The organism is Pseudomonas sp. BRM28 (assembly GCF_002939405.1).
In the GTDB taxonomy this organism is placed as follows: domain Bacteria; phylum Pseudomonadota; class Gammaproteobacteria; order Pseudomonadales; family Pseudomonadaceae; genus Aquipseudomonas; species Aquipseudomonas palmensis.
In genome coordinates, this window is the sequence record NZ_PEFV01000001.1 from 4695939 (window position 1) to 4810234 (window position 114296).

Genomic DNA, 114296 nt, shown 5'->3' on the forward strand with positions numbered 1-114296 from the left:
ATGAACACCATCGCGCTGAACGCCGGGCTGCCCAAGGCCAACCTGCACTATTACTTCACCAACAAGCTGGGCCTGTACGTGGCGGTGCTGAGCAACATCATCGAGTTGTGGGACAGCACCTTCAACACCCTGAGTGCCGACGACGACCCGGCCGAGGCGCTGAGCCGCTACATTCGCGCCAAGATGGAATTCTCGCGGCGCAACCCGCAGGCCTCGCGGATCTTCGCCATGGAGATCATCAGCGGCGGCCAGTGCCTGACCGACTACTTCAGCCAGGACTACCGCGACTGGTTCAAGGGCCGGGCCGCCGTGTTCGAAAGCTGGATGAATGCCGGCAAGATGGACCGCCTCGACCCGGTACACCTGATCTTCCTGCTCTGGGGCAGCACCCAGCACTATGCCGACTTTTCCACACAGATCTGCCAGGTAACCGGCCGCAGCCGCCTGACCAAGCAGGACATGGAAGACGCCAGCAACAACCTTATCCACATCATCCTCAAAGGCTGTGGCCTGACCCCACCCAACTGAACCCTGCTTATGCCTTTTACCCTGTTGGACACTTGCGAGTTTCGCGAAGAGATCCGCAAGAGCCGCTTCATCACCCTGGCCGGCCCCATCAGCAGCCCGGCCGAGGCCCAGGCCTTCATCGAACGGCACAGCGACCTGGCCGCCACCCACAACTGCTGGGCCTGGAAACTGGGGGCGCAGTACCGCAGCAGCGACGACGGCGAACCCGGCGGTACGGCCGGGCGCCCGATCCTGGCGGCCATCGAGGCGCAGGACTGCGACCAGGTAGTGGTGCTGGTGATTCGCTGGTACGGCGGCATTCAGCTGGGCACCGGTGGCTTGGCCCGGGCCTATGGCGGTGGCGCCAACAAGTGCCTGCAACAGGCCGAAAAGCGCCTGCTGGTAAGCCGTGTCGAGCTGCACTGCAGTTGCGCATTCAGCGAACTGGCCCTGCTCAAGCTACGCGTCGCCGAAGCCGACGGCCTGGTGATGGACGAGCAGTTCACCGCCAACGGTGTCGACCTGTTGCTGGCGCTTGGCGAGGAGCAGATCGAACCGGTGCAACGACAACTGGCCGACCTGAGCCGCGGGCGCATTCTGCTCGAACGGCGCTGACACTTGCCCACATCCACTGTGGGCCCGGCTGTGGATAACCTCTTAGCACTCGGCTGCAGCCCTTCTGGATCAAGGCTCGCAGAGAAACGATCATATTTTGATCAAGATTTGATGACAGGCCATCAAGCGGCGTCGAATCAGTGACTTATCCCCAGCCAGGTGTCCTCGAGGGCCGGCTCCATGGCCACAAAACCGTGCCTGGCGCTTGCACACAAATACTGTGGAGCAAGCTGTGGATAAACCGTGAGCGCCTGCGCCAAAGGCCTGCCGGCCAATGCTCAGCGTCGATTGATCATTTTATGAGCAGCCTCCAGGCCATGCTACGCTGCGTATCCTCTGCCCACCTGTACGGAGTTATCCCATGACCGCCCCCAAAACCGCACTGATCATTGGCGCATCCCGTGGCCTGGGCCTTGGCCTTGTGCAGCGCCTGCGCGAGCAGGGCTGGAACGTGACCGCCACCGTTCGGGACCCTGCCAGGGCCCCTGCGCTGGCCGCGGTGCCCGGCGTACAGGTCGAGACCCTGGAAATGAACAGCACCGATCAGCTCGATGCACTGCAGGCGCGCCTCAAGGGTCAGACCTTCGACCTGCTGTTCGTCAATGCGGGGGTCAAGGGCCCTGATGACCAGAACCCGGAGCGGGTACAACTGGCGGATATCGGCGAACTGTTCATGACCAACAGCGTCGCGCCGATTCGCGTGGCGCAGCGCTTGAGCCCGCAGCTCAACGACAAGGGTGGGGTGATCGCCTTCATGAGCTCGGTGCTGGGCAGCGTGAGCATCCCCGACGCGCCCGACCTGGCCCTGTACAAGGCCAGCAAGGCGGCGCTCAATTCCATGATCAACAGCTTCGTCGTGCAGTTGGGCGACACCGGCCTGACCGTGCTGGCCATGCACCCGGGCTGGGTCCAGACCGACATGGGCGGCGAAGGCGCTGAAATCGACGTGCCTACCAGCACGGGCGGGATGGTTGAACAGGTCACCCTCAACAGCGGCAAGGGTGGCCTGCATTTCATCAACTACAAGGGCGAAAAACTGATCTGGTGATCTGACGCGCGGTGGGTGTAGACTCGGCCCTTCGCCCACCGCGGCGGACCTGGATCAGCAGACAGGGCAACACTGAGCTGGCTAACCTGAACCCACTTTCAGAGGAGCCGGCACCATGCCTGCGACCCGTATCTGGTTGAAAAACCCGCTTGCCATCTTTACCGCCAACACCCTCGACGCCCGTGGCGGCCTGGTGCTCGAAGGCGGCATCATCCGCGAAGTCCTCGGCCTCGGCCAAACCCCCGCCACACCTTGCCAGCAAACCTTCGATGCCCGTGAGCACGTGGTACTGCCAGGCCTGATCAACACCCACCACCACTTCTACCAGACCCTTACCCGTGCCTGGGCTCCGGTGGTCAACCAGCCGCTGTTCCCCTGGCTCAAGACGCTGTACCCGGTGTGGGCCCGGCTCACCCCGGCCAAGCTGGAGCTGGCGACCCAGGTAGCCCTGGCCGAACTGCTGCTGTCGGGCTGCACCACCGCTGCCGACCACCACTACCTGTTCCCCGACGGCCTGGAAAACGCCATCGACGTACAAGTGGAGAGTGTGCGCAAACTCGGCATGCGCGCCATGCTCACCCGCGGTTCCATGAGCCTGGGTGAAGCCGATGGTGGCCTGCCACCGCAGCAGACGGTGCAGCAGGGCGAGGTGATCCTGGCCGACAGCCAACGACTTATCCACAGCTACCACGAGCGTGACGCGGGCGCGCAGATCCAGATCGCCCTGGCCCCCTGCTCACCGTTCTCGGTCACGCCCGAAATCATGCGCGCCAGCGCGACCCTGGCCCAAGAGCTGGACGTGCGCCTGCACACGCACCTGGCCGAAACCCTCGACGAGGAGGACTTCTGCCTGCAGCGCTTTGGCCTGCGTACGGTCGACTATCTGGACAGTGTCGGCTGGCTCGGCCCGCGCACCTGGCTGGCCCACGGCATCCACTTCAACCCCGACGAGATTGCCCGCCTGGGCGCTGCCGGCACCGGCATCTGCCATTGCCCCAGCTCCAACATGCGCCTGGCATCGGGCATCTGCCCCACCGTGGAACTGACCGACGCGGGTGCGCCAGTGGGCCTGGGTGTGGATGGCTCGGCCTCCAACGATGCGTCCAACATGATCCTCGAAACCCGCCAGGCCCTGTACCTGCAGCGCCTGCGCTACGGTGCCGAGGCCATCACCCCCGAGCGCGTGCTGGGCTGGGCCACACGAGGTTCGGCGCAACTGCTTGGGCGCAACGACATCGGCGAGCTGGCCGTGGGCAAGCAGGCCGACCTGGCCCTGTTCAAGCTGGATGAACTGCGTTTTTCCGGCAGCCATGATCCGCTCTCGGCCCTGCTGCTGTGCGGTGCCGACCGGGCCGACCGGGTGATGGTCGGCGGCCGGTGGCGAGTGATCGATGGCCAGATCGAAGGGCTGGACGTGAAGGGCCTGATCGCCGATCACCGCCAGGCCGCCGCGCAACTGATCGCCGGCTAGGCAGCTACAGGCCCAGCAGCGCCAGCATGATGAACGTGGCGAACAGCACGAAGTGGGTCATGCCCTCGATCGCGTTGGTTTCGCCATCGTTCAGGTTGATGGCGCTGACGATCAGCGTGATGAAGATCATCACCGTCTGTACCGGGGTCATGGCCATCTGGAACGGCTGACCGGTGTACAGGGCCATGGCCTCCATCAGCGGCACGGTGAGGATCACCGTCGACAGCGAGGCCCCCAGGGCGATGTTGACCACCGATTGCATGCGGTTGGCCAGCGCCGCGCGCAATGCGGTGAGAATCTCGGGCGCGGCAGAGATGGCCGCTACCACGATTGCCGTCAGTACCGGCGGTGCTCCGCTGCCCTCCAGGCCATAGTCCAGGGTCTTGGACATGACTTCGGCCAGCAGGCCGATCACCACCACCCCCGAAATCAGAATCGCGATCGATCGCGCCTTGTGGCCGCCCGGCGTCCCTGCCACCGGGTCGCGGCGTTTCTTCTGCGGGTAGCTGTAGCTGAAAAAGTAGCTGTGCGGCCCCACCTGCATGCGCAGAAACAGCGTATACAGCACCACCATCGCGCCGATGGTGAAGGCCGAATACAGATGCCACTGGGCTTCGGGGATGAACTCGGGCACCACCATCGATACGCCCATCGCGGTCATGATCATCACGCTGTAGGTGCGTGCCGAATCGTCGTTGTAGCTCTGCTCGCCGTGCTTGAGCCCGCCCATCAACGCGGCCAGGCCCAGGATCCCGTTGATATCGAGCATCACCGCCGAGTAGATGGTATCGCGCACCAGCGTCGGCGAAGCCTCATTGCTCATCATGATGGCCAGGATCACCACCTCCACCAAGACCGCCGACAGGGTCAGGATCATGGTGCCGTAGGGGTCGCCGACCTTTTCCGCCAGCAGCTCGGCATGCTGTGCAACCCGCATCGAGGCGCACACGATCGCCCCCACCAGCGCGAACCCGGCCAACAACGCCACGCCATGGCCGTGCCCCAGCAACAACGGCTCCAATGGCCAGGCCAGCAGGGCGGTCACCACGGCCAGCAGCAAGAGCTTTTCCTGGGTCAGTAGCTTGAGCATCGGCGGCCTTGAACAGCAGGGGTGTGGCTAGAGACTGTAGCTGCTGTGGAAGGTTTCCTGCTGCCGGACCATCCGGCCAGGTTTCGCGCCGCCCCTCGTCAACCGCTGTAGAATGGCGCGCAACCGCACCTTGATGAGAACACGCTATGTACGACTGGCTTAACGCGCTGCCCAAGGCAGAATTGCACCTGCACCTGGAGGGATCGCTCGAGCCCGAACTGCTGTTCGCTCTGGCCGAACGCAATGGCATCGCCCTGCCCTGGAACGATGTGGAGGCCCTGCGCGCGGCCTATGCGTTCAACAACCTGCAGGAGTTCCTCGACCTGTACTACCAGGGCGCCGACGTGCTGCGCACCGAGCAGGACTTCTACGATCTTACCTGGGCCTACCTGCTGCGCTGCAAGGCACAGAACGTGATCCACACCGAACCGTTCTTCGACCCCCAGACCCATACCGACCGGGGCATCCCGTTCGAGGTGGTACTGGCCGGCATCAGCGCAGCCCTCAAGGATGGCCAGCGCAAGCTGGGCATCAGCAGTGGCCTGATCCTGAGCTTCCTGCGCCACCTGAGCGAAGACGAGGCCCACGCCACCCTCGATCAGGCCCTGCCCTTTCGCGATGCCTTCATCGCCGTGGGGCTGGACAGCTCGGAGCAAGGCCACCCGCCCAGCAAGTTCCAGCGCGTGTTCGACCGCGCCCGTAGCGAAGGCTTCCTGACGGTCGCGCACGCCGGCGAGGAAGGCCCGCCCGAGTACATCTGGGAAGCCCTGGACCTGCTCAAGATCCAGCGTATCGACCACGGCGTGCGCGCCATCGAGGACGAGCGCCTGATGCAGCGCATCATCGACGAACAGATCCCGCTGACCGTCTGCCCTCTGTCCAACACCAAGCTGTGCGTGTTCGACCACATGCGCGAACACAACATCCTCGAGATGCTCGAGCGTGGCGTGAAGGTCACGGTGAACTCGGACGACCCAGCCTATTTCGGTGGCTACGTGACCGAGAACTTCCATGCCCTGCATACCCACCTCGGCATGACCCAGGACCAGGCCAGGCGTCTGGCGCAGAACAGCCTGGATGCGCGCCTGCTCAAGCCCTGACCTCTGCGCGGGCAGGTCGACCCATCACCGGTGGGTCGGCCTTGCCCGCCACCTGCGGCTACTCCCCCACCGCCAACGGCATGGGCGACTGTGCAATCAGCGGGATTTCACGCAACCCGGCGGGGGTGACGTGCAAGGCGCGCGAGTCACCGTTCATGCGCACCCAGCCCGACTGCACGAAAAGCCTGAGCAGGCTGCTGCCCAGAGCCCCGCCCAGGTGCGGGCGCTGCTCGCTCCACTCGCTGCAGCAACTGCACGCGCTGCAGGCTCTGCCCTCGCGCAGTGCCAATGCCTCGACGAAGATGCCAAAGTCGGCAAAGTGCAGGCGCCCCAGCGAGCTGACCTCCAACTGGCGGTCGCAGAGCTCCAGCCACTTGGCCTCCTGCAAGCGCTGGTAAAGGTCGGCCGCCAGCTCACCGCCCAGGTGGTCACGGCACAAGCGTGCGCGGCGCATCGCCAGCGGGATCCCCGGCGCCTCCCGGCTGACACGCACGCCCTGACGAAAATGCTCGCGCACCGGCACACTGGCCAGCGCCTCCACAGCGGCGCCCACCTCCGGGGCTGCCAGCCGAAAATACCGTTTGCGCCCGCGCGCCTCTATCTTCAGCAACCCCCCTGCCAGCAGGCGCCCAAGGTGAGCGCAGGTGGAAGAAGGTGTCAGGCCGGTCATCCTGGCCAACTCGTCGGAGGGGCGGGCCAGACCGTCGATCAAGGCCCACAGCATGGCGCTGCGCTTGGGGTCAGCCAGCAGGCTGGCGATCACACTGATACTTGCTACAGGTTTCATATCTGCACTCCCTGCGGATTCCGAAGACGTAACTTGCCCGCCCCTGCAATGGAAACGTCTCTTGCTGGTAACGACTGCGGGGGCAAGTATATGCCGGCCTGTAAGCACTTAAACGGCCTCTATCTCCGGCAAAATTGCCCGTTTTGGGCAACCATGTGGTCTTCTGCAAAGGTCACTTTCGGGTGACGGGCCTTCCGCCCCTGGCACCACAGCCGCATGGGGGCGGCTTTCCCTGCAGAGCGAGGGTTGCGCTCAAGGGCCGATGAGCGCGCAACGCCCTACATCCAAGGTAAACAAGTCATTCAACCTAAAATGAAACGTATGACCCTGATCCAGCGCCCGACAGGCGGCCCTGCCTAGCCGGTCATCGCCAGCAGCGGCTCCAGCAGGTGCCGGCATCTGGCCTTGAGTTCGTCGCGCAGCAACTGCACCGGCTTGCCGAGCTGCGCCCGGTGGGTGCACAGCAGATTCAGCGGCGCAGCTTCACCCCGCACGCCGGGCAGCAGCACTTCGAGGCGCCCGGCCTTCACATCGGCTGCCACATCCAGCCAGGACTTGTAGGCAATGCCCACACCTGCCACGGCCCAGCGCCGTACCACGTCGGCGTCGTCGCAAAAGCGGTCGCCACGCACCAGCACCGTCTGTGTCGCGGCCCCGTCACTGAAGCGCCACTGGTCATGCACACGACCACCCAACTGGTACAGCAGGCAGTTGTGCTCGGCCAGCTGTGCAACCGTCGCCGGTTGGCCATGGCGCGCCAGATAATCAGGTGCGGCGCACAGCACCCGGCGGTTGTCGGGGCACAGGGGCAACGCCACCAGGCTCGAGTCTTCGGGGGTGCCGTAGCGCAGCGCCACATCCACCGGCTGGCGAAACAGGTCGGCATTGCGATCGCCCAGCAGCAGGCGCACGTTCAGCAATGGGTGCGCCTGCTGCAACTGGTCCAACCAAGGCAACAGCACATTGCGTCCGAAATCCGACGGTGCCGACAACTGCAGCACGCCGCTCACCTCGGCCTGGCCCTGAGCCAACGCCCGCCGTCCCTCCTCGAGGCTGGCCAAGGCTACCCGGGCGTGGTTGAGGAACCCCTCGCCTTCAGCGGTCAGGCGCAGACTGCGCGTCGAACGGGCCAGCAGGCGCACCTTCAATTGCGCCTCAAGGCGCTTGAGCGCTGCGCTCGCCACTGCCGGCGAAAGGTCCAGCTGGCGCGCAGCGGCCGACAGGCTGCCCAGTTCCGCGGCGCGCACGAACAGTTGCAGATCATCGGTACGCAGCACTTGTCGGCCTCATTATCAAAAAAAAATTGAAAGTATCTGCCGTTTTATCGGGTTTTAACCCCAAGTGAAAGCACTGATGATGGCGGCACTCCCCCCCCCTCAAGGACCTCTTCATGAAAGCCATTGCCTACTATCAATCGTTGCCGATTGCCGACCCCGCCGCGCTGCAGGACATCGAGCTGCCCGCCCCGCAGCCTGGCCCGCGCGACCTGCTGGTGCAGGTGCACGCCATCTCGGTCAACCCGGTCGACACCAAGGTGCGCCAGAACGTGCAACCCGAGGCCGGCGTGGCCAAGGTGCTGGGGTGGGACGTTGCCGGTGTGGTCAAGGCGGTGGGCAGCGAGGTCAGCCTGTTCCAGCCTGGCGACAAGGTCTACTACGCAGGCTCCATCGCCCGCGCCGGGGGCAACAGCGAGCTGCACGTGGTCGACGAGCGCATCGTCGGGCACATGCCCCGAACCCTGGGTTTCGCCGAAGCCGCCGCATTGCCGCTGACCGCCATTACCGCCTGGGAGCTGCTGTTCGAACGCCTGCAGATCGCCGAAGGCAAGGCCGACCTGGGCCAGAGCCTGCTGATCGTCGGTGGCGCCGGCGGCGTCGGCTCGATCCTGACTCAACTGGCCAGCCAACTGACCGGGCTCAAGGTCATCGCCAGCGCTTCACGCCCCGAAACCCAGGCCTGGGTAAGGGAGCTGGGCGCCGATGTGGTAGTCGATCACCGTCAGCCCCTGGCCCAGGCCCTGAAGGCGCAGGGTATCGATAGCGTTACCCACGTTGCCAGCCTGACGCAGACCGACCAGCACCTGGACCAGCTGGTCGAGGCACTCGCCCCGCAGGGCAAGCTGGCGCTGATCGACGACCCCAAGCAGTTGGACGTGACCAAGCTCAAGCGCAAGAGCCTGTCGCTGCACTGGGAATTCATGTACACCCGCTCGCTGTTCGAAACCGCCGACATGCAGGCGCAGCACACGCTGCTCAACCGCGTGGCCGAGCTGATCGACGCAGGCACCCTCAAGACCACCCTGGGCGAGCATTTCGGCCCGATCAATGCAGCCAACCTGCGCCGGGCCCATGCGCTGCTCGAAAGCGGTGCAGCCAAGGGCAAGATCGTGCTGGAAGGGTTCTGAGCCCCTCCGGGCCCCGGCATGACCGTCAGTCAGTACACTGACGCCGGTCATGCCGGGGCCCGGTCGCGGCGCTACAATGCTGCTGCATTTACCCAACCACACAGGTAGGCAGCGATGAAGATTATCGTCAGTGCATCAGCCCGCAAACCCGGGTGCCCGTGGCAGGTTCAGCTCGACCAGCATGTGGTCAGCTTTCGCAGTGAGGCCGAGGCTCGCGCCTTTGTCGACACCCTGCAACAACGCTTGCGGGCCCCGCACCCGCTCAAGCAGGTCGGCTGAGCTGCAGGCGTCGGGTCAACATAGCCACGCCCACTGCCGCCGTACCGCACAGGCTGATGACCAGCGCCATCGGCAGCGCGCTGCCGTCATGCAGCACTCCCACCAGGGCAGCCGCACCCGCCGCCACGCTGAACTGCACGCACCCCAGCAACGCCGATGCACTGCCGGCGCGGGCACCCTGCCCGCTCATGGCGCAGGCCGAGGCGTTGGGGATGATGCAGCCAAGGCTGGCAATGCACACGAACAGCGGCACCAGCAACGGCCACAGCGCCTGCGTATGCAGCGCGCTGATTCCCAGCAGCACCAGCCCGGCCGCCAGGTATACCCACACCGTGCGGGCCAGCAAAAAGGCAGGCCCACGCTTGGCCAGCAATCGCGCATTCACCTGCGCCACCAGGATGAAGCCCGCCGCATTGCTGCCGAACAGCCAGCCGTAATGTTCGGCCGGTACCCCATAAAGCTTGATGAACACGAAGGGCGACCCGGCGATATAGGCGAACATGCCGGCAATCGCGATGCCGCCGGTCAGTGCATGCCCCATGAACACGCGGTCCTTGAGCAGGCGCCCGTATTGGCGCAACGCCCCCGACAGCGGCTGGCGTGGTTGGTTGGAAGGCAGGCTCTCCGGCAGGCCCAGGGCAACGGCCAGCGTACAGCCGGCGCTGAACAGGGTGAGCGCGAGGAAGATCGACTGCCAGCCATACAGGTTGACCAGCACCCCGCCCAGCATCGGGGCAAGGATCGGCGCCAGGCCCATCACCAGCATCAGTTGCGAGAACACCTTGGCCGAAGCCACTGCATCACACTTGTCGCTGACGATGGCCCGTGACAGCACCATCCCTGCGCAACCACCCAGGGCCTGTACAAAACGCGCGGCGATCAGGGCGTCCAGGCTCGGTGCAAAGGCACAGGCCAGCGACGCCAGGGTAAACAGGGTCACCCCGACCAGCAGCGGAATGCGTCGACCGAAGCGGTCGGCCACCGGGCCATAGGCCAGCTGCCCCAGCGACAGGCCCAGGAAATAGGCCGCCAGGGTGGTCTGGATGTGTTTTTCGTCGGTCGCAAAGGCCAGGGCCATTGCCGGGAAGCCGGGCAAGTAGAAATCGATCGCCAACGGCCCGAACGCACTGAGTGCGCCGAGGATCAGGATGGTGCGCAGGTTCATCGGGAATCCATAGCAGGCTAAGCAAGTGCCTTAGTCTAACCGGGCTGCCATGGATAAGCCGCGAATCTTTTGCCGAATTCGCTGGCACGTGCGCCCCTTGTTGGAGCCGGCCTTGCCGGGGATCGAGCGCGCAGCGCTCGCACACCGGAATGCACAGTGCAGCAGACACACCGCCCATGCAGGGTCGGTAGCCGCTTCGCGCCGGTTCGCCAGCAAGGCTGGCTCCTACAGGCGAAGCGGCTACCGGCTTGTTCAGGCCACAAGCTCGGCCTTGTAACCCTCATCGACAATCGCCTGCACGATCTGCGGCGCCTGCAGCGAACTGTCGACGCGCACCTGCTTGCTGGCCAGGTCCACCTCTACGATGGCCTGTGCATCCTGGCTCTGTACCGCACGGGTCACGGCCTTCACACAGTGGCCACAGGTCATGCCTTGAACAGTGAATACTTGCATGGGAACTACCTCCTTGGGATTTGAGCGCAGTCTCAAGCTTGCCATCGGGGCAAGGTCAAGTGCATGCCGAACTGGAAATCCGCGCCAAGCTCGGCCAAGCTGCGCCCTTGTCGAACGATCAGCAGGAGATTCATTCATGGGCAGGGCAGCATTGGGCCTTATCGGTTTGCTCGGGTTGTGCAGCATCGTGCCCCTGGCCAGCGCCGAAGGGCCGTCGGACTACAGCGTGTTGATCATTTCCCGCGAGCGTCTGGAGGTCGCCACGTCCTGCGAGATCGGCATCTATCTCAACGACCAGCTGTCGGCGCGACTGTTCCAGGAACACTCCACCTCGTTCAACCTGCCGGGCGGCCCGGTGAACGTGCGCCTGCGCCTGCTTCCCGGGCAGGCACCGGGCTGCAACAACGGCATCGAGAACCAGCGCAGCACGCGAATCAACGTACTGGCGGGCCAGGTCAACAAGTACCGCATCGTCATGGACAACAATGGCCTCAGCCTGAAGAAGGCCGCTCTGGGCTATTGACCTTGCCAATGGGGTAAGGTTGATGCTTGGCGCCTGTCCAAGGAGGAGAGCCCCATGTCCGCATCAACCACCTTCGATCTGCCGATTCAAGGCATGACCTGCGCCAGCTGCGCCGGTCGTGTCGAGCGCGCCCTGCGCAAAGTCGCCGGCGCCGAACACGTCAGCGTCAACCTCGCCACCGAACACGCCCGGGTGCAAGCCCCTGCCGACGCCCTGCCGGCACTGGTCGACGCCGTCAGCCAGGCCGGTTACAGCGTGCCCGCCCAGAGCCTCGAACTGCAGATTGGCGGCATGACCTGCGCCAGCTGTGCCGGGCGCGTGGAGCGAGCCTTGAACAAGGTGCCCGGCGTACAGCGGGTCAGCGTCAACCTGGCCAACGAGCGCGCGCACATCGAGCTGCTGGGGCAGGTCGACAGCGCGCTACTGATCGACGCGGTGACCCAGGCAGGTTACACGGCCAGCCTGCCGCAAGCGGGCAAGGCCGACCAGGCCGACGCCGAGCGACGCCTGCGCAAGGAGCGCTGGTCGGTCGGCCTGGCCATACTGCTGGCCCTGCCGCTGGTGCTGCCGATGCTGCTGCAGCCCTTCGGCATCCACTGGATGCTGCCGGCCTGGGCACAGTTCGTACTGGCCACCCCCGTGCAGTTCATCCTGGGCGCACGCTTCTATGTCGCGGCCTGGAAGGCGGTACGTGCCGGGGCCGGCAACATGGACCTGCTGGTAGCCCTGGGCACCAGCGCCGGTTACGGCCTGAGCCTGTACGAATGGGCGCGGGCCACTACAGGCAGCATGCCGCACCTGTATTTCGAAGCCTCGGCGGTGGTCATCGCCCTGGTGCTGCTGGGCAAGTACCTGGAAAGCCGCGCCAAGCGCCAGACCGCCAGTGCCATCCGCGCCCTCGAAGCCCTGCGCCCTGAGCGCGCCCTGCAGGTGATCGACGGCCAGGAGCGCGACGTACCCATCAGCGCCCTGCGCCTGCATGACCTGGTGCGCGTGCTGCCTGGCGAACGCTTCCCGGTGGACGGTGAGGTGATCGAGGGCCAGAGCCATGCCGACGAAGCCCTGATCAGCGGCGAAAGCCTGCCCGTGCCCAAGCAGCCGGGCGACCGCGTGACCGGCGGCGCCATCAACGGCGAAGGCCGCCTGCTGGTAAGTGTGCTGGCTCTGGGTACTGAAACCGTGCTGGCGCGCATCATCCGCCTGGTCGAAGACGCCCAGGCCGCCAAGGCCCCCATCCAGAAACTGGTGGACCGGGTCAGCCAGGTGTTCGTGCCAGCCGTGCTGGTGCTGGCCCTGGCAACCCTGGTCGGCTGGTGGCTTGCCGGCGCGCCAATCGAAACCGCGCTGATCAATGCCGTGGCCGTGCTGGTCATCGCCTGCCCCTGTGCCCTGGGCCTGGCCACACCCACCGCGATCATGGCCGGTACCGGCGTGGCCGCGCGCCACGGCATCCTGATCAAGGACGCCGAAGCGCTGGAGCGTGCCCATGCAGTCAACCGCGTGGTGTTCGACAAGACCGGCACCCTCACTTCCGGCAGCCCGCGCATCGTTCACAGCAAGGCCCAGGGCATCGAGGCAGGCGAACTGCTGCAACTGGCCGGCGCCCTGCAACGCGGCAGCGAACACCCGCTGGCCAAGGCGGTACTGGATGCCTGCCAGGAGCAGGGCCTGACCGTACCCGACATCGACGACAGCCAATCGCTGACCGGCCGCGGCATCGCCGGCCACCTCAATGGCCGCGATCTGGCCCTGGGCAACCGTCGCCTGCTGGAAGAAAGCGGCCTGCAACCGGGTGAACTCGCCACCAGCGCCCAGGCCTGGGAGGCCGAGGGGCGCACCTTGTCGTGGCTGATCGAGCGCGGTGCGCAACCACGGGTGCTGGGCCTGTTCGCCTTCGGCGACAGCCTCAAGCCTGGCGCAGACGCCGCCGTACGCCAGCTGAGCCAACAGGGCATCAGCAGCCACCTGCTGACCGGCGACAACCGCGGTAGCGCCAAGGTGGTGGCCCAGGCCCTTGGCATCAATGACGTGTACGCCGAGGTGCTGCCAGCCGACAAGGCCGCCACTGTTCTCGAACTGAAGAAATCGGGTGTGGTAGCGATGGTGGGTGACGGCATCAACGACGCGCCGGCCCTGGCCGCCGCCGACATCGGCATCGCCATGGGTGGCGGCACCGATGTGGCCATGCAGGCCGCCGGCATCACCCTGATGCGCGGCGACCCGCGCCTGGTACCGGCCGCCCTGGAGATCAGCCGCAAGACCTACGCCAAGATCCGCCAGAACCTGTTCTGGGCCTTCATCTATAACCTGATCGGTATTCCGCTGGCGGCCTTCGGCCTGCTCAACCCGGTGCTGGCCGGTGCGGCCATGGCCCTGTCGAGCGTCAGCGTGGTCAGCAACGCCTTGCTGCTCAAAACCTGGAAACCGCAAACGCCGCCACAGGACGATGCCCCATGAACATCGGACAAGCCGCCAAACGTACCGGCCTGAGCGCCAAGATGATCCGCTATTACGAGTCCATCGGCCTGCTCAAGCCGGCCTCGCGCAGCGACAGTGGCTACCGCCTCTACCAGCAGGACGACCTGCACGCGCTGGCATTCATCAAGCGCTCGCGAGACCTGGGGTTTTCATTGGAGGAAGTGGCCAAACTGCTGACCTTGTGGCAGGACCGCCAGCGCGCCAGCGCCGACGTGAAAGCCCTGGCCAACGAGCATATCGCTGACCTGAACCGGCGCATCGACGAGCTGGTGAGCCTGCGCGATACGCTGAGCGAGCTGGTCGCCCACTGCCAGGGGGACGATCGCCCCGACTGCCCGATCCTCAAGGACCTGGCAGCCGGCAGCTGCTGTCACTAGCGCGTTACTGCATCCATGGCGGTGGCGGTTCCTCGGCCTTGGCCGGGCCGTTCTCCGCCTCGGCGCGTGCAGCCTGCCGGCGCGCCTCGTCCAGGCGCGCCGCTTCGATCTCGCGCATCACCCCGTCGACATCGGCGCTGTGCTCGTCCTCCGCGAACTGCCCGCTCAGCGGGCTTTCCGGAGTCAGCTCGCCGGCCTCGTACAACGCCCACATTTCCTTGGCGTAGCGGGTGGCCTTGAGCTCCGGGGCAAACTGGCCGAAGTACCCTGCCATGTTCCCCACATCGCGCTCGAGCATGCTGAACGCATGGTTGTTGCCGGCCGCATCCACCGCCTGGGGCAGGTCGATGATCACCGGGCCGTCAGGGCCGAGCAGCACGTTGAATTCCGACAGGTCGCCATGCACCAGGCCGGTGCACAGCATCAGCACGATCTGGCGGATCACGAAGTCGTGGTACTCGCGGGCCTGATCGGCCTCCAGGTGCACGTCGTTCAGGCGTGGCGCCGCATCGCCATGGGCATCGGACACCAGCTCCATCAACAGCACGCCATCGAGAAAGTCGAACGGCTTGGGTACCCGCACGCCGGCACTGGCCAGGCGAAACAGGGCTGCCACCTCGGCATTCTGCCAGGCCTCCTCGGCCTCCTTGCGCCCATACTTGGAGCCCTTGGCCATGGCCCGCGCCTGGCGGCTGTTGCGCACCTTGCGGCCCTCCTGGTATTCGGCGGCCTGACGGAAGCTGCGCTTGTTGGCCTCTTTGTAGACCTTGGCGCAGCGCAGCTCGGTACCGCACCGCACCACGTACACCGCGGCTTCCTTGCCACTCATCAGGGGTCGGATGACTTCATCGACCAGCCCGTCTTCTATCAGTGGTTCTATGCGTTTTGGAGTCTTCATCGGCTTTTGTTCTGGGTCCTGTTTTGCCAAACACACGGGTATCACGGGTTGCCGGCCATCGTCTCACAGCCATGAGCCAGATGCGCGCTCACGATACAACAAGGCCCTCAAAGGAAGTGGACCCGATAATGTCCAAATAATTTAATCCCGCCTGCACCGAGTGCCCCCTGGCTTCCCGGACATGGCAGACACTCACTGCCTGAACAGTTCCCCCGGCGTTGCCCCGAACAAGCCCTTGAACGCCACGATGAACGCCGACGTCGACTCATAGCCGCAACCCAGCGCCGCCTGGGTCACACTCTGCCCCTGCTCCAGCGCCTGCAGCGACGACAGCAGGCGCATGCGCTGGCGCCAGCCGCGAAAGCTCAGCCCCGTCTCGCGCTGAAACAAACGCATCAGGGTCTTCTGCGAACGCCCCAGGCGCTCGGCCCAATAGGCCAGGCCGGCGTCCCGCTCCGGGTGCGCCAGCAATGCATTGCACACCTCGAGCAGGCGCGGGTGCTGCGGCAGCGGCAACGAAAAACCCACCTCCGGCAGCCCCTGCAACTGCTCCAGCAGCACCTGCACCAGATGGGCCTCGGGGCTCTCGCCTTCGGCGTAATCCACCGGGAACAGGCAGAACTGCTTGATCAGCTCACGGGCCAGCGGCGTCACCTCCAGCACCCGGCAGCGCGGCCCGGCCCACGCTGCATCGGCCTGACGCACATACAGGCTGCGCATTTCGGCGCGGGTCGAGGTAATCACCTCATGCTCCACCCCGGCCGGTATCCACACGCCCCACTGCGGCGGTGCAAAAAAACTGCCCTCGGCGGTGTACACCCCCAGCACCCCGCTGATCGCATAGGAAAACTGTATCCAGTCGTGTCGATGACGCGGCGTCCACGAGCCGGCCCCCAGGCTTTCGGCACGCGCATACAGTGGCCGCGGCAGGGCATCGAGCAGCGGGATTGGGCGTGGCAGCAGATTTTGTCCGTTACTCGGCATCGCTTGGCCTTGTGTCGCGAGACGGAAGAATGGCCACAGGTTAGCCTGCCGCTTCGTTATTACAAGATGATTCGCAGGCCCGCCTATGCAAGCTCACCTCAAGCGCGTGGTAACCGACTGGTTTCTGTGCGGCATGTTTCTCGCCACCTTCCTCGCCTGGCTGTTCCCGCACTTCGGTGCCAGCGGCGGCTCGATGCACGCCGAATACGTGATCAACATCGGCGTGTTCGTGGTGTTCTTCCTGCACGGCATCAACCTGTCCAGCGAACAGATCCGCCATGGCCTGAAGAACTGGCGCCTGCACCTGATGGTGCAGGGCTTCACCTTCGTGGTGTTCCCGCTGCTGTGGTGGCTGGGCAACAGCGTGCTGGGCAGCCATGTGCCGGCGCTGCTGATGCTCGGCTTCCTGTACCTGTGCGCCCTGCCCTCGACCATCTCCTCGTCGGTGGCGCTGACCGGCAGCGCCGGCGGCAACGTACCCGCCGCAATCCTCAACGCCAGCCTGTCCAGCGTGCTGGGCATCTTCCTGACCCCGTGGCTGGTGAGCCTGGTGGTGGGCAACGGCAGCGATGGCATCGACCTGGGCGCCACCCTGCTCGACCTGTGCGCCATGCTCCTGCTGCCGCTGGTGCTGGGGCAGTTGCTGCGCCCGTGGCTGGGCCGCTTCTTTGCCCGCCACAAGCGCTACACCAATGTGATGGACAAGGTGGTGATCCTGCTACTGGTGTACGCGGCGTTCTGCAACTCGATGATCTCGGGGCTGTGGCAGCAGCAGGGTGGCTCGGTACTGCTCACCGCCGTTCTGGGCAGCGCGTTGCTGCTGGCGCTGATCCTGTGGCTGACCACCCGCAGCGCGCGGCTGCTCAGGTTCAGCCCGGCCGACGAGATCGCCGCAGTGTTCTGCGCCAGCAAGAAATCCTTGGCCGCCGGCGCACCGATGGCCGCATTGATCTTCGGCGCCCATCCCGGGCTGGGGCTGATTCTGCTGCCGATCATGATCTATCACCCACTGCAGTTGATCGTGTGCTCGATCATGGCCGAACACTACGCCAACCGCCCGGCGCCCCTGGCCAAGGAGGCGCCGCTGGTCAGCGCTCGATGATCGCGGTCACGCCCTGCCCGCCCGCGGCGCAGATCGAAATCAGCCCGCGGCCCTGGCCGGCCTCGTCCAGCAGCTTGGCCAGGTTGGCCAGAATGCGCCCGCCGGTGGCGGCGAACGGGTGCCCTGCTGCCAGCGAACTGCCCATGACGTTGAGCCTGTCGCGGTCGATGGCGCCCATCGGCTCGCTCAGGCCCAGCCGGCTCTGGCAGTAGTCGGCGTCTTCCCAGGCCTTCAGCGTGCACAGCACCTGGGCGGCGAAGGCTTCGTGGATCTCGTAGAAGTCGAAGTCCTGCAGGGTCAGGCCGTTGCGCTCCAGCAGTCGAGGTACCGCATAGGCCGGCGCCATCAGCAGCCCCTCCTGGCCTTTGACGAAATCCACCGCAGCATTCTGACCATCGAGAAAATACGCCTTGATCGGCAGGCCGCGCTCGCGGGCCCACTCTTCGCTGGCCAGCAGTACCACCGAAGCGCCATCGGTCAGTGGCGTGGAGTTGCCCGCCGTCAGCGTGCCCTTGGCGCTGCGCTCGAACACCGGCTTGAGGCTGGCAAGTTTCTCCAGGGTCAGGTCCGGGCGCAGGTTGTGATCGCGGGTCAGGCCCAGGAAGGGCGTGAGCAGGTCATCCTGCCAGCCTTCGGCAAACGCCCGGGCCAGGTTCTGGTGGCTGCGCAAGGCCAGCTCGTCCTGCTCGGCACGGCCTATCTGCCAGGTCTGCGCCATCAGCTCGCAGTGCTCGCCCATCGACAGCCCGGTACGCGGCTCGCCATTGCGCGGCAGCTCGGGCTTGAGGTGCCAGGGCCTCAGTTGCAGGAACACCTTGAGCTTGTCGCCCGTGGTCTTGGCCCGATTGGCCTGCAGCAGCAACTTGCGCAGCCCCTCGTTCACCGCAATCGGCGCATCGGAGGTGGTGTCCACACCGCCGGCAATGCCGCTGTCGATCTGCCCCAGGGCGATCTTGTTGGCCACCATCAGCGCGGTTTCCAGCCCCGTGGCGCAGGCCTGCTGCAGGTCATAGGCCGGGGTCTGCGGCGACAGCCGCGAGCCCAGCACGCATTCGCGGGTCAGGTTCATGTCGCGCGAGTGCTTGAGCACCGCGCCCGCCGCCACTTCGCCCAGTTGCAGGCCATGCAGGCCGAAACGCTCCACCAGCCCTTCGATTGCCGCAGTCAGCATCGCCTGGTTGCTGGCCGTGGCGTAGGGCCCGTTGGAGCGGGCGAACGGGATTCGATTGCCGCCGATGATCGCGACCCGACGTAAAGCGCGCATGCACAGACTTCCTTATTCCGAGACGGGATAGACCCGCTATAGCGTAGGTGTTTTTTCGCCAGTCGAACGACCGAAGGCGAAACATGGTCCACACTTTGGTGCTTAATTTCCGGGAGACGTTCACATGAGCGACCGCTATATCGACTTCGCCAACTCTTCATTCGGTCGGCGCGTGGCCGGTGCCGTCGGCCTGCCCACCCCCGCCCGCCTGGAGCGCTGGGAAGCCGGCAGGCTGCGCCCGGTCGAAGGCGCCCTGCTGCTCGGCGGCGGGCCGCTGGTGACGAACGTGGCCGCCTTTGCCAGGCGCCTGACCGACGAGGTCTACAGCTATGCCGATGAAAGCCTCGAACTGCCGGCCTGGGTCGCGGGCCTGGGGCCCAAGCTCAAGGCCGTGGTGTTCGACGCCAGCCACCTGAACGACAGCGACCAGCTCAAGCAACTGCGCGAGTTCTTCCAGCCGCTGCTGCGCAGCCTGGCTGCCAGTGCGCACATCGTGATCCTGGGGCGCGCGCCCGAATCGCTGGACGACCCGCTGGCCAGCGTGGCGCAGCGGGCCCTGGAAGGTTTCAGCCGTTCGCTGGCCAAGGAACTGCGCAACGGCGCCACCCTGCAACTGCTGTATGTGGACCAGGCCGCGCAGGACCAGCTCGAAGGCGCGCTGCGCTTCTTCCTCTCGCCCAAGAGCGCCTTCATCAGCGGCCAGGTGCTGCGCCTGACCGCCTGCGCCACCCAGGTACAGGACTGGTCGCGCCCGCTGGCCGGGCGCAAGGCGCTGGTCACCGGTGCGGCCCGCGGCATCGGCGCCGCCATCGCCGAAACCCTGGCCCGTGACGGCGCCGAGGTGGTGCTGCTCGACGTGCCCCAGGCCAAGGCCGACCTCGACGCCCTGGCCGCGCGCCTGGGTGGGCGCAGCGTGGCGCTGGACATCTGCGCCAGCGATGCACCGGCACACCTGCTCGAAGCGCTCCCCGAGGGCATCGACATCGTCGTGCACAACGCCGGCATCACCCGCGACAAGACCCTGGCCAACATGACCCCCGAGTACTGGGACGCCGTGCTCGCGGTCAACCTCAAGGCCCCCCAGGTGCTGACCCAGGCGCTGCTCGACGGCGGCGCGCTGCACGACAACGCACGCATCGTGCTGCTGGCCTCGATCAGCGGTATCGCCGGCAACCGCGGGCAAGCCAACTATGCCGCCAGCAAGGCCGGCCTGATCGGCCTGGCCCAGGCCTGGGCGCCGCTGCTGGCCAAGCGGGGTGCCAGCATCAATGCCGTGGCCCCCGGCTTCATCGAAACACGCATGACGGCGGCCATCCCCTTCGCCCTGCGCGAAGCCGGGCGACGCATGAGCTCCCTGGGCCAGGGCGGCCTGCCGCAGGACGTTGCCGAAGCCGTGGCCTGGCTGGGACAGCCCGGCAGTGGCGCGGTCAACGGCCAGGTGCTGCGCGTATGCGGCCAGGCCGTGATGGGGGCATGAGCATGGACCGACACTGGCACGATCTGCACCGCACGCAAGGGCTGAGCGGGCTGTACCTGAAGGCTGCGCGCAAGCGCAGCATCACCGGCGACAGCCTGCCCGCCAGCGGCCTGCACTGCGCCATCGGCGTGAATCCACAGCGCCTGCAGGCCTACCGCAAGCTCTGCCACTTCGGCGACGACAGCCACCTGCCGCCGACCTTCCCCCATGTGATGGCGTTCGCCCTGCAACTGCAACTGCTGACCGCCGACGATTTCCCGTTCCCGCTGCTGGGCCTGGTGCACCTGAACAACCGCATCCGCGTGGTGCGCCCGCTGGGTGGCATCGGCACGCTGCGCTTCAGCGTGTTCGTCGACAACCTGCAGCCCCACGCCAAGGGCGCGACCTTCGACCTGATGACCGAAGCCGAAGACAGCCTGGGGCTGCTCTGGCACGAGCGCAGTCGCATGCTGTGTCGCGGCGTCAAGCTCGAAGGCGAGCCACCCGCCGTCGACACCCCTGAACCGCTGCCTCTGGGCGAGCTGACCCGCTGGTATGCCGACAGCGACATCGGCCGGCGCTACGCCAAGGTCTGCGGCGACTACAACCCCATCCACCTGAGTGCGCTCAGCGCTCGCCTGTTCGGGTTTCCCCAGGCCATCGCCCATGGCATGTGGAGCAAGGCCATGGCGCTGGCCGCGCTGCGCGGGCACCTGCCGCTCAGCGGCTACGAGGTGGACGTGGCCTTTCACAAGCCTGTGCGCCTGCCCAGCGAAGTGGTGCTGGAGGGCTGCGCAGTCGCACCCGACGGTCAGTTCCGCCTGGTAGGCCATGGCGACCTGGTGCACATGACCGGCAGTTGGCACACGCTGCACGAATCTTCTAGACCTGCCTGACGGACCGGGCGATAACGGTTTTCTTTGCCGGTAGCACACGATGAACAGTAACTGGATAGACCTGCGCCAGGAGCCCGATACCGGCATCGAGACCCTGCGCGCGCATTTTCGCGGGCATGCCTATGATCCGCACTGGCACGACAGCTACCTGGTGGGCGTGACCGAACAGGGCGTCCAGCAGTTCACCTGTCGCCGCGCCCGCCACCAGAGCACACCGGGCAAGGTGTTTCTGCTCGAACCCGGCGAGTTGCACGACGGCGATGCGCCCAGCCCCGAGGGCTTCACCTACCGCATGCTCTACCTCGACCCGCAATGGCTGGAGCGCGAGCTGCGCGGCTTCACCGAGCATGCCCCGCCCGCCAGCCAACCCGGTTTTGCCCACACCCTGGCCAGCGACCCGCGCCTGGCAGCGGCCACCGCGTGCGCCTTCCAGTCGCTGCACGAACCGGAGTTGCGCATGGTGCGCCAGGCGGCACTGGACCAGTTGCTGGAGCACCTGAGCGGGCATCTGCAATGGCGCCGCCGGCTCGACCCCGACCCGCGCCTGCCGCTGGTGGCGCAAAGGGCGCGCGACTATCTGCATGCACACCTGCACCACGACATCGGCCTCGAGCAACTGGCCGCAGCGTGCAACATCGACCGCTTTCGCCTGAGCCGCGCCTTCAAGGCCGCGTTCGGCCTGGCGCCCCACGCCTACCTGGTGCAACTGCGCCTGGCCCATGCACGCCGGCTGCTGGCGGCAGGGTCGAGCCCGGCACAGGTGGCGCCAGCGCTGGGCTTTGCCGACCAGAGCCATCTGGGGCGCTGGTTCCTGCGCGCCTATGGCATGACCCCGGCACAGTACCGCAGGCGCTGCACAAAGCTTCCAGACTGACGCGCGCCAACACGCGAGCATGCAAGCCCCTCTACCAAGGAGCTTGCCCATGCTGGCCTTCATGCTGTTTGCCTTCGTTGCGTCCATCACCCCCGGGCCGACCAATTTCCTGGTACTGAGCAACAGCGCCAGCCATGGCCTGCGCGCTGCATTGCCAATCATCCTGGGGGCCGGTGCAGGGGCCGCGCTGATCGTCTGGCTGGTGGGCAGTGGCATGGGCGAGGCACTGTTCCGGGCCCCGGCAGTGCAGCCGCTGCTCAACGGGCTGGGCGTGGCCTGGCTGACCTGGCTGGCCTGGAAGATCTTTCGCAGCCCAGTGCAGGTGCAGCAATCGGGCGCGACGTCGGCCAGGCTCGGCCTGTGGGGCGCGGCGGCGTTGCAGGTGATCAACCCCAAGACGTGGATGATGGCGCTGGCGGTGGCCAGCGTGTTCATCGATGCCGCAGCCAGCGACCGCCTGCTGCAGGTGACGCACCTGAGCCTGGTGTTCTTCGTGATCGCGCTGCCGTGCCTGGGTGGCTGGGCCTTGCTCGGCAGCGGGGCGCGGCGCCTGAGCGGTTCGCCGGTGGTGCTGCGCCGGGTCAATCAGGGGCTGGCGCTGCTGTTGCTGGTGTCGGCCTGGGCCAGCCTCTGGCAGTAAGGCCCCATGCACCTGACACAGGGCTTGCAGGAGCCGGCGTTGCCGGCGAACAGGCCAGCACAATCCCCTGAAAAACCCGCCGACCCGCGCTAAGCTACGCCGCACGAGGAGAGCCCCCACCCATGAACCTGCAAGAACTCACCACCCGCCTGCACACCATCCGCGACAACAACGACTGGCGCGGCTTCCACAGCCCCAAGAACCTGGCCATGGCCGCCAGCGTGGAAATGGCCGAGCTGGTGGAGATCTTCCAGTGGCTCAGCGAGGACCAGTCGCGCCAGCTGTCCCCCGAGCAGCTCGAACACGCCGGCCAGGAAGTCGGCGACGTGGTGCTCTACCTGTTGCTGCTGTGCAGCGAACTGGGCCTGGACATGGACCAGGTGGTGCGCAGCAAGCTGGCCGACAGCGAACGGCGCTTCGCCCGATGAAAGACCGCCACTTCGACGCCCTGGCGACCCGCTTCGCCGAAAAGATCTACGGCGGCGCCAAGGGCGCCATCCGCCTCGCGGTGCTCCAGGCCGACCTCGCCGAAGCCCTGCCCGACCGCCCCCTGCGCGTGCTCGACATCGGCGCGGGCCTGGGCCACATGGCCCTGTGGCTGGCCGAGCGTGGCCACCAGGTGACCCTGGCCGAACCCGCCGCGCCGATGCTCGAGGGCGCCCGCGAACGCTTCGCCGCCGCCGGCCAGTCGGCCACCTTCATCCAGGCGCCCTGGCAGGAACTGCTCGGCCAGCTCACCGAACCCTACGACCTGGTGCTGTGCCACGCCGTGCTCGAATGGCTGGCCGAACCCGAGACCATCCTGCCGGTGCTGCACCAGCTCACCCGCACCGACGGCCTGCTGTCGCTGGCCTTCTACAACCGCGACGCACTGGTGTATCGCAACCTGCTCAAGGGCCATTTCCGCAAACTGCGCGGGGCCAGCCTGGCCGGTGAAAAGCAGAGCCTGACCCCGCAAAAACCACTTGATCCGCGCGAACTCCGGGCGCACCTTGAAGGTCTGTGGGATATACACAGCGAGAGCGGTGTACGGGTGTTCCACGACTACATGCCCGTCGAGTTCCAGGCCAAGGCAGAACTGCTCGACCTGCTCGAAATGGAACTGGCGCACCGCCGCCACCCGGCCTTCGCCGGCCTGGGCCGCTACCTGCACTGGATGTGCCACCCACGCTGAGTACCGAGCCGTGTCTGCCGGGAGACTGCCATGCCGTACCGTTTGATCCTGGGCCTGCTGTGCCTGGCCCTGGCCGCCTGCCAGGGCAGCAACCCGTATGTGGCCAGCTCCCGACCGCTGCCGCCGGCCCCGCCCCAGGCGGCCACCACCTTCGACGCCAGTGCCTACCCGGCACCAGCCCGTGACTATGGCCGTTACCGCAGCTGGTCATGGCGCAACGGCCAGCTCCCGGCCGGCAGCGCCTCCAGCGACCCGGCCGAGCTTGCCGACGCAATCAGCGCCGCCCTCGACCAGCGCGGCCTGCGGCCTGCGCGCAACACCCGCAGCGACCTGCTGGTCAGTGCCGACCTGCGCATGGAACGGCGCCTGCGCCAGGTGCGCGACGATTACTACCCCTATGACGACTACGGCTACGGGGGCATCGGCTACAACCGCTACGGCGGCTATCGCAACGGCTATGGTGTGTATGGCAGCGTGCCGATCATACGCACCTACCAGGTCGACGTGATGGTGGTGCGCCTGGACCTGTTCGATGCCGGCAGCGGCCAGCCAGTCTGGAGCGCCAGCGCAGAAACCACCAGCCAGGGCTCACCGAGCGAGCGCGCCCGCGCCCTGCGCGATGCCGTGCACAAGGCCCTGGATGGCTACCCCCCAAGCTGAAGGCAACCGGAGAATCATCATGCTGCGCCGTCTCGCTCTACTTCCCCTGTTGGCCCTGCTGGCGCTGCTCGGCGCCTGCCAGAGCAACAACGTCACCCAGGACTTCGATGCCAGCCGCGACTTTGCGGCCTACCGCAGCTGGAGCTGGCAGGAGCCGGCCCTGCAATATCGCCCGGACGACCCGCGAATCAAGAGCGACCTCACCGAGCAGCGCATCCGCCAGGCCGTCAGCGAACAGCTCGACCAGCGTGGCCTGCGCCCGGCCCAGGGCAACGCCAGGGGTGACCTCAAGGTGCAGACCTACCTGATCGTCGAAAACCGCCAGCAGCAGATCACCACCAACTACGGCGGTGCCTGGGGCGGTTACTGGGGTGGCTACTGGGGCGGCCCGGCCTACAACGAGACCCGCAGCGTCGACTACAAGGTCGCCACCATCCAGGTCGACCTGTTCGACAGCCGCGACGGCAAGCTGGTATGGCGCGGCAGCGCCGAGCAGATCATGAACAACTACCCGCCCGGCCCCACCGAGCGCAACACCGCGATCCAGAATACCGTGGCCAAGGTACTGGCCAACTACCCGCCCCACTGAGCCAGCGATGGCCGGTCGCCACCTCAAGGCGACTGGCCATTATCTTGACTACACTTCTTTGACGCATGCGTTCGCGCACGGCCTGGTGCCGGCAAAGGAGTGCTCGTGGCTACCCGATTCCCAACCCGGCAGCGTGGCGCGATCGGCCTGATGGCCGCCCTGACACTGGCCCTGGCGCTGGTGTTCGCCCTGTTGGTGATCGATAGCGGACGGCTCTATCTGGAACAGCGTTCGCTGCAGCGGGTGGTCGACATGGCCGCCCTCGAAGCGGCTGGGCAAAGTGCGGTGTGCACCGGCAGCGGCCCGCAGGCGGCGACCGTGGCCCAGGCCAGCGCCGCACGCAACGGCTTCGCGCCCGGCGCCAAGCATACCCTGGCCACCACCTGCGGCACCTTGCAGACCGGTGCCGGCAGCCGGCGCACCTATACCGTCAACCCGAGCAAGAGCGAAGCGATCCGGGTCAGTGCCAGCAGCACCGTGGCCACCAGCATTGCCGCCGGTGTACAGGCCCTGCTGAGCGGCGTCGCCGTGCCGGCCACCACCACCCTGAACGCCAGTGCGGTGGCCTCGCTGCCCAAGCCACCGCAGGCGATGCTGCGTCTGCAAACCACGCTGGCCGTGGTCGACTCGCGAAAATCCGCTCTGCTCAATGCACTGCTCGACCCGCTGGGCGGCAAGGCGACCCTCGATGCCGTCGGTTGGCAAGGCATCGCCAACGTCGACATCAACCTGCTTGCCTACATCGACCAGTTGGCCGTGAATGTTGGCGTCGGCGTCGGCCACTACGACGAGCTCCTGGCCAAGAACCTCAAGGCCACGGACCTGATCAAGGCAGCCATCTACGTGGCACAACGAGGTGGCGCCACGACCAAAGTCATCGCCGATCTGGGCAAGGTGCTGGCCGCCGCCAATATCGAAACCGACCTCCAGCTGGGTAGCATCCTCGATATTCAGAGCGGCACAGTCGCCTCAGGGCTGGATGCCAGCGTGCAACTGCTCCAATTGCTGCAGGCCGTGATCCTGCTGGCCAACAAGCAAAGTGCAGCGGTGGTTGATCTGCCCCTGAGCGTACTTGGCCTACTCACCGGCTCGATCAAACTGAAGGTCGTCGAGCCGCCGCAGTTCTCTGCAGTCGGCAACCCGGTCAAGGCCAAGGCCGCGCCACTGGGCAGCGACCAGATCATGGTCAAGACTGCGCAGATACGCGCCATGGTGTCGATCAACATGGGGCTGCTGAGCGGCATCGGTGGCCTGGTTGGCGCCATTTCCACGATTGCCTCGCCCCTGACCTCTGCAGTCAGCAACCTGCTGGGGCTCAACCTCAAGGGCACCATCACCGCACTGCTGTGCGTAGTGGGGCCATGCGAGGCAGGCGACATCGTGCCCTTCGGCTCACCCACCATCGACATCAGCCTGGAGGTCGCGCAGGCACGCAGCTACGTGACCGACTACAGCTGCGGGGCCAGCAAGAGCCTGACTGCACGCACCGACAGCGCCGCACTCGACCTCAAGCTGGGCAAGATCGTGCCGGCCAGCAACTTCAACAGCAGCCCAACCGTGTATCCCCTGCCACTGATCGATATCGGCACACGCACCTGCAGCCTGCTGCTGATATGTGGTCCGCACAAGGAATTCACCGGGGGTGGCGTCGGCATAAAGATCGACACTGCGCTGCTCAAGAGCAGTAACGTCGACCTTCTGTTCAGCGCAGTCAACAGCACCACACCGCCCGATATCGGCAAACCGCCCGCGTACAACACGAGCCAGGCGACCAACATCCTGCAGAGCCTCACCACGACGGTCGACGGCATCGAGCTGCAGGTCTACCGCCCCCAGAACGGCAACCTGCTGGGCAGCCTGTTGGTAGTCGCCGACGAACTGCTGACAAGCGTGAGAAAGCTGCTGGATCCGGTCATCGAAAACCTGCTCAGCCCCCTGCTGGACCCGATCCTCAACAGCCTGCTCAAGGGTCTGGGCATCGACCTCAACCATGTCGAGGTCGGTGCCAATCTCACCTGCGGCAGCAACCGCGCTCAGCTGATGCTCTGAACCGGCAGCTCGATCACGAAACACGCGCCCTCGGCGCCATTGTGTGCGCTGAGCAACCCGCCCATGCCCTCGATGATCCCGCCACTCACCGACAGGCCCAGCCCGGTCCCCACGCCGCTGGGCTTGGTGGTGAAGAACGGCTCGAAAATCCGCTCCAGCAGCCGCGGGTCGATGCCGCCGGCATTGTCGCGCACCTGCAGGCGCACCCCACCCGCCACCGGCTCGGCCTCCACCGCGATCCAGGGGCGCAACTGCGGGTCGGCCTCACGTCGGCCCAGCAAGGCGTCGCGGGCATTCACCACCAGGTTGATCAGCACCTGCTCCAGCTGATCGGCATGGCCGCGCACATGGCAGCCGCTCAGCACCGGGCCCAGGTTCAGCGCCACGCCCTTGCCGGCCAGGCCGTCGGCCAGCAACGACACGGCACCCTCAACCGCCTGCCAGGGCTCGAACAGTTGCTGTTCGACCTCCGAACGCCGCCCGAACACGCGCATGTGGTCCACCACCTTCGAGGCCCGCAGCACCTGCGCATCGATGCGCCTGAGCTTGTCCTGCAGGTATTCCACCTGCACGTCGCCGTTCTCCAGGCGCTTGAGCGCGTTGACCACCGCCATGCGCATCACGTTCAACGGCTGATTGATCTCGTGGGCGAGGCCGGTGGCCATTTCGCCCAGGGTGGCCATCTTCGCGCTCTGCAACAGCTGCTGCTGGCTGCGCCGCAGCGCCGTGTTGTCGCGCCCCACCGCCTGTACCTCCAGCAGACGGCCCTGCTCATCGAACAGGCCGCGGTCGGACCATACCCACCAGGCATGTTCGCGCCCCGGCAGCTCCAGGCAGATTTCGGCACTGCTCACCGGCTGCTGCGGGGTCAGGCCGGCCAGGCGCTGCACGAACGCCTCGCGCTGGGCCGGCGACATCCACTGCCCCAGGTCGCTCCCGGGCAACTGGTCAGGTAGGCACTCCAGGTAGTCGGCCAGCGGGCGGTTGCCGAACAACACAGTCAGGTCGGGCCGGTAGCGGCAGATCATCGCCGGCGAGTCCTCCACCAGCACCCGGTAACGTTCCTCGCTCTCGCGCACCCGCTCGGCGGCCAGGGTCGCCTCGGTCACGTCGAGCCAGATACCCACGGCTTCCACCGGCAGGCCCAGGTCGTCACGCAGCAGGCGCGCTTCATCCAGCACCCAGTGGTAGATGCCCTGCGCATCGCGCAGGCGGTAGCGGCTGCGCACCTGGCCCTCGCGCAGCAGGTCGCGGGTACGTTGCAGCCACAGCGCCTGGTCGTCGGGGTGTACCCAGTGCGCCGGTTGCAGGTCGGCAGCGGGCGTCCAGCCAAGCAGCGGCTGCAGGCTGGCACTGAAGAATTCGGCCTGCAGCGCACCGGCGTCATAGCGCTGGATATAGATCACTGCCGGCGAACTGGCGATCAGGTTGTCCAGCCGTGCGTGCGCGGCCCTGGCCTGCTGCTCCTGGGCCTTGATATCGCTGATGTCGAGCATGAAACCCTGCAGACGTCGCTGCTGCCCCTGCCCGTGCACATCGCCACAGATGCGGTACCAGCGCAGCGACGCGGCCTGCAGGCGCACGCACAGTTGCAGGCTGCAGCCCTCGCGCTGCAGCGCCTCGAACGCCAGTTGCGCCGCCTCCCGGTCGGCCGGGTGCAGCAGCGCCCACCAGGCCGGCAGCGCCAGTTGCGCACTCACGCCGAAACTGGCCGCCAGCCCCGGTGCCAGGTGCAGGTAGGGCTCGTGCAGCGACCACTCCCACCAGCCCGCACCGAGCAACCCCTGTACATTGTCCAGGCGCTGCTGGCTGGCCTGCAGCCGGTCGCCCGCCAGGCGCGCCAGCAGCGGCTCGGCCATGGCATCGAGCAGCAGGGGGGCCGCCTCGGGCCGGGCCTGCCCACCCTCGTCCGCGCACAGCAGCCAGGCCTGGGCCTGATGCTGCTGCGCATGGCCCACCACATACAGCGGGTGAGTCGGGCAGAGCACCTGCAAGGCCGGAAACTCGGCACTGCACAGCACGCGCCCCGACGGCAGGCGGTCGAGTACCGCGCTCAGGCGTGCATCGTCGGCCCAGGGCACGCTCGATGCATCCCGCGCGAAGGTCTGCCAGCCGCCGGGGGTGCGCAGCAGCAGCGCCGCCCAGCCCATGCGCCAGTGCCAGGCCAGGCGCTGCAACTGCTCGGCGGCCACCTGGGGCAGGCGCTCCAGGCTGCAATCGCGCAGTGCTGCGCCGACCTGGCGGGCCAGTTGCTGCTGGCGCCGGGCATCCTGGCCCTGCTGACGCTGCTGCAGCAGATCGCCCACATCGAACAACTGCAACAGCCAGTCCTCGCCCTGGGCCAGCAACCAGCCGCGGGTGTGCAGGGTGCTGCCATTGGCGGTTCTGAAGTCCAGGTCCAGCGGTTGTGCCTGCCAGTCGGCGGGCTCGCCTTCGAGCACCAGCAGGCTGTGCGCCTGCACGTAGTCCTGCACCCGCGCAGCAGCCTGCGCGGGCAGCGCCAGGGCGCTGCGCAGCGGGCCGCCCAGGCGCAGCACGCGGCCCTTGTCATCGAGCCACAGCTGCAGGCCCACCGCCGCCGGTACCGGGGCCTGCGGTGCGGCCACCGCGGCGGCCGGGCGCCCGCGCCAGCGATCGAACAGGCCGTGGCCACCGCTCAAAGCTGAAGGCTCGCGGTGGCGCCAAGGGTTGCCGGCAGGCGTGGCACCTCGCCCACCACCGGCAGGTCGAGCACCGGCAGCACCGTCGTGAGCCGGGCCTTGGCGTAGTTGATGCGCACGGTCAGCAGGTTGGTGTTGCTCAGGGTCACGACCGCGTCGGTGCCGGGCTGGAACTTCAGCGTTCCCGGCATCCACGCCAGCTGCTGGGCCAGCACCTCGCGGGCCAGTGCCGGCACATCGGTGCGGTAGGTGGCGCTGGTCGGGTCCAGCGCCATGCAGCGACGCACCGCCTCGCTGCTGGCCTGGTGGAACGACTGCAGCATCAGCAGTGGCAGGGCGTAGCTGACCACCCCGTAGAACACCGCGAAGAACACCACGAACACGGCGGCGAATTCGATCGCCGCCGCACCTTTTTGCCGTCTTGCAAGGCCTGCTTTCATGATCGCGTCTACCCTGACAATGACACCCGCAATCAAGCATAGAATCAATCACGACCAAGGGATGGCATTTCGCCTATGCAAAGCATCGTCCTGCTGCTGTGGCTCGCATTGTGTGCCGAACAGGATGCCCGAGAAAGGCAGATCAACAACACCTTGACCCTTGGCGCCGCAGCCTGCGCCCTGGCCTATCTCTTCATCACCGGGCACACCTGGATCGGCGCCGATGCCAGCGAAGGTGGCTGGGCGCTGCTGATCGTGATGCTGCTGACCCTGCCCGGCTACATGCTCGGGCGCCTGGGCGCCGCCGATGTGAAACTGCTGGGTGCGTTGGCGCTTGCCACTGATCGGATGTACCTGCTGGGCACCTTCATCGGTGCCGGGGTGGCGGTGGTGATCTGGTTGCTCAGCCGCCGCTGGCTGTGGTCCCTTCTGAGTCAGAAGGTTAAGCAACGCTTCAGGCAGGTGATCGAAGAAGCGTCAAAAAAACAGCCCTTCGCCCCCTTCGTGCTGGCCGGTTTTTTATTGGCTGCGGTATGGATCCATTGATCGAACAACCCGTCTAACCTGCTGTACATACGTTGTACATAGCCGCCAACTGCGTCTATTTTTCTAGTCACTGCCCCTCGATACCACAAGCGTCATGGCCGTACCAGGAAGGGCACGTCAGCAGGGAGTTGCGTGTGAACAAGCCAGTGAGTCCATTCAAGGTGTTGATCGTCGACGACCAGCCGTTGATCGTCGAAGAGCTGTGTGAATTCATCGAGGGCAGCGGGTACCGGTGCGTACCGTGCCACAGCAGCCAGCAGGCCATCGAGCGGTTTACCGAAGACCCGGCGATCGGCCTGGTGCTGTGCGACCTGCACATGCCCGAGCGTGACGGCATCGAGCTGGTCAAGGCGCTCAAGGCCATTGCCGGCAAGCAGCGGATCTTCGAGGCGATCATGCTCACCGGGCGGGCCGAGAAGCAGGATGTGATCAAGGCGCTGCGCGAGGGGTTCGCCGACTACTACCAGAAGCCGGTGGACCTCCCCGAATTGCTCGAGGGGCTCAAGCGCCAGGAGACCGCGTTGCTGGAGCGCCAGAAGAACTTCCAGCACCTGGGCCACCTCAACCAGAAGCTGCAGTACCTGGCCGAATCCATCGACGACCTCTACCAGGACCTGGGCAAGGCCCGCGAGCAGGTGGTGGGCACGGGCCTGGGTGGCGAGGATGCAACGGCAGCCGAGAGCATGCCGGCGATCTTCGACCAGCTGTCACCGCGCCAGCTGGACGTCGCGCGGCTGGTGGGCAAGGGCCAGACCAACTATCAGATCGCCTGCGAGCTGGGCATTACCGAGAACACGGTGAAGCTGTATGTGTCGCAGGTGCTGCGCCTGACCCACATGCACAACCGCACCCAGCTGGCCCTGGCGCTGGCGCCCAACCCCTCGGCGCTGCGTCAGCGCATCACGGCGCATTGATCGAATTCTTGTGGGAGCGGAGTCACCCGCTCTCACGGGTTTTCGCTCTGTGCAAGGACTGCTTTTGGCCAAAGGCCGTGGGAGCTGGCTTGCCAGCGAATCGAGCGCGAAGCGGTCGCTAAGCTCGAGTGCACGGTGTATCAGGCAGACCGGGGCGCAGGCCTAGCTGCCGCTGTGCGCCAGATCGCGGATGAATCCGCTCAGATACAGGGCTGCTCCCACCGCTGGTGCAATGCGCTCTCACTTGTCGCTATTGCTGGTCTTCTCCCACCGGAAGAAATCCGGAATCACGTATTTGTAGGTATCCAGCCAGCGTTGCATGCTCTGGTCGCGCTCCTTGGGCGTGGCGCTCTGCGGGGTCTTGGAGGCCTGCGCGCCGCTGGCCTGCACCTGCAACCACGCCTCGGTGGCCGACTGTGCCCTGGACGAAGGCCCGGGCTCGATCGCCTGGGCCAGGCCCGGCAGCACTACCAGCATCACCAGTATCCGACTGTTCATGACGACCTCTGCACGGCAGCCACACTGCCAGGTTTGAGTTGTTGGGCGCGCGCCTGTGCTTCGTTGAATTGTGCCGCACTAAGGCCCAGCCGGCTCACCAGGTCGGCCGCCTGCTGCCACTTGTCCTGGTACAGCAGCAAGGTCACCAGGTTGACCGCCGCCAGACGGTCGCTGTCCTTGAGTTCGATTGCGGTCAGAAACTCGAAGCGCGCCTGCTCCAGCTTGCCCTGGTTCAGGTACACCACCCCCAGGTCGTTGCGGATCTTCTCGTCGGTGGGGGCCAGTTGCATGGCCCGTTGCAGATGCTGCAGCGCCTGCGCGTTGTCGCCACGGGCCGCCGCCATCTGCCCCAGCCCATGCTCACCCTCGGCCGCCAGGCACCCGCCGAGCAGGCTGCGGTACAGCGGCTCGGCCTCGCTGCGTCCAAGCAGGCGCAGCACCTTGGCCTTGCGCACCCGCACCTGGGCCAGATCGGCCGGCAGCGCCTCCAGGTGCGCAAGGCTGGCATGCGGGCGCCCGTCGGCAAGCATCTCGTCGGCCATGTTCAGCGACAGCTCCTGGCTCGAATCGGGCTTGGCACAACTGGCCGTCGAGCCCGGCATGGCCAGCCACGGCGCCGAGCCATCCGTGGCGCAACCACCTAGCAACAACAACCCCAGCGCCGCGATGCATGCCTTCATTGCGTCCACTCCTCTCAAGCCCCGAATGCCCTGGCCAGGGCGGTGAAGCCCGGGCCGGCGAGTACGATCAGCAACGCCGGGAACAGAAACAGCATCATCACTGCCGACATCTTTCCCGACATCTTCGAAATCCGTTCCTGCAAGGTGGTCAGGCGCCGGTCATCGAGCAGTTGCTTGAGTGCCAGCAGCGACTTCATCGCCCCGCCCCCCTGGGTCAGCAACTGGCGCAGGATGATGCAGGTGTCGCTGAACGCCTCCACCCCCAGCAACTGCGCGGTCTTCTCCAGCTCCGGGGCCAGCGCCAGCCCCGAATCGACCCGTGCCAGCAACAGCCGCAACTCCTCGCTCAGCACCGGCAGCAGGCGCTGCCCCTCCAGGCTCAGCAGGCGCAGGCTCTGCTCCACCGCCAGGCCCGACTCGAACATGATGCGCAGCAGCGGTATGAAGGTCGACACCTCCTGCGCCACCTGGCGCTGACGGCGTGCCGCCAGCAGCGCCAGCAACCGCTTGGGCAGCAGGTAGCCCAACCCCAGCCCCATCAGCGGGAACAACCAGGGCGAACGGCTCTCGCGAAAGAACACCTCCTGCACCAGCACCGCCGCCCCCATCAGGCATAGCGGCAAGCCCACCTGGCAGGCCGCGAACAGCGAGCGCTGGCGCGAACGCCGCCAACCCACCCGGTCGAGCAACTGGCGGGTCTCGCCGTCCAGGTTCAGCGAACGCTGCCCCAGCCGGCTGTCGCCCATGCGCTGCAACCAGCCGCGCAGTGCCGGCTCGTCCGGCGCACGCCCCTGCAGGCGTTGCTCCACCAGGCGCTGGCTGCGCCGCTGACGCAGCCACTGACCCAGCAGCAGGGTGAACGCGCCAAACAACAACACCGCACTGAGCCACAAGGCCATCTCAGATACTCCGCAACATGCGCCACAGCGCCAGACACCCCAGCGCCTGCAGCACGAAGGCACTGAACAGCAGGCGCTGCCCGACACTGTCATGCCACATGGTCAGCAGGTAATTGGGGTTGCTGAACATGAAGTAGCCGGCCACGCTGACCGGCAGCACCGCCAGCACCACGGCAGTGATGCGGGTTTCACCGGTCATCGCGCGCAGTTGCCGCGCGCCCTGCTCGCGCTCGCGAATCACCTTGATCAGGTTCTCCAGCAACTCGCTGGCATTGCCGCCATAGCGGTGGTTGATGCGCAGGCCCAGGGCGAACAGGCGCAGCTCTTCGCGCGCATACAGTTCGGCCAGATCCGACATCGCATCGTCCAGGCTCACCCCCAACTGCACGTTGCGCTTGACCCGCTGCATGGCCCCCAGCAACGGCTCGCGCGAGGCATCGATGGCCCCCAGCACCGCATCGCTCAGTGTGCGCCCGGCCTTCAGGCTGCGCACGCAATGGTCAAGCAGCACCGGCAACTGTTCGATAAGGCGGCGTACCCGGTGCTGGTAGCGCCAGGCCAGGAACAGGCGCAACAGCAACGGCCCCGCCAGCAGCACCAGCAGCAGGCCAGGCCAGCCGCCGTACAGCCCGGCGCACACGGCCAGCAGCAGCCAGCCTGCCACCCACGCCATCAGCCGATCATTGCGGCGGTCGAAACCTGCACGCAACAGCATCAGCTCGAGCCAGTCGGGGCCATGTGGCCCGCTGTTGTCGGCGGCCTGCTGGTGCTGGCCCAGGCGCTGCAGAATGCGCTCGTTGCCCGAGCGGCGCAGGCTGGTATAGAACAAGCGCATCGAGATGCCGAGCATGACCACGCCCCCCAGCCACAACCACACCGCGCCGCTCACGGCCCGGGCTCCGCATCGTTGAGGTCACGACGCAGCTTGTCGCTGGCCGGGTTGACCGCCTCGCGCAGGAAGGTGTCGCCGCCGCGCCGGTCGAGGCGAAACAGCGTGTTGGTGACATACACGTCGTCGCGCACCCCCACCACCTCCAGCACCTCGCTCACGCAGCGACGGCCATCGGGCAGGCGAGCCAGCTGGATCACCACGTCGAGCGCGGCGCAGATCATCTGGCGCAAGGTCTTCTCGGCCACCTGGCGACCGGTCAGGCCCACCAGGGTCTCCAGGCGCAGCAGCGCGTCCTGCGCGTTGTTGGCGTGCACCGTGCTCATCGAACCGTCGTGGCCGGTGTTCATCGCGGTCAGTACATCGAGCACCTCGACCCCGCGGATCTCGCCCAGGATGATGCGGTCCGGACGCATGCGCAGGGCGTTGCGAATAAGCTCGCTGGCCTTGATCTCGCCATGCCCCTCGGCATTGGGCGGGCGGGTTTCCAGGCGTACCACGTGCGGGTGATCCAGCTGCAGCTCGGCCACGTCCTCGATGGTCACCAGGCGTTCACGGGGGCTGATCAATTGGCTGAGGATGTTCAGCAAGGTGGTCTTGCCGGTGCCGGTGCCGCCGCTGACCAGGATGTTGCAGCGCTTGCCCACGGCTCGTTGCAGAAAGTCGAGGATCGCCTGGTCGATGGCCCGGGTGGCCAGCAGGTCGGCGCTCTTGAGCATGTCCTTGCGAAACTTGCGGATCGACAGGCACGGCCCGTCCAGCGCCACCGGCGGGATGATCGCATTCACCCGGCTACCGTCGGGCATGCGCGCATCGACCATCGGCGACGACTCGTCCAGGCGCCGCCCCAACGGCGCGAGGATGCGCTGCATCACACGCTCCACGTGATGCGCGTCGATAAAGCGCAGGTCGGTCTGCTGCAGCACGCCCGCGCGCTCGATGAACACCCGGTGCGGGCCGTTGACCAGGATCTCGGTGACGCCCGCATCGCGCAGCAGTACCTCAAGCGGGCCGAAACCGGTGAGCTCGTCGACGATCTCCTCGGCCAGGCGCTCCATCTCGTAGCGCGACACGGCCAGGTGCTGACGCGCGATGTAGTCGCCCACCTGCTCCACCACGAACTGCGCCAGCGCCGGGCGGGCGCCCTCCAGCAGGTTGAGGCCGGTATCCTCGATGGCATCGATGATGTGCCGGTGCAAGGCCCGCTTGAGCCCCTGCGGGTCGCTGCCCGGGTTTTGCCGCGGGCCGCCGAACAGCTCGTCGCCGCTCATCTACTTGTGCCCCCACAGTCGCTTCATCCAGTTGCCCGCCTTCGGTTGCAGGCTTTCCGAACGTCGTGCCAGCCGCTCGCCCAAGGCCTTGAGCGCCTGGGTCAAGGCCTCGCGCGGGGCCACCTCGAACAGCGACAACCCCTGGTTCTTGGCGTTCAGGCGCACCTCGGGGCTGTAGGGCAGCACCACCAGCACCGGCAGGCCATAGCGCTTGCCCAGCGCGTCGGAGTCGGGCGCCACGCTGCGCAGGTAGCGGTCCACCAGCAGGCTCGCGTGTTCCAGTTTCATGCCCTTTTCGCGCCACAGGGTCAGCACCTCCAGGTTGCGCCGGCAGTCCAGCACGTTCTGGTCGGTGTACCAGATCAGCTTGTCGCAATGGCTGACGAAGGTGCGCAAGGGCTCGCTGTCGGGCTGCCCGGCCAGGTTCACCACGATGTGCTGGAAGTGCTGGCGCAGCGCGCTGAGCAGCATGTACAGCTCGGCCGCGCTGGTGCGCTCCAGTGCCTCGTCGCTGTCGGTATAGGCCAGCAGGCGCAGGCCCGAGGGTTCGCGGGCGAACGCGCTGTCGATCAGGGTGGCATCCAGGCGGCGCAGGTGGCGCAGCGCATCACCGAAATGAAACGAGGCCTCCAGCCCCAGCAGCGCCAGGCTGTCGCCACGGGGCAGGCCCAGGTCCAGCAACAGGGTCTGCTGACCACTGCCCTGCACAACCCGCGCCAGGTGACTGGTGAGCAGGGCGCCGTCGCTGGCGCACTGGGTGCCGTACAGCACCGTCAGGCCGCCCAGGTGCGGGTTGCTGGTCACCGGTGGCAGGCGCTTGCTCAGGCGGCGCACCAACCCGGCCACTTCGCTTGAGCGCGAGCCGTAGGCGACGAAGTCCCGCGCACCGGCGCGCATCGCATTGAGCACCAGCTGGTTGTCCATGCCATCGCCCAGGGCAACGATTGCCAGCATCGGCTTGGCCTCCAGCACCCCTTCGATCAGCGCGCACTGGCTCACCACCTGCTCGCGGTCCAGGCCCACGAACACCAGGTTGGCGAAGGTCACATCCACCAGTGCGAGCAGTTCGTCGAGGCTGCCGCTGCCGGCCCCCACCACCTGGCCCAGCGGCGCCAGGGCGGTTTTCAGCCACTGCAGGTCACCGTCGTCACGGGTGATCGCAAGGAAGGTCTGGCTCAGGCTCTGGCTCATTGGCTCAATCCACTGCGCTGTTCGAAATTGCCGTTCTCGAGAAAGAACAGACGCCCCCAGCTCGGGTCGTAGGTGCGCAGGCGCTCCCCGGGCAACTCGGGCAACTTGGCATTGGCCGCCAGCGGCTGCACCAGGCGCGGGGTCACGATCATCAGCAGTTCGGTCTCCTCACGGCTGATCGACGACTGGCGAAAGAACGCGCCCAGGATCGGCACGTCGCCCAGGCCCGGAAACTTGTCCACCGCCGAGCGCGCACTGCTGCTGATCAGGCCGCTGATGATGAAGCTCTCGCCATCGGCCAGCGACACGCTGGTGTCGGTGCGCCGCACCGTCAGGCCCGGCACGGTGACGCCGGCGATGCGCACTGCGTTGTTGTAGTCCAGCTCGCTGACCTCCGGCGCCACCTTGAGGGTGATGCGGTCGCGGCTGACCACCGTGGGTGACAACGCCAGGCGAATGCCGAACTCCTTGTACTCGATGGTCACCGTGTCGCTGCCGGTGCTGGGCACCGGAATGGGGATTTCGCCGCCGGCCAGAAAGCTCGCGGTCAGGCCGCTGAGTACCACCAGGCTGGGGCGCGCCAGGGTGTAGGCGAAGCCGCTGCTTTCCAGCGCATCGATGGCCGCCAGGAAGCGGCTGCTGCCGCCGCCCCACACGATATTGAACACATCGTTGTTCAGCGGGATGCTCGGGCGCACCTTGACCAGCCCGCCAACGCCGCCACCATCGGGGCTGGTCACCGCACCCGGCACGTAGCCCGGCGACACCGTGGTGTTGGGCACGCTGCCCGGCGAACCGAACAGCGAGTTGTTGGAGCCCTTGAAGAACAGCCGCGTACCGGCCTCCTTGAGTTTGGTGCGGCTGACCTCGACAAAGCGGATATCGGCCTGCACCTGGCTCGGCAGCAACGGGTCGAGGCTGGGCGGCAAGGCGCTGTCGGCCATCTCGGCAGTGGCCCGGCCCTTGATGAACAGCATGCTCTGGCGCGGCACGCTGGCGCATGCGGTCCACAGCATCAGGCTGGTGGCGCCGGGGCCCACGGCGCTGACCACCACGCCGCGCTCGCCACTGGCCTGCACATCGGCGATGTTGGGGTCGCCCACTGCCGCCCGGGTGATCGGCACCGGCAGGCGGATCTCCTGCTGCAGGCCCTGGTCCAGCTCGATGCTGGCCGGCACCGGGCTCAACCCGGCACAACCCGACGGCGCCGCCAGGGCATGGGCAGCCGGCCCCCCCAGCAACAACAGGGTCAGGATGGAACGCTTGAACATCAGCTCGGAACGACTGCTCATCAACGGGCATCCTTGCTTCGATCAGGGGGTGGGCGTTGAAGCCTGGGGGCCTCGAATGATCTGCATCTGGTGCCTGGGCGCCTGGCCTGCAACCGGGGCGGCGGCCGGGGTCATGGCCAGTTGACTGAAGCGAAAGAGGTCGCGGTTGGCGTTGTCCAGTTGCGGTGCAGCGGCCTGCGGGTCGGCCCAGTAGCTGGCCAGGCGTTTCTCTTCGGCGCTGCGTACCGCCAGGCGCAGGCTGCCTGCCTGGGCGGCCAGCAACAGGCGGCTGGCCAGGGCTTCAGGTACCGCCAGCACCACGGTGCGCGCCATGGCGCGACGCTGTTCCTGGGCCGCCTTGGCATCGGTGTCGGCCTCCGGCGGGCGGCCATCGTTGGCCAGCCCCAGTTGCTCGCCCACGCTGAGCAGGCGCAAGGCCGGCACGGCCACCTGGGCCGAGGCCTGCGGGTTGAGGTTGTCTTCGCGCAGGTACAGCAGCACATCCACGTAGTCGCCGGGGCGCAGTTGTCCGGCGGCGCCGACCACTTCGTCCACCGCCACCGCCAGGGCGCGCTCGCCGGGGTGGATCATGCGCGCCAGTGGCCCACCGGCCTCGAAACTGCTCTCCTCCAGCCAGGTACCTGCAGGCAGGGCCCGCCAGCTGGTGCGGCCCAGCACCTGCTCGGGGCGCTGGAAGCTGCCGGCCGGGGCCACCAGCAGGCGCTCGACACTCAGATCCTCGGCTGTCAGCACGGTGTAGGCGGGTACGTCGCGGCGCAGCACCAGCACGGGCTTGCGCAATGCGTCGGTGCCAGCCTCCGTGGCCTGGTCCACCGGCTGAGCCGGTCCGGCCGGCCCTGGCGCCGCCGCTTGCGGGGGCTCCGGTGCCTCGGATGCACGGCTGAGCACCAGCCCCCAGTAACCTGCCAGCACGGCACCGATCAGGAACAGCACGGCAAGGATCATGGTGATGCGACTGCTCATGTCGGCGCTCCCTCTGCCTGAACATCCCTTCGGCCGCGCGGTGTGCGAACTGGCCCGCAAACATGAAGTTGCAAGTAACTATTTCGCTATTTGACGGTAGCGCAGCTAGGACAAAACGCCATTACCCGTCAGTTTTTTTTCGGTCCGAAACCCGACACCCCCTGAAAACAACAGCTTATTGGCGCCAGCGTTGACACCCTTACTTTGGTATTAATGCCTTCTTACATTTGCCGGTTTCGAACCGCTTGACGATGCTGTGATGGCAAAGGGGAATCACCGTTTTCCGGGCCCCATTACCCGCGCCTGTGGCGCAAGGAGAAGTACCATGGTCCTTTCCCGCATCCTCAAGCACTGCAAGCTGTTCTTCCATCGCAAGGACGGCGCGTCCGGTATCGAATATGCCATCGTGGCCGCCATGGTGGCCGTGGTGATCATCGGGGTCTCGACCGATGTGGGGGGCGGGGTGAAAAAGGTCTTCGACGACATCGTCGCCGCCCTGCCCTCAGCCTGATGACAGGAACTGAACATGCCGGCTTCCCACTCACGTCAACAGCTGCTGCTGGTGGATGACGAAGAAGACGCACTGCTGGAGCTGGCCGAGCTGCTGGAGGGCGAGGGCTTCTGTTGTCACACGGCAACCTCGGTCAAGCTCGCCCTGCAGCAGTTGACGCGACATCCCGACATTGCCCTGGTGATCACCGACCTGAACATGCCGGAAGAGAGCGGCATCTCGCTGATCAGGCGCCTGCGCGAGCACACGGCGCGTCAGCACCTGCCGGTGATCGTCACCTCGGGGCATGCCGACATGGATGCGGTCAGCGATCTGCTGCGCCTGCAGGTACTCGACCTGTTCCGCAAGCCGATCTACCACCTGCGCCTGCTGGAGACCCTGGACAACCTGTTCCCCAAGCCCCGCCTGCAACTGGTTCAGTAACGCCTGGCCGCCACGCGGCCATCGCGGGTCAAGCCCGCTCCCCACAGGTAGTGCGCATACCTTGTGGGAGCGGGCTTGACCCGCGATCGGTCGTCACAGCTGGTAACTGAAACTCAACGTATACCGTGGCCGCCGATTGAAGCTGTCCAGCGCGATATCCGACATCGGCTTGGCCGCCTCCAGCGAGATGTTGTAGTAGCGCGCATCGCCAAAGCGCAGCCCCAGCGCCGCCGACGACAGCCGTGAATCACGCACCGCCAGCTCGTTGAACCAGGTACGCGCGGCGTCCACCACCACGTACGGCTGCAGTACCTTGAGCCAGCTGCCATCGCGCTTGAAACTGTAGTTGACCTCGTATGCCGCACCCCAGCCCTTGTCGCCGGAAGCCTGATCGCTGGGGTAGCCGCGGCCGAAGTTCTGCCCGCCGAACACCGCGCGCTCGCTGTCGGGCAGGCTGTCGTCGGTCCAGTACAGCGCCGCCGATGCCACCCCCTGCCAGTTCTGCAAGAACCGGTCGCTCTGCACCCCCGACAGGCGCAGGCGCAGGAAGTCCAGGTCGTAGTCGCTGTCGGTCTTGGCACCGAAGTGATCGAGGCCCTGGTACACACCGGCACTGAGGATGCGCAGCTGCTGCGCGTCCGACTTGCTCCAGTCTGCCTCGAAGGCAAAGGCGCGCACATCGGTGCGGGTACTGACCTTCAATGGCAGGCCGATCACCCGGTAGTCGGTGCTGTCGTTCACCGCATAGAAGCGCGCTGCCACGTTCAGCCATTCGTTGCTCGAGGCGATCAGCGCCTGGCTCAGGCCGATGGAGTAACGGTCGTTCTCGCGGTGCTGCTTGAGGTCTATGCCGTTCTCCAGGCGCACCCGCGCCGCCGGGTTGCTGCGGTAGGTCGAGGCCGAAAGATTGAGCTGGGTGCCTTCGGCGTCCACGTACTGCGAGTAGTCGAGACGGTAGTAGCGTTCGTCATCCTGCCCCGGCGGGAACAGCGCGCTGAAGCTCAACTGCTCGGCCACCGCGGTCTGGGCGTTGCTGTTCAGGCCGAGCAGCGCCTGGGTGTCGTCGCGGCTGCCGTCGGTGAGGCTCAAGGTACTGGTGAACGGCTTGCGCGAGGCCTGCGCGATCAGCCGCGTGGCGCCGTCGGTGGTGCCCGGCGGCGGCACCTGGGCCTGCAAGGTCAGGCCCGGCACCCGGCTCATCAGCGCGGTGTAGCGTTCGAAGGTCTTGCGGGTGAGCGGGCGCTCGGCCTTGAGCTTGCCCACCAGCTTGTCGAGGTAGGCCGACACCGGCCCCACATCGCCCTGCAGTTCGTAATCACGTATGTAGCCTTCCACCAGCACCACGCGCAGACGGCCTTCGGCGAAGTCCTGCGGCGGCAGGTAGGCATACGACAACAGGTAGCCATCCTGCTGGTAGCGCTGGGTGAGGCGGCGGGTGGCCTCGATCAGCTCGCCCAGGGTCACCTCGCGGTCGAGCAGGCCCTGGTAGTTGTCGCGCAGTTCGCTGAGCGGGTAGATGGTGCCGCCTTCGATGCGCACCCGCTGCACGCGCACCCGCGTGCCCATCAGCAGCGGCTGTGGCTGCTGGCCGGCATCCGGTGCGGGCAGGTTCAGTTGGGGAGTGACGGGGCGAAAGGCATCGGCGGGCAGGTTGGGCGCTGGCAGCTTGCGCTCGGTCTCGTTGCTGTTGAGGAAGCTCGGCAGGGGCTCGGCATGCAGCGAAGCCACCCAGGACAGACCCAATAACGCGACGAACATCGATCGCATAGGACACTCCATGATCCTGAAAAATACGAGGGAACCAAAGACGGTTCCCTCGTCAGCCTCAAGCGTAGGTGTTGCCCGTAAAATCGTCTAATCGATGATGGCCATTTAGTTACTTGTTACCCCCGAGGCCGCCTTTCAGGCCGGTGGTCAGGCCATTGAGCAGACCGCCCACGCCGCCGCCCCCTTGCCCGTTGCCGTTGACCAGGGTACCGACCTGGCCCACGGTGCCGCCCACGGCATTGACCGTCGCCCCCAACTGGGTGGTGACCGGGTTGTTGCCGGCTGCGGCAATCTGATTGCCCACCCCGCTGACTGCGCTGCCCACCTGGGTGACCAGGCCGTTGACCGGCGCACCGATGCCGGTTGCCGCGCCTACCTGCTGGGTAACGCTGGTCACACCGCTCACCACCGGGGTGAGGCCAGCGCCGACGCTGTTGCCCAACGCAGCGGTGGGCACCCCGGCCGGCACGCTGGCCACGCCATTGCCGCCCAGTACCGGCCCCAGCGAGGCCACGGTCTGGCCCACCTTGTTGACCGTGCTGCCTGCGGCGTCGAGCAGGCCGTTGCTGCTGCCGGCGCCGAGCCCGCTGCCCAGGCCCGCCACGGCGCCACCGGCGGTTTCCAGCAGCCCCGCACCGGGGGCGCTGCCACCGCTGCCGGTGCCGGTGTTGACCAGGCCACCGCTGGTGCCGACCGCCGTGCCGACATGGCTTACCAGCCCGCCGACGGCGGTGGTCAGCGGGTTGCCGTTGCCGGCACTGGCGACCTTGTCGCCCACCCCGTCGACTGCGCTGCCAACCTTGTTCAACAGGCCGCTGACCGGTGCACCCACCCCGGTGGCATCACCCACCTTGCCGGTGGCGCCTTCCACCAGCGACACCACCTTGACCACCTGGTTGCTCAATTGCTGGTTCAGGTTGCCCAGCTTACCGGTGGTGCTCTGGGTGCTGAGGGTATCGCCAAGCATCACCACCACGTCGCCGACCTTGTCCACCACACCGTTGACCACGGGTATCTGTTCGATCAACTGGCTGCTGGCCACCGACTTGACCCCGCCGCCGATATCCGACACCCCGTTGCCCACGCCCTTGACCGTCTCGCCCAGGGCATTGCTGCCAGTGCCAAGCGTACCCAGGCCCTTGCCCAGGCCATCGCCGATGCTGGTGACGGCGTTGCCGGTGGCCGTCACCAGGTCGCCGGCACCGGTGCTGCCCACTACCGGTACGCCACTGACGGCGTTGCCCACGCCGGACACGCCCGTGCCCACGCCCGACACGCCGCTGCCAACCTGGGCCACCACCTGGCCGACGACCGTGGTCGAGGTCGTGCCACCACCGTTGTTGCCGCCACCACCATTGTTGCCACCGCCGCCATTGTTACCGCCACCGCCGTTGTTGCCACCGCCGCCATCCGTACCGCCACCGCCGGTGCCACCACCGCCGTCCGTACCGCCACCGCCAGTGCCACCACCGCCGTCCGTACCGCCACCGCCAGTACCACCACCGCCGTCCGTACCGCCACCGCCAGTACCACCACCGCCGTCCGTACCGCCACCACCTGTACCGCCACCACCGTCAGTACCGCCGCCGGTACCGCCACCACCACTGCCGCCATCGGTACCCGAATCGGGTGTGGAACTGCTTACGTGACTCTTGTGACCGCCACCGCCGCTGCTGCAACCGGCCAGGCTCACGGTCAAGATCAACATCACTGCCGTACTTGCTTTGATCCACGCTTGAGTTTTCATGGCGACTCCCTGCTACTGCTGCCGCTGCTTTTATAGGTGTGAAGCACCGGGTTTCCGGCCACTCCACGTCCGTTGCAGCTATCTGAGCGCGCAGGCGCAAGGGGAACAATTCTGAGCTTGGTATTAACCCGATATATACAGTCGCAGCACCAGCAAAAGCCCTTTTGCTTCAGGCACTTGAAAGCAAGGGGAAGGTGCTTTGGCAGCCCTTCCCCTTTCGCGTTATATCCATCTTACGGGTGCGCGGTCAGTCGTTGACCTGGAACTCGACCCGCGCGGTCTGCCCGCTGGCATCCAGCACGCTGAGCTCGTAGCGCCCCACCTCCTCCAGGTTCACGGCCAGCGCCGCCTGGGCTGTGGTCTCGCCCAGGGGTGCGCCGTTGAGGAACCACCAGCGCTGGCCTTCGCCACCCAGCGCCGAAACGCTCAGGTGCAGGGCATCGCGGCTGGTGGCGGGACGGCGCAACTGGTCGCCCGGGCGTATCCCCACCACCGACAACGGCGCGGCACTGGCCGGTACCTGCGGCGGGCAGCTCGGGTCGATGGCCGGCAAACGCGCCTCGCGCCGCTCCAGGCGCGGCAACCACGGGTCCAGTGGTGCCGGCCACAGCGCGATGTCGCGCGGCGCGGCCCCCGCACAGGCTGCATCCACCCGCAGGCCCCGGGCATTCACCCACACCTTCTCCAGCAGCCCCACCCCCAGGGGCTGGTCCTGCGCGAGCAGGGTCGGCGGCGTGGTGTTGTCCAGGGTCCAGGCAAAGCGCTGGCGCCGGCAGTTGGGGTCGGTACGTGCCATCGGCTGGCCCAGCGGCCAGCAGACCGCCGCCACCCCAACGTTGCCCGGCACTGCCGGCACCGGGGCGGCAATGCCGCGCTGGCTGTCGCGGTTGCTCAGCACGTCATGCACCTGCAGCATCAGCGGCGCGGCCGAGGCCAGGCCGAACTGCCCCGGCACCGGAGTGCCGTCGGGGCGGCCGATCCAGATGCCGATCAGGTAGCGCGGCCCCACGCCGATCGACCAGGCATCGCGAAAGCCGTAGCTGGTGCCGGTCTTCCAGGCCAGCTGCGGGCGCTGCACCAGTTCGGCGTGCGGGTCGCGGTCGGGACGTGCCTGGCCACTGAGGATGCGCCGGATGATCCACGCCGAGCCCGGCGACAGCAGCCGGCGCTCGACCAGCGGCGCATCCGGTTGCAGGCGCAGCGGCGCGCTCATGCCGTCGCGGGCGAACGCACTGTAGCCACTGACCAGGTCTTCGAGGCGGCTGCCGGCGCCGCCCAGGATCAGCGACAGGTTCGGCTCGGCCGCCGTCGGCAGGCTCAGCGGCATGCCGCCCATGCGCATCTGCGCGGCAAAGCGCTTGGGCCCGTAGGCTTCGAGCAACTGCACCGCCGGCAGGTTGAGCGACAACGCCAATGCCGAGCTGGCCGCCACCGGGCCACTGAAACCCATCGAGAAATTGCCGGGGCGATAGTCGCCATAGCGGCGTGGCACATCCTGCAGCAACGACTCCGAATGGATCAGGCCGTCATCCATGGCCATGCCGTACAGGAACGGCTTGAGGGTCGAGCCCGGCGAACGCAGGGCAGTGATCATGTCGACGTGGCCGAAACGGCGCTCATCGCCAAGGTCCACCGACCCCAGGTAGGCGCGCACTGCCATGGTCTGCGACTCCACCACCAGGATCGCCGCCGAAGTGCGCTCGGGCAGGCGTGCGCGCCAGCCCAGCAGCAGGTCTTCCAGGCGCCGTTGCAGCGCAGCATCGAGGGTGGTGTGGATCAGCGGCGGGCTGTCGGCACGGTTCAGCCGGCGAGCCAGCAGCGGAGCCAACGCCGGCTCCTGGCGTGGTGCCAGCAGCAGCGGTTCTTCCTGCGCTTCGGCGATGCGCTGCTGCGGCCACACCTGGTACTCGCCCAGGCGTTGCAGCACCTTGTCCCGGGCCAGGCGCGCGCGCTCCGGGTGGCGGTCGGGGCGCAGACGGCTGGGCGCCTGGGGCAGCACCGCCAGCAGCGCAGCCTCGGCCGGGGTCAGTTGCAAGGGCGACTTGCCCAGGTACGCCCAGCTGGCCGCCGCCACACCCTGCAGGGTGCCGCCGAACGGTGCGCGGTTGAGGTACAGCTCCAGGATCTGGCGTTTGGACAGGTGCCATTCCAGCTGCGCGGTGCGCCACACCTGGCGCAACTTGCCCGGCAGCGTGCGCGAGTGCGGGTCGAGCAGGCGCGCCACCTGCATCGACAGCGTGCTGCCGCCCGACAGCACGCGCCCGCCCGTGAGGTTCTGCCAGGCGGCACGGCCCAGGGCCAGCGGGTTGACCCCGGGGTGCCGGTAGAACCAGCGGTCCTCGTAGGTGAGCAAGGCTTCGAGGTAGTAAGGCGACACCTGATCAAGGGTGACCGGGTAGCGCCACACGCCCTCGGCATCGGCAAAGCGCCACAGCGGCGTGCCGTCTTCGGCCAGCACCACCCGCGCCAGATCGTCGGCCGGCATCGGCAATGGCCACAGGCGATCAGCCAGCCACAGCAACAGCACGCCGGCAAAGGCGGCGCACAGCAGCCGGGCGATGCGCGAGCGGGGTCGGGCTAAGCTGAACATCAGGCGCGGACACCTTTTTGCGTGGGTGAGGAACCGAGCCGGCAGGATGATGGCCAAAGCTCTGGGCACGGCGACTGCGCCGTAGCGTCGATCAGGAAGCGATTATGCATGTAGAAGGTTTTTTCGAATGGCTGGGGCAAGCGCTCGGCGCGGTGATCCGCTTCGTGGTGGATGCCCTGAGCGGGTTGTTCAATCTGCTGGCCAATGCCGGCGGCAACTTCATCGACGGCCTGGCACGCACACTGGGCATGGACACCTCGCTGGTCAGCATCCTGATGCTGGTGATCGGCCTGCTGTTGCTGTACTCGGCGGTGCGCGCGTTCATGCGCGCCTCGATCATCATGGGGATCATCTGGCTGATGCTGGGGTTGTGGGTGTTGAGCTGGGTGGTGCGCTAGAAGCTTCGCCGGCAAGGCCGGCTCCTACAGGCGTCTGCAGGAGCCGGCCTTGCCGGCGAAGGGGCAACTGCTAGCGCCCCAGAATCACCATGTCACCCGGGCTCTCGCCCACCGCCTGCCAGTTGGGCCGGTACATCGACTCCACCTGCACCGGCGGCACGCGGTAGGTGCCCGGCGTGACCGCACGGGCCAGGTACAGCAGGTGCGTCACGCCATACGGGTCGACGTTCATCGCCGCCACGTAGCGGTCATCGCGAAACTCCTGGTGCACCACGTTGGCGTTCTGCATTGCTTCACGCCATTCCTTCACTGCACTGCTGGCGTTGTCCAGGCTGGCGGCACTTTGCGCCAGGTTCTGGTTTTCCAGCTCCAGGCCCGCCGGCAGCAGGTCGACGATCAGCGCGTCCGGCACCCGCTCGTTGGCGCGGATACCAATGTGCACCAGCACCAGGTCGCCACTCTTGAGCGCCTTGATGTTCAGTGCCCGGCCATTCATGCCCAGGTACTCGCGGTAGATGCTCATGTTGGTGCCCACCGCACGGGGTGCGAAGCGCGGGTAACCCGACACGGTCAACTGCTGGTACACGGTCTTGTCGCTGGTGTTGGTCACGGTCAGCGGCGAGGCCAGCAACGGCCCCTCCAGCTTGAGCCCGGCCTGGGTCGGGCCCAGGTCGCGCAGCTCGCCCGCGCTGTCCAGGCGTGCACTCCAGCGGCCTTCAGGCTGCTTGAGCATGCCACGCCCGGCCATGAACAGCGCATTGCGCTCCTGGGTGGACAGGTACGAGCTGCTGGCCATCTTGTCCGACAGCTCGAACAGCCGCTGGTCGAGCTGGTCGGTGGCCAGCTTGTTCTCTTCGAGCAGGGCCAGGATCAGCGCCTCGTCACGTACCGGGCTGCCATAGTCGCTCAGCCACACGTCCTGACGCTTGACCGCCAGGCCCGCCTGCAGGGCCTGCGCCGAGCGCGGCTTGTCGCCCATCTTGTCCAGTGCGATCGACAGCTGTACCAGCGGCAGGCCCGAGCGTGCATCGGCGCGGCGCTCGAACAGGCTGCGCAGGGCACCCAGCGGGGCCTGCTGGGTACGCGCCAGCACCAGCGCCGCATACGCCTGTACCGCGAAGCGGCTGTGCTCGGCGTTGCTGGTGTAGTACGGCTCGATCAGGTTGCGTTCCTGCAGGTAGCGCAGCAGGCGTTCGTTGGCCTTTTTCAGCGCCTCGGGCGGCACCGCGTAGCCTTGCTCGCGAGCACGCTGCAGGAAGTCGGTGACGTAGGCGGTCAGCCAGTACTCCTCGCTGTCGTCCGCGCTCCACAGGCCGAAGCTGCCGTTGTAGCGCTGCATGCCGAGCAGGTGCTCGATGCCCATCTCGATCTTGCGCTGGCGCACCTTGGGCTCTTCACCCGTGATGCCCAGGCGCTTGAGCGTCTCGGCATCGGCGTACAGCGACGGGTACAGCCCGCTGGTGGTCTGCTCCAGGCAGCCATAGGGATAAGCCTCGAGGGCACGGATCTGCTCGGCGATGTTCAGCGGCGGGCGGCTCGACAGCGACAGCATCGCCTCCAGGCCCTGGGGTTCGAACGCGGCCAGGTCCTCGGCGGGCAAGGTCCATGGCTGGTCCTTGAGCGCGGCGCGGTAGTGCCTGAGCTGCGCCGGGTAGGCCGGGCGAATGCCCAGGGTCCACTCGCGGGTGAAGGCGGTGTTCGGTTCGCCCGGCAGCACCAGGCCGCTGACCTGCACCTTGACCTTGCCCTGGCCCAGGCCACCCACGGCCTGCACGCCCAGCAGCGAGGTCACGCGCTGGCCGTCACGCAGGCTCAGTGGCTGCTCGGACGGGGTCAGCAGGTTCAACTGGCCCTCGGTGGTCACCTTGACCGTGAACTTCTGCGCCTTGCCCGACAGGTTGGACAGGTCCAGCGCCAGCTCGGTACGGTCGCCGCCGGCCAGAAAACGCGGGGCCGACAGTTCGGCGATCAGCGGCGCGGCGACCACGGTCTTGGCCTCGGCCATGCCGAAGCGCTCGTCGGTCCAGGCCTGGGCCATCACCCGAAGCTCGCCGTTGAAGTCGGGGATGTCCACCGTCGCCTGACCTTCGCCCTTGGCGTCCAGGGTCACCGGGGCGCTCTGCAGGGCCACGATGGTCACGCTGGTGCTGGGACGCTTGCCGCCCTTGGCCATGGCCGCGTCACCGCCGAATGCCAGGCTGGCCAGGCGGCCCTGCCCGGCTTCGATCAGCTGGCCGTAGATATCCAGCTGGTCGGCGCCGTAGGCCTTGCGGCCGAACATGCCGGTGAACGGGTCGGGGGTGGCGTAGCTGGTGATGTTGAGAATGCCCACGTCCACCGCGGCCAGCAGCACCTGCACCTGCTTGGGGATGCTGCCATCGGCATTGCGCGCCTGCACCTTGACGGTGAGCGGCTGCTTGGGACGCATCTTTTCCGGGGCCTTGAGGGTCAGCGCCAGCTTGCGCTCGGCGCGATCCAGCGGCAGGTGCAGCACGCCCACGGCACGTTTGGGCGTGGCATTGGCCTTGCGCTCGCCAGGGCGGATCACCAGGGCGCTGACGTACAGGTCGTGGCGGGCCCATTTGGGGTCGAGCTTGACCGCGTAGGTCTTGCCTTCGGCAGGCACGTCGATTTCTTCCCACCACAGCGGGCCGTCATTGCCCTCGACGATCAGGTAACCCTTGCCGGCAGCCGGCGGGGTCACGGTGATCTGCGCGGTGGCGCCATCGGCGTAGGCCGGCTTGTCCAGCGCCAGCTTGACCTGGTCGGGGCGCACGGCGCCGCCGTCGGTGTTGTCCTGGGCGCGCCAGCCAGCCCAGAAGCGCACGCTGCTGGTCACGCCGGTGCTCGGGTCTTCGACCTCGACACGGTACGGGCCCCATTCCACCGGGAAGCTCAGCTTGGCAGTGCTGCCGGCCTTGATGCTGACCGGCTGCTCGGACTGCAGCAGGAATTTCTCGTTGTAGTTGTAATCCCAACCATCGCTGGAGGAATAGTTCCAGTAGTAGTCGCGGCGCTCCTGAATCAGGCGCACCTTGAGGTTGTCGGCGGCCAGCTTGTGGCCGTCACGGTCGGCCATCAGCAGTTCGAACTCGACCGGGGTGTTGCCGTCGACCTCTTCGCCGTCGAACAGCCCACGCAGGCCGGGCATGCGCTCGGCCGGCCAGATCGGCTGCTCCAGGCGCCGGGTGATCGGCCGGCCACCGGACTCCTGCAGGCTGGCCTGCACGCTCAGTTGCAGCGGCGAATGCGCCTCGGACCAGCGGCTTTCGATCTGCAGCGTGGCATCGCCCGACGCGTCCAGGGTGGTTTCGTCCAGTTCCAGGTCGTGGCTCAGGTCTTCCTCGGTGATCGAGCCGAACTGGTAGCCCGGCAAGGCCGGCACCGCTTCGCGCAGCGGGCGCACGTAGGCCTGGCCGCTGAGGCGGTTGCCCGAGGCCGGGGCGCCGTAGAGGTAGCGGCCATTGACATGGATTTCAGCGGTTTCACCCGGGCTCAGCGGGGTCGCGCTGCCCTTGAGTTCCAGGGCCAGGCGCTCGGGCATGAAGTCTTCGACAAGGAACTCGAACACCTGCTTCTTGCCGCCGCCCAGGTCGAACACCAGCTGCCAGCGCCCGGTCGGGGCTTCGCTGGCCAGTTGCAACTGGTACTGGTAGAAGCCATTGGCATCGGCCTCCCACACGAACTTGCGGCTGACCTGTTCATCCGGACGACGCACCTCGACACTGACCGGCTGGGCTTTCACCGGCTTGCCGTCCTGGTCGCGCAGCAGGCCGTTGAGCAGCACGGTTTCACCCGGGCGATAGAGGTCGCGCGGGCCGAACACGAAAAACTGCAGCGGGTTGGCCTGCGGCCCGGTCAGCGCGAATTCGGAGAGGTCGAGCGCGGCGCTGTTCAGGCGCAGCAAGGTGGTGTGCACGCCCTGCTTGGCCAGCAGTACATCGGCCTTGGGCGGCATCGGCAATTGCGCATGGCCATCGCCGTCGGTCTTGGCCTGGGCCAGCAGCTTGCCTTCGCGGTCGAGCAGTTCGAGGTTGACCCCGTCCAGGGCCTTGCCGCCGTCCAGCGCCTGGGTGAACACGTCCAGGCGGTTGGTGTAGCGATGCGCCGACAGCCCGATGTCACTCAGGGTGAACAGGGTGGCCGGCTGCGAATAGTTGTAGCGGCCCGAAGCACGCATCACCGCCAGGTACACCCCCGGTTCCTGCAACGGCTTGATCCCGGCAATCGGCAGCAGCAGGGTTTCGCGGGTGTTGCGCACCGGGTTCAGGTCGAAGCGGCCGGCATACACCAGGTCGGCCTTGCTCAACAGCTCTTCGGAGTTGTAGTACTCGAGCGAGGTGTTGCGGCCCCAGCTGGCCAGGAAGCTGGACATCGACTCGGGCTTGATGCGGAAGAACTCGACGTCCACCTTGTCGATGTTCAGCGCGATCACCGGCAGGCCTTCGGCCAGGCGCGTGGGCAGCAGCGAGCCGCGGCTGGCGAAGCCCACGGTGGGCTGCATGTCGCGGGTTTCGAGGCGGCTGACGTACTCGCTGGGGAGCTTCTTGCCGTTCACCCCGAGCAGGCCGGCATCCACGGTCAGCACCAGCTTGCGCTGCGGCTCCAGGTGGCGCAGGCGCAGCTCCATCTGGTTTTCGCTGAGCTCCCACGCGCCGTCGAGCTTGCCCCGGGTGGTGTCCACCAGGTGCACGCGCTCGGCAAGGTTCTGGTCCTTGTCCAGCGGCACCGAGAAGGTCACCGACAAGGCGCTGGCACCGTCGACCTGCACTTCGGAAACGTCTACCACCGTCAGCTCGCGACCGGCGTAGCGCTCGCCCAGGCTCGCCTGGGTGGGCGCCGGGGTCGCCGCCGGGGCCGGTGCAGCTGCGGGCGCGGCCGGTTCGGCGGGGGCCGGCGCCGGGGCTACCGGGGCGGCCTGTTCCGTTGGCGCGGGGGCCGGGGCCGGTTTATCAGTAGACGAGTCGCAAGCACTGAGCAGCGCCATGGCGCACGCCAGCCACAATCCTTTGTTGAGCATGGAGGGTAACTCTTCCGGTAGCAGGGTCTGAGACGAGCACTATATAGCAAGCTCGCGGGCATCGCTGATCGAGGCGCCCGGCGTGAGACAGCGTTCACCAGTTTTAGTGCCGGGGGCGGCTACAATGCCGGTTCTCAAGGAGCCTGCATGTCCCGACTACTCAGCGACTGGCGCGACCGCCCGACCCACCACAGGGTCTGGGCGCTGGCCGCGCCGATGATTCTTTCCAACATTTCCGTGCCCATGGTGGCACTGGTGGACAGCGCCGTGATCGGCCACCTGCCCCACGCGCACCAGCTCGGCGCCGTGGCGGTGGGCGCCAGCCTGTATACCTTCCTGGCGTTTCTGATGGGCTTCCTGCGCATGGGCTCCACCGGCTTTGCCGCCCAGGCGGCCGGACGCGCCGACGGCGCCGCGCTGCGCCAGGTGCTGGTGCAGGGGCTGCTGCTGGCGTTGCTGTTCGCCGTGCTGCTGGGGGCACTGGCGATTCCCTTCAGCCACCTGGCATTGGGCCTGATGCAACCGAGTGCCGCGCTGCAGGAAAACACCCTGGCGTTCTTCCACACGCGCTTGCTCGGCCTGCCGGCAGCGCTGGCCAGCTTTGCCCTGGTGGGGTGGTTTCTGGGTACGCAGAACGCCCGTGCCCCGCTGGCGATCCTGCTGACCACCAACCTGCTCAACATCGTGCTCAACCTGTGGTTCGTGCTGGGGCTGGACTGGGGTGTGCTGGGCTCGGCGCGGGCGTCGGTGATCGCCGAATGGTCGGCCGCGCTGCTCGGCCTGGCGCTCACGCGCCCGGCCCTGCGCGCCTACCCCGGGCAGGTGGCCTGGGCGCTGCTCAGGCGCTGGCACAGCTGGCGCCCGCTGCTGAGCGTGAACCGCGACATCTTCATTCGCAGCCTGGCGTTGCAGGGGGTGTTCTTCCTGATCACTGTGCAGGGTGCGCGCCTGGGCGAGGCGACGGTGGCGGCCAATGCGCTGCTGCTCAACGGCCTGCTGCTGACCGCGTATGCACTGGACGGCCTGGCGCATGCGGTGGAGGCACTGTGCGGACATGCGATCGGCGCCGGGGACCGCGGCGCATTGCGCCGTTCGATGACGGTGGCGTGTGGCTGGTCGTTGATCGTCAGCCTGGGGTTTGCCGGGGTGTTCCTGCTGGGCGGGCACTGGTTCATCCAGTTGCAGACGGATATCCCCAGCGTGCGCGAGACGGCGTTCGAGTACCTGCCATACCTGGCGCTGCTGCCACTGGTGGCGGTGTGGAGCTACCTGCTCGACGGGTTGTTCATCGGCGCGACAAGGGCACGGGAGATGCGCAACGGCATGCTGCTGAGCGTGGCGATAGCACTGCCGTTCGCCTATGCGGCCAGCGGGCTGGGCAACCACGGGCTGTGGCTGGGCTTTCTGCTGTTCATGGGGCTGCGGGCGGTGACGCTGGGGGTGATGGGGTGGCGGTTGCAGCGTAGGGATGGGTGGTTTGTGGCGTGAATGACGGCCTCTTCGCCGGCAAGGCCGGCTCCTACAGGGTATTGCATGAACCTGTAGGAGCCGGCCTTGCCGGCGAAAGCGGTCAGGAGGACAGGTAGGACGAGCGGGTCAGCCCGAGGCGCAAGGCATCCAGGAACTGGGTACGCTCACGCGCCGTGATCTTCGCGCTGGCGCATTTGTCGCGGTAGTGGGTCATCAGCTCTTCGGGCGACAGGTGCACGTAGCGCAGCATGTCCTCGATGGTGTCGTGGGTCTCGATGCCGGCGTGGTACACGCTGCCGTTGGGGTTCTGGTAGATGTTCACCGAGTCGGTGTCACCGAACAGGTTGTGCATGTCCCCGAGGATTTCCTGGTACGCGCCCACCAGGAAGATCCCCAGCAGGTAGTCCTCGCCCTCGTTGATGGCGTGTACCGGCAGGCTGGTCTCGATGCTCTGCTCGTCGACGTACTGGTTGATCTTGCCGTCCGAGTCGCAGGTCAGGTCCTGCAGCACCGCACGGCGCAGCGGCTCTTCGCCCAGGCGATGCAGCGGCAGGATCGGCAGCACCTGGCCGATGGCCCAGGTGTCGGGCAGGCTCTGGAACACCGAGAAGTTGCAGATGTACTTGTCGGCCAGCTTGTCGTTGAGCTCGTCCAGCACCTGTCGGTGCGAGCGCTGGCGCGCCTTGAGCGAGTTGTGCAACCGGCGGCACACGGCAAAGTAGCACTGCTCGGCCAGGGCCTTCTGCGCGAGGGTGATCTTGCCGTCGGCGTATTGCGCGGCCACGTCGCTCATGTAGTGGGTGGCACGCCAGTAGGTCTCGGTGACCATCTCGATGTCGGTCGGGCCCAGCAGGTCGGCCAGCCACTGCACGGTTTCGGGCAGGCTCTGCTTGTCCTCGATCTCGGGTACTTCGTCGTTGTGCTTCTCGACGTCGGTTACCTGCACCACCAGCATCGCGTGGTGCGCGGTCAGCGCGCGGCCGCTCTCGGAGAAGATGTGCGGGTGCGGCAGGCCCTGCGCGTCGCAGAACTCCTTGAGCATGCCCACCACCACGCCGGCGTAGTCGTCCATGTCGTAGTTGATCGAGCTGGCATTGCGCGAGTGGGTGCCGTCGTAGTCCACGCCCAGGCCGCCGCCCACGTCGATGTGGTCCACTGGCAGGCCCAGCGCACGCAGCTCGCCGTAGTAGCGGATGGCTTCCTTGAAGCCGTGCTGGTAGTCCGCCAGGTTGGCGATCTGCGAACCCATGTGAAAGTGCAGCAGGCGAATGCCCTGGTCCAGGCCGGCATCGCGAAAGCGCTGGACTACCGAAATCAGTTGCGCAGCCGACAGGCCGAACTTGGACTTCTCGCCGCCGGTATCGGCCCACTTGCTCGAAGCCAGCGACGACAGGCGCACGCGCAGGCCGACCTGCGGCTTGACCTTGAGGTCGGCGGCTTCCTCGATCACCAGTGCCACTTCGGATTCTTTCTCGATCACGATGAACACGTTGTGACCCAGTTTCTGCCCCATCAACGCCAGGCGGATGAACTCGCGGTCCTTGTAGCCGTTGCAGACGATGGTGCCGCCCTTGGGCGCCAGCGCCAGCACCGCCAGCAGCTCGGGCTTGGAACCGGCCTCAAGGCCGATGGACACGTTCTGCGTGGCGATGATGTTCTCCACCACCGCTTCCTGCTGGTTGACCTTGATCGGGTACAGCGCGGTGTACTGGCTCTGGTACTCCAGGCGCGCGATGTTGGCGTCGAATGCGCCGGTCAGCTGGCGCACGCGGTGTTGCAGGATGTCGGGGAAACGTACCAGCAGCGGCAGCGACAGGCCGCTCTGGCGCAGCTCGTCGACCTGCTCGTACAGGTCGATCGGCGCACTGTCCGGCCCGTTGGGGCGTACTTCGACGCGCCCGGCCTCGTTGATCGCGAAGTAACCCGCGCCCCAATGGCGAATGCCGTAAACACTGCGGCTGTCGGCCACGGTCCATTGGCTGCCATCGTCTTTGCGTGTGCGTCGTACGGACATCGAAGTCCCCTATAAAGAAAGTCGTGAACACCGGCCAGGGCGTGCTGGCCAGTGTAGAAAATGAAGATGACGATTCTCCCTGTTCAGGCATAGACCCCTACCCAGGGAACGAGTTTAGAAGTGCTGCAGGAAAAACCTCGCAGCGGCCATCAGCCGCCGGACTTTTTCGCCTTGAAGCCTTGCTTGATCAGCTCGGCCAGCAACAACTCGACGTGGTCGCCCTGGATCTCGATGACGCCGTCTTTCAACGCGCCGCCCGTACCACAACGCCGCTTGAGCGTGGTGGCCAGTTCCTTGAGTTGATCCAGGGGGAGCGGTACGCCACTGATGGTGGTCACCGTCTTGCCGCCACGGCCTTTGCTTTCACGACGCACACGGGCAATGCCGTCGCCTTCGGGGATGAGTGTCTGCTTGCAGATGCAGGCATCGACGGGTTTGCTGCAGTCCGGGCAATGCCGGCCTGCATCGGTGGAGAACACCAGGCCACCGAGGGCGGCGAATGATGCGGCTTTCTTGGCCACTTTTGATCCTCTGCGTTGAGGACAAAAACTGGTCGATGCCCCGGGGCGAGGTACCGACCGCGAAGCCCCACTCTGGCAGGGGCAGCGCACCTGCCGCGGCAAGCCGTGGCAGGGTGAAAAGGCCGCGCAGTGTAACCACAATTGCGCCGAATGCTAAGTGCAAAACTGCGCCATTTTGCTTGGCTTTCGCGACGTCAGCCGCGCCGCGCCACGAAACGGTTCAGCGCCGCCAGCGAGTCGGGGCAGTAGGGGGTGCTCAGGCTGTCGTCCAGGGCTGCCTGCAAGGGCATGAAGCGGGCCTGGCTGACCTCCTCGGGCTGCAGGCGCAAAGGCCCGTCCCAGACCGCCGAGAACACAGCGCACCAGAGCCGGTTGCCAGGCTGGTCGAAGAAGAAGCGCTCGTGGAAGCTCAGCGACACGCCGCTCACCCCCAGCTCCTCGGCCAGCTCGCGCGCGGCGCAGCGCTCGTAGCTTTCGTGCTCGTCGACCATGCCGCCGGCGGCCACATCCCAGTAGCCGGGGTAGATCGCCTTGCTCAGGGTACGCTGGTGCACGCACAGCTCGCCGGCACTGTTGAACAGCAGGATGTAGGTGCCCCGCCCGATCAGCCCCTGCTCGCGCAGCTCGGCCCGCGGCTTGGCGCCGAGCAGGTTGTCCTGCTCGTCGACCCAGGCGATGCGCTCGGCATCCGAGGCGGCGCGGTGCGCCGCCTCGCTCTGGCTGAACAGCATCAGCCCTGGGACAGCAGCTGGCGCAGGTCGATCACTGCGGCGTTGGCGCGGGAAATGTAGTTGGCCATCACCAGCGAGTGGTTGGCCCACATGCCGAAGCCGCTGCCGTTGAGTACCATCGGGCTCCACAGCGGCTCCTGCGAGGCTTCCAGCTCACGGATGATCTGGCGCACGCTGACGGTGGCGTTCTTCTTGGCCAGCACGTCGGCGAAGTCGACCTCGATGGCGCGCAGCAGGTGCGACAGCGCCCAGGCCTGGCCACGGGCTTCATAGAACACGTTGTCGATCTGCAGCCACGGCGTCTCGACCACTTCCTCGTCCAGCTGCGGCACCTGGCCCGGCACCACCGATTCGGTCTTGAGGGTGGTGTTGAGCTTGACCCGGCCCACGCTGGCCGACAGGCGCTGGGACAGCGAGCCCAGGCGCGTGGCCACATCGCCCAGCCAGTTGTTGAGGTTGTCGGCACGGGTGTAGAACAGCGCGCCCTGCTGGTCTGGCGAAGCCAGGCGCTTCTGGTAGCGGTTCAGCGAATTGATGCCTTCCTGGTACTCCGACTCGCTCGACGGCAGGATCCAGCTCTTGTTGTCGAAGTTGAAGCGCGGCTCGGCCTTGGCAAGGTCGGCGTCTTCGGCCGACTGAGACTGCGAACGGGCGAAGTCCTTGCGCAGGGCACGGCTGAGGTCACGTACCTGCACCAGCACGCCATATTCCCAGCTGGGCATGTTGTCCATCCACAGGCCCGGCGGGAAGCGGTCGTTGGAGATGTAGCCGCCTGGCTTGTCGAGCAGGGTGGCAACCACGGTCTTTAGGGTTTCGACGGTGGTGTAGCCGACGACCATCTGCTGGCCGTTGCGCTCGGCGGCGGCCTGGGCGTTCTGCTGCACCGGGAACAGGTCGGACTCCTGGCTCCAGTACCAGCCCAGGGCGATGGTCACCAGCAGGTACAGACCGATCAGGGTGCCCAGCGCCCGGCTGAACAACAGCCCGCCGAAGTAGCTGCGGGTGCCCGAGCCACGGGCGTCCACCCGCTCGCGTGCCTCGGCTTTGCCTGTACGGTTTTTCCAGTCCAGCATGGCGTTGTCCTTTCTGTCAGGTCGTGTCCAGGGTTCGACCGCGCGGCCCCCGCTTCGTGCCCACGCCGGCCAGCATTGTGTGCCAGCGTGCGCGGCCGGGGCGCCAGCCAAGCCTGCACTATAAATCAAGCGCGCCGCTTCGCATAAGTGACTAACGGGTCAGGAAAGGAATTTAGCGCCACCCCAGTTAATTGATGCAGCACACTCGATTGCCGGAAAAGTGGTGCTAGCATAGAGCCATCACTCGAATTGCCTCACCCCTTACAAGTAGTCAGGACATGACCGAGCCAGAAGACCCGAATCGTGCGCGCCTCAAGCAACACTTTGCCCAGCGGGTCATTCACCAGGCCCGGCAAATTCTCGAGATCTGGCAGCGCCTGCAGCGCAGCGAGTGGACCAGCTGCGACCTGAGCGAGCTGGGCGAGGCCAACCTGCGCCTGCAGCGCTACGCCGAACGCTTCGAGCAACCCGAGCACAGCCTGCTGGCCGATGCCATCGGCCAGACCCTGGCGGCGGTGGAGGCCAACAGCGCGCGCCTGAGCAGCAGCCTGATCAACGAACTCAACCGCCTGATGCAGCGCCTGTCGCGTACCGGCCTGCGCCAGGGCGACCAGCTCGAGCGCACCCCGCTGCCGCCGCTGCGCAAGCCCATCTACGTGATGCTGCAGGACCACGAGCGCGCCGAGCGCCTGGCCAAGCAGCTGGAGTTCTTCGGCCTGGGGGTCGAGCCGCTGTACAGCCCCGAGGCGTTCCAGGCCTCGATGGCCGAGCGCCTGCCGGCGGCTATCGTCATGGATGTCGACTTCGGCGGCCAGGGCCAGGGCCTGCAGCTGGCTGCCCAGGCCCAGCAGGGCCTGGAGCAGCGCGTACCGCTGCTGTTCTTCAGCCTGCACGAAACCGACACCCCCACCCGGCTTGCCGCGGTACGCGCCGGCGGCCAGGAATTTCTCACCGGTACCCTGGAGGCCTCCAGCCTGCTGGAAAAGGTCGAGCTGCTCACCAGCGTGACCCAGTACGAACCGTTCAAGGTGCTGGTGATCGACGACTCGCGTGCCCAGGCACTGCACACCGAGCGCCTGCTCAACAATGCCGGCATCGTCACCCGCACCCTCACCGATCCGATCCAGACCATGGCCGAGCTGGCCGACTTTCAGCCCGACCTGATCATCCTCGACATGTACATGCCCGCCTGCACCGGCACCGAGCTGGCCAAGGTGATCCGCCACAACGACCGCTATGTGAGCGTGCCGATCATCTACCTGTCGGCCGAGGACGACCTGGACAAGCAGCTCGATGCCATGAGCGAGGGTGGCGACGACTTCCTCACCAAGCCGATCCGTTCGCGCCACCTGATCACCACCGTGCGCAACCGTGCGGCCAGGGCGCGCAACCTCAAGGCGCGCATGGTGCGCGACAGCCTCACCGGGCTGTACAACCACACGCACATCCTGCAACTGCTCGAAGACTGCAGCTTCCGGGCGCGGCGCGAAGACCGCCCGCTGAGCTTTGCCATGCTCGACATCGACCACTTCAAGAAGGTCAACGACAGCCACGGCCACCCCATGGGCGACCGGGTGATCAAGAGCCTGGCGCTGTTTCTCAAGCAGCGCCTGCGCAAGACCGACTTCATCGGCCGTTATGGCGGCGAAGAGTTCGCCATCGTGATGCCCAACACTGACCTGCACGCGGCGCACAAGGTGCTGGACGAGATTCGCCGGCGCTTTGCCGAGATCCACTACCCGGCGCAGCCGCGTGACCTGTCGTGCACCTTCAGTGCCGGGGTGGTGCAACTGAGCGACGGGCTGGATGCGCTGAGCATGGCCACCGCAGCGGACGAGGCGCTGTACCTGGCCAAGGGTGCGGGGCGCAACTGCGTACAGCGGGTCGAGGCCTGAGCCTTTTCGCCAGCAACCCGGCCCCTGTAGGAGCCGGCGTTGCCGGCGACAGGGCCACCATATAGCCACTTTATTTCGCAACACCCCTGCCATCGTCATAACCACGTCATAAAAACGCAATAACTTCAGGCACTTGCCATCCCGCCGTTGGTAGAGCCCGCTCATGCGCCTGAAGTTGCTGACCAATCTGAACACCCTGCTGCTGGTAACCGTGTGCCTGGCCCTGGGGGCGACCCTGTGGTGGTCGCAACGCGCCCTGGAACAGCCCTACCTGTTGATGGAGCGTTACCTGGCGCTGTCCCAGCAGTTCCAGAACCAGGTGGCCCGCAACACCCAGGATTACCTGAACAGTGGCGATGCCCTGCGCCACGCCACCGCCCTGCAAAGCACCCAGGACCTGCAACAGGAACTGGCCCAGCTGCCCGATGAGCTGGCCGCGCAACTGCGCCCCAGCCTCGACACCCTGCAGGCATTCACCGCCAATGAGCTGCTGGCCGCCGGCAAGCTCGCCGGCGACCCCCAGGCCCTGTTGCTGCAGGCCGAACGCGAACTGGGCGCCAACCTCGAACAGCTAGCCCGCTACGCCCACGACAGCGGCCACCCCGAGGCGGCGCACTACCAGTCGGCACTGCTGGAAGCCAGCCTGCACCTGGGCCGCCTGTCGCTGGCGCGTGACAAGCTGGTGAGCAGCGGGCGCAGCGAGCTGGCCGACGAGGTGGAGCGCGAACTGCAACTGATCATCACCCAGGCCAAAGCCCTCGACGCCCTGCCATTGCTGGGCGTGACCGCGGCGGTGGAATCCGGCGCCGACGACTTCGCCGCGATGATGGGCCTGCAGAGCGAGGCCACCACCAGCGCCGAAGACGTCGGCGTGGCCCTCAAGCGCGAGCTGGGCAGTTTGCTGGCGCGCTACCCGGCAGAACTGCAGCGCACCCGCGCGCAGATCGAGCGCCGTACCGAACTGGCCACCACCACCCAGGCGCGCATGGCCGCCGTGCAGCAGGCCATCGCCGACCTGGAACCGGGGGTGCGCGCGCAGCACGGGCAGATCCAGGGCGAAGTGCGGGTGATCCAGGGCCTGATGATCGGGTTGATCCTGCTGATCGCCCTGCTCATCGACACCTTGCAGCGGCGCCTGGCGCGGGTGCTGGGCAACCTGGCGCCGGCGCTCTCGCAGTGGGCCGGCGGCGACTTCAGCCAGGCCATTGCGCTGGGGCGCAGCAACCGCGAAATGCACGACATCCAGGACTCGCTCAACCGCCTGCGTGCCTACCTGGTAGACCTGGTGGGCACCATCCGCAGCAACGCCGAGCAGGTGGCCGGTAGCAGCCACGCCCTGGCCGGCATGAGCAGCGCGCTGCACGACGGCGCCGAGCGCCAGGCCGGCGACACCGCGCAGATCCGCGATGCGCTGGGCGAACTGGAGGCCACCATCACCCAGGTGGCCGGCGATGCCAGCCAGGCCGCCGACGCCAGCCGCCACGCGGGGCTGGCGGTGGAACAGGGCCAGGCGGTGATCGGTCAGAGCCTGAGCGGGCTGCGCCTGCTGGTGGACGAGGTGCAGGGCAATGCACAGATGATCGAGGGCCTGGCCCAGGAGTCGGCGACCATTGGCGGCGTGCTCACGGTGATCCGCTCGATTGCCGAACAGACCAACCTGCTGGCCCTGAATGCGGCCATCGAGGCGGCAAGGGCCGGCGAGATGGGCCGCGGCTTTGCCGTGGTGGCCGAGGAGGTGCGTTCGCTGGCCCAGCGCACCACCGGTGCCACCGGCGAAATCCAGACCCTGATCGCGCGCCTGCAGCAGGCGGCACGCGAATCGGTGGAAGGCATGCGCGCGCAACTGGAGCACGCCGAGGCCACTGCCCAGCAGGCGCAGTCTGCCGATGGAGCGCTGGACGAGATTGTCGCGGCGATCCAGACCATTGCGCAGACCGCCGTACGCATCGCCGACGTGACCGCGCAGCAGAGCGGTGCGGTGAGCGAGATTCGCGACCATAGCGAACGGATCCACGAACTGGGCGCGGACAACCTGGAGCGCATTGGCGAGGGGCGCGAGCAGGGTGAGCATCTGCTGCGCCTGGGCGGGGAGCTGAACACCGCCGTGCAGGCGTTCCGGGTCTGATCCAGGGGACTCTCGCGGGTCAAGCCCGCTCCCACAGGTATGCATCCTGATTGAGCCAGATGCATTGTCTGTGGGAGCGGGCTTGACCCGCGATGGGTTCAACTCGATTACTCCTGCTCAAACTCCGTTATCATTGCCCCCACGTTCCCCCCAGCGAGACCGCTCATGCGTCGCCTGCTTTGCCTCCTGCTTCTGGTCCTGGCCCTGCCCGCCATGGGCGCCGGGCTGCTCGACAACCGCCCCAGCGCCACCCTCGGCGCACCGGGCCTGAACAACAGCGCCGACTTCCTGCCCGTGCGCGAAGCCTTCAAGCTCAACCTGATCCAGGGCGACGCCCAGGCCATCAAGCTGCGCTTCGTCACCACCGAGGGCTACTACCTCTATCGCCACCGCTTCCAGTTCCGTACCGAACCTGCCGACATCGCCCTGGGCACCGCGCAGCTACCTGCCGGCGAGGCCAAGCACGACGAGTACTTCGGCGACGTCGAGGTGTACCACGGCATCCTCGACATCGACCTGCCACGCACTGCCGACCAGCGCCCCTTCACCCTGGTGGTGAGCTATCAGGGCTGCGCCGACAAGGGCCTGTGCTACCCGCCAGAAACCGAGCGCCTGAGCATCGACGGCGTCGGCGCCGCGTCCACCGCCGCCGCCCCGGCCAGCAGCAATGCCTGGAGCTGGAAGGAAATGCTGCTGTTCTTTCTTGCCGGCGTCGGCCTGACTTTCACCCCCTGCGTGCTGCCGATGCTGCCGATCCTTTCCGGGGTGGTGCTGCGTGGCCAGGTCGGTGGCGGTCGCGGCCTGGCCCTGTCGCTGGCCTACGTGCTGCCGATGGCCGCCTGCTTCGCCCTGCTCGGCGCGCTGATGGGCCTGTTCGGTGCCCAGCTCAATTTGCAGGCACGCCTGCAATCGGCCTGGGTGCTGGTGCCCTTCGCGGCATTCTTCGTGGTATTCGCCCTGGCCATGTTCGGCCTGTTCGAACTGAAGCTGCCGCAGTTCATCAGCAGCCGCCTGGACCGCGTGGCCGGGCAGACCAAGGGCGGCTCGCTGCTGGGCGCCGCCGTACTCGGGGTGGTTTCCAGCCTGCTGGTCTCGCCCTGCGTGTCGGCGCCACTGGCCGGTGCGCTGCTATATATAAGCGCCAGCGGCGATGCCATCGGCGGGGCGCTGAAACTCTTCGCGCTGGGCCTGGGCATGGGCGCGCCGCTGCTGCTGGTGGCCACCGGCGGTGCGGCCTGGCTGCCCAAAAGCGGGCCGTGGCTGGTCACGGTGAAGAACGCCATCGGCGTGCTGCTGCTGGGCCTGGCCATCGGCCTGCTCAGCCGCGTGCTGCCCGGCCCGCTCACCCTGCTGCTGATCGGCCTGCTTGCAGCCGGCGTGGCGCTGTTCCTCGGCGCCCTGGAATTCGGCGTGAAGACCACCGGCCAGCGCCTGGCGCAGCTGCTCGGCCTGTTGCTGCTGGCCTACGCGCTGGCCTGCTGGTACGGCGCCTTCAGTGGCCAGGCCGACCCGCTGCGGCCACTCCCCGCCCCCGCCAGCACCCCCTCGGCCGCACCGGTCAGCGCCTGGCAGACGGTGAACACCCCCGCCGCCCTGGATGGCCTGCTGGCCGAGGCCAGGGCGGCCGGGCAACCGCTGCTGCTGGACTGGTACGCCGACTGGTGCATCAGTTGCAAGGTGATCGAGCATGACGTACTCGGCGATCCGGCCGTGCAGGCGCAACTGCAGGGCTACCGCCTGGTACGGTTCGACATCACCGAAAGCAACGCCGAGCAACGCGCGCTGCTGGACCGCTACCAGCTGTTCGGCCCGCCGGGCTTCCTGGTGTTTGCCGCGAACGGCAGCGAAAAAACCGACAGCAGGGTGATAGGCGAGGTAAAAGCCGGCGAATTTGCCGAACACCTGGCGCGCATTCGCAGCGAAGTGGGTCTATAACTGCTGGGGCCGCTTGAAAAGCGCCACGGATGACCGAAATTGGCAAGATAGTCATAAATTTCGCGCGAATCTCGGTCATCGTGCTGGCTATTGCAGGTAACTGGACAGTGCTCGGCAGTTTGCGGCATAGTCGCCGCGCTACGTTTTTGCCCGACAATAAAAGGAACCGCAGATGGCAACGCTACTGGTGCTGCATGGCCCCAACCTGAACCTGCTAGGCACCCGCGAACCGGGCGTCTACGGGGCCGTGACCCTGGCCCAGATCAACCAGGACCTGGAGCAGCGTGCACGCGCCGCCGGCCACCATCTGCAATACCTGCAAAGCAATGCCGAGTACGAACTGATCGATCGCATCCACGCCGCACGCAACGAAGGGGTGGACTTCATCCTGATCAATCCGGCGGCTTTCACGCACACAAGCGTCGCATTACGTGACGCATTGCTGGCGGTGAGCATCCCATTCATCGAAGTGCATCTGTCCAACGTGCACAAGCGCGAGCCGTTTCGCCACCACTCCTACTTTTCAGACGTCGCCGTAGGGGTGATCTGCGGCCTGGGCGCCACCGGCTATCGCCTGGCCCTGGAGTCCGCCCTGGAACACCTGGCAGCGCACGCCAAACCCTGAATAACCGAAGCCTGGCCGCAGGCCGGGCCGTGTACGAACGTTAACATTCACGTTTATACGACCCTGACCGACCCTTGGGAGTTGATGATTAATGGATATCCGTAAAGTCAAGAAACTGATCGAACTGCTGGAAGAGTCTGGCATCGACGAGCTGGAGATCAAGGAAGGCGAAGAGTCCGTCCGTATCAGCCGCCACAGCAAGACCCCGGCCCAGCAGTACTACGCGCCAGCCCCGATGGCTGCCGCACCGGCCGCCGCCCCTGTGGCCGCCGCTGCCCCGGCTGCCGCCGAAGCGCCAGCCGCGCCGAAGCTCAACGGCACCGTGGCCCGCTCGCCAATGGTCGGTACCTTCTACCGCAAAGCCTCGCCTACCTCGCCTGCCTTCGTCGAAGTCGGCCAGACCGTGAAGAAAGGCGACACCCTGTGCATCGTCGAAGCCATGAAAATGATGAACCACATCGAAGCTGAAACCAGCGGTGTGATCGAATCCATTCTGGTAGAAGACGGCCAGCCGGTTGAGTACGACCAGCCGCTGTTCACCATCGTTTGAACCGCGGAGAACCAACGATGCCAGCCAAGTTGGAAAAAGTCCTGATCGCCAACCGCGGGGAAATTGCCCTGCGGATCCTGCGCGCCTGCAAAGAGATGGGCATCAAGACCGTCGCCGTGCACTCCACCGCCGACCGCGAGCTGATGCACCTGGGCCTGGCCGACGAATCGGTATGCATTGGCCCGGCTTCGGCCACCCACTCCTACCTGCACATCCCGGCGATCATCGCAGCCGCTGAAGTGACCGGCGCCACCGCCATTCACCCAGGCTACGGTTTCCTCGCGGAAAACGCCGATTTCGCCGAGCAGGTCGAGAACTCCGGCTTCGCCTTCATCGGCCCCAAGGCCGACACCATCCGCCTGATGGGCGACAAGGTGTCGGCCAAGGACGCGATGATCAAGGCCGGCGTACCGACCGTTCCGGGTTCCGACGGCCCGCTGCCGGAAGACGAGGAAGAAGCCCTGCGCATCGGCCGTGAAGTCGGCTACCCGGTGATCATCAAGGCCGCCGGTGGCGGTGGTGGTCGCGGCATGCGCGTGGTGCACAAGGAAGAGGACCTGATCGCCTCGGCCAAGCTGACCCGCAGCGAAGCCGGCGCCGCCTTCGGCAACCCGATGGTGTACCTGGAGAAGTTCCTGACCAACCCGCGTCACGTGGAAGTCCAGGTACTGTCCGACGGCCAGGGCAACGCCGTGCACCTGGGTGACCGCGACTGCTCGCTGCAGCGCCGCCACCAGAAGGTGCTGGAAGAAGCGCCAGCCCCGGGCATCGACGAAAAGGCCCGCCAGGAAGTCTTCGCCCGCTGCGTCAAGGCGTGCATCGACATCGGCTACCGTGGTGCCGGCACCTTCGAGTTCCTCTACGAGAACGGCGCGTTCTACTTCATCGAAATGAACACCCGTGTTCAGGTGGAGCACCCGGTTTCGGAGATGGTCACCGGTATCGACATCGTCAAGGAGATGCTCAGCATCGCCGCTGGCAACAAGCTGTCGTTCACCCAGGATGACGTGGTGATTCGCGGTCACTCGCTGGAGTGCCGGATCAACGCCGAAGACCCGAAGAAGTTCATTCCGAGCCCGGGTACCGTCAAGCATTTCCACGCACCGGGCGGCAACGGCGTTCGCGTCGACTCGCACCTGTACAGTGGCTATGCGGTACCGCCGAACTACGACTCGCTGATCGGCAAGCTGATCACCTACGGCAAGGACCGTGACGAAGCCATGGCGCGCATGCGCAATGCGCTGGACGAGATCGTCGTCGACGGCATCAAGACCAACATCCCGCTGCACCGCGAACTGGTGCGCGATGAAGGTTTCTGCAAAGGTGGCGTGAACATTCACTACCTGGAACACAAGCTCGCCAACGACGAGTGATGCAGGTGTGATGTGAAAAAGACCCCGGCCTGGTGCCGGGGTCTTTTTTTTGTGTTGCCTTCTTCGCCGGCAAGGCCGGCTCCTACAGGGGAACGTCGAATCTGTAGGAGCCGGCCTTGCCGGCGAAGGCGTGCCGCCTAATGCTGACCCATGCGCGGCATCTCGATGCCATGCGCATGCACCCGCCGGTACAAGGTGGCCCGCGAAATACCCAACGCCTTGGCCGCCTCCCCCGGTTTCCAGCGATGGCGTACCAGCGCCTCCAGCAGCACCTGGCGCTGCGGGCTCATGCTGGCCTGCACCTGGCCCTGCACCTGCGCCCCGCGCACATCCGCCGGCAGGTCCTGCAACTGCAGCGTGCCACCGGCGCACACCGCGCAGGCGTAACGCAGCACCTGGCGCAACTGGCGCAGGTTACCCGGCCAGCGATACCCCAGCAGGCACTCCAGCGCTGCCTCGCTCAAGCCCACGTCCACCCCGCAACCGGCTGCCTCCTCGGCCAGCAAGCGGTTGATCAAGGCCAGCCGGTCACTGCGCTCGCGCAGCGGCGGCAGCTCGAAGCGCGCATTGGCCAGGCGAAAGTACAGGTCTTCGCGAAAGCGCCCGTCGGCCACCCGCGCCGCCAGGTCGCGGTGCGTGGCGCAGATCACCTGGATATCCACACGCTCGCGCCTGGCCGCACCCAGCGGCGCCACCTCGCCTTCGGCCAGCACCCGCAGCAGGCGGGTCTGCAAGGCCAGCGGCATGTCGCCGATCTCGTCGAGAAACAGCGTGCCGCCATCGGCCTGCTGCAGCAGCCCGCGCATGCCCTTGCTGGAGGCCCCGGTAAACGCCCCGGCCACATAGCCGAACAGCTCGCTCTCGATCAGACTCTCGGGAATCGCCGCGCAGTTGAGCGCCACGAACGGCTTGCCGGCCCGCGCGCTGCGTTCATGCAACTGGCGCGCGAACACCTCCTTGCCCGCACCGGTCTCGCCCACCACCAGCACCGCCAGGTTGCAGTTCTTGACCCGCACCGCCAGGCGCAGGCTTTCCTCCACCCGTGCATCCACCCCGCCCGGCACCGGCACCACCCGCGCCGGACGCTGTGGCGAGCTGACCCGCACATGCAGCGCATCGCCATCGGCGCGCCAGCTCAGGCGCTGGGCCGACTCGTCGGTCACCGCGCGCAACTGGTCCAGGTCGAACAGCTGGCCGATATGCGCCGGCAGCTCGCCGTAGCGCGAGAGCAATGCCGAGCGCGCCAGGCTGTTGAGCGCCTGCAGGCGTCCGTCGGCATCCCAGGCCAGCAGAAAGTCCGGCTGGCTGTCCACGTACCCCGGCGCGCTGTGCGCCCGCAGCACCCAATGCGCCTGGGCGTTGTGCATGAAAAAAGCGTTCTCGATCTCCCGCGCGGTCTGCACCACCAGTTGGCGGATCAGGTGCTGGCTGCGCCGGTCGTCCGGCGACTGCAGCGCCGACACGTCGACCACCCCCAGCAGCTTGCCCTGCGGGTCGAACACCGGCGCCGCCGAGCAGGTCAGGCCGATGAAAGCGGCGCGAAAGTGATCGCGCTTGTGCACCGTGACCGGCACCTGGCTGGTCAGTACCGCCGCCACCCCGCAGGTGCCCTCCTCGCCTTCCGACCAGCAGGTGCCCAGGTACAGGCCGGCCTTGCGGCAGTCGTTGCGCAGCGCGGCGTCGACGCGGTAGTCGATGGTGCGACCCTGCGCGTCGGTCAGCAGCACGCAGTAGTCGGCACCGCGCACCCGCTCGTGCAGGCGCGCCACCGCATCGCTGGCAATGCGCATGAACAGCTCGGCGCGTTCGCGGCATTCGTTGAGCAGGGTTTGCGACAGGATGCGCGGCCCTTGCTGCGAGGAAGGGTCGAGGCGGTGCTGCTCCATCGAGCGGCGCCAGGAGTCGAGGATCAACGGCGGTACCGGCGCCTGGGGCTGGCGGTCGGCATTCTTGAGCACACGGCTGACACAGTCGACGTGGGCTCTGGAGTTCGCGGCAAGCATGGGGCCTCCGGTTCTCGTGTTCTTGTCGTTATGCGGCCCATTAAGCGCCGTTTGCCAGGCCCCGACAAGCACCGCCTGGGCAAGCGGCGCCGTGAGACGCAGCGTCTCGGCGTCTCGCCGCGGCGCTGCCCGCACTGCAACGCAGCGTCTTGCCGACGCCCCGCGAGCACGCCCCTGCAATGCTGCACAAAGGCTCTGGGTCAAGCCTTTCACCCGACCTGGCACCACCCTTGCTCCAGCCCTGGTACACAAGAACCAGAGGTGCGCCATGAGCCATCCCGCCCCCACCGTGGGCATCATCGTCAACCCGGCCTCGGGCCGCGACCTGCGCAGGCTTACCGCCAGCGCCGGCCTGTACTCCAGCACCGACAAGGCCTCGGCCGTGCAACGCCTGCTGGCAGCCTTCGCCGCCACCGGCATCCGGCGCGTGCTGCTGCCGCCGGATATGACCGGCATCGCCGCCGCCGTGCTCAAGGCCAGCAACGGCCCACAGGCCGCCGGCCAGCGCTGGCCGCAACTGGACATCCTCGACATGCCGCTGCGCCAGACCGTGGAGGACACCCGCCTGGCCGCGCGCCAGATGCTCGCCCGCGGGGTCGCACTGATCGCCGTGCTCGGCGGCGACGGCACCCATAAGGCGGTGGCCGCCGAGGTCGGCGACATTCCGCTGCTGACCCTTTCCACCGGTACCAACAACGCCTTCCCCGAATTGCGCGAGGCCACCAGCGCCGGGCTGGCCGGCGGGCTGTTCGCCGCCGGGCGCATCCCGGCCCAGGTGGGCCTGCGCCGCAACAAGCGCCTGCTGGTGCGCGACCCGGCGCGGGAGCTGTGCGAGTGGGCGCTGGTGGAAGTCGCGGTGTCGCCGCAGCGCTTCATCGGCGCCCGCGCCCTGAGCCGCGCCGAAGACCTTGCCGAAGTCTTCGCCACCTTCGCCGAACCCCACGCCATCGGCCTCTCGGCGCTGTGCGGGCTGTGGTGCCCGGTGTCGCGCCACGCCGCCGAAGGGGCCTGGGTGCGTCTTAACGGCCAGGCCGAACAGGCGCTGCTGGCGCCGCTGGCCCCTGGCCTGGTGCAAGGCTGCGGCATCACCGCCGCCGGCCCGCTGGCACCGGGCGTCGCCTACTCCCTGAGCCTGTCCAGCGGCACCCTGGCGCTGGACGGCGAGCGCGAGATCGAGTTCAGCGAGCACGACCGTCCCACCGTCACCCTCGACGCCCACGGCCCCCTGAGCATCGACGTGGAGGCCGTACTGGCCTTCGCCGCCCGCCATCGCCTGCTGGCGGTAGGCCGCGAACACCCGCAACACCCTGCGCACCCTCAGTGCTGAGACAACCCTGGAGAACAACAAGATGTCCACTCACCTGAACACCGAGCAACTCCTGCATGCCTACCGGGTCATGCGCACCATCCGCGCCTTCGAAGAGCGCCTGCACATCGAGTTCGCCACCGGCGAGATCCCAGGCTTCGTGCACCTGTATGCCGGCGAAGAGGCGTCGGCCGCCGGGGTCATGGCGCACCTGCGCGACAGCGACTGCATCGCCTCCAACCACCGCGGCCACGGCCACTGCATCGCCAAGGGCGTGGACGTGCACGGCATGATGGCCGAGATCTACGGCAAGAAGACCGGCGTGTGCGGCGGCAAGGGCGGTTCGATGCATATCGCCGACCTGGAAAAGGGCATGCTCGGCGCCAACGGCATCGTCGGCGCCGGCGCGCCCCTGGTGGCCGGCGCTGCCCTGGCGGCCAAGCTCAAGGGCACCGATGACGTGGCCGTGGTGTTCTTCGGCGACGGCGGCTCCAACGAGGGTGCGGTGTTCGAGGCCATGAACCTGGCCGCGATCATGAACCTGCCGTGCATCTTCGTGGCCGAGAACAACGGCTACGCCGAGGCCACCGCCTCCAACTGGTCGGTGGCGTGCGACCACATCGCCGACCGCGCCGCCGGCTTCGGCATGCCCGGGGTGACCATCGACGGCTACGACTTCTTTGCCGTGCACGAGGCGGCCGGCGCCGCCATCGAGCGTGCCCGCAGCGGTCAGGGCCCGTCGCTGGTGGAGGTCAAGCTGACCCGCTACTACGGCCACTTCGAAGGCGACGCGCAAACCTACCGCGCCCCGGACGAGGTGAAGAACCTGCGCGAAACCCGCGACTGCCTGATGCAGTTCCGCCAGCGCACCACCCGCGCCGGGCTGCTCGGTGACGCCCAGCTGGACCTGGTGGATGCCCAGGTCGAGGACCTGATCGAAGACGCCGTGCGCCGCGCCAAGTCCGACCCCAAGCCCCAGCCTGCCGACCTGCTCAGCGACGTGTACGTCGCCTACCCCTGAGCACGCTGCCCTTACAACAAGAACAATCGGAGAATCATCATGGCGAGAAAAATCAGCTACCAGCAGGCCATCAACGAAGCCCTGGCCCAGGAAATGCGCCGCGACCCCACGGTGTTCATCATTGGCGAGGACGTCGCCGGCGGTGCCGGTGCACCGGGCGAGAATGACGCCTGGGGCGGTGTGCTCGGCGTCACCAAGGGCCTTTACGGGCAGTTCCCCGGCCGCGTGCTGGACGCGCCGCTATCGGAAATCGGCTATGTGGGCGCAGCGGTCGGCGCCGCCACCCAGGGCCTGCGCCCGGTGTGCGAACTGATGTTCGTCGACTTTGCCGGCTGCTGCCTGGACCAGATCCTCAACCAGGCAGCCAAGTTTCGCTACATGTACGGCGGCAAGGCGGTCACCCCGCTGGTGATGCGCACCATGGTCGGCGCCGGCCTGCGCGCCGCCGCCCAGCACTCGCAGATGCTCACCTCGCTGTGGACCCACATCCCGGGCCTGAAGGTGGTGTGCCCGTCGTCGCCGTATGACGCCAAGGGCCTGCTGATCCAGGCGATCCGCGACAACGACCCGGTGATCTTCTGCGAGCACAAGCTGCTCTACAGCCTGCAGGGCGAAGTGCCGGAAGAGGTCTACACCGTGCCGTTCGGCGAGGCCAACTTCTTGCGTGACGGCGACGACATCACTCTGGTGACCTACGGGCGCATGGTCCACCTGGCCATGGAGGCGGCGGCCAACCTGGCACGCCAGGGCATCGACTGCGAGGTGCTCGACCTGCGCACCACCAGCCCGATGGATGAAGACAGCATTCTCGAAAGCGTGGAAAAGACCGGCCGCCTGGTGGTGATCGACGAAGCCAACCCGCGCTGCTCGATGGCCACCGACATCAGTGCGCTGGTGGCGCAGAAAGCCTTCGGCGCACTCAAGGGCCCGATCGAGATGGTCACTGCGCCGCACACCCCGGTGCCGTTCTCCGACGCGCTGGAAGACCTCTACATCCCCACCGCCGCCAAGATCGAGGCTGCCGTGCACACAGTGATGAAAGGGAGGGACGCGGCATGAGCCAGATCCATACCCTGACCATGCCCAAGTGGGGCCTGTCGATGACCGAGGGGCGCATCGACACCTGGCTCAAGCAGGAAGGCGAGCACATCAGCAAGGGCGACGAGGTGCTGGACGTGGAGACCGACAAGATCTCCAGCAGCGTCGAGGCCCCGTTCAGCGGCGTGCTGCGCCGTCAGATCGCCAGGCCCGACGAGACCCTGGCAGTGGGGGCGCTGCTGGCCGTGGTGGTCGAGGGCGAGGCCAGCGACGCGCAGATCGATGCGGTGGTACAGCGCTTTCAGGCCGAGTTCGTGCCCGGTGACGGCGCCGAGCAGGACAGCGGCCCGGCGCCGCAGAAAGTCGAGCTGGACGGGCACCGGGTGCGCTACTTCGACCTCGGCGAAGGCGGTACGCCGCTGGTGTTGATCCACGGCTTCTGCGGCGACCTGAACAACTGGATGTTCAACCACCCGGCGCTGGCCGCCGAGCGCCGGGTGATCGCCCTCGACCTGCCCGGGCATGGCGAGTCGGGCAAGCACCTGCAACGCGGCGACCTGGATGAGCTGAGCCAGAGCGTGCTGGCCCTGCTCGATCACCTGGACCTGGGGCGCGTGCACCTGGCCGGGCACTCCATGGGTGGTGCGGTGGCCTTGAACCTGGCGCGGCTGGCACCTGCGCGGGTGCAGTCGCTGAGCCTGATCGCCAGCGCCGGGCTGGGGCGCGAGATCAATGGCGGCTACCTGCAGGGCATCGTTGCGGCGGCCAACCGCAACGCCCTGAAGCCGCAGATGACGCAGCTGTTCTCCGACCCCGGGCTGGTGACCCGGCAGATGCTCGAGGACATGCTCAGGTTCAAGCGCCTGGAGGGGGTGGACGAGGCCCTGCGACAACTGGCCGACGCACTGGCCAGCGACGGCGTGCAGCATCACGATCTGCGCCCGGTGGTGGCGCAGCAGCCGACGCTGGTGCTGTGGGGCAGCGATGACGCGATCATCCCGGCCACCCATGTGGACGGCCTGCCAGCCGAGGTGGCGATACTGCCGGGCCAGGGGCACATGGTGCAGCTGGAAGCGGCCGAGCAGGTCAATGCGCGACTGCTGGCGTTTTTGCGCGGGCACTGACCAGCACCGGTTTGTGTCTCGAGGGCTGCTCTGCAGCCCGATCGCGGGTCAAGCCCGCTCCCACAGGGATCACTGCCGTCTCTGTGGGAGCGGGCTTGACCCGCGATCACGCCAGTACAGACACTGCAGCGCCCCCGATACAAACCCCTCGCACTCAAGTAAACTGGCGCGCTTCGCGCAGCCCCCAGCGGCTGCCCTCCACGAATTACCCAAAGGTGCCCGCCATGCCCTGGCTGCAAGTACGTCTGGCCATCAGCCCGGAACAAGCCGAAACCTACGAAGATGCCCTGCTCGAAGTCGGCGCCGTCTCCGTCACCTTCATGGACGCCGAAGACCAGCCGATCTTCGAACCGGACCTCAACACCACCCCGCTGTGGTCGCACACCCACCTGCTGGCCCTGTTCGAAGCCGACGCCGAACCCGAGGCAGTGTTTGCCCACCTGCAACTGCTGACCGGGGCCGCCCTGCCCGAGCACCAGGCCGAAGTGATCGAAGACCAGGACTGGGAACGCAGCTGGATGGACAACTTCCAGCCCATGCGCTTCGGCCAGCGCCTGTGGATCGTGCCCAGCTGGCACGCCGCCCCCGAGCCGGACGCCGTCAACCTGCTGCTCGACCCGGGCCTGGCGTTCGGCACCGGCACCCACCCGACCACCGCCCTGTGCCTGGAATGGCTCGACGGCCAGGACCTGAACGGCACTGAAGTACTCGACTTCGGCTGCGGCTCGGGCATCCTCGCCATCGCCGCGCTGCTGCTGGGCGCACGCAAGGCGGTGGGCACCGACATCGACGTGCAGGCCATCGAGGCCTCGCGCGACAATGCCGGGCGCAACGGCATCGCCGACGCGCTGTTCGACCTGTACCTGCCCCAGGACATGCCGACCATGCAGGCCGACGTGCTGGTGGCCAACATCCTCGCCGGCCCGCTGGTCTCGCTGGCCCCGCAGCTGTCCGGCCTGGTACGCCCCGGCGGCCTGCTGGCGCTGTCGGGCATCCTCGCCGAACAGGGCGATGAAGTGGCCGCCGCCTACGCCAAGGACTTCGACCTGGACCCGATCGCCGTGCGCGATGGCTGGGTACGCATCAGTGGTCGCCGGCGCTAACTGCGCCTAGACTACAACTCTGCACAACCCGGACCGCCGCATGACCGACAGTTTCGTCACCCAGTGCCCGCATTGCCAGACCAGCTTTCGCGTCAGCCACACTCAATTGAGTGTGGCCCGCGGGGTAGTGCGCTGCGGCAATTGCCTGCAGGTATTCAACGCCGCCAAGCAACTGCTGGAGCAGAGTGCAGCGCAACAGGCGCTGCAGGTGGCCCCCGCGCTGCCGCCGGCAACGCCGTTGCCTGCGCCGGTGGCCGAACCCGAACATGCACCGCAGCCAGCGCCGTCGGCCCCCGCGCCGATCAGCCAGCGCGAATGGACGGCCAGCGCGCTGGACGTCGACCTCGACCAACTGGACCTCGACCAGGAACTCGCCCGCCTGGAGCAACGCGAAATCCAGCCGATCAGCGAGTTCAAGCGCAGCCAGGCCGAAGACTTCGACCTGGCGCCACGCCGCGAGGACAGCCTCAGCGCCCAGCGCGACGGCCCAGACGACACCTCGTACACCGACAGCCTGTTCAGCAGCCCCGCCGACGAACGCGAAGCCCAGGCAACGCCGCAGCCGCCGCTGGTCGACGAACCCGTCCCGGCTGTCGTGGCGCTGCCGGGCGAGCGCACCGAACCCTCGCTGTCGCTGGACCTGGACGGCCTGGATGACGAGCCCCCGCTGCGCGAGCAGCCCCTCCACGACCCCGACGTGGTGGCCGAGCACCTGTCGGCACGCGACCCGGGTGATGAGCCCGATACGCCGGACCCGGCGCTCGACGACGCCCCGAATACCCGCCACGAACCCGACCTTGGCCCGATGGCCGCACGCTCGCCGCGCAAGCCGGCGCTGGTCGACATCGTCGACGACCCGCTGCAGCTCGACTGGCAGAAGCCGCGCAGCCACTGGGGCCGGCGCCTGCTGTGGGCGCTGCTGACTCTGCTGGCTGGCGCGGCACTGGCTGGCCAGTACATCGCCTATCACTTCGACGAACTGGCCCGCCAGGACCAGTACCGCCCCTGGTTCCAGCAGCTGTGCCCGCAACTGGGCTGCGAAGTGCCTTCCAAGGTCGACATCGCCCGCATCAAGAGCAGCAACCTGGTGGTCCGCAGCCACCCGGACTTTGCCGGCGCGTTGATCGTGGACGCGATCATCTACAATCGTGCGCCCTTCTCGCAGCCATTCCCGCTGCTGGAGCTGCGGTTTGCCGACCTCAACGGCCAACTGATCGCCAGCCGTCGCTTCAAGCCCGGCGAGTACCTGAGCGGCGAGCTGGCCGGCAAGGCCGAAATGCCCAGCCAGACCCCGATCCACATCGCCCTGGACATCCTCGATCCGGGCCCGAAGGCGGTCAACTACAGCCTGAGCTTCCGCTCGCCGGAGTAAACCCAGCGACCAGCGGCAAGCTTCAGGCGGCAAGAGAAAAGCGCGGTATCACGCCACTCCTGCTTTTGGCTGGGGCTTGAAGCTTGTCGCTTGCCGCTCAAACTGTTCATATTTTATCCAGATCGACCTTTATCCGGTCACCGAGAGCGGGTATCATGCCCACCCTTTTTCGAACTCTAAGATCGGCCCCCACAACAGGGAACTCCTATGTCGGCGGTACGCATCGGCCCATACACACTGCAGAACGCCCTGATCCTTGCCCCGATGGCCGGGGTCACGGACCAGCCTTTTCGTCAGCTGTGCCGACGAATGGGCGCAGGCCTGGTGGTGTCCGAAATGGTCAGCAGCGACATGAGCCTGTGGAACAGCCGCAAGTCGCGCCTGCGCATGATTCACGATGGCGATCCCGAGCCCCGCTCGGTGCAGATCGCCGGCGGTGACGCGCAGATGCTCGCGGCCGCGGCCCGGGCCAATGTCGAGGCCGGCGCGCAGATCATCGATATCAACATGGGCTGCCCGGCAAAAAAAGTCTGCAACAAAGCTGCAGGCTCTGCTTTATTGAAGGATGAAGTACTGGTCAACGAGATCCTCCAGGCGGTGGTCGCCGCCGTGGACGTACCCGTTACCCTCAAGATCCGCACCGGCTGGGACCGGGACAACAAGAATGGCCTGACCGTGGCGAAGATCGCCGAGCAGGCAGGCATTCAGGCACTGGCCGTACATGGCCGCACCCGTGCCGACCTGTACACCGGCGACGCCGAGTACGACACCATCGCCGCCATCAAGCAGGCGGTGTCGATACCGGTATTTGCCAATGGCGACATCACGTCGCCGCAAAAGGCCCGACAGGTGCTCGACGCCACCGGCGCCGACGGCCTGCTGATCGGCCGCGCCGCCCAGGGGCGGCCGTGGATCTTTCGCGAGGTCGAGCACTACCTGCGCACCGGCGAGCTGTTGCCGGCACCGCAGTTGGCTGAAGTGGAACGAATTCTGCTGGAGCACCTGGCCGCGCTGCACGCCTTCTATGGCGATGTGATGGGTGTGCGTATCGCCCGCAAGCATGTGGGCTGGTACCTGGCAACGTTACCGGGCGCCAGGGAGTTTCGCGCCCGCTTCAATGGTTTGGAAGAAACACACGCGCAGTGCGCCGACGTTCGCGAGTTTTTCCGCGAACGTGAACAGAGCCTTGAGACAGAGGACGGACAAGGGGTGGCCGCATGACGATGATGACCGAGACTTTAGTGAGTGGAACAACGCCCGTGAGCGACAACGTCAACCTGAAACAGCACCTGAACACCCCGAGCGAAGAGGGCCAGACCCTTCGCGGGAGCGTGGAGAAGGCGCTGCACAACTACTTTGCGCACCTCGAGGGCGCTGCTGTCACGGACGTGTACAACCTGGTGCTCTCTGAAGTCGAGGCACCCTTGCTCGAAAGCGTGATGAACTACGTCAAGGGCAACCAGACCAAGGCCAGCGAGCTGCTGGGGCTCAACCGGGGCACCTTGCGCAAGAAGCTCAAGCAGTACGATCTGCTGTAACAACGAATCCACACCAGAAAAGGCGGCTCCCATTCGATGAGGTCGCCTTTTTTGCTGACTCCACCGCGTTATGGAATCTGAAATGACCGACCAGACTACCCGCCTGCCGATCCGCCGCGCCTTGATCAGCGTTTCCGACAAGACCGGAATCCTCGAATTCGCCCGTGAGCTGCAACAGCTCGGCGTCGAGATCCTGTCCACCGGTGGCACCTTCAAGTTGCTCCAGGACAATGGCGTCGCCGCGGTGGAAGTTGCCGACTACACCGGCTTTGCCGAAATGATGGACGGCCGGGTCAAGACCCTGCACCCCAAGATCCACGGTGGCATCCTCGGCCGTCGCGGTACCGATGACGCCATCATGGCCGAGCACGGGATCAAGCCGATCGACCTGGTCGCCGTCAACCTGTACCCCTTCGAAGCCACCATCTCCAAGCCGGGCTGCGACCTGCCGACCGCCATCGAGAACATCGACATCGGCGGCCCGACCATGGTTCGCTCGGCGGCCAAGAACCACAAGGACGTGGCCATCGTGGTCAACGCCAGCGACTACGGCCAGGTACTCGAGAGCCTCAAGGCCGGTGGCCTGACCTACGCCCAGCGCTTCGACCTGATGCTCAAGGCGTTCGAGCACACCGCCGCCTACGACGGCATGATCGCCAACTACATGGGCACCGTGAACCAGTCGGCCGACACCCTGAGCACCGAAGACCGCAGCCAGTTCCCGCGCACCTTCAACAGCCAGTTCGTCAAGGCCCAGGAAATGCGCTACGGCGAGAACCCGCACCAGAGCGCGGCGTTCTACGTCGAGGCCAAGCCGAGCGAGGCCGGCATCGCCACCGCCACCCAGCTGCAGGGCAAGGAGCTGTCGTACAACAACGTGGCCGACACCGACGCCGCGCTGGAATGCGTCAAGAGCTTCGTCAAGCCGGCCTGCGTGATCGTCAAGCACGCCAACCCGTGCGGCGTGGCCGTCAGCCCGGACGCCGAGGGCGGCATCCGCCAGGCCTACGAGCTGGCCTACGCCACCGATACCGAATCAGCCTTCGGCGGCATCATCGCGTTCAACCGCGAGCTGGATGCCGAAACCGCCAAGGCCATCGTCGAGCGTCAGTTCGTCGAAGTGATCATCGCCCCGAGCGTGAGCGAAGAAGCCCGCGCCGTGGTGGCCGCCAAGGCCAACGTGCGCCTGCTGGCGTGCGGCCAGTGGTCGGCCGAGCGTGCCGCTGCCTGGGACTACAAGCGCGTCACCGGCGGCCTGCTGGTACAGAGCCGCGACATCGGCATGATCACCGAGGGCGACCTGAAGGTGGTGACCAAGCGTGCGCCGACCGAGCAGGAAATCCACGACCTGATCTTCGCCTGGAAAGTGGCCAAGTACGTCAAGTCCAACGCCATCGTCTATGCCAAGAACCGCCAGACCATCGGTGTCGGCGCCGGCCAGATGAGCCGCGTGAACTCGGCGCGCATTGCCGCGATCAAGGCCGAGCATGCCGGCCTGCAGGTACAGGGTGCGGTCATGGCCTCGGATGCGTTCTTCCCGTTCCGCGACGGTATCGACAACGCGGCCAAGGTGGGTATCACTGCGGTGATCCAGCCGGGCGGTTCGATGCGTGATGCCGAGGTGATTGCCGCGGCCGACGAAGCCGGCATCGCGATGGTGTTCACCGGCATGCGCCACTTCCGTCACTGATCCACTGCGTGTAGGAGCCGGCGTTGCCGGCGAATGGGCCCGCCCGGTCAACGCGGTGCGACCTTCGCCGGCAACGCCGGCTCCTACAGTTACTCTCCGAATTAGCGTCATCGAGGTTTTGACATGAACGTTTTGATCATCGGTAGCGGCGGCCGCGAACACGCCCTGGCCTGGAAAGTTGCCCAGGACCCTCGCGTCGAGACTGTCTTCGTCGCCCCCGGCAACGCCGGCACCGCCACCGAAGCCAAGTGCAAGAACGTCGACATCGACGTCACCGCCCTGGACCAACTGGCCGACTTCGCCGAGAAGAACGTCGCCCTGACCATCGTCGGCCCCGAGGGCCCGTTGGTGGCCGGCGTGGTCGACCTGTTCCGCAGCCGCGGCCTGGACTGCTTCGGCCCCACCAAGGGCGCGGCGCAGCTGGAAGGCTCCAAGGCCTTCACCAAGGACTTTCTGGCCCGTCACAAGATCCCGACCGCCGACTACCAGAACTTCACCGAAGTGGAGCCGGCCCTGGCCTACCTGCGCGAAAAAGGCGCACCGATCGTGATCAAGGCCGACGGCCTGGCCGCGGGCAAGGGCGTGATCGTCGCCATGACCCTGGCTGAAGCCGAGGACGCGGTACGCGACATGCTCGCCGGCAATGCCTTCGGCGACGCCGGTTCGCGCGTGGTCATCGAAGAGTTCCTCGACGGCGAGGAAGCCAGCTTCATCGTCATGGTCGACGGGCAGAACGTGCTGCCGATGGCCACCAGCCAGGACCACAAGCGCGTCGGCAACGCCGACACCGGCCCCAACACCGGCGGCATGGGCGCCTACTCGCCAGCCCCGGTGGTCACTGCCGAAGTCCACCAGCGCGTGATGGACCAGGTGATCTGGCCGACCGTCAACGGCATGGCTGCCGAAGGCAACGTGTACACCGGCTTCCTGTATGCCGGGCTGATGATCGACAAGGCCGGCAACCCCAAGGTCATCGAGTTCAACTGCCGCTTCGGCGACCCGGAAACCCAGCCGGTGATGCTGCGCCTGGAATCGAGCCTGGTGCTGCTGATCGAAGCGGCGTTCGCCAAGGCCCTGAACAAGGTCGAAGCGCAGTGGAACCCGCAGCCGAGCCTGGGCGTTGTACTGGCCGCCGGCGGCTACCCGGGCGACTACGCCAAGGGTGCACCGATCAGCGGCCTGGACGCCGCAGCCAAGCTCACCGGCAAGGTGTTCCATGCCGGTACCGCCCTCAAGGACGGCCAGGTGGTCACCAGCGGTGGTCGCGTACTGTGTGCCACTGCCCTGGGCGAGACCGTCGAAGCCGCGCAGCAGCAGGCCTACCGCCTGGCCGCCGAAATCGAGTGGGACGGCAGTTTCTACCGCACCGACATCGGCTACCGCGCCATCGCCCGTGAACGTGGCGAGCACCAGGAGTAAGCTGACACGGCAAGGCTCCAAAGGGGCCTTGCCTTCGGCTTGGCACGCCGCGCATAGTTGCAAACCGGCATTTGGCTAGGAAGGGATATCTCGTGCGTTGGCTCAGGATTGCCATTGGACTCACCGTCAGCCTGCTGACTCTGCTCTGCCTGTTCCCGGCCACGGCCGATTCGGGCAGTGGGTGGTCGGTATTGCTCGACGATCAGGCCAACCTGCAACTGAGCGACATCCGTTCCGAGCGTTACCGTAACCAGTTCAGTCCCATCGAGCTCAACCAGCTCGATGCCGCCGAGCCCCAGCAGGCGCTCTGGCTGCATTACCACCTGCCCCCACACCAGCCCGAACAGGTACTGCGCCTGTTCGCCCCGGACCTGTCGCACCTGAACCTGTATGTGGTCGACGGCGCCCGGCTGATCGAGCAGTCCCACAACGGCCGCCCGGACACCAACGGCCCGGTGAGCCTGACCACCAACGATCACCTGCTGGCGGTGCCGAGCAGCGACCAGGCCCAGGACCTCTACCTGCGGCTGGTCTCCGAGCACCAGCTGCGGCCCGGCATCAGCCTGATGCCCGCCGTGAGCGCCGCCGCCGACCAGCGCCAGCCACTGCTGTTCGGGTTGCTGTTCGGCTGCATGGGCATGCTGATCCTGCACAACCTGGTGCGCTTCGGCTATTCGCGCTCCACCAGCAGCCTGTGGCTGGCCGGCTACCACAGCCTGATGCTGCTCAGCGCGCTGATCCTGCTCAACCTGAGCGGGCCGTGGAACCTCTGGCAGACCTCGCAGACACCGGCCGCCTACCTCACTGCCCTGCTCGCCAGCCTCTGCGGGCTGGCCTTCACCCTGCGCTTCTTCGCCCCCCTGCAGCAGCCGCGCCTGGCCCGCCTGCTGCAAGGCGAGATCCTGCTGATCGCCATCGGCGGCCTGTTGCTGCTGTTCGTCGACACCTTGCCGTTGAACCTGGCCACCTACGCGCTGGTGGCCCTGGCCAGCCTGAGCATGCTGATCACGGCCGTTTGCCACTGGGTGCGCGGCTTCGCCCCGGCGCGCCTGTTCAGCCTGGCCATGCTGGTGTTCAACCTGGGCTGCCTGGTGGTGCTGCCGGCGCTGCTGGGCCTTACCCGCACCCCCACCGAATGGCTGCTGTTCATCCTGCTGGGGTTCACCGCCTTCACCGGCCTTCTGCTCAACATGGCCCTGGGCGAGCGCCTGCGCAGCATCAGCGAGGCGCGCTTCAGCGCCAGCCGCGAGCTGGCCGCCAGCACCGCCGAAATCAACGCCAAGGCAGAGTTTCTGGCACGCATCAGCCACGAGATCCGCACCCCGATGAACGGTGTGCTGGGCATGACCGAACTGCTGCTGGGCACCCCGCTGTCGGTCAAGCAGCGCGACTATGTGCAGACCATCCACAGTGCCGGCAACGAGCTGCTGACCCTGATCAACGAGATCCTCGACATCTCCAAGCTCGAGTCCGGCCAGATCGAGCTGGATGACGTGCAGTTCGACCTCAACGCCCTGATCGAGGACTGCCTGAGCATCTTCAGGGCCAAGGCCGAACAGCAGAACATCGAACTGATCAGCTTCACCCAGCCGCAGGTGCCGCGGGTCATCAGCGGTGACCCCACGCGCCTGCGCCAGGCCCTGCTGAGCCTGCTGGAAAACGCCCTGAAAAAGACCGAGCAGGGCGAGATCCTGCTGGTGGTGGCACTGGACCAGCGCGGCAGCAGCCCGCGCCTGCGCCTGGCCGTGCAGGACAGCGGCGAACCGATCCCGCCCAGCGAGCGCGAGGCACTGCTGCAGGCCGAGTTGCACAGCGAGCACGTGCTGTCGAGCAACAAGCTCGGCGGCCTGCTGGGCCTGGTGATCGCCAAGCAACTGATCGCCCTGATGCAGGGCGAGTTCGGCATCAAGACCAGCCACAACCAGGGCAACACCCTGTGGATGACCCTGCCGCTGGACCCGCAGCGCCTCGAACAGCCCGCCGCCGACCTCGACGGCCCGCTGCGCGATGCCCGGGTGCTGGTGGTGGACGACAACGACACCTGCCGCAAGGTGCTGGTGCAGCAGTGCAGCGCCTGGGGCATGAACGTGAGCGCCGTGCCCTCGGGCAAGGAAGCCCTGGCCCTGCTGCGCACCAAGGCGCACCTGCGCGACTACTTCGATGCCGTGCTGCTCGACCAGAACATGCCCGGCATGACCGGCATGCAACTGGCCGCCAAGATCAAGGAAGATCCGAGCCTGAACCACGACATCCTGATCATCATGCTCACCGGCATCACCAATGCGCCGAGCAAGGTCATCGCCCGCAACGCCGGGGTCAAGCGCATCCTGGCCAAGCCCGTGGCCGGCTACACCCTCAAGACCACCCTGGCCGAAGAACTGGCCCAGCGCAGCAAGGGCCAGATGCTCGGCATGCAGCCGCCCAGCCTGGCCACCCCGCTGGACGTGCCCGCCGACTTCCGCATCCTGGTGGCCGAAGACAACAACATCTCCACCAAGGTGATCCGCGGCATGCTCGGCAAGCTCAACCTGGAGCCCGACACCGCCAGCAACGGCGAGGAAGCCCTGCAGGCCATGAAGGCGCAGCGCTACGACCTGGTGCTGATGGACTGCGAGATGCCGGTGCTGGACGGCTTCTCGGCCACCCAGCAACTGCGCGCCTGGGAGGCGGTCAGCCTGCGCCCGCGCACACCGGTGGTGGCGCTGACCGCGCACATCCTGGCCGAGCACAAGGAGCGCGCACGCCAGGCCGGCATGGACGGGCACATGGCCAAGCCGGTGGAGCTGTCGCAACTGCGCGAACTGATCGAATACTGGGTGGCCCACCGCAAGCCCCACGAGCAGCCCGACAACGCGCCCGTCCCCCACTGATACACTTGCCCAACGCCCCCTTTGCCGCGAGCCCACGCCATGCTCCATGAGTTGTTCAGCGTCTACCTGAAGATGCTCGTGCTCTACAGCCCGTTCTTCGTCCTGTCCTGCTTCATCAGCCTGACCCGCGGCCACTCCAGCAAGGAGCGCAAGCAGCTGGCCTGGCGCGTGGCGCTGGCGGTACTGATCGCCAGCGTGCTGCTGTACCTGTTCGGGCGGGCAATCTTCGGCATCTTCGGCATCACCCCCGACGCGTTTCGCATCGGCGCCGGCAGCGTGCTGTTCATCTCGGCGCTGGGCATGGCCCAGGGCAAGTCGGCGGTCAACACCGACAACGTGCAGCAGGACGTGACCATCGTGCCGCTGACCATCCCGCTGACCGTCGGCCCCGGCACCATCGGTGCGCTGCTGGTGATGGGCGTCAGCCAGCCGCACTGGGACGACAAGCTGCTGGCCATCGTGAGTATCGCCCTGGCCAGCTTCACCGTTGGCCTGGTGCTGTTTCTGTCGCACCGCATCGAACGGCTGCTTGGCGACCAGGGCCTGCAGATCGTCAGCCGGCTGATGGGCCTGTTCGTGTGCGCCCTGGCGGCGCAGATCATCTTCACCGGGATCAAGGGCTACCTGGTGCTCTAGCCCCTACCGGTCCTGGAAGAAACCTTCCGAGAGTGCCCGGGTCTGGGCCAGTACGAACGTGCGATGGCTCGCGTACGCCTGGCGATCGAACAGGTAGCAGCCACCATGGGGCGTCAGGGTCACGTAGCGCCGGTAGGTATCGGTCAGAAAGCCGTGTTCGACGTCCACTTCAAAGCGCATCACCAGCCCGCAGAAACACAACATGGGCTGGTTGCGTCGATCGGTGAAACAGGGCGTGACCTTGCAGTGCATGGCCTTCTCCACGTCGCGCCTGGGCATGGCCGAAGACTCGAAGTGGCGCCGGGCCTTGGTCTCCAGGTCGAGGTCGCGCAGCGACTGGCTGATCACCTGGTGAAACAGCACCTCGGCGTCCCGCTGTACCACCGTGACTTCGAAGGCACGCACCTGCGCCAGGTCGTGGGCAGCCGTGGACACCGACGACAGAAAGCTGATCAGGCGGCAACCATGCCGCAGCAGGCAGGCATGGTGGAACTCATTCCAGGCCTGCGGCGAGGCATGCTGGCCAACCGCTTTGCTGGCGTACATCTCGGCGTACACCATCAGGTCCATCATGTCCTGCATGTCGGCAGGGTCCATGCCCTCACCGAACGACACCCGGTTGTCGCCGATTACCTGCGAACGTTCAGTGGAGGTCATGGGTGCCCCCTTGCAGCGAGCCGTCGGCCTTGGCCTTGGCCTTGGCCTGCGGCACCACCCGCCTGAGCACAACGACATCGTCCTCCAGGGCTGCCACCGTCATCTCGCGCAGTCGCGCATAGCGCGCAACCGACAACTGCTTGTGGCTGTAGAAGAACAGCGCGTCGCCCGGGCTGTCGACCCCACAGAACGTCTGGTGCAGAAAGTCCTGCTGAAGCGGCACCACCAGCGCCAGGCTCACAAACAGGCTGAACACCTGGTCTGGCGCGGTGCACGCACTGAGCTGGAAGTTGATCGCCGTGCGCTGGCTGGCCTGGCTGTGCGCGAGCACCTGGGCACGAAACAGCTGGCGCGCCGGGTGCTCGTAGGCCAGTTCGCAAATCTGCTCCAGCATGTCGGTCATCTGCCGCACGATGGCCGCAGGCAACTTCTTCTTCAGGTGCCTGGTCACCAGCGCGACGATGCTCAGGTCATCCAGGCCGGCGAACCTGGATACATCGGACTGCACGGTCTGGGTGCTCCACATGAGCTGGCCCAGGCCGTCCACATTGCGCTTGAACCAGGCCCGGGGGTTGGCGGTGACCAGGCCGTCCTGGTTGGCCGACACCTGCGCCAGCAAGTGGGAGTTCAATACATCATCCCTGTCCGGTGCGCTCAACCCGCCGGGAAATGAAATCAGCTGCGCACCATTGACCCATGTCTCGTACTGCATTGCCATGCCTCGACTCCTTGAGGATAGCGGCACCGGCGCCTTGACACCGGTGCCGGTAGAATTACTTCTTCTTGATTTTCCTGAAGAAGTTATCCGAGGAAATACCCATGTAGTCGTGGATGTCGTCTTTGTTGCGCTGATAGACACGTTCGTTCCAGTTGACCATGGTGGCCACCTGAGTGATGTCCATGGTTTCGTTGTCCCACTTCCAGAACAGTGCGCCGCCCTTGTCGGTACGCTTGTTGTATTCAAGCCCGATGAACAGTGTCACGGCTTCGCCGTTATCCGTTTCAAGGCACGGCAGAATGCGGCAACTGTCCTTGCTCGCGCCGGTGCTGTTGTTGTTGAACAGGGTGATCATGTCCTCGTCGCCCTTGAGCTTGTCGAGGGCCCTGGAAACCAGCGGGATCATGGCGGCTGCGTTGCCACCGGCCACCGAGGCGACGATTTCCAGCACCACGCTGTCCATGGTGATGTCGCGCTTGCTGGTGTTGTAGCTCTGACGGTCCGAACTGGTCATGAACCAGCCGGCGTGCAGCATGGCCTCCCGGTAGGCTGCCAGCCATTGCAGGGGCTGCTCCTGGATACTGCCCGAGGTGTTGGCCACCATCTCGGCGAACAGGGTGGCGTCCTTGGCCATCTGGCGCTTGTCCGCCGACAGCTTGTCGGCAAAGGTCAGAATCGTCGGGCCTTCGCTGGTCATCAGTGCCACTTCGCCCGCTTCGTCATCGAGCCCTTCACTGGCCAGCAGCCCGCGCATGGACAGCGGCGAATGCTGAAGATCCGGTACTTCCAGGTTGCTGAAGAATTCAGCGCTTTTTTCCGCGCAGGGAAACACAGTCGAGTTATCCATAACATCATCCTTGTTCAGTTTTGGTTTGCCGCGGCACAGCCAGGCCACTGCAAACTATCACCGGGCCTGCATGAAAAAAGGTGCGCCCGTTTCCAGGCGCACCTTTCTTTCCCTACGAGACCCTGTGGCTATCCAGGGCGGCCGGCGCCATACCAACGCGGCGTGTACACCCACTCGCCACCGTCGGCACGCGCGAAGGCGCAGGTGGTGGACGACCCCACCAGCACCATGGTGCGCATGTCCACCTGCTCTGGCGTCAGCTCGCCCAGGGTCAGGGTGCGCAGGGTCTGGCCGGGGCGGCCGATGTCACGGCCCAGCACCACCGGGGTGGCTGGCGTGCGGTGCTGGCGCACGATCTCCAGGGCACGCCCCAGCTGCCAGGGCCGCGAGCGCGAGATCGGGTTGTAGAAGGCCAGCGCCAGGTCGGCCTGGCAGGCGAGGTCCAGGCGTTTCTCGATGATGTCCCAGGGCTTGAGGTTGTCCGACAGCGACAGCACGCAGAAGTCATGCCCCAGCGGCGCACCGGCCTGCGCGGCGGTGGCCAGCGAGGCCGAGACGCCCGGCAGCACCTGCAGCTCGACGCTGTGCCACTGCGGGTCCGTCGACTCGTGCAGGGCTTCGAGCACCGCCGCTGCCATGGCGAACACGCCCGGGTCGCCCGACGATACCACCACCACCGAGCGGCCTTGCGCGGCCAGCTCGAAGGCATGCCGTGCGCGCTGCATTTCTTCGCGGTTGTCGGTGCAGTGCAGCACCTGATCGGCGCGGAACGGGCCGGCCATACGCACATAGGTTTCATAACCCAGCACGTCATTGGCGCGTGCCAGCTCGGCCTTGACCGCCGGCACCATCAGGTCGGCGGCGCCCGGGCCCAGGCCGATCACCGCCAGGCGGCCACGGGCGCGCCCGATCCGTTGCGGGTCGATCGGCTGGCCGGCCACCGCAATCGCCACGCCCTCGCCTGCGCACTGCGGCGCCAGCAACTGCGGCCAGGCCTGCGCGGCCAGCTCGGCAACGCTGCCGGCGGCCGGGGCGAAGCGCAACGGCACGCCCAGCTCGGCCGCTGCCGCGTGCAACGCCGGGCTGGCCATCTCGCTGTCGGCCGCCAGCAGGCAGGCCAATGCCGGCTCGGCGATCTTCGCGCGGTGCAGCGCCGCACGCACCGCCGCGGCCAGCTCCGGCACCTGGGCACTCACGGCCACCAGCACGCAGCGCGGGTAGATCACCAGCTCGTTGGCGTCGGCCTCACGTGCATCGCAGCCCACGTGAATGGCCAGCTGCGCCTGCTCGCTCTGCGGCAGTTGCGCCTGTTCCAGCCACGGCGCGGCGCCATCGATGCGCACGCTTTCACCGGCCAGCAGGTCGGACACGAAACGCTTGCCCAGCTCCAGGTCGGCCAGCGCATAACCACTGGGCGGGTTGAGCAGGCAGGTGCCGAAGCGCAGCTCGCCGCTGGTGGTGATGGCCGGCGCCACGCCGAGGCCGGCGGCGATCTCGCGGGCCAGCCCGTTGACCCCGCCCAGCCCGCCCAGCAGCGGCACCACGGCGCTGCCGTCTTCGGCCACGGCCAGTACCGGCGGTTCGGCGCCCTTCTCCAGCAGCACGCTGGCCAGGCTGCGAATCACGATGCCGGCGGCGCACAGGGCAATGATCGGGGTGTCCTGCTGGTACAGCTGGCGCAGGGTGGCGCCGAAGTCCTGGTAGCTGCGGTCCGTGCCCTCGACCCGCCCGGCCAGGCCGTGGATCAATGCATCGGGGTACAGCTGCTGGAGCCTGCGGGCAGTGGCCAGGCTGCCCTTGCCCAGAATCACGATGGCCGGTGCGTGAGATGTCATCACCCTTGCCACCGTTCACCCGGCACGATGATCAGCGAGAAGTATGGCGAGGACTGCGGGTCGACTGCATCCAGCGCCACGATCTTCTGGTTGGCCATGGTCGCGCGCTCCACGTACAGCGCTCGCTCGGCCAGGCCCAGTTCGGCCAGCACCTGGCGCACCTTGGGGAAATTGCGCCCCAGCTTCATGATCACCGCCGCGTCGGCATCGGCCAGGCGGCGCTTGAGCTCGTCGGCCGGCAGCACGCCCGACAGCACCGACAGGCTCTGGTTGCGGTACACCAGTGGCGCGCCGAGTACCGAGGCGCCCCCGAGCATCGAGCACACGCCGGGGATCACCTGGGCCTCGTAGCGCTCGGCCAGGCGGTCGTGCAGGTACATGTAGGAGCCATAGAAGAACGGGTCGCCTTCGCAGATCACCGCCACGTCGCGGCCGGCATCCAGGTGCGCGGCCACTTCCAGGCTGGCGCCGTCGTAGAAGTCGCTGATCACCTGTTCATACGACAGCGGCGCCGGCAGCGCCTCGGTGGTCACCGGGTACACCAGCGGCAGCAATGTCTGCGCCTGCTGCAGATGCGCCTCGATGATGCCGAAGGCATTGCCGCGCTTGCCCTTGGCCACGAAATACGCCACCACTGGCGCCTCGCGCAGCAGGCGCAGCGCCTTGACCGTGATCAGTTCGGGGTCGCCGGGGCCCACGCCCAGGCCAAGCAGTCGTCCGCGTGGCTGCATCATTCGACCTCCGTGGCCAGGGCATTGACTGCCGCTGCTGCCATCGCGCTGCCGCCCAGGCGGCCCTCGACGATCACGAACGGCACGCCACGGCTGTCGGCCGCGAGCATCGCCTTGGACTCGGCCGCGCCGACGAAACCGACCGGGAAACCGAGGATCAGCGCAGGCTTCGGCGCCCCCGCATCGATCATCTCGAGCAGGTAGAACAATGCGGTCGGCGCATTGCCGATCACCACCACGCTGCCTTCCAGGTGCGGGCGCCACAGCTCCAGGGCCACCGCCGAGCGGGTGTTGCCCAGCTCCTTGGCCAGGCCCGGCACGCTGTCGTCGCGCAGGGTGCAGATCACCTCGTTGTTGGCCGGCAGGCGTGCACGGGTGATGCCTTCGGCGACCATGCGCGCATCGCACAGGATCGGCGCACCGTTGGCCAGCGCCTCGCGCCCGGCCTTGCCGGCGCCTTCGCTGAAGCGCAGCTTGTCGACCACCTCGACCATGCCGCAGGCATGGATGACCCGCACCGCGAGTTTTTCCAGGTCGGCCGGGATCCGCTCCAGGCGAGCCTCCTGGCGAATGATGGCGAAGGAGTTGCGGTAGATCTCCTGGCCGTCGCGGATGTAATCAATCATCGGGGTTGCTCCGTAGGCGGGCGTCGAGTTGCGCGCCCGCTTCTTTCAATGTCAGGTTGCGCCCGCCAGGGGCGCCCAGGCCCGGCTGCGCCGGGTCGTGAAAATACAGGTCGTAATGCCCGGGCCCGACCGCCAGCAGGGTGGCCGGTGCACGGTGGGCCAGCGCGCAGGAACGCGCGCAGCCGCTCAGGTGAATGCCGGCCACCGGGCCCGGCTCGCGCAGCAGCGCCGCCAGCTGCACGGCGTCGGCCTTGGTGTCGGCCAGGGCCTTGGCGCAGCCGGCCGAACCGGTGCAGGCCACCATGCGCGCCAGCGGCTGCGCCGGGTCGCACAGCAAGCCCAGCGCTGCCAGCCCGGCCAGTGCCAGCTCGGCGTCGGTGGCGGCAAGATTGGGCAGCAGCAGGCTTTGCCAGGGCGTCATGCGCAGGCTGGCGTCGCCCAGGCTGCTGGCCAGGTGCGCGGCGCCACGCAACTGCGCGGCGCTCAGGCGCCCCAGCGGTGCGGCGGCGCCCACCGCGACCCTGCCCGTCTGGCGCTGTGGGTAGACACCCAGATGGCGGGCCTGGTCACGTCGCGGCCGGCGCCAGCCCAGCACCGCGTGGTCGCGGCGCAGCGCCACGCCAAGGCCCTGCACGAACGCCTCGCTGCCGCATTCGGCCAGCAACTGGCGCATGCGCGCCTGCTGCGCAGTGGCCAGGTCGAGAAACCGCTGCAACACCGCCAGCACCAGCGCGTGCCCATCGGCCAGCGGCACCGCGCCCAGCGCACCCTCCTCGGCCGGGCAGCCGGCCAGGCCGAAGGCCAGCCACACCTCGCCGTCCAGGCGCAGTGCCGACAGCCACAGGTCGTGGGGGTGGGTGAGCATGGCCAGGTCTTCGCCAGCGTCCAGTTGCACGGCGAACTTGGCAGACAACTGATGAAAGCGCTCGCAGGTCTGCAGCGATTCGAGGATCTGCCCCGCCAGCGCCCGGCTGTCGAACAGCATGGCCGGGTCGAGACCGGCCGCCGGGCTGAGCATCAGGTTGCGCACATCGTCGCCCGCCGCCTGGCGCGGGCCCAGGCCGGCGTCGAGCAGGCATGCCACCAGCCCGGCGTGGTCGGCACCGATGCCGCGAATCTGCAGGTTGCTGCGGTTGGTTACCTCGATCACGCCGCCGGCAAAGCGCTCGGCGGCGTCGGCCACTGCGTGTGCCTGGGCCGCGCTCAGGGTGCCGGCGTCGAGCTTGATGCGTGAAATGCCGCCGTCCAGCGCCTGCACGATACGCCACAACCCCGGGCAGGCCGAGGGGCGAAGAGCTGGAGTGGGCAGGGGTTGCGGCAAGGGATCACCCGGCAATCGTCAAAAGGCGCTGGTAGCACAAAGGCGCGGTATTATGCCTGCTTTGTCCGTCGGCAGGCTAAGCCAGCCGGTCGGATAGGCAAGCGAAGAGGAACGGCATGGCGCCCTGGTTGACGGTAGTAGGTATTGGCGAAGACGGCTTCACGGGCCTGGGCAAACAAGCACGGCATGCCCTGCTGCGGGCCACCAAGGTGTTCGGCAGCCCGCGCCAGCTGGCCCTGCTGCCCCACTGCTCGCGCGCCGAACGGGTTGCCTGGCCCAGCCCGTTTTCCCTGGCGCCGCTGCTGGCCGAACGTGGCGAGCCGGTGTGCGTGCTGGCCAGCGGCGACCCGATGCTCTACGGCGTAGGCGCCAGCCTGGCGCGCCAGCTGCCGGCCGAGGCCATGCGGGTGCTGCCTGCACCGTCCTCCTACTCGCTGGCCGCCGCCCGCCTGGGCTGGCCCCTGCAGGATGTGGTCACGCTGTCGGTGGTAGCGCGCCCGGTCGCCGCCGTGGCCGCCCACCTGTACAGCGGCCAGCGCCTGCTGGTGCTGAGCAATGACCGCAGCAGCCCCGCCGCCCTGGCCGCCCTGTTGCGCGAGCGCGGCTTCGGCCCCAGCCACCTGAGCGTGCTGGAGCACCTGGGCGGCGCCGACGAACGGCGCATCGATGCCCGTGCCGATGGCTGGCAGGACGCCGACTTCGCCGACCTCAACCTGGTGGCCATCGACTGCCGGGCCGGCGCCGATGCACCGCGCCTGTCGCCGCTGGCCGGCCTGCCCGATTCGGCCTTCGCGCACGACGGGCAGATCACCAAGCGCGACGTGCGCGCCATCACCCTCGCCCGCCTGGCCCCGCAGCCGGGCGAACTGCTGTGGGACGTGGGCGCCGGCAGCGGCTCGATCGGCATCGAATGGATGCGCACCCACCCCAGCTGCCGGGCGCTGGCCATCGAGGCCGACGCCGGCCGCCAGCAACTGATCGAACACAACCGCGACGCCCTGGGCGTGCCTGGCCTGCAACTGGTGCGCGGGCGCGCCCCGCAGGCGTTGCAGGGCCTGGAGCGGCCCCACGCGATCTTCATCGGTGGCGGCGTGACCCGCGAGGGCGTGCTGGACGAATGCTGGGCGCACCTGCGCCCCGGTGGCCGGCTGGTGGCCAATGCCGTGACCCTGCAGAGCGAGACCCTGCTGATGAGCTGGCGCGAACGTCATGGCGGCGAGCTCACCCGTATCCATGTGGCCCAGGCGCAGCCGCTGGGCGAGTTCGACACCTGGCGCCAGGCGCTGCCGATCACCCTGCTTGATCTGGTAAAGCCCCTCGATGCGTGACGAAACCGCAGAACAGCCGGCGCCGCTGCGCAGCGGCCTGACCACGGGCAGTTGCGCCACCGCCACCAGCCTGGCGGCGGCGCGCCTGCTGTTGAGCGGGCAATGCGACGACGCGGTGCAGATCACCCTGCCCAAGGGCAGACAGGTGCAGATGCGCCTGGAGTTCTGCCGGCTGGCCGGGCCAGGCGCCGAAGCCGGCACCCTCAAGGATGCCGGCGACGACCCCGACGTGACCCATGGCGCGCTGCTCTACAGCCAGGTGCGGCTGCTGGCCGAGCCGGGCGTGCGCTTTGTCGCCGGCATCGGCGTGGGCACCGTGACCCGCCCCGGGCTGGTGCTGGGGGTGGGCGAGCCGGCGATCAACCCGGTGCCGCGGCGCATGATGACCGAGCACCTGCAGCGTCTGGCGCTGGAGTGCGATTACGCGGGGGGCTTCGAGGTCACCGTGAACGTGCAGGACGGCGACAGCCTGGCCCTCAAGACCATGAACCCGCGCCTGGGCATCCTCGGCGGGCTGTCGATACTGGGCACCAGCGGCATCGTGCGGCCGTTTTCCTGCGCGGCCTACATTGCCTCGATCCACCAGGGCATCGACGTGGCCAAGACCAATGGCTACGAACACATTGCCGCGTGCACCGGCAATGCCAGCGAAGACACCATGCGCCGGGTCTACGGCATTCCCGACATCGCCCTGATCGAGATGGGCGATTTTGTCGGCGCGGTGCTCAAGCACCTGCGCAAGGTGCCGGTTGGCAAGCTGAGCATCTGCGGCGGCTTCGGCAAGATCAGCAAACTGGCGGCCGGGCACATGGACCTGCACAGCCGGCATTCGAGCATCGACCTGCCGCAACTGGCTGGCTGGGCGGTAGCGGTGGGTGCCGACGCCGCGTTGCAGGCGGCGATCATCGGCGCCAACACCAGCCAGCAGGCGTTGGCCCTGGCCAGTGCGGCGGGGGTCGGGCTGGGGGATGCGGTGTGCGAGCACGCGCTGGCTTTCGCCCGCAGCGTGGTGCCGGCGCAGGTACAGGTGGAGGTGTTCGCCATCGACCGCCAGGGCGGCATCGTCGGCCGGGCGGGTGTTCGATGAGCCGGCGCATCCTGTTGCTGGGCGGCGTGACCGAGGCGCTGTTGATAGCCCGTCAGCTGGGCCCGCAGCACGTCTACAGCCTGGCCGGTATCGGCCGGGTGCCCAGCGACCTGGCGTGCCAGGTGCGGGTGGGCGGCTATGGTGGGGCCGAGGGCCTGGCCGCTTACCTGCGGGCCGAAGGCATCGGGCTGGTGATCGACGCGACCCACCCGTATGCGGCGCAGATCAGCCGCAATGCGGCGCAGGCAGCGCGCCTGGCCGGGGTTGAATGCTGGGCGTTGCGGCGCCCGGCATGGCAGGCGCAGGCCGGTGACGACTGGCGGGAAGTGGCGGACTGGACGCAGTTGATCGAGGCATTGAAACCGTTTCGCCGGCCCTTGTTCACCCTGGGGCGCGAGCCGTTGCAGCACCTGCACGAGATACCCGCGCAGCAGTTCTGGACCTTGCGCGCGCTGGAGGCGTGCGAGGGGAATGCGCGATGCGAAGTGATCGGCGCGCGGGGGCCGTTTCGCCTGGAGGATGAACGGGCGTTGTTCGAGCGTTGCCGGGTGGATGTGCTGATCAGCAAGAACAGTGGCAGCGCCGCGACCGAACCCAAGCTCGAAGTGGCGCGCGAGCGGGGTGTGCCGGTACTGATCCTGAAGCGGCCGGCGCTGGCGGGGATGGATCGGGAGTTCGTGGGGGTGGCCGATGTGCTGGCGGCGCTTTGACGGGCGCACACAGCTCCAGAGTCGATCAAAAAAGGCTGACACAAGGTCAGGGGAAGGATAGATGCGCTGTCGACGCAGTTACCCCACCTGCGACACTCCATCACACCCCGGCTTTTTTACATATACTTCGACATCTGGCTAAATAGCCCCACTCGATTCCTGACCGGATCTCCCCATGCCCGCACACCGGCTCGCCTACGCCTGGATCGCCTGCTTCGCAGTGCTGTTCAATCTGCTGGCCATGCCGTTGTCCGCCGCCGCTGCAAAAGCCCAACCCGAACAACTGCTGTGGGGCACCTTCTGCTCCAGCGGCGTGACCAAGATGATCGCCATCTCGCTGAATGCCCCCGACGGCCAACAGCAGAACGACGACCACTCCACCATGCAGCACTGCTGGTGCTGCTCCGGCACTGCCCCGCTGCTGGCCCTGCCCGGCCACCCGCCACGGCTGGTGACGTCCGAGCACACCCTCAACACCCCGTCACCGCTACTCGCCAGCTACCACCCCACGCCACGCCAGCAATGGCCCGCGCTCAATCCCCGCGCCTCCCCCCAGGCCTGAGTTCACTACGCTACCAGTTGCGAACCTGACCCGAACGGAGATTGACCATGCTCAAGAACGCCCTGCTGCTGGCCGCCCTGCTGCTGCCCGCCACCTTTGCCAACGCCCATGAATACACCGTGGGCGACCTGCATATCGCCCACCCGTGGTCGCAGGAGCTGCCGCCCAACGCCCCCAACGTGGCCGCCTATTTCATCGTGCACAACAACGGCAAGAGCGCCGACCGCCTGCTCGGCGTCGACAGCCCGATCACCGACAACGCCGAACTGCACGAGCATGTGCACAAGGACGGCCTGATGAAGATGCAGCAGGTGCAGGGTGTCGACATCCCCGCCGGCGCCGACCTGGTGTTCGCCCCCGGCGCCTACCACGTGATGCTGATGCAGCCCAAGGACCGCAGCCTGCTCAGCGACGGCAAGCGCTTCCCGCTGACCCTGCATTTCCAGAAGGCCGGCAACATCACGGTCGAAGTGGCCGTGCAGAAACAGGCCCCCGAGGGCACCGCCCACAGCCATTGATTCGCTGACGGCTGCACGCCATGCGCCTGCCCCGCGGCAGGCTCGCCCGCCCCGCTGACCTCCAACGAGCACGCGGCAGCTGGCTGAGCCTGTTCGCCATGTTGATGATCTTCATCGGCCCACTGGTCTCCCAGTCGATGCCGATGGATCACCGTGCCTCCATGCCCGGCATGGACATGGCCATGGACTGCCACTCAGGCAGCCACGCCAGCAGCCCGGCAGCGCTGCACGTCATCTGGGAAAAGTGCGGCTACTGCAGCCTGTTCTTCCACTGCCCGGCGCTGCCGCAGACGCTCAGCCTGCTCGACACCGAGGCCGTCTCGCCCCACACCACCCTGCGCGCCCAGCCGCGCCAGGGCCATGCGCGCCAGGCCATCTTCCCCGGCGCCCGCAGCCGCGCGCCACCTGCCCACATCGTCGTCTGAACCCACTTTGCATGCGCCCCAGGGCCCGGCTTGCTGCCGAGGCTCTTGCGCACCCTCACGACCACACGATGTTGGAAATACTATGTCCGGCTCTACCGTTACCCTGCGCCTGTCGCTGCAAGGCACCATCGCCCTGCTGTGCGGCACCCTGTTCAGCCACGTGGCCCTGGCCGCCGACAGCGGCCACGAAGGCCACGACCACGCCGAACTGAGCCCCACGGTGATCACTGCCGTGGCGCCCAGCTCGCCGCTGACCATCGTCACCAACCCCAAGGACCCACGCCAGCCGGTACCGGCCAGCGACGGCGCCGACTACCTCAAGACAATCCCGGGCTTCTCGGCCATCCGCGCCGGTGGCACCAACGGCGACCCGGTGCTGCGCGGCATGTTCGGCTCGCGCCTGAACATCCTTACCAACGGCGGCGTGATGCTCGGCGCCTGCCCCAACCGCATGGACGCACCCACCTCGTACATCTCGCCGGAAACCTACGACCGCCTCACCGTGATCAAGGGCCCGCAGAGCGTGCAGTGGGGCCCCGGCGCCTCGGCCGGCACCATCCTCTTCGACCGCGAGCCCGAACAGTTCGGCGAGCTCGGCAGCCGCATCAACGCAAGCCTGCTGGCCGGCTCCAACGGGCGCTTCGACAAGGTGCTGGATGCTGCGGCAGGCAACGCACAGGGCTATGCACGCTTTGTCGGCAACCAGTCGCGCTCCGACGACTACAAGGACGGCAACGGCGACACCGTGCCCTCGCGCTGGGACAAGTGGAACGGTGACGTGGCCCTGGGCTGGACCCCGGATGCCGACACCCTGCTCGAACTCACTGCCGGCAAGGGCGATGGCGAGGCGCGCTATGCCGGGCGCGGCATGGACGGTTCGCAGTTCAAGCGCGAAAGCCTGGGCCTGCGCTTTGAGAAATCCAACCTGGGCGGGGTGCTCGACAAGCTCGAAGCCCAGGTCTACTACAACTACGCCGACCACGTGATGGACAACTACAGCCTGCGCACCTCGCCCACCAGCGGCATGATGGCCGGGCCGATGGTCAGCAACGTCGACCGCCGCACCCTCGGCGGGCGGCTCAAGGCCACCTGGCGCTGGGAGGACGTGACCCTGGTCAGCGGTGTCGATGCGCAGACCAACGAACATCGCCAGCGCGGCGGCATGGGCGTGGATGCGCACAAGGCCGAGCCCTGGACCAAGGACGCGGACTTTCACAACTACGGCGTGTTCGGCGAGCTGACCTGGGAAACCTCCAGCCAGGACCGCCTGGTCAGCGGCGCGCGCCTGGACCGCGCCTCGGCCAAGGATTTTCGTGAAGCCAGCGCCACCCGCGGCAACACCCGCGCCGACACCCTGCCCAGCGGGTTCGTGCGCTACGAGCACGACCTGCTCGACCTCCCGGCCACCACCTATGTGGGCCTGGGCCATGCCCAGCGCTTCCCCGACTACTGGGAGCTGTTCTCGCCCAAGTCGGGCCCGGCCGGCTCGCTCAATGCGTTCGACTCGATCAAGCCGGAGAAGACCACCCAGCTGGACGTGGGCATCCAGTACAAGACCGAGCAGCTCGAAGCCTGGGCCTCGGGCTATGTCGGCCAGGTGCGCGACTACATCCTGTTCGACTACCGTCCCGGCATGATGGGCATGCTCAGCTCCCAGGCGCAGAACATCGATGCCCGTATCATGGGCGGCGAGCTGGGCGCGGCCTATCAGTTCGCGCCCAACTGGAAAGCCGACGCCACCCTGGCCTACGCCTGGGGCAAGAACAGCAGCGATGGCAAGGCGCTGCCGCAGATGCCGCCGCTGGAAAGCCGCCTGGGCCTGACCTACAGCCGCGACGCCTGGAGCGCCGGTGCGCTGTGGCGCCTGGTCTCGGCGCAGAACCGCATCGCCGAGGGTTCCGGCAACGTGGTGGGCAAGGACTACGAGAAAAGCGCAGGCTTCGGCGTGTTCTCGCTCAACGGCGCCTACCGCGTGAGCAAGAACATCAAGCTCAGTGCCGGCGTCGACAACCTGTTCGACAAGGCCTACGCCGAGCACCTGAACCTGGCGGGCAATGCCGGCTTCGGCTACCCGGCCAGTGATCCGCAGGCGATCAACGAGCCAGGGCGTACCCTCTGGACCAAGGTCGATCTGAGCTTCTGATGCACCACACGGGCGCGGCCACTGGCCGCGCCCTCTGGCAGACCGGCGGCGCCAACCTGAGCCCTGCTCATGCAACACATGAGCACGCTGCGCTACCGCCAATCGGCAAAATGTTACATTATACGCCCCGAAAAACACCCGCCTCGAACCCGGCGCACCGACGCGCCCGGGCCTTATGGACAAGCGATTTCCCTTCCGATGAACAAGTACCTGATCGGCTCCCTGAGCCTGCTGGCCGCGTGCGATTGCGCCCTGGCCAACACCCTGACCCTGCCTGCCGGCACCATCACCGCCACGGCCGACGCCGAACAGCGGGTCAGCCTCGATACCCCGACCAGCGCCGGTTCGCGCCTGAACTTGAACGCCCTGCAAACCCCGGGCAGCGTCGAGAGCCTGAGCGGCGAGCAGGTACGCGCACGTGGCGATCGCAGCGTACAGGACGGCGTGTCGCGCAGTACCGGCATCAGCCGCACCGGCACCCCGGGCGATGGCGGCACCTCGCTGCAGGCCCGCGGCTTCACCGGGCAGAGCTCGGTGATGCAGCTGTTCGACGGCAACCGCATGTACACCGGCATGGGCACCGTGACCTTCCCGGTAGACACCTGGTCGGTGGAACGCATCGACGTTCTGCGCGGCCCGGCCTCGGTGCTGTATGGCGAAGGCGCCACCGGTGCGGTGGTCAACGTGGTGCCGAAAAAGCCCTTCGAGGGCGAGATCGTCAACCACCTGCGCCTGGGCTACGGCAGCCACGACAGCCAGCAGACCGCCCTCGACAGCGGCGGCTCGCTCACCGACAGCCTGAGCTACCGCCTGAACATCAACCAGCTGCGCAGCAACGGCTGGATCGACCACGGCGACTCCAGCAGCACCGCCATCAGTGCGGCGCTGCGCTGGCAGGCCAATGACGACCTGGCCTTCACCCTGGCGCACGACTATGGCGACCAGAAGCCGATGAACTACTTCGGCACGCCGCTGATCAACGGCCACCTGCGCGAGAGCCTGCGCGACAAGAACTACAACATCAGCAACGACAAGCAGCACTACAACGACCAGTGGACGCGCCTGACCACCGAGTGGCAGATCAGCGACAGCGTCAGCTCCACCAACGAGCTGTACTACCTCAAGGCCAACCGCCGCTGGCAGAACGCCGAGAACTACACCTGGGATGCGGCCAGCCAGCAACTGCTGCGCAGTGGCAACTTCGGCATCAAGCACCAGCAGGAGCAGGTGGGTGATCGCCAGACCTTCACCTTCAGGCACAGCCTGTTCGGCCTCGACAGCCAGACCCTGGTGGGCGCCGACTACAACCGCATCCGCTTCCAGCTCAACAGCAACGCGCCGTTCAACGACAGCATCGTCGGCGGCGAGCCGATCGACCTGCGCCACCCGCAGCGCAGCGGCTTTGCCAGCGATTCGGCGTACCGTCCGCAGTTCGACAGCCTGACCCACCAGTTCGCGCTGTTCGCCGAAAACCGCCTGCAGCTCACCGAGCGCCTGTCGCTGGTGACGGGCGTGCGCCGCGACGTGGTGCACCTGGACCGCAACGACCTGCGCAGCGAAGTGACCGGCAACACACGCAGCGACACCAGCCTGGACGGCAACAACTGGAAGGCCGGGCTGGTGTTCGCCCTCACCCCCGAAACGTCACTGTATGCCCAGCACGCCACCAGCACCGATGGCGTTGGCGGCTTGATCTCGCTGAGCCCCGACCAGCAGCAGTACGGCCTGGCCAAGGCGCGCCAGACCGAGGTCGGGGTCAAGCAGCAGTTCTGGCAGCAGCGTGGCGAATGGACCCTGGCGGCATACCACATCGTCAAGAAGGACCTGCTCACCGACGACCCGTCGCAGATCGGCACCGGCCGGCAACTGCAGGTGGGCAAGCAGTCGTCCGACGGCATCGAGGCCAGCCTGGACCTGCAACTGCCGCACGACTGGCAGGTACAGGCCAACGCCGCGTTCGTGCGTGCACGCTATGACGAATTCGAGCAGGAGGTGAACGGCGTGATGGTATCGCGGGCCGGCAACCGCCCCACCGACGTACCGGGGCGCACCGCCAACCTGTGGCTGAGCAAGGGCCTGACCGACAGCCTGCGCGCCGGCGCCGGGGTGCGCTATGTGGACGGGCGCTATGCCGACATGGGCAACACTACCCGGCTGCCGAGCTACACGGTGGTGGATGCCTCGGTGGCGTGGCAGGTGCTCAGCGATACCACGCTGGGCCTGCAGTTGAACAACCTGTTCGACCGTCGGTACGCGCAAAGTCAGTACAATGACGGCCAGCAATGGATCCTGGGTGAGCCGCGCGCGTTCTTCGTGACGGCCGACTACACCTTCTGACCGCGTCGCCCCATTCGCCGGCAAGGCCGGCTCCTACACACCACACCGGTCCTGCAGGAGCCGGCCTTGCCGGCGAAGAGGCCCGAATAGACGACACATGACCACCCTGAATATCCACAACCTGCACTGGTCCCCCAAAGGCCACGGCCACTGCCACCACCAGTTCCAGCTGCGTGGCGTCGACCTGCAGGTGCGCCCCGGCGAATTCGTCGGCCTCATTGGCCCCAACGGCAGCGGCAAGACCAGCCTGCTGCGGTGCGCCTACCGCTTCAACGCGCCCGAACGCGGGCACATCACCCTCGACGACCACAACCTCTGGCAACAATCGCCGCGCTGGTGTGCCCAGCGCATCGCGGTGGTGCTGCAGGAGTTTCCCGACGCGTTTGGCCTGAGCGTGGCCGAAGTGGTCGCCATGGGGCGCATTCCGCACCAGGGCCTGTTCGACGGCGACAGCCGCCAAGACCGCCAGCGTGTACAGCAGGCGCTGCTCGATGTCGGCCTGCACGGCTTCGACGACCACGCCTTCGCCACCCTTTCGGGCGGTGAAAAGCAGCGCGTGATCCTGGCCCGCGCCCTGGTGCAGCAACCGCGCGTACTGATCCTCGACGAACCGACCAACCACCTCGACCCGCGTTACCAACTGGCCCTGCTGCACCAGGTGCGCCAGCTGCGCATCGCCACCCTGGCCAGCATCCACGACCTGAACCTGGCCGCGGCCTTCTGCGACCGCCTGTACGTGCTCGACCACGGCCGCATCGTGGCCAGCGGCACGCCGCACCAGGTCCTCACCGCCGAGCTGCTGCGCGAGGTGTTCGGCGTTCAGGCGCTGATCGACCGCCACCCGCTGGCCGACCATCCACGCATCACCTGGATAGCCCCCCAATGATTCGATCCGCCCTGCTTGCCGCGCTGCTGCTGGTCGCCGGCCCGGCCCTGGCCGAGGCCACGCGCTACCCGCTCACGGTGCACAGCTGCAACCGCGAGGTGACCTTCGCCAACGCCCCCGAACGCGCCCTGAGCCACGACATCAACATGACCCAGATGATGCTCGCCCTGGGCCTGCGCACGAAGATGGTCGGCTACAGCGGCGTCAGCGGCTGGAAGGCAGTGACCCCGGCGCTGCGCAAGGAACTCGACGGCCTGCCGGAGCTGGCCAGCAAGTACCCTTCGGTGGAAACCCTGCTCAACGCCAACGTCGACTTCTTCTTCGCCGGCTGGGACTACGGCATGCGCGTGGGCGGCGACCTCACCCCGCAGAGCCTGGCACCGCTGGGCATCGCGGTGTACGAGCTGACCGAGTCGTGCGCGTTCGTGATGAAGCGCCCGCCGGCGAGCCTGGACGACACCTACACCGACCTGCGCAACCTGGGCCGGATCTTCGACGTGCAGGCCCGCGCCAGCCAGCTGATCGAGCAGATGCAGCAGCGCGTGGCCAGCGTGCAGCAGCACCTGCCGGCGCAGCGCCCGCGGGTGTTCCTGTATGACAGCGGCGAAGACCGCGCCATGACCTCCGGGCGCCTGGGCATGCCCGAAGCGCTGATCAACGCCGCCGGCGGGCGCAACATCCTCGATGACATCGAGGCCAGCTGGACCCGCGTGAACTGGGAAAGCGTGGTCGAACGCAACCCCGAGGTGATCGTGATCGTCGACTACGGCGAGATCACCGCCGCGCAGAAGCAGCAGTTTCTGGAACAGCACCCGGCCCTGCAATCGGTCGACGCGGTGCGTAACCGGCGCTTCGTGGTCATCCCCTATGTGGCCGCCACGCCGAGCCTGGAAAACGTCGAGGCGATCGAGGCCATCGCCAAGGGCCTGCACGGCGTATGAACACTCGCTATCGCCTGATACTGCTGGCGCTGAGCGGCCTGCTGCTGGTGTCGTGCGTGCTCTCGCTGGGGTTCGGTTCAGCCCCGGTGCCGGTCGAGGTGGTCGCCCGGGTGCTGCTGTTCAAGGTGTTCGGTATTGCCCCCGAGGTGCCCGCCTGGACCGCCGGCCAGGAACATATCGTGTGGCTGATCCGGGTGCCGCGCATGCTCCTGGGTGCGCTGGTGGGCGGCGGCCTGGCGATGATCGGCGCGGTGCTGCAGGCGGTCACGCGCAACCCGCTGGCCGACCCGCACCTGCTCGGCGTGACCTCCGGCGCCACCCTGGGTGCGGTGTTGGTGGTGCTGCATGTGGGTGAACTGATCGGCGTGCTGACCCTGCCGCTGGCAGCCTTTGTCGGCGCGCTGTGCAGCATGCTGCTGGTGCTGGCGATTGCCAGCCGGCATGGCCGCCTGGACAGCGACCGCCTGTTGCTGTGCGGGGTGGCCGTGGCCTTCGTGATGATGGCGCTGGCCAACCTGCTGCTGTTCATGGGCGATCATCGTGCAAGCTCGGCGGTGATGTTCTGGATGCTCGGCGGCCTGGGCCTGGCGCGCTGGGAGCTGCTGGCGGTGCCGGCAGCCAGCGTGCTGCTGGGGCTGGGCCTGCTGCTGGGCATGGCACGCGCGCTCAATGCGCTGATGGCCGGCGAGCAGACCGCCGTGACCCTGGGCCTGAACGCACGCTCGGTGCGCCTGCTGGCGTTTCTGATCTGCTCGCTGCTGACCGGCGTGCTGGTGGCGATCAGCGGTTCCATCGGCTTTGTCGGCCTGATGGTGCCGCACATTGCGCGGCGCCTGGTGGGCGCCGAGCACCGCCGGCTGCTGCCGGTGTCGCTGCTGCTGGGCAGCCTGTTCCTGATCTGGGTGGATGTGGCCGCACGCACCCTGATCGCCCCTGAAGACCTGCCCATCGGCATCGCCACGGCGGCCATCGGCGGGCTGTTCTTCATCGGCATGATGCGCCGGCGCTGAACTGCTGCCTGGCGCTGAGCCCTTGCCTGGCCCGGAAATCCTGCCTTGACCGCGATCAACAAAGCGGTGCGAACGTACCAACTTGAGACGTATTGCCACCTCGCCAGGGCAAAAGCCCGTGATAGCCTAGCGAGCGCTTCACGCACAAGAAGACTGACTCCTCAATGGAATGCCACCCATGACCAACCAGCAACCGCCGGACACCCCGGCCCACGACCTGCAACGCAACCTCACCAACCGCCATATCCAGCTCATCGCGATTGGCGGGGCCATCGGCACCGGCCTGTTCATGGGCTCGGGCAAGACCATCAGCCTGGCTGGCCCGTCGATCATCTTCGTCTACATGATCATCGGTTTCATGCTGTTCTTCGTCATGCGTGCCATGGGCGAACTGCTGCTGTCGAACCTCAACTACAAGTCGTTCATCGATTTCTCCGCCGACCTGCTCGGCCCCTGGGCCGGCTACTTCACCGGCTGGACCTACTGGTTCTGCTGGATCATCACCGGCATTGCCGACGTGATCGCAATCGCCGCCTACTCGCAGTTCTGGTTCCCTGACCTGCCGCAGTGGGCGCCAGCCCTGGCCTGCGTCGGCGTGCTGCTGTCGCTGAACCTGATCACGGTGAAGCTGTTCGGCGAAATCGAGTTCTGGTTCGCCCTGATCAAGATCATCGCGATCATGGCGCTGGTGTGCACCGGCCTGTACATGGTGTTCGTCGGCTTCCAGTCACCCACCGGCACCAGTGCACAGCTGAGCAACCTGTGGAATGACGCGGGCATGTTCCCCCATGGCCTGATGGGCTTTTTCGCGGGCTTCCAGATTGCCGTGTTCGCCTTCGTCGGCATCGAACTGGTGGGCACCACCGCCGCCGAGGCGAAGAACCCCGAGCGCACCCTGCCGCGGGCGATCAACTCGATCCCGATCCGCATCATCATGTTCTACGTGCTGGCGCTGATCGCGATCATGGCCGTCACCCCGTGGCGCGACGTGGTGCCGGGCAAGAGCCCGTTCGTCGAGCTGTTCGTGCTGGCCGGGCTGCCGGCGGCGGCGAGCATCATCAACTTCGTGGTGCTGACCTCGGCGGCCTCCTCGGCCAACAGCGGGGTGTTTTCCACCAGCCGCATGCTGTTCGGCCTGGCCCAGCAGGGCGATGCGCCGAAAAGCTTCGAGACCCTGTCCAGCCGCAAGGTGCCGGCCAACGGCCTGTACTTCTCGTGCACCTGCCTGCTGCTGGGCGCGGCCCTGATGTACGTGATCCCCGACCTGATCGAGGCCTTCACCCTGGTGACCACGGTGTCGGCGATCCTGTTCATGTTCGTGTGGACGCTGATCCTGCTGTCGTACCTCACCTACCGCAAGGAGCGTGCGCCGCTGCACCAGGCCTCGAAGTACAAGATGCCGGGCGGGCGCTTCATGTGCTGGGTATGCCTGACGTTCTTCGCCTTCATCCTGGTGTTGCTGTGCCTGGAGAGCGATACCCGCCAGGCCCTGCTGGTGACGCCGCTGTGGTTCGTGCTGCTGGCCGTGACCTACCAGACCGTGCGCCGCAAGCGCCAGGCGCGTGTGCCGGTGCCCGCTACCACGCCGCGTCAGTCATAGTCGTACTCCTGCTGCTGGAGGGCTTGGGCAAGCCCTTCCAGCACGCCATCGGCCTCGGCCCGCTGTTCGGGCGAAGGGCCGCTGGCAAACTGGCTGCGCTGCTGGCCCAGGGTGAGGAACGCATTGTCGCCATCACCCCAGATATACGAATAGACCAGCAGGAAGCTGTCCGACTCCGGCTTGGCGTACTTCGCCATCTGACGCAGAGGGGCCAGCAGCTGGATCATCTCGCCGTAATTGTTGGTGAACTCCACCAACGCGAACTGCCAGACCTGCGACGCCTCGTCGTACTGCATCAGGCTGCCGTACATGCAGTCGACCCAGCCCTGAAGCAACTCGCCCAGCGCCACCGCATTTTCAGGCGCCTTCTGGTCAAGATCACGTACCCCGTGCACCTCCGCGGCGTCCAGCCATTGCTGCCAGTCATCGAACTCGCCAGCGCCCGCCGCAGGTGAGGTCACCGCGGCCTGGTACTGGGCCGGGGTGATGTTGCAGCGAAAGTACAGCGATGACGCTTCCATGGCGAAAATCCTTGAGCCGAGTTGAAGTGAGGGCGCAAGCATAAGGCATCGCCGTGAACTATTGCTGTGCAGTCTTGCGCGTACTGCACCACGACAAGCGCCATCCCGGTGCACCCACCCTGCCCTGCACCTTGTGAACACGCCGCTGGCAAGCCTGTGTGCGACATCGGCACAGCCCTTGCTAAAGCTCTCTGCACAAAGTCGCCGTCTGCCCAGCAGAACCATTCGATCCCATGGAGAGAGCACTATGAAGCGTCGCAGTCTGATCAAGGCATTCACCCTCAGCGCGTCGATTGCCGCGATGGGCCTGAGCTGGACGGTCCAGGCCGCCGAGACCATCAAGGTCGGCATCCTGCATTCGCTGTCGGGCACCATGGCGATCTCCGAGACCTCGCTCAAGGACATGGCCCTGATGACCATCGAGCAGATCAACGCCAAGGGCGGGGTCAACGGCAAGCTGCTGGAGCCGGTGGTGGTCGACCCGGCCTCCAACTGGCCGCTGTTCGCCGAGAAGAGCCGCCAGTTGCTGACCCAGGACAAGGTCGCGGTGGTGTTCGGCTGCTGGACCTCGGTGTCGCGCAAGTCGGTGCTGCCGGTGTTCGAGGAACTCAACGGGCTGCTGTTCTACCCGGTGCAGTACGAAGGTGAAGAGATGTCGCCCAACGTGTTCTACACCGGGGCAGCGCCCAACCAGCAGGCGATACCGGCGGTGGAATACCTGATGAGCGAGGACGGTGGCGCGGCCAAGCGCTTCTTCCTGCTGGGCACCGACTACGTGTACCCACGCACCACCAACAAGATTCTGCGCGCGTTCCTGCACAGCAAGGGCGTGGCCGACAAGGACATCGAGGAGGTGTACACCCCGTTCGGCCACAGCGATTACCAGACCATCGTGGCCAACATCAAGAAGTTCTCGGCCGGGGGCAAGACGGCGGTGATCTCCACCGTCAACGGCGACTCCAACGTGCCGTTCTACAAGGAACTGGCCAACCAGGGCCTGAAGGCCACCGACGTGCCGGTGGTGGCGTTCTCGGTGGGTGAAGAGGAGCTTCGCGGCATCGATACCAAGCCGCTGGTGGGGCACCTGGCGGCGTGGAACTACTTCGAGTCGGTGGACAACCCGGTCAACACGCAATTCGTGGCCGACTGGAAGGCCTATGCCAAGGCGAAGAACCTGCCGGGCGCCGACAAGGCAGTGACCAACGACCCGATGGAGGCCACCTATGTGGGCATCCATATGTGGGCCCAGGCGGTGGAAAAGGCCAAGAGCACCGATGTGGACAAGGTGCGCGAGGCGCTGGCGGGGCAGACGTTCAAGGCGCCGTCGGGCTTCACCCTGACCATGGACAAGACCAACCACCACCTGCACAAGCCGGTGATGATCGGCGAGATCCAGGATGACGGGCAGTTCAGCGTGGTGTGGCAGACCGAGCAGCCGCTGCGCGCGCAGCCGTGGAGCCCGTTCATTCCGGGCAACGACAAGCGGCCGGATTATGCCGTGAAAGGCAACTGAGGCAGGGGGCCGCCGTGCGGCCCATTCGCCGGCAAGGCGCTGCCTTGCCGTTGTAGGAGCCGGCCTTGCCGGCGAATGCCGACTCCAGGACACCGATATGCCCAAGGTCCTCCACCGACTGTTGCTCGCCCTGCTCCTGCTGCTGCCTCTGGCAGCCCGGGCCGCTGGCGACGCCGACTACTTCATCGCCGCCAAGCCCAACGAACAGGCCAGCCTGCTGCAGGGCTGGGCGGCGCAACCCGACCCCGCGCGCCTCGAACTGCTGAGTTCGCTGCAGCAAGGCCGCCTGGGCCCGGACGACAGCCGCAAGCTGCGCCTGAACAACCGCCTGCGCGGCCTGGTGGACAACGCCCTGGCCAGCCATCGACTGCTCAGCGATGACGCGAGGGTCCGCCTGGCCGCCGCCCAGCAACTGCAGAAAAGCGCGCAGCCCGCTCAGGTCGCCTTCCTCGACCGGCGCTTTGCCAGCGAGCCCGACGCCGCCGTGCACGCAGCCCTGGGCCTGGCCCTGGCCAACCTGCAACTGGTCGCGACAGACCCCGCCGTACGCCTGGCCGCCGTGCGCCTGCTGGGCGAAACCGGCGACCCGATGGCCCGCACCCGCCTCGAAAGCCTGCTCGACCCCAGTGTGGAAACCGACCCCACGGTGCGCACCGCCGCCGAAACCAGCCTGGCCCAGGTCAAGCGCAAGCTGCTGATCGGCGAGCTGCTCGGCCAGGCCTTCAGCGGGCTGTCGCTGGGTTCGATCCTGCTGCTGGCAGCCCTGGGCCTGGCGATCACCTTCGGCCTGCTGGGGGTGATCAACATGGCCCACGGCGAAATGCTGATGCTCGGCGCCTACAGCACCTACGTGGTGCAAGTGCTGGTGCAGCGCTACGCCCCCGGCGCGCTGGACTTCTACCCGTTGCTGGCACTGCCGGTGGCCTTCGGTGTGAGTGCCGGGGTCGGCATGCTGCTCGAACGCACGGTGATCCGCCACCTGTACGGGCGCCCGCTGGAAACCCTGCTGGCCACCTGGGGCATCAGCCTGATCCTGATCCAGGCCATCCGCCTGCTGTTCGGCGCGCAGAACGTCGAGGTGGCCAACCCGGCCTGGCTCTCCGGCGGCCTGCAGGTACTGCCCAACCTGGTGCTGCCCTACAGCCGCCTGGTGATCATCGGTTTCGCCCTGTGCGTGGTGCTGCTCACCTGGCTGCTGCTCAACCGCACCCGCCTGGGCCTGAACGTGCGCGCCGTCACCCAGAACCGCAACATGGCCGCCTGCTGCGGCGTGCCCACCGGGCGCGTGGACATGCTCGCCTTCGGCCTGGGTTCGGGTATCGCCGGCCTTGGCGGCGTGGCCCTGAGCCAGATCGGCAACGTCGGCCCGGACCTGGGCCAGAGCTACATCATCGACTCGTTCCTGGTGGTGGTGCTCGGTGGCGTCGGGCAACTGGCCGGCAGCCTGTGGGCCGCGTTCGGCCTGGGCATAGCCAACAAGTTGCTGGAGCCGCAGATCGGTGCGGTGCTCGGCAAGATCCTCATCCTTGCGCTGATCATTCTGTTCATCCAGAAGCGTCCGCAAGGCCTGTTCGCCCTCAAGGGACGGGTAATCGACTGATGAACCAGCCACTGCTTGTCACTGCTACACAAAAGGCCGGCCCGCGCCTGACCCTGGCCGTCGGCGCCCTGGTGCTGCTGGTGCTGATCGCCCTGCCACTGCTGTCGTTGCTCCCAGCCGGCCACAGCCTGCAGGTGTCGGCCTACACCCTGACCCTGGTGGGCAAGATCCTGTGCTACGCCATCGTTGCCCTGGCGCTGGACCTGGTGTGGGGCTATGCCGGGTTGCTGTCGCTGGGCCATGGCCTGTTCTTCGCCCTGGGCGGCTACGCCATGGGCATGTACCTGATGCGCGAAGCGGCCGGCGACGGCCTGCCGGCGTTCATGACCTTTCTGTCGTGGAGCGAGCTGCCGTGGTACTGGGCCGGCACCCAGCACTTTGCCTGGGCACTGTGCCTGGTGGTGCTGGCGCCGGGGCTTTTGGCGCTGGTGTTCGGCTACTTCGCGTTCCGTTCGCGGATCAAGGGCGTGTACTTCTCGATCATGACCCAGGCCCTGACCTTTGCCGGCATGCTGCTGTTCTTTCGCAACGAGACCGGCTTTGGCGGCAACAACGGCTTCACCAACTTTCGCAGCATCCTGGGTTTCGAGATCACCGCCCAGGGCACCCGCGCGGTGCTGTTCCTGCTCACCGTGGCCTTGCTGGCGGGCAGCCTGTACCTGGGCTGGCGCCTGGCGCGCAGCAAGTTCGGGCGCGTGCTCACGGCGCTGCGCGACGCCGAGAACCGCCTGATGTTCTGCGGCTACGACCCGCGCGGCTTCAAGCTGTTCGTGTGGGTGCTGAGCGCCGTGCTGTGCGGCCTGGCAGGTGCGCTGTACGTGCCGCAGGTGGGCATCATCAACCCCAGCGAGATGTCGCCCACCAATTCCATCGAGGCCGCCGTGTGGGTAGCCCTGGGCGGGCGCGGCACGCTGATCGGGCCGTTGCTGGGCGCCGGCGTGGTCAATGGCATGAAGAGCTGGTTCACCGTGGCGTTCCCCGAGTTCTGGCTGTTCTTTCTCGGTGCGCTGTTCATTCTGGTAACGCTTTACCTGCCCAGGGGCGTGGTCGGCCTGCTGAAGAAAAGGGGTGAACAATGAGAAGCGTACCACTGCCTGCCGTACACCCCGAGTTCATGCTCGAACCGATCATCGACGCCGGCAGCGGTCGCGATGCCATCGGCCTGGGCCAGGCACGCCAGCCGGGGCTGGACGTGCGCCACGGCACGGTGCTGACGCTGGAGGACATCAGCGTGAGCTTCGACGGCTTCAAGGCGCTGAATGCGCTGAACCTGTACATCGGCGTGGGCGAGTTGCGCTGCATCATCGGGCCCAACGGGGCGGGCAAGACCACGCTGATGGACGTGATCACCGGCAAGACCCGCCCCACCACCGGCAAGGCCTGGTTCGGCGAGACCCTGGACCTGACGCGCATGAGCGAGGTGCAGATCGCCCAGGCCGGCATCGGGCGCAAGTTCCAGAAGCCGACGGTGTTCGAGGCCTTGAGCGTGTACGAAAACCTGGAACTGGCGCAGAAGGCCGACAAGTCGGTGTGGGCCAGCCTGTGCGCAAGACTCGGCGGCGAACAGCGCGACCGTATCGACCAGGTGCTGCAGACCATTCGCCTGACCGGGTCGGCGCAGCGCCCGGCGGGGTTGCTGTCCCATGGGCAGAAGCAGTTTCTGGAGATCGGCATGCTGCTGATGCAGGACCCGCAGTTGCTGCTGCTGGACGAACCGGTGGCGGGCATGACCGACGCCGAGACCGAATTCACCGCCGAGCTGTTCAAAAGCCTGGCCGGCCGGCATTCGCTGATGGTGGTGGAGCATGACATGGGGTTTGTCGGCAGCATTGCCGACCATGTGACGGTGCTGCACCAGGGCAGCGTGCTGGCAGAGGGTTCGCTGGAACAGGTGCAGGCCGATGATCGGGTGATCGAGGTTTATCTGGGGCGCTGAAAAGCTTCGCCGGCAACGCCGGCTCCTACAGAGACACCGCGGCTCTGGTAGGCGCCGGCCTTGCCGGCGAAGAGGCCGGTACAGACAAAAAAGGACAAGGCACATGCTGAAAATCGACACCCTGCACCAGTACTACGGCGGCAGCCACATCCTGCGCGGCCTGTCGTTCCAGGCCAAGGTCGGAGAGGTCACCTGCCTGCTGGGCCGCAACGGCGTGGGCAAGACCACCCTGCTGCGCTGCCTGATGGGCCTGCTGCCCGCCCGCGAAGGCAGCGTGCACTGGGAGGGCCAGGCCATCACCACGCTCAAGCCGCACCAGCGCGTGCACGCCGGAATCGCCTACGTGCCCCAGGGCCGCGAGATTTTCCCGCGCCTGACGGTGGAGGAGAACCTGCTGATGGGCCTGTCACGCTTCGGCGCCAGCCAGGCGCGGGAGGTGCCGGCCTTCATCTACGAACTGTTCCCGGTACTGCTGCAGATGAAACACCGCCGCGGCGGCGACCTGTCCGGTGGCCAGCAACAGCAACTGGCCATCGGCCGCGCCCTGGCCAGCCGCCCGCGCCTGCTGATCCTCGACGAGCCCACCGAAGGCATCCAGCCATCGGTGATCAAGGAGATCGGTGCGGTGATCCGCCAACTGGCCGCGCGTGGCGACATGGCGATTCTGCTGGTGGAGCAGTTCTACGACTTTGCCGCCGAGCTGGCCGACCAGTACCTGGTGATGTCCCGCGGCGAGATCGTGCAGCAGGGCCGCGGGGAAAACATGGAGGCCGAAGGTGTACGCGGCCTGGTTACGATTTAATCTGTGCGCCTGTCCCGTTTCGAGAGCCTGTCATGAATCACATCCGCGACGCCGTGCACGCCGACCTGCCGGCCATCCGTGATATCTACAACGACGCGGTGCTCAACACCCTGGCGATCTGGAACGAACAGACGGTCGACCTGGGCAATCGCCAGGCGTGGTTCGCGGCGCGCCAGGCGCAGGGTTATCCGATTCTGGTGGCGGTGAATGAGGCAGGGGACGTGCTGGGCTATGCCTCGTTCGGCGACTGGCGCCCGTTCGAGGGGTTTCGCCACACCGTGGAGCATTCGGTGTACATCCGCAGCGACCAGCGCGGCCAGGGCCTGGGGCCGTTGCTGATGCAGGCGCTGATCAAGCGTGCCAGGGGCTGTGGCAAGCATGTGATGGTGGCGGCGATCGAGAGCGGCAATACGGCGTCGATCCGCCTGCACGAGCGGCTGGGCTTCACCCTGAACGGACAGATGCCGCAGGTGGGGGTGAAGTTCGGCAAGTGGCTGGACCTGACCTTCATGCAACTGATGCTGGCACCGGGGGCGCAGCCCCCACAGGGCTGAGGGCCTCATCGCGGGTCAAGCCCGCTCCCACAGGTACAGCGCTGGCTTGGAGGCCAACGGCGTATCGGTGGGAGCGGGCTTGACCCGCGATTGGGCCGGTCAGCCTTGCACAAACCTTCCCAGGCGCTGCTTCAACATCGAATTCTCACTGCGCAACTGCTTCACTTCCTCCAGCAGCTCCAGCGCCAGCGCCACCCCTTCCCACTCCAGTTCCAGCTCCTGGTGCAGCTTGGCCGCGCGCTTGGCCAGCACCGGGGCACGGTCGTCGAACACCCATTCCTCCGGCGTTCGCCCCGAAGGTTCAACGATGCCGTGCTCGACGATCTCGATCACGTAGGCTGCCGGTACATCGGCCTCCTGACAAAGGGTTCGCATGTCCAGTTGAACGATCAGGGTACTGCTCATGGTCACTTACTCCATTGAGTTCGCGGGTTGAACCCGGCCTTCTCCGACAGTTTGGTCCACAGTTCGCGGGCTTCGGCGCTCGATTGCGTCGGCATCACCACCTTCAGCTGCGCATACAGGTCGCCACGCTGGCCCTGCTTGTTGCTCAGGCCCATGCCCTTGATGCGCAGGCGCTGGCCGCTCTGGCTGTCGGGGCGGATGGTCAGGTTGACCTTGCCGGTCAGGGTCGGCATCTCGACCTTGGTGCCCAGCGCAGCCTCCCACGGTGCCAGCGGCACGGTGATGATCAGGTCATGACCTTCGACATCGAACAGCGGGTGGGGTGCCAGGCGAATGATCAGGTACAGGTCGCCATTGGCGCCGCCGCCCACGCCCGGTGCACCCTGGCCCTTGAGGCGGATGCGCTCGCCGTCGGTCACCCCGGCAGGGATCTTGACGTTGAGGGTCTTGGTGGTGTCGCCCGTGCGCTGCCCGGCCGCGTTGTACTGCGGCACCTGGAAGCTGATCTTCTTCGACTCGTTGGCCAGGGTTTCCTCGAGGAAAATCGCCAGTTCCATTTCCACGTCCTGCCCTCGCCGACCGGCACTGCGTTGCTGGCCACGGCCAAAGGGGTTGCCGTTGCCACGTCCGGCCGAGCCGAAAATGGAACTGAAGAAGTCCGAGAAGTCGCCGCCGCCAAAGTCGGCACCGCCACCGCCACCGCCACGGCTTTCCCAGCCCGGCGGGCCCTGGAAGGGCCGGCCGTGCTGGCCGTACTTGCGCAGCTCGTCGTATTCGGCGCGCTTTTCAGGGCTGCTCAGGGCCTCATAGGCCTCGTTCACTTCCTTGAAGTGGTTTTCGGCGTCGCGCTCTTTGCTGACGTCCGGGTGATACTTGCGCGCAAGCTTGCGGTAGGCGGTCTTGATCGCCTTTTCATCCGCCGTGGGCTCTACGCCAAGGATCTTGTAATAGTCTTTGAAGTCCATCTTTACGATTCACCATCGGTTATCGAATGCATCACTGCTGTGAAGATTGGGGTCAAGCATAGCCTTTCAAGTCGGACAAAGGATTGCTGTCGAGCAGATATTCGGTCTTGATTCTGCCGATGGCTGGCATAAACTGCGCGGCCGTTTTTCCCCCGGAAGCACACCCATGAGTCACGCATCCCCGGCCCGCGCCTGCGGTATCGACTTCGGCACCTCCAATTCCACCGTCGGCTGGCACCGTCCCGGCGTGGATTCGCTGATTGCCCTGGAAGACGGCAAGATCACCTTGCCCTCGGTGGTGTTCTTCAATATCGAGGAGCGGCGCCCGGTCTATGGCCGGCTGGCCCTGCACGAGTACCTGGAGGGCTACGAAGGCCGCCTGATGCGCTCGCTCAAGAGCCTGCTGGGCTCCAAGCTGATCAAGCACGACACCAGCGTGCTGGGCACCGCGCTGCCGTTCAAGGACCTGCTGGGCATGTTCATCGGCGAGCTGAAGAAGCGCGCCGAGGCCAATGCCGGGCGCGACTTCGACGAGGTGGTGCTGGGCCGCCCGGTGCATTTCGTCGACGACGACCAGGCCGCCGACCAGGAGGCCGAAGACACCCTGGCCGAGGTGGCGAAGAAGATCGGCTTCAAGGACGTGTCGTTCCAGTACGAACCCATCGCCGCAGCCTTCGACTACGAGTCGAGCATCCAGGGCGAAGAGCTGGTGCTGATCGTCGACATCGGCGGTGGTACCTCGGACTTCTCGCTGGTACGCCTGGCCCCCGAGCGCCACATGCTCGATGACCGCCACGCCGACATCCTGGCCACCGGTGGCGTGCACATCGGCGGTACCGACTTCGACAAGCAGCTGAGCCTGCAGGGCGTGATGCCGCTGTTCGGCTATGGCAGCCGCATGAAAAGCGGTGCCTTCATGCCCACCAGCCACCACATGAACCTGGCCACCTGGCACACCATCAACTCGGTGTACTCGCAGAAATCCCAGCTGGCGCTGGGCAGCATGCGCTACGACATCGAGGACACCGACGGCATCGACCGCCTGTTCAAGCTGATCGAACAGCGCGCCGGGCACTGGCTGGCGATGGAAGTGGAAGCCACCAAGATCGAGCTGACCCACAGCGACAGCCGCCTGGTCGACCTCAAGCGCGTGCAGCCCGAGCTGAGTGTGGAGTTGACCCGTGCGCTGTTCGAGGCGTCCATCGACAGCCTGCTCGAACGTGTGCGTGGCAGCGTCGGCGAGCTGCTGAACAAGGCCGGTGTAGGGGTGGCGCAGGTCGACACGGTATTCTTCACCGGCGGCTCCAGCGGCATCCCTGCCCTGCGCCAGAGCGTGGCGGCCATGCTGCCCAACGCGCGCCACGTCGAGGGCAACATCTTCGGCAGCATCGGTAGCGGCCTGGCGATCGAAGCCCGCAAGCGTTACGGCTAGCCCGCCGCCCCACAAGGACGTGAACAGATGAGTTTCAAACCCCTGGCGCTGATCAGCGCCCTGCTGCTGGCCGGTTGCAACGACGACCTGATGACCCTGCGCTTCGAGGACTCGGCCGGCTCGTCGGGCACCGGCCTGGACGCGCGCAAGCAGCAGATGATCGACGAGGCCCTGGTGCAACGCCAGATCGACCCGAAAAGCCTGCGCTGGCGGGTCGACCTCGAAGACCAACACCTGGTGTACGTGAGGGAACTGCAGCCGCTGAGCGAGGCGCAGCGCAAGGCGTTGCGCGAACCGTTCGACGAGATCCTGCAGGCACGCGCGGCGAACACGCTGCAGATCGAACTCACCCTGGACATCACCCCCGAGCAACGCCAGGCCCTGAGCGCGGCAGAGCGCCAGCGGATCGACGCGCTGCCGCAACCGTTGTTGATCCCGCTGGAGCTCAGCCCGACGGTGCTGACCATGGCGCTGATGCCCAGGGACGACGACAACGTGCCGCGGGACGTGACCGAACGCATCAACTCCAAGGTCACCTGCCAACTGCAGGCGCTGCCGGTAAAGCCGTTGCCGGAAGGCATCACCGGCCTGTGGCAGATGACGCTGGACACGGCCAATCAGGTCAGCGTCGAGCTGGGCGAAGCGCACTACCCGGCGCATTACCGGCTGACCGACGCCGGCCTGCAAGGCAGGATCGACAAAGGCGAACTGTGGCTCGTCGAGCCGAACTACCTGTCGGTGGACCCACTGGTGGTAATGCTGGGCTTTTCGGACCTGGGGCAACAGCGGCTGTACCGCAGTTTTCCGTTGCAACCCAATGCTTCGCAGCTGATCCATTCGTGCGAAAGCGCTGCCAATCACTTGCCACGCCCCCTGAGCTTTCGGGTCGGGGACGGCCTGGACCGGCTCGAATCGGTGACCTACAAGGAAGAAACCCAATGAACCTGGCCAGAACCCTGGCACTGTCGAGCGCGCTGCTGCTGGGCGGCTGCGGCGATGAAACATTCATGAGCGTGCGCTTTCAGACCGACGTCGGCACCGCCCGCTGGGGGCTGGACCCGATCAACCTGCAGATGATCGGCGAGGCCCTCGAACAGCGCCAGGTCGACCCCAAGCGCCTGCGTTTCGACGTGGATGCCGAGGACAAGCGCCTGGTGCATGTGGTGCTGCTGCAACCGCTGGATGAACAGCAGCAGGCCGCCCTGCGCGGGCTGTTCGAGGACATCGTGCAGGCGCGCAACGCTGTCACCTTCGCTATCGAAGTCACCCTGC

The 114296-nt window shown here is 66.7% G+C and carries 102 protein-coding genes (2 of these 102 cut by a window edge); 65 read left to right on the top strand and 37 right to left on the bottom strand.

Features of this window, described 5'->3' with window-relative positions; all coding sequences use genetic code 11:
- The 4 genes from CR917_RS21755 to CR917_RS21770 all read left to right on the top strand — a co-directional run.
- Window positions 1–528: the 3' portion of a TetR/AcrR family transcriptional regulator gene (locus CR917_RS21755; protein WP_043860967.1), read on the top strand. The gene continues 132 nt to the left of window position 1, outside the view; 528 of the gene's 660 nt are visible here — the last part of the coding sequence; its start codon lies beyond the left edge, outside the window; the stop codon is at window positions 526–528.
- 9 nt (window positions 529–537) lie between these two features.
- Complete coding sequence (locus CR917_RS21760) at window positions 538–1122, top strand: YigZ family protein (RefSeq protein WP_043860966.1); 585 nt, start codon at window positions 538–540, stop codon at window positions 1120–1122.
- 361 nt (window positions 1123–1483) lie between these two features.
- Complete coding sequence (locus CR917_RS21765; RefSeq protein WP_043860965.1) at window positions 1484–2170, top strand: SDR family oxidoreductase; 687 nt, start codon at window positions 1484–1486, stop codon at window positions 2168–2170.
- 115 nt (window positions 2171–2285) lie between these two features.
- The gene (locus CR917_RS21770; protein ID WP_104572949.1) at window positions 2286–3641 is read left to right on the top strand and encodes an 8-oxoguanine deaminase; all 1356 of its coding nucleotides are present in this window, start codon (window positions 2286–2288) and stop codon (window positions 3639–3641) included.
- A 4-nt stretch (window positions 3642–3645) separates the two neighbouring features.
- Here the strand turns inward: CR917_RS21770 and CR917_RS21775 are convergent, their stop codons facing one another.
- Window positions 3646–4731, bottom strand: coding sequence for a calcium:proton antiporter (locus tag CR917_RS21775; protein ID WP_043860963.1), 1086 nt, complete (start codon window positions 4729–4731; stop codon window positions 3646–3648).
- 146 nt (window positions 4732–4877) lie between these two features.
- Here CR917_RS21775 and CR917_RS21780 point away from each other — a divergent pair, with 146 nt between their 5' ends.
- Window positions 4878–5831: an adenosine deaminase gene (locus tag CR917_RS21780; protein ID WP_054916632.1), complete on the top strand. Its 954-nt coding sequence runs from the start codon at window positions 4878–4880 to the stop codon at window positions 5829–5831.
- A 58-nt stretch (window positions 5832–5889) separates the two neighbouring features.
- Here the strand turns inward: CR917_RS21780 and CR917_RS21785 are convergent, their stop codons facing one another.
- A complete protein-coding gene (locus CR917_RS21785) occupies window positions 5890–6618 on the bottom strand; it encodes a helix-turn-helix transcriptional regulator (RefSeq protein ID WP_043860961.1) in 729 nt (242 codons plus the stop codon).
- A gap of 356 nt (window positions 6619–6974) precedes the next feature.
- Complete coding sequence (locus tag CR917_RS21790; protein WP_043860960.1) at window positions 6975–7895, bottom strand: LysR family transcriptional regulator; 921 nt, start codon at window positions 7893–7895, stop codon at window positions 6975–6977.
- Between the two features lie 113 nt (window positions 7896–8008).
- Between CR917_RS21790 and CR917_RS21795 the strand changes: the two genes are divergently transcribed.
- Together CR917_RS21795 and CR917_RS27490 are read left to right on the top strand one after the other, a co-directional pair.
- Entirely contained in the window at window positions 8009–9022 is a 1014-nt protein-coding gene (locus CR917_RS21795; protein ID WP_043860959.1) for a zinc-binding alcohol dehydrogenase family protein, read from the top strand.
- 114 nt (window positions 9023–9136) lie between these two features.
- Window positions 9137–9301 carry a sensor domain-containing protein gene (locus CR917_RS27490; protein ID WP_116052671.1) on the top strand — a complete coding sequence of 55 codons (165 nt, stop codon included), beginning with the start codon at window positions 9137–9139 and terminating at the stop codon, window positions 9299–9301.
- Here the strand turns inward: CR917_RS27490 and CR917_RS21800 are convergent.
- Both CR917_RS21800 and CR917_RS21805 read right to left on the bottom strand, forming a co-directional pair.
- The gene (locus CR917_RS21800) at window positions 9285–10466 is read right to left on the bottom strand and encodes a multidrug effflux MFS transporter (RefSeq protein WP_104572950.1); all 1182 of its coding nucleotides are present in this window, start codon (window positions 10464–10466) and stop codon (window positions 9285–9287) included. The two genes, CR917_RS27490 and CR917_RS21800, sit on opposite strands and share 17 nt — an antisense overlap.
- Before the next feature lie 252 nt (window positions 10467–10718).
- Window positions 10719–10919 carry a heavy-metal-associated domain-containing protein gene (locus CR917_RS21805; RefSeq protein WP_043860957.1) on the bottom strand — a complete coding sequence of 67 codons (201 nt, stop codon included), beginning with the start codon at window positions 10917–10919 and terminating at the stop codon, window positions 10719–10721.
- 136 nt (window positions 10920–11055) lie between these two features.
- Here CR917_RS21805 and CR917_RS21810 point away from each other — a divergent pair, with 136 nt between their 5' ends.
- From CR917_RS21810 to cueR, 3 genes are read left to right on the top strand one after another with little or no spacing between them, the layout of a single operon-like run.
- Window positions 11056–11442: a hypothetical protein gene (locus tag CR917_RS21810; protein ID WP_054916634.1), complete on the top strand. Its 387-nt coding sequence runs from the start codon at window positions 11056–11058 to the stop codon at window positions 11440–11442.
- Between the two features lie 54 nt (window positions 11443–11496).
- A complete protein-coding gene (locus CR917_RS21815) occupies window positions 11497–13899 on the top strand; it encodes a heavy metal translocating P-type ATPase (protein WP_104572951.1) in 2403 nt (800 codons plus the stop codon).
- Complete coding sequence (gene cueR / locus CR917_RS21820; protein WP_043860954.1) at window positions 13896–14297, top strand: Cu(I)-responsive transcriptional regulator; 402 nt, start codon at window positions 13896–13898, stop codon at window positions 14295–14297. Before CR917_RS21815 ends, cueR begins: the two co-directional genes overlap by 4 nt.
- Window positions 14298–14301: 4 nt before the next feature.
- Here cueR and CR917_RS21825 read toward each other — a convergent pair whose 3' ends face one another.
- Together CR917_RS21825 and CR917_RS21830 are read right to left on the bottom strand one after the other, a co-directional pair.
- Window positions 14302–15195, bottom strand: a complete 894-nt coding sequence (locus CR917_RS21825) for a PA4780 family RIO1-like protein kinase (protein ID WP_043860953.1) — start codon at window positions 15193–15195, stop codon at window positions 14302–14304.
- Between the two features lie 192 nt (window positions 15196–15387).
- A complete protein-coding gene (locus CR917_RS21830; protein WP_054916636.1) occupies window positions 15388–16179 on the bottom strand; it encodes a helix-turn-helix domain-containing protein in 792 nt (263 codons plus the stop codon).
- An 85-nt stretch (window positions 16180–16264) separates the two neighbouring features.
- Here CR917_RS21830 and CR917_RS21835 point away from each other — a divergent pair, with 85 nt between their 5' ends.
- Window positions 16265–17281 carry a bile acid:sodium symporter family protein gene (locus CR917_RS21835; protein WP_043860951.1) on the top strand — a complete coding sequence of 339 codons (1017 nt, stop codon included), beginning with the start codon at window positions 16265–16267 and terminating at the stop codon, window positions 17279–17281.
- Here the strand turns inward: CR917_RS21835 and CR917_RS21840 are convergent.
- On the bottom strand, window positions 17268–18545 hold the full coding sequence (locus CR917_RS21840) for an acetyl-CoA C-acetyltransferase (RefSeq protein ID WP_104572952.1): 1278 nt from the start codon (window positions 18543–18545) through the stop codon (window positions 17268–17270). The two genes, CR917_RS21835 and CR917_RS21840, sit on opposite strands and share 14 nt — an antisense overlap.
- A gap of 124 nt (window positions 18546–18669) precedes the next feature.
- On the opposite strand from CR917_RS21840, the gene CR917_RS21845 reads away from it, so the two are divergent.
- The 9 genes from CR917_RS21845 to CR917_RS21885 all read left to right on the top strand — a co-directional run bounded on the left by CR917_RS21845 (window position 18670) and on the right by CR917_RS21885 (window position 26883).
- Window positions 18670–20022: a 3-oxoacyl-ACP reductase gene (locus CR917_RS21845; RefSeq protein WP_104572953.1), complete on the top strand. Its 1353-nt coding sequence runs from the start codon at window positions 18670–18672 to the stop codon at window positions 20020–20022.
- 2 nt (window positions 20023–20024) lie between these two features.
- The gene (locus CR917_RS21850) at window positions 20025–20897 is read left to right on the top strand and encodes a MaoC/PaaZ C-terminal domain-containing protein (protein WP_104572954.1); all 873 of its coding nucleotides are present in this window, start codon (window positions 20025–20027) and stop codon (window positions 20895–20897) included.
- Between the two features lie 40 nt (window positions 20898–20937).
- Window positions 20938–21771, top strand: a complete 834-nt coding sequence (locus tag CR917_RS21855; RefSeq protein ID WP_043860947.1) for an AraC family transcriptional regulator — start codon at window positions 20938–20940, stop codon at window positions 21769–21771.
- A 49-nt stretch (window positions 21772–21820) separates the two neighbouring features.
- Window positions 21821–22411, top strand: coding sequence for a LysE family translocator (locus tag CR917_RS21860; protein ID WP_104572955.1), 591 nt, complete (start codon window positions 21821–21823; stop codon window positions 22409–22411).
- A 122-nt stretch (window positions 22412–22533) separates the two neighbouring features.
- Window positions 22534–22839 (top strand): MazG-like family protein, encoded by a 306-nt coding sequence (locus CR917_RS21865; RefSeq protein ID WP_043860945.1) that lies wholly within the window; start codon window positions 22534–22536, stop codon window positions 22837–22839.
- Window positions 22836–23585, top strand: coding sequence for a methyltransferase domain-containing protein (locus CR917_RS21870; protein ID WP_104572956.1), 750 nt, complete (start codon window positions 22836–22838; stop codon window positions 23583–23585). The genes CR917_RS21865 and CR917_RS21870 overlap by 4 nt, the downstream gene beginning before the upstream one ends.
- A gap of 30 nt (window positions 23586–23615) precedes the next feature.
- On the top strand, window positions 23616–24245 hold the full coding sequence (locus CR917_RS21875; RefSeq protein ID WP_104572957.1) for a DUF4136 domain-containing protein: 630 nt from the start codon (window positions 23616–23618) through the stop codon (window positions 24243–24245).
- Between the two features lie 19 nt (window positions 24246–24264).
- A complete protein-coding gene (locus CR917_RS21880; protein ID WP_043860942.1) occupies window positions 24265–24834 on the top strand; it encodes a DUF4136 domain-containing protein in 570 nt (189 codons plus the stop codon).
- 105 nt (window positions 24835–24939) lie between these two features.
- Window positions 24940–26883 carry a pilus assembly protein TadG-related protein gene (locus CR917_RS21885; RefSeq protein ID WP_256589743.1) on the top strand — a complete coding sequence of 648 codons (1944 nt, stop codon included), beginning with the start codon at window positions 24940–24942 and terminating at the stop codon, window positions 26881–26883.
- On the opposite strand, the gene CR917_RS21890 is transcribed toward CR917_RS21885, so the two are convergent.
- Together CR917_RS21890 and CR917_RS21895 are read right to left on the bottom strand one after the other, a co-directional pair.
- A complete protein-coding gene (locus CR917_RS21890; protein ID WP_104572958.1) occupies window positions 26868–29543 on the bottom strand; it encodes an ATP-binding protein in 2676 nt (891 codons plus the stop codon). The two genes, CR917_RS21885 and CR917_RS21890, sit on opposite strands and share 16 nt — an antisense overlap.
- Window positions 29540–29983: a TadE/TadG family type IV pilus assembly protein gene (locus tag CR917_RS21895; protein ID WP_043860940.1), complete on the bottom strand. Its 444-nt coding sequence runs from the start codon at window positions 29981–29983 to the stop codon at window positions 29540–29542. The genes CR917_RS21890 and CR917_RS21895 overlap by 4 nt, the downstream gene beginning before the upstream one ends.
- 75 nt (window positions 29984–30058) lie before the next feature.
- Between CR917_RS21895 and CR917_RS21900 the strand changes: the two genes are divergently transcribed.
- Window positions 30059–30529 carry an A24 family peptidase gene (locus tag CR917_RS21900; RefSeq protein ID WP_043860939.1) on the top strand — a complete coding sequence of 157 codons (471 nt, stop codon included), beginning with the start codon at window positions 30059–30061 and terminating at the stop codon, window positions 30527–30529.
- 134 nt (window positions 30530–30663) lie between these two features.
- Window positions 30664–31443, top strand: a complete 780-nt coding sequence (locus tag CR917_RS21905; RefSeq protein WP_043860938.1) for a response regulator transcription factor — start codon at window positions 30664–30666, stop codon at window positions 31441–31443.
- A 240-nt stretch (window positions 31444–31683) separates the two neighbouring features.
- Here the strand turns inward: CR917_RS21905 and CR917_RS21910 are convergent, their stop codons facing one another.
- The 8 genes from CR917_RS21910 to cpaB are packed head-to-tail and all read right to left on the bottom strand — an operon-like array spanning window position 31684 to window position 39126.
- Window positions 31684–31941, bottom strand: a complete 258-nt coding sequence (locus tag CR917_RS21910; protein WP_088514179.1) for a DUF3613 domain-containing protein — start codon at window positions 31939–31941, stop codon at window positions 31684–31686.
- Window positions 31938–32621, bottom strand: coding sequence for a tetratricopeptide repeat protein (locus CR917_RS21915; RefSeq protein ID WP_043860936.1), 684 nt, complete (start codon window positions 32619–32621; stop codon window positions 31938–31940). The genes CR917_RS21910 and CR917_RS21915 overlap by 4 nt, the downstream gene beginning before the upstream one ends.
- Window positions 32622–32635: 14 nt before the next feature.
- Window positions 32636–33520 (bottom strand): type II secretion system F family protein, encoded by an 885-nt coding sequence (locus tag CR917_RS21920; protein ID WP_104572959.1) that lies wholly within the window; start codon window positions 33518–33520, stop codon window positions 32636–32638.
- Window position 33521: 1 nt separating this feature from the next.
- Window positions 33522–34370, bottom strand: coding sequence for a type II secretion system F family protein (locus CR917_RS21925; RefSeq protein ID WP_104573208.1), 849 nt, complete (start codon window positions 34368–34370; stop codon window positions 33522–33524).
- 35 nt (window positions 34371–34405) lie between these two features.
- Window positions 34406–35680 carry a CpaF family protein gene (locus CR917_RS21930; protein WP_043860934.1) on the bottom strand — a complete coding sequence of 425 codons (1275 nt, stop codon included), beginning with the start codon at window positions 35678–35680 and terminating at the stop codon, window positions 34406–34408.
- A complete protein-coding gene (locus CR917_RS21935; protein ID WP_043860933.1) occupies window positions 35681–36871 on the bottom strand; it encodes a pilus assembly protein in 1191 nt (396 codons plus the stop codon).
- The gene (locus CR917_RS21940; protein ID WP_054916708.1) at window positions 36868–38163 is read right to left on the bottom strand and encodes a type II and III secretion system protein family protein; all 1296 of its coding nucleotides are present in this window, start codon (window positions 38161–38163) and stop codon (window positions 36868–36870) included. The genes CR917_RS21935 and CR917_RS21940 overlap by 4 nt, the downstream gene beginning before the upstream one ends.
- A gap of 21 nt (window positions 38164–38184) precedes the next feature.
- Window positions 38185–39126, bottom strand: coding sequence for a Flp pilus assembly protein CpaB (gene cpaB, locus CR917_RS21945; RefSeq protein WP_054916709.1), 942 nt, complete (start codon window positions 39124–39126; stop codon window positions 38185–38187).
- 325 nt (window positions 39127–39451) lie between these two features.
- Here cpaB and CR917_RS21950 point away from each other — a divergent pair, with 325 nt between their 5' ends.
- Window positions 39452–39637, top strand: a complete 186-nt coding sequence (locus tag CR917_RS21950; protein ID WP_043860930.1) for a Flp family type IVb pilin — start codon at window positions 39452–39454, stop codon at window positions 39635–39637.
- Window positions 39638–39652: 15 nt separating this feature from the next.
- A complete protein-coding gene (locus tag CR917_RS21955) occupies window positions 39653–40060 on the top strand; it encodes a response regulator (RefSeq protein ID WP_043860929.1) in 408 nt (135 codons plus the stop codon).
- Between the two features lie 93 nt (window positions 40061–40153).
- On the opposite strand, the gene CR917_RS21960 is transcribed toward CR917_RS21955, so the two are convergent.
- The 3 genes from CR917_RS21960 to pbpC all read right to left on the bottom strand — a co-directional run bounded on the left by CR917_RS21960 (window position 40154) and on the right by pbpC (window position 46164).
- A complete protein-coding gene (locus tag CR917_RS21960; RefSeq protein ID WP_058540792.1) occupies window positions 40154–41827 on the bottom strand; it encodes a ShlB/FhaC/HecB family hemolysin secretion/activation protein in 1674 nt (557 codons plus the stop codon).
- Window positions 41828–41936: 109 nt separating this feature from the next.
- Complete coding sequence (locus tag CR917_RS21965; protein WP_309475761.1) at window positions 41937–43535, bottom strand: collagen-like triple helix repeat-containing protein; 1599 nt, start codon at window positions 43533–43535, stop codon at window positions 41937–41939.
- Between the two features lie 286 nt (window positions 43536–43821).
- Window positions 43822–46164: a peptidoglycan glycosyltransferase PbpC gene (pbpC, locus tag CR917_RS21970; RefSeq protein ID WP_104572961.1), complete on the bottom strand. Its 2343-nt coding sequence runs from the start codon at window positions 46162–46164 to the stop codon at window positions 43822–43824.
- 104 nt (window positions 46165–46268) lie between these two features.
- On the opposite strand from pbpC, the gene CR917_RS21975 reads away from it, so the two are divergent.
- A complete protein-coding gene (locus CR917_RS21975) occupies window positions 46269–46562 on the top strand; it encodes a hypothetical protein (RefSeq protein ID WP_043860925.1) in 294 nt (97 codons plus the stop codon).
- 70 nt (window positions 46563–46632) lie between these two features.
- Here CR917_RS21975 and CR917_RS21980 read toward each other — a convergent pair whose 3' ends face one another.
- Window positions 46633–51582, bottom strand: coding sequence for an alpha-2-macroglobulin (locus CR917_RS21980; RefSeq protein ID WP_104572962.1), 4950 nt, complete (start codon window positions 51580–51582; stop codon window positions 46633–46635).
- A 147-nt stretch (window positions 51583–51729) separates the two neighbouring features.
- On the opposite strand from CR917_RS21980, the gene CR917_RS21985 reads away from it, so the two are divergent.
- Window positions 51730–53070 carry an MATE family efflux transporter gene (locus tag CR917_RS21985; RefSeq protein WP_104572963.1) on the top strand — a complete coding sequence of 447 codons (1341 nt, stop codon included), beginning with the start codon at window positions 51730–51732 and terminating at the stop codon, window positions 53068–53070.
- A gap of 82 nt (window positions 53071–53152) precedes the next feature.
- Here CR917_RS21985 and speA read toward each other — a convergent pair whose 3' ends face one another.
- The 4 genes from speA to CR917_RS22005 all read right to left on the bottom strand — a co-directional run bounded on the left by speA (window position 53153) and on the right by CR917_RS22005 (window position 57391).
- Window positions 53153–55066 (bottom strand): arginine decarboxylase, encoded by a 1914-nt coding sequence (gene speA / locus CR917_RS21990; RefSeq protein WP_043860454.1) that lies wholly within the window; start codon window positions 55064–55066, stop codon window positions 53153–53155.
- A gap of 149 nt (window positions 55067–55215) precedes the next feature.
- Window positions 55216–55587, bottom strand: a complete 372-nt coding sequence (locus CR917_RS21995; protein WP_043860455.1) for a translation initiation factor Sui1 — start codon at window positions 55585–55587, stop codon at window positions 55216–55218.
- 194 nt (window positions 55588–55781) lie between these two features.
- Window positions 55782–56318: an NUDIX hydrolase gene (locus CR917_RS22000; protein ID WP_043860456.1), complete on the bottom strand. Its 537-nt coding sequence runs from the start codon at window positions 56316–56318 to the stop codon at window positions 55782–55784.
- Entirely contained in the window at window positions 56318–57391 is a 1074-nt protein-coding gene (locus CR917_RS22005; protein WP_104572964.1) for a DUF2333 family protein, read from the bottom strand. Before CR917_RS22005 ends, CR917_RS22000 begins: the two co-directional genes overlap by 1 nt.
- A 278-nt stretch (window positions 57392–57669) precedes the next feature.
- Here CR917_RS22005 and CR917_RS22010 point away from each other — a divergent pair, with 278 nt between their 5' ends.
- The 6 genes from CR917_RS22010 to accC all read left to right on the top strand — a co-directional run bounded on the left by CR917_RS22010 (window position 57670) and on the right by accC (window position 65894).
- Window positions 57670–59286 carry a PleD family two-component system response regulator gene (locus CR917_RS22010; protein WP_043860458.1) on the top strand — a complete coding sequence of 539 codons (1617 nt, stop codon included), beginning with the start codon at window positions 57670–57672 and terminating at the stop codon, window positions 59284–59286.
- A gap of 1345 nt (window positions 59287–60631) precedes the next feature.
- Window positions 60632–61411, top strand: a complete 780-nt coding sequence (locus tag CR917_RS28240; protein ID WP_371920457.1) for a methyl-accepting chemotaxis protein — start codon at window positions 60632–60634, stop codon at window positions 61409–61411.
- A gap of 165 nt (window positions 61412–61576) precedes the next feature.
- A complete protein-coding gene (locus CR917_RS22020; protein ID WP_104572965.1) occupies window positions 61577–63346 on the top strand; it encodes a protein-disulfide reductase DsbD in 1770 nt (589 codons plus the stop codon).
- 172 nt (window positions 63347–63518) lie between these two features.
- Window positions 63519–63971, top strand: a complete 453-nt coding sequence (gene aroQ, locus CR917_RS22025; protein ID WP_043860461.1) for a type II 3-dehydroquinate dehydratase — start codon at window positions 63519–63521, stop codon at window positions 63969–63971.
- A gap of 91 nt (window positions 63972–64062) precedes the next feature.
- The gene (accB, locus tag CR917_RS22030) at window positions 64063–64521 is read left to right on the top strand and encodes an acetyl-CoA carboxylase biotin carboxyl carrier protein (RefSeq protein WP_043860462.1); all 459 of its coding nucleotides are present in this window, start codon (window positions 64063–64065) and stop codon (window positions 64519–64521) included.
- Between the two features lie 17 nt (window positions 64522–64538).
- Window positions 64539–65894, top strand: a complete 1356-nt coding sequence (gene accC, locus CR917_RS22035; protein WP_043860463.1) for an acetyl-CoA carboxylase biotin carboxylase subunit — start codon at window positions 64539–64541, stop codon at window positions 65892–65894.
- Window positions 65895–66031: 137 nt separating this feature from the next.
- On the opposite strand, the gene CR917_RS22040 is transcribed toward accC, so the two are convergent.
- Entirely contained in the window at window positions 66032–67897 is a 1866-nt protein-coding gene (locus CR917_RS22040) for a sigma-54-dependent Fis family transcriptional regulator (RefSeq protein ID WP_104572966.1), read from the bottom strand.
- Window positions 67898–68165: 268 nt separating this feature from the next.
- On the opposite strand from CR917_RS22040, the gene CR917_RS22045 reads away from it, so the two are divergent.
- The 12 genes from CR917_RS22045 to CR917_RS22100 all read left to right on the top strand — a co-directional run bounded on the left by CR917_RS22045 (window position 68166) and on the right by CR917_RS22100 (window position 83014).
- The gene (locus CR917_RS22045) at window positions 68166–69224 is read left to right on the top strand and encodes an ATP-NAD kinase family protein (protein WP_043860465.1); all 1059 of its coding nucleotides are present in this window, start codon (window positions 68166–68168) and stop codon (window positions 69222–69224) included.
- 22 nt (window positions 69225–69246) lie between these two features.
- Window positions 69247–70224 (top strand): thiamine pyrophosphate-dependent dehydrogenase E1 component subunit alpha, encoded by a 978-nt coding sequence (locus CR917_RS22050; protein ID WP_043860466.1) that lies wholly within the window; start codon window positions 69247–69249, stop codon window positions 70222–70224.
- A 39-nt stretch (window positions 70225–70263) separates the two neighbouring features.
- Window positions 70264–71283, top strand: a complete 1020-nt coding sequence (locus CR917_RS22055; RefSeq protein WP_058541559.1) for an alpha-ketoacid dehydrogenase subunit beta — start codon at window positions 70264–70266, stop codon at window positions 71281–71283.
- Complete coding sequence (locus CR917_RS22060) at window positions 71280–72386, top strand: acetoin dehydrogenase dihydrolipoyllysine-residue acetyltransferase subunit (RefSeq protein WP_104572967.1); 1107 nt, start codon at window positions 71280–71282, stop codon at window positions 72384–72386. Before CR917_RS22055 ends, CR917_RS22060 begins: the two co-directional genes overlap by 4 nt.
- 224 nt (window positions 72387–72610) lie before the next feature.
- Window positions 72611–73489 carry a 50S ribosomal protein L11 methyltransferase gene (prmA, locus tag CR917_RS22065; protein WP_104572968.1) on the top strand — a complete coding sequence of 293 codons (879 nt, stop codon included), beginning with the start codon at window positions 72611–72613 and terminating at the stop codon, window positions 73487–73489.
- A 40-nt stretch (window positions 73490–73529) separates the two neighbouring features.
- Window positions 73530–74861: a DUF3426 domain-containing protein gene (locus tag CR917_RS22070; RefSeq protein ID WP_104572969.1), complete on the top strand. Its 1332-nt coding sequence runs from the start codon at window positions 73530–73532 to the stop codon at window positions 74859–74861.
- A gap of 207 nt (window positions 74862–75068) precedes the next feature.
- Window positions 75069–76082 carry a tRNA dihydrouridine synthase DusB gene (gene dusB, locus CR917_RS22075; protein WP_043860471.1) on the top strand — a complete coding sequence of 338 codons (1014 nt, stop codon included), beginning with the start codon at window positions 75069–75071 and terminating at the stop codon, window positions 76080–76082.
- Window positions 76079–76399 carry a DNA-binding transcriptional regulator Fis gene (gene fis, locus CR917_RS22080; RefSeq protein ID WP_003186237.1) on the top strand — a complete coding sequence of 107 codons (321 nt, stop codon included), beginning with the start codon at window positions 76079–76081 and terminating at the stop codon, window positions 76397–76399. The genes dusB and fis overlap by 4 nt, the downstream gene beginning before the upstream one ends.
- A gap of 82 nt (window positions 76400–76481) precedes the next feature.
- Window positions 76482–78089: a bifunctional phosphoribosylaminoimidazolecarboxamide formyltransferase/IMP cyclohydrolase gene (purH, locus tag CR917_RS22085; protein WP_058541562.1), complete on the top strand. Its 1608-nt coding sequence runs from the start codon at window positions 76482–76484 to the stop codon at window positions 78087–78089.
- Between the two features lie 123 nt (window positions 78090–78212).
- Window positions 78213–79508, top strand: coding sequence for a phosphoribosylamine--glycine ligase (gene purD / locus CR917_RS22090; protein ID WP_043860473.1), 1296 nt, complete (start codon window positions 78213–78215; stop codon window positions 79506–79508).
- 92 nt (window positions 79509–79600) lie between these two features.
- Window positions 79601–82378 carry a hybrid sensor histidine kinase/response regulator gene (locus tag CR917_RS22095; RefSeq protein WP_043860474.1) on the top strand — a complete coding sequence of 926 codons (2778 nt, stop codon included), beginning with the start codon at window positions 79601–79603 and terminating at the stop codon, window positions 82376–82378.
- A 39-nt stretch (window positions 82379–82417) separates the two neighbouring features.
- Window positions 82418–83014, top strand: coding sequence for a MarC family protein (locus tag CR917_RS22100; protein ID WP_043860475.1), 597 nt, complete (start codon window positions 82418–82420; stop codon window positions 83012–83014).
- Between the two features lie 3 nt (window positions 83015–83017).
- Here the strand turns inward: CR917_RS22100 and CR917_RS22105 are convergent, their stop codons facing one another.
- From CR917_RS22105 to cobG, 7 genes are all read right to left on the bottom strand, one after another.
- Window positions 83018–83671, bottom strand: a complete 654-nt coding sequence (locus CR917_RS22105) for a hypothetical protein (protein WP_043860476.1) — start codon at window positions 83669–83671, stop codon at window positions 83018–83020.
- The gene (locus tag CR917_RS22110; protein ID WP_104572970.1) at window positions 83658–84389 is read right to left on the bottom strand and encodes a hypothetical protein; all 732 of its coding nucleotides are present in this window, start codon (window positions 84387–84389) and stop codon (window positions 83658–83660) included. The genes CR917_RS22105 and CR917_RS22110 overlap by 14 nt, the downstream gene beginning before the upstream one ends.
- 55 nt (window positions 84390–84444) lie before the next feature.
- Entirely contained in the window at window positions 84445–85236 is a 792-nt protein-coding gene (locus CR917_RS22115; RefSeq protein WP_058541565.1) for a hypothetical protein, read from the bottom strand.
- A gap of 128 nt (window positions 85237–85364) precedes the next feature.
- Window positions 85365–87071 carry a precorrin-3B C(17)-methyltransferase gene (gene cobJ, locus CR917_RS22120; protein WP_104572971.1) on the bottom strand — a complete coding sequence of 569 codons (1707 nt, stop codon included), beginning with the start codon at window positions 87069–87071 and terminating at the stop codon, window positions 85365–85367.
- Window positions 87071–87802 carry a precorrin-2 C(20)-methyltransferase gene (locus tag CR917_RS22125; protein ID WP_054916149.1) on the bottom strand — a complete coding sequence of 244 codons (732 nt, stop codon included), beginning with the start codon at window positions 87800–87802 and terminating at the stop codon, window positions 87071–87073. The genes cobJ and CR917_RS22125 overlap by 1 nt, the downstream gene beginning before the upstream one ends.
- The gene (locus tag CR917_RS22130; protein WP_054916150.1) at window positions 87802–88428 is read right to left on the bottom strand and encodes a precorrin-8X methylmutase; all 627 of its coding nucleotides are present in this window, start codon (window positions 88426–88428) and stop codon (window positions 87802–87804) included. Before CR917_RS22130 ends, CR917_RS22125 begins: the two co-directional genes overlap by 1 nt.
- On the bottom strand, window positions 88421–89764 hold the full coding sequence (gene cobG, locus CR917_RS22135; RefSeq protein ID WP_088514161.1) for a precorrin-3B synthase: 1344 nt from the start codon (window positions 89762–89764) through the stop codon (window positions 88421–88423). The genes CR917_RS22130 and cobG overlap by 8 nt, the downstream gene beginning before the upstream one ends.
- Window positions 89765–89865: 101 nt before the next feature.
- On the opposite strand from cobG, the gene cbiE reads away from it, so the two are divergent.
- From cbiE to cycA, 12 genes are all read left to right on the top strand, one after another.
- Window positions 89866–91077 carry a precorrin-6y C5,15-methyltransferase (decarboxylating) subunit CbiE gene (gene cbiE / locus CR917_RS22140; protein ID WP_104572972.1) on the top strand — a complete coding sequence of 404 codons (1212 nt, stop codon included), beginning with the start codon at window positions 89866–89868 and terminating at the stop codon, window positions 91075–91077.
- Window positions 91070–92164, top strand: a complete 1095-nt coding sequence (locus CR917_RS22145; protein WP_104572973.1) for a cobalt-precorrin-5B (C(1))-methyltransferase — start codon at window positions 91070–91072, stop codon at window positions 92162–92164. The genes cbiE and CR917_RS22145 overlap by 8 nt, the downstream gene beginning before the upstream one ends.
- Window positions 92161–92874: a cobalt-precorrin-6A reductase gene (locus tag CR917_RS22150; protein WP_104572974.1), complete on the top strand. Its 714-nt coding sequence runs from the start codon at window positions 92161–92163 to the stop codon at window positions 92872–92874. The genes CR917_RS22145 and CR917_RS22150 overlap by 4 nt, the downstream gene beginning before the upstream one ends.
- 175 nt (window positions 92875–93049) lie before the next feature.
- Window positions 93050–93436 carry a DUF2946 domain-containing protein gene (locus CR917_RS22155; RefSeq protein ID WP_054916153.1) on the top strand — a complete coding sequence of 129 codons (387 nt, stop codon included), beginning with the start codon at window positions 93050–93052 and terminating at the stop codon, window positions 93434–93436.
- A gap of 47 nt (window positions 93437–93483) precedes the next feature.
- Window positions 93484–93954, top strand: a complete 471-nt coding sequence (locus CR917_RS22160; protein WP_043863478.1) for a copper chaperone PCu(A)C — start codon at window positions 93484–93486, stop codon at window positions 93952–93954.
- Between the two features lie 20 nt (window positions 93955–93974).
- A complete protein-coding gene (locus CR917_RS22165; RefSeq protein ID WP_104572975.1) occupies window positions 93975–94379 on the top strand; it encodes a DUF2946 domain-containing protein in 405 nt (134 codons plus the stop codon).
- An 82-nt stretch (window positions 94380–94461) separates the two neighbouring features.
- Window positions 94462–96522, top strand: coding sequence for a TonB-dependent copper receptor (locus CR917_RS22170; protein ID WP_104572976.1), 2061 nt, complete (start codon window positions 94462–94464; stop codon window positions 96520–96522).
- A gap of 198 nt (window positions 96523–96720) precedes the next feature.
- Complete coding sequence (locus tag CR917_RS22175; RefSeq protein WP_104572977.1) at window positions 96721–98859, top strand: TonB-dependent siderophore receptor; 2139 nt, start codon at window positions 96721–96723, stop codon at window positions 98857–98859.
- Between the two features lie 97 nt (window positions 98860–98956).
- Window positions 98957–99745 (top strand): ABC transporter ATP-binding protein, encoded by a 789-nt coding sequence (locus CR917_RS22180; protein ID WP_043863482.1) that lies wholly within the window; start codon window positions 98957–98959, stop codon window positions 99743–99745.
- Window positions 99742–100686: an ABC transporter substrate-binding protein gene (locus CR917_RS22185; protein WP_104572978.1), complete on the top strand. Its 945-nt coding sequence runs from the start codon at window positions 99742–99744 to the stop codon at window positions 100684–100686. The genes CR917_RS22180 and CR917_RS22185 overlap by 4 nt, the downstream gene beginning before the upstream one ends.
- Entirely contained in the window at window positions 100683–101696 is a 1014-nt protein-coding gene (locus CR917_RS22190) for an iron ABC transporter permease (protein ID WP_104572979.1), read from the top strand. The genes CR917_RS22185 and CR917_RS22190 overlap by 4 nt, the downstream gene beginning before the upstream one ends.
- A gap of 178 nt (window positions 101697–101874) precedes the next feature.
- A complete protein-coding gene (cycA, locus tag CR917_RS22195; RefSeq protein WP_054916158.1) occupies window positions 101875–103296 on the top strand; it encodes a D-serine/D-alanine/glycine transporter in 1422 nt (473 codons plus the stop codon).
- Here the strand turns inward: cycA and CR917_RS22200 are convergent.
- The gene (locus CR917_RS22200) at window positions 103287–103817 is read right to left on the bottom strand and encodes a hypothetical protein (RefSeq protein ID WP_104572980.1); all 531 of its coding nucleotides are present in this window, start codon (window positions 103815–103817) and stop codon (window positions 103287–103289) included. The genes cycA and CR917_RS22200 overlap by 10 nt on opposite strands.
- A 247-nt stretch (window positions 103818–104064) precedes the next feature.
- Between CR917_RS22200 and urtA the strand changes: the two genes are divergently transcribed.
- From urtA to CR917_RS22230, 6 genes are all read left to right on the top strand, one after another.
- Window positions 104065–105330: an urea ABC transporter substrate-binding protein gene (gene urtA, locus CR917_RS22205; protein WP_043863487.1), complete on the top strand. Its 1266-nt coding sequence runs from the start codon at window positions 104065–104067 to the stop codon at window positions 105328–105330.
- A 97-nt stretch (window positions 105331–105427) separates the two neighbouring features.
- Window positions 105428–106930 (top strand): urea ABC transporter permease subunit UrtB, encoded by a 1503-nt coding sequence (gene urtB / locus CR917_RS22210; RefSeq protein ID WP_104572981.1) that lies wholly within the window; start codon window positions 105428–105430, stop codon window positions 106928–106930.
- The gene (urtC, locus tag CR917_RS22215) at window positions 106930–108009 is read left to right on the top strand and encodes an urea ABC transporter permease subunit UrtC (protein WP_043863489.1); all 1080 of its coding nucleotides are present in this window, start codon (window positions 106930–106932) and stop codon (window positions 108007–108009) included. The genes urtB and urtC overlap by 1 nt, the downstream gene beginning before the upstream one ends.
- Window positions 108006–108866, top strand: coding sequence for an urea ABC transporter ATP-binding protein UrtD (gene urtD, locus CR917_RS22220; RefSeq protein ID WP_167400197.1), 861 nt, complete (start codon window positions 108006–108008; stop codon window positions 108864–108866). The genes urtC and urtD overlap by 4 nt, the downstream gene beginning before the upstream one ends.
- Window positions 108867–108969: 103 nt before the next feature.
- Window positions 108970–109668: an urea ABC transporter ATP-binding subunit UrtE gene (gene urtE / locus CR917_RS22225; RefSeq protein ID WP_043863491.1), complete on the top strand. Its 699-nt coding sequence runs from the start codon at window positions 108970–108972 to the stop codon at window positions 109666–109668.
- A 32-nt stretch (window positions 109669–109700) separates the two neighbouring features.
- A complete protein-coding gene (locus tag CR917_RS22230; RefSeq protein WP_104572982.1) occupies window positions 109701–110222 on the top strand; it encodes a GNAT family N-acetyltransferase in 522 nt (173 codons plus the stop codon).
- A 99-nt stretch (window positions 110223–110321) separates the two neighbouring features.
- On the opposite strand, the gene CR917_RS22235 is transcribed toward CR917_RS22230, so the two are convergent.
- Window positions 110322–110627, bottom strand: a complete 306-nt coding sequence (locus tag CR917_RS22235; protein ID WP_043863493.1) for a chaperone modulator CbpM — start codon at window positions 110625–110627, stop codon at window positions 110322–110324.
- A gap of 2 nt (window positions 110628–110629) precedes the next feature.
- Window positions 110630–111592, bottom strand: a complete 963-nt coding sequence (gene cbpA / locus CR917_RS22240; RefSeq protein ID WP_043863494.1) for a curved DNA-binding protein — start codon at window positions 111590–111592, stop codon at window positions 110630–110632.
- Window positions 111593–111758: 166 nt separating this feature from the next.
- Here cbpA and CR917_RS22245 point away from each other — a divergent pair, with 166 nt between their 5' ends.
- The 3 genes in view from CR917_RS22245 to CR917_RS22255 are tightly spaced (at most 27 nt apart) and all read left to right on the top strand, a layout consistent with a single transcriptional unit that may run on beyond the window.
- A complete protein-coding gene (locus tag CR917_RS22245) occupies window positions 111759–113024 on the top strand; it encodes an Hsp70 family protein (protein WP_043863495.1) in 1266 nt (421 codons plus the stop codon).
- Between the two features lie 27 nt (window positions 113025–113051).
- Window positions 113052–113966, top strand: coding sequence for a hypothetical protein (locus CR917_RS22250; protein WP_043863496.1), 915 nt, complete (start codon window positions 113052–113054; stop codon window positions 113964–113966).
- A protein-coding gene (locus tag CR917_RS22255) for a hypothetical protein (protein WP_104572983.1) crosses the window boundary here: on the top strand, window positions 113963–114296 show its start. The gene runs 605 nt beyond the window's last position; 334 of the gene's 939 nt are visible here — the first part of the coding sequence; it begins with the start codon at window positions 113963–113965; its stop codon lies off the right edge, out of view. The genes CR917_RS22250 and CR917_RS22255 overlap by 4 nt, the downstream gene beginning before the upstream one ends.

Excerpts from the sequence above, each read along its gene's own strand:
- CR917_RS21760 (WP_043860966.1), top strand. The coding sequence starts at position 538 with ATGCCTTTTACCCTGTTGGACACTTGCGAGTTTCGCGAAGAGATCCGC.
- CR917_RS21765 (WP_043860965.1), top strand. The coding sequence starts at position 1,484 with ATGACCGCCCCCAAAACCGCACTGATCATTGGCGCATCCCGTGGCCTG.
- CR917_RS21770 (WP_104572949.1), top strand. The coding sequence starts at position 2,286 with ATGCCTGCGACCCGTATCTGGTTGAAAAACCCGCTTGCCATCTTTACC.
- CR917_RS21775 (WP_043860963.1), bottom strand. The coding sequence starts at position 4,731 with ATGCTCAAGCTACTGACCCAGGAAAAGCTCTTGCTGCTGGCCGTGGTG.
- CR917_RS21780 (WP_054916632.1), top strand. The coding sequence starts at position 4,878 with ATGTACGACTGGCTTAACGCGCTGCCCAAGGCAGAATTGCACCTGCAC.
- CR917_RS21785 (WP_043860961.1), bottom strand. The coding sequence starts at position 6,618 with ATGAAACCTGTAGCAAGTATCAGTGTGATCGCCAGCCTGCTGGCTGAC.
- CR917_RS21795 (WP_043860959.1), top strand. The coding sequence starts at position 8,009 with ATGAAAGCCATTGCCTACTATCAATCGTTGCCGATTGCCGACCCCGCC.
- CR917_RS27490 (WP_116052671.1), top strand. The coding sequence starts at position 9,137 with ATGAAGATTATCGTCAGTGCATCAGCCCGCAAACCCGGGTGCCCGTGG.
- CR917_RS21800 (WP_104572950.1), bottom strand. The coding sequence starts at position 10,466 with ATGAACCTGCGCACCATCCTGATCCTCGGCGCACTCAGTGCGTTCGGG.
- CR917_RS21805 (WP_043860957.1), bottom strand. The coding sequence starts at position 10,919 with ATGCAAGTATTCACTGTTCAAGGCATGACCTGTGGCCACTGTGTGAAG.
- CR917_RS21810 (WP_054916634.1), top strand. The coding sequence starts at position 11,056 with ATGGGCAGGGCAGCATTGGGCCTTATCGGTTTGCTCGGGTTGTGCAGC.
- CR917_RS21815 (WP_104572951.1), top strand. The coding sequence starts at position 11,497 with ATGTCCGCATCAACCACCTTCGATCTGCCGATTCAAGGCATGACCTGC.
- cueR (WP_043860954.1), top strand. The coding sequence starts at position 13,896 with ATGAACATCGGACAAGCCGCCAAACGTACCGGCCTGAGCGCCAAGATG.
- CR917_RS21825 (WP_043860953.1), bottom strand. The coding sequence starts at position 15,195 with ATGAAGACTCCAAAACGCATAGAACCACTGATAGAAGACGGGCTGGTC.
- CR917_RS21830 (WP_054916636.1), bottom strand. The coding sequence starts at position 16,179 with ATGCCGAGTAACGGACAAAATCTGCTGCCACGCCCAATCCCGCTGCTC.
- CR917_RS21835 (WP_043860951.1), top strand. The coding sequence starts at position 16,265 with ATGCAAGCTCACCTCAAGCGCGTGGTAACCGACTGGTTTCTGTGCGGC.
- CR917_RS21840 (WP_104572952.1), bottom strand. The coding sequence starts at position 18,545 with ATGCGCGCTTTACGTCGGGTCGCGATCATCGGCGGCAATCGAATCCCG.
- CR917_RS21845 (WP_104572953.1), top strand. The coding sequence starts at position 18,670 with ATGAGCGACCGCTATATCGACTTCGCCAACTCTTCATTCGGTCGGCGC.
- CR917_RS21850 (WP_104572954.1), top strand. The coding sequence starts at position 20,025 with ATGGACCGACACTGGCACGATCTGCACCGCACGCAAGGGCTGAGCGGG.
- CR917_RS21855 (WP_043860947.1), top strand. The coding sequence starts at position 20,938 with ATGAACAGTAACTGGATAGACCTGCGCCAGGAGCCCGATACCGGCATC.
- CR917_RS21860 (WP_104572955.1), top strand. The coding sequence starts at position 21,821 with ATGCTGGCCTTCATGCTGTTTGCCTTCGTTGCGTCCATCACCCCCGGG.
- CR917_RS21865 (WP_043860945.1), top strand. The coding sequence starts at position 22,534 with ATGAACCTGCAAGAACTCACCACCCGCCTGCACACCATCCGCGACAAC.
- CR917_RS21870 (WP_104572956.1), top strand. The coding sequence starts at position 22,836 with ATGAAAGACCGCCACTTCGACGCCCTGGCGACCCGCTTCGCCGAAAAG.
- CR917_RS21875 (WP_104572957.1), top strand. The coding sequence starts at position 23,616 with ATGCCGTACCGTTTGATCCTGGGCCTGCTGTGCCTGGCCCTGGCCGCC.
- CR917_RS21880 (WP_043860942.1), top strand. The coding sequence starts at position 24,265 with ATGCTGCGCCGTCTCGCTCTACTTCCCCTGTTGGCCCTGCTGGCGCTG.
- CR917_RS21895 (WP_043860940.1), bottom strand. The coding sequence starts at position 29,983 with ATGAAAGCAGGCCTTGCAAGACGGCAAAAAGGTGCGGCGGCGATCGAA.
- CR917_RS21900 (WP_043860939.1), top strand. The coding sequence starts at position 30,059 with ATGCAAAGCATCGTCCTGCTGCTGTGGCTCGCATTGTGTGCCGAACAG.
- CR917_RS21910 (WP_088514179.1), bottom strand. The coding sequence starts at position 31,941 with ATGAACAGTCGGATACTGGTGATGCTGGTAGTGCTGCCGGGCCTGGCC.
- CR917_RS21915 (WP_043860936.1), bottom strand. The coding sequence starts at position 32,621 with ATGAAGGCATGCATCGCGGCGCTGGGGTTGTTGTTGCTAGGTGGTTGC.
- CR917_RS21920 (WP_104572959.1), bottom strand. The coding sequence starts at position 33,520 with ATGGCCTTGTGGCTCAGTGCGGTGTTGTTGTTTGGCGCGTTCACCCTG.
- CR917_RS21925 (WP_104573208.1), bottom strand. The coding sequence starts at position 34,370 with ATGCTCGGCATCTCGATGCGCTTGTTCTATACCAGCCTGCGCCGCTCG.
- CR917_RS21930 (WP_043860934.1), bottom strand. The coding sequence starts at position 35,680 with ATGAGCGGCGACGAGCTGTTCGGCGGCCCGCGGCAAAACCCGGGCAGC.
- CR917_RS21935 (WP_043860933.1), bottom strand. The coding sequence starts at position 36,871 with ATGAGCCAGAGCCTGAGCCAGACCTTCCTTGCGATCACCCGTGACGAC.
- CR917_RS21940 (WP_054916708.1), bottom strand. The coding sequence starts at position 38,163 with ATGAGCAGTCGTTCCGAGCTGATGTTCAAGCGTTCCATCCTGACCCTG.
- cpaB (WP_054916709.1), bottom strand. The coding sequence starts at position 39,126 with ATGAGCAGTCGCATCACCATGATCCTTGCCGTGCTGTTCCTGATCGGT.
- CR917_RS21950 (WP_043860930.1), top strand. The coding sequence starts at position 39,452 with ATGGTCCTTTCCCGCATCCTCAAGCACTGCAAGCTGTTCTTCCATCGC.
- CR917_RS21955 (WP_043860929.1), top strand. The coding sequence starts at position 39,653 with ATGCCGGCTTCCCACTCACGTCAACAGCTGCTGCTGGTGGATGACGAA.
- CR917_RS21960 (WP_058540792.1), bottom strand. The coding sequence starts at position 41,827 with ATGCGATCGATGTTCGTCGCGTTATTGGGTCTGTCCTGGGTGGCTTCG.
- CR917_RS21965 (WP_309475761.1), bottom strand. The coding sequence starts at position 43,535 with ATGTTGATCTTGACCGTGAGCCTGGCCGGTTGCAGCAGCGGCGGTGGC.
- pbpC (WP_104572961.1), bottom strand. The coding sequence starts at position 46,164 with ATGTTCAGCTTAGCCCGACCCCGCTCGCGCATCGCCCGGCTGCTGTGC.
- CR917_RS21975 (WP_043860925.1), top strand. The coding sequence starts at position 46,269 with ATGCATGTAGAAGGTTTTTTCGAATGGCTGGGGCAAGCGCTCGGCGCG.
- CR917_RS21980 (WP_104572962.1), bottom strand. The coding sequence starts at position 51,582 with ATGCTCAACAAAGGATTGTGGCTGGCGTGCGCCATGGCGCTGCTCAGT.
- CR917_RS21985 (WP_104572963.1), top strand. The coding sequence starts at position 51,730 with ATGTCCCGACTACTCAGCGACTGGCGCGACCGCCCGACCCACCACAGG.
- speA (WP_043860454.1), bottom strand. The coding sequence starts at position 55,066 with ATGTCCGTACGACGCACACGCAAAGACGATGGCAGCCAATGGACCGTG.
- CR917_RS22000 (WP_043860456.1), bottom strand. The coding sequence starts at position 56,318 with ATGCTGTTCAGCCAGAGCGAGGCGGCGCACCGCGCCGCCTCGGATGCC.
- CR917_RS22005 (WP_104572964.1), bottom strand. The coding sequence starts at position 57,391 with ATGCTGGACTGGAAAAACCGTACAGGCAAAGCCGAGGCACGCGAGCGG.
- CR917_RS22010 (WP_043860458.1), top strand. The coding sequence starts at position 57,670 with ATGACCGAGCCAGAAGACCCGAATCGTGCGCGCCTCAAGCAACACTTT.
- CR917_RS28240 (WP_371920457.1), top strand. The coding sequence starts at position 60,632 with ATGAGCAGCGCGCTGCACGACGGCGCCGAGCGCCAGGCCGGCGACACC.
- CR917_RS22020 (WP_104572965.1), top strand. The coding sequence starts at position 61,577 with ATGCGTCGCCTGCTTTGCCTCCTGCTTCTGGTCCTGGCCCTGCCCGCC.
- aroQ (WP_043860461.1), top strand. The coding sequence starts at position 63,519 with ATGGCAACGCTACTGGTGCTGCATGGCCCCAACCTGAACCTGCTAGGC.
- accB (WP_043860462.1), top strand. The coding sequence starts at position 64,063 with ATGGATATCCGTAAAGTCAAGAAACTGATCGAACTGCTGGAAGAGTCT.
- accC (WP_043860463.1), top strand. The coding sequence starts at position 64,539 with ATGCCAGCCAAGTTGGAAAAAGTCCTGATCGCCAACCGCGGGGAAATT.
- CR917_RS22040 (WP_104572966.1), bottom strand. The coding sequence starts at position 67,897 with ATGCTTGCCGCGAACTCCAGAGCCCACGTCGACTGTGTCAGCCGTGTG.
- CR917_RS22045 (WP_043860465.1), top strand. The coding sequence starts at position 68,166 with ATGAGCCATCCCGCCCCCACCGTGGGCATCATCGTCAACCCGGCCTCG.
- CR917_RS22050 (WP_043860466.1), top strand. The coding sequence starts at position 69,247 with ATGTCCACTCACCTGAACACCGAGCAACTCCTGCATGCCTACCGGGTC.
- CR917_RS22055 (WP_058541559.1), top strand. The coding sequence starts at position 70,264 with ATGGCGAGAAAAATCAGCTACCAGCAGGCCATCAACGAAGCCCTGGCC.
- CR917_RS22060 (WP_104572967.1), top strand. The coding sequence starts at position 71,280 with ATGAGCCAGATCCATACCCTGACCATGCCCAAGTGGGGCCTGTCGATG.
- prmA (WP_104572968.1), top strand. The coding sequence starts at position 72,611 with ATGCCCTGGCTGCAAGTACGTCTGGCCATCAGCCCGGAACAAGCCGAA.
- CR917_RS22070 (WP_104572969.1), top strand. The coding sequence starts at position 73,530 with ATGACCGACAGTTTCGTCACCCAGTGCCCGCATTGCCAGACCAGCTTT.
- dusB (WP_043860471.1), top strand. The coding sequence starts at position 75,069 with ATGTCGGCGGTACGCATCGGCCCATACACACTGCAGAACGCCCTGATC.
- fis (WP_003186237.1), top strand. The coding sequence starts at position 76,079 with ATGACGATGATGACCGAGACTTTAGTGAGTGGAACAACGCCCGTGAGC.
- purH (WP_058541562.1), top strand. The coding sequence starts at position 76,482 with ATGACCGACCAGACTACCCGCCTGCCGATCCGCCGCGCCTTGATCAGC.
- purD (WP_043860473.1), top strand. The coding sequence starts at position 78,213 with ATGAACGTTTTGATCATCGGTAGCGGCGGCCGCGAACACGCCCTGGCC.
- CR917_RS22100 (WP_043860475.1), top strand. The coding sequence starts at position 82,418 with ATGCTCCATGAGTTGTTCAGCGTCTACCTGAAGATGCTCGTGCTCTAC.
- CR917_RS22105 (WP_043860476.1), bottom strand. The coding sequence starts at position 83,671 with ATGACCTCCACTGAACGTTCGCAGGTAATCGGCGACAACCGGGTGTCG.
- CR917_RS22110 (WP_104572970.1), bottom strand. The coding sequence starts at position 84,389 with ATGGCAATGCAGTACGAGACATGGGTCAATGGTGCGCAGCTGATTTCA.
- CR917_RS22115 (WP_058541565.1), bottom strand. The coding sequence starts at position 85,236 with ATGGATAACTCGACTGTGTTTCCCTGCGCGGAAAAAAGCGCTGAATTC.
- cobJ (WP_104572971.1), bottom strand. The coding sequence starts at position 87,071 with ATGACATCTCACGCACCGGCCATCGTGATTCTGGGCAAGGGCAGCCTG.
- CR917_RS22125 (WP_054916149.1), bottom strand. The coding sequence starts at position 87,802 with ATGCAGCCACGCGGACGACTGCTTGGCCTGGGCGTGGGCCCCGGCGAC.
- CR917_RS22130 (WP_054916150.1), bottom strand. The coding sequence starts at position 88,428 with ATGATTGATTACATCCGCGACGGCCAGGAGATCTACCGCAACTCCTTC.
- cbiE (WP_104572972.1), top strand. The coding sequence starts at position 89,866 with ATGGCGCCCTGGTTGACGGTAGTAGGTATTGGCGAAGACGGCTTCACG.
- CR917_RS22145 (WP_104572973.1), top strand. The coding sequence starts at position 91,070 with ATGCGTGACGAAACCGCAGAACAGCCGGCGCCGCTGCGCAGCGGCCTG.
- CR917_RS22150 (WP_104572974.1), top strand. The coding sequence starts at position 92,161 with ATGAGCCGGCGCATCCTGTTGCTGGGCGGCGTGACCGAGGCGCTGTTG.
- CR917_RS22155 (WP_054916153.1), top strand. The coding sequence starts at position 93,050 with ATGCCCGCACACCGGCTCGCCTACGCCTGGATCGCCTGCTTCGCAGTG.
- CR917_RS22160 (WP_043863478.1), top strand. The coding sequence starts at position 93,484 with ATGCTCAAGAACGCCCTGCTGCTGGCCGCCCTGCTGCTGCCCGCCACC.
- CR917_RS22165 (WP_104572975.1), top strand. The coding sequence starts at position 93,975 with ATGCGCCTGCCCCGCGGCAGGCTCGCCCGCCCCGCTGACCTCCAACGA.
- CR917_RS22170 (WP_104572976.1), top strand. The coding sequence starts at position 94,462 with ATGTCCGGCTCTACCGTTACCCTGCGCCTGTCGCTGCAAGGCACCATC.
- CR917_RS22175 (WP_104572977.1), top strand. The coding sequence starts at position 96,721 with ATGAACAAGTACCTGATCGGCTCCCTGAGCCTGCTGGCCGCGTGCGAT.
- CR917_RS22180 (WP_043863482.1), top strand. The coding sequence starts at position 98,957 with ATGACCACCCTGAATATCCACAACCTGCACTGGTCCCCCAAAGGCCAC.
- CR917_RS22185 (WP_104572978.1), top strand. The coding sequence starts at position 99,742 with ATGATTCGATCCGCCCTGCTTGCCGCGCTGCTGCTGGTCGCCGGCCCG.
- CR917_RS22190 (WP_104572979.1), top strand. The coding sequence starts at position 100,683 with ATGAACACTCGCTATCGCCTGATACTGCTGGCGCTGAGCGGCCTGCTG.
- cycA (WP_054916158.1), top strand. The coding sequence starts at position 101,875 with ATGACCAACCAGCAACCGCCGGACACCCCGGCCCACGACCTGCAACGC.
- CR917_RS22200 (WP_104572980.1), bottom strand. The coding sequence starts at position 103,817 with ATGGAAGCGTCATCGCTGTACTTTCGCTGCAACATCACCCCGGCCCAG.
- urtA (WP_043863487.1), top strand. The coding sequence starts at position 104,065 with ATGAAGCGTCGCAGTCTGATCAAGGCATTCACCCTCAGCGCGTCGATT.
- urtB (WP_104572981.1), top strand. The coding sequence starts at position 105,428 with ATGCCCAAGGTCCTCCACCGACTGTTGCTCGCCCTGCTCCTGCTGCTG.
- urtC (WP_043863489.1), top strand. The coding sequence starts at position 106,930 with ATGAACCAGCCACTGCTTGTCACTGCTACACAAAAGGCCGGCCCGCGC.
- urtD (WP_167400197.1), top strand. The coding sequence starts at position 108,006 with ATGAGAAGCGTACCACTGCCTGCCGTACACCCCGAGTTCATGCTCGAA.
- urtE (WP_043863491.1), top strand. The coding sequence starts at position 108,970 with ATGCTGAAAATCGACACCCTGCACCAGTACTACGGCGGCAGCCACATC.
- CR917_RS22230 (WP_104572982.1), top strand. The coding sequence starts at position 109,701 with ATGAATCACATCCGCGACGCCGTGCACGCCGACCTGCCGGCCATCCGT.
- CR917_RS22235 (WP_043863493.1), bottom strand. The coding sequence starts at position 110,627 with ATGAGCAGTACCCTGATCGTTCAACTGGACATGCGAACCCTTTGTCAG.
- cbpA (WP_043863494.1), bottom strand. The coding sequence starts at position 111,592 with ATGGACTTCAAAGACTATTACAAGATCCTTGGCGTAGAGCCCACGGCG.
- CR917_RS22245 (WP_043863495.1), top strand. The coding sequence starts at position 111,759 with ATGAGTCACGCATCCCCGGCCCGCGCCTGCGGTATCGACTTCGGCACC.
- CR917_RS22250 (WP_043863496.1), top strand. The coding sequence starts at position 113,052 with ATGAGTTTCAAACCCCTGGCGCTGATCAGCGCCCTGCTGCTGGCCGGT.